Origin of the sequence: Burkholderia sp. BCC0419 (assembly GCF_902830285.1) — a bacterium.
GTDB lineage: Bacteria > Pseudomonadota > Gammaproteobacteria > Burkholderiales > Burkholderiaceae > Burkholderia.
The window spans coordinates 111913-224379 of the sequence record NZ_CADESR010000007.1 but is presented as its reverse complement, the minus strand read 5'-3'; the positions used below and the strand labels follow the sequence as shown (position 1 = coordinate 224379).

Here is a 112467-nt window from a genome sequence, read left to right as displayed (position 1 = left end):
CAAGGTGACGCTTGGCAACGGCTTGTCGACGGGACCGGTGGTGCTGACGAACGTCGCAGACGGCAGGAGCCAGTACGACGCCGTGAACTACGGCCAGTTCTCGAAGCTGGAAGGGCGCGTCAACAACATCGACGAACGCCTGAACGTGGCGATCACGCCTGGCGGCGGTAACGACGGCAACTCGGGCAAGAACGGCAACGACCTGATCAGCGGCACGGGTGGCAGCGGCAAGGACAGCGCCGAGATCGTCGCCGCGAAACCCGGCACCGGCAACGGCAACATCGCTGTCGGTTCCGGCTCGCAGATCGCTGACGCCAAGAACAACGGCACGGCCGTCGGCGCCGGTTCGAAGGTGCAGGCCGACGGCGGTACGGCGCTGGGGCAGGGCGCGACCGTGTCGTCCGGTGCGACCAACTCGGTCGCGCTGGGCAGCGGTTCGAAGGCGACCGAGGCCAACACGGTGTCGGTCGGCTCGGCAGGCAACGAGCGCCGGATCGTCAATATCGCGGATGGCGTGAAGGCCACGGATGCCGTCAGCAAGGGGCAGTTCGACCGGGCGCTCGGCGGGATGCAAGGCCAGATCAACGACATCTCGCGTAATGCCTATTCGGGTATCGCGGGGGCCACGGCGCTGACGATGATTCCGGGCGTCGATCCGGGCAAGACCTTGTCGTTCGGCGTAGCCGGCGCGTCGTTCAAGGGCTATCAGGCGGTCGCGATGGGCGGCGAAGCGCGCATCACGGAAAACCTGAAGATGCGTGCCGGCGTCAGCCTCAGCGGCGGCGGCAATACCTTCGGTGCAGGTGCGTCGTACCAGTGGTAAGGCGGGTAGCGCGGGCCGTTCGGCCCGCGTCGTGATCGCGGTGCGGGCCGAGCGGGCACTTGTCGTGCCTGTCGCGCCGCGTATCGCACCATGCCTGAGCGACTTAATTTCCATTCGTCATTTTCACGGGTCCGCTTCGAGCGGGCCAAACCATCATGCAAACACCGCAATACCTATTCCACCGGAGCCTGCTCGGCGCATTCGTCGTCCTGCTGAGCGCGTGCACGACGCAATCGGGGCCGACGTACACCGTCCGGGCCGTCAAGGCGGCCGACCAGTCGGCGCCGGTCTTTCGCGTGACCTGCGAAGGGCTCGTGTCCAGCACGCGTTCATGCGAGGCGGCGGCGCAGAAGTTCTGTGCCGGCAAGCCCGTCACGTCGCTGCAAGCCATCGATCGCGTGCGTGGCGGCGCCGCGATGGGCGATCCGCGTGAACTGACGTTCATGTGCGGCGTACCACCCAAGGCGAGCGTCGCGCCGCCGGTCGCCGCGGAACCGCAACCGGTCGTGCAACCGCAGCCGGTTGTCGCACCCGTCGCGCAGCGTCAGGTGCTGCTGCAAGGCAGTGCGAACTTCGCGTTCGACAGTGCGGTGCTGACACCCGGCGCACGCCAGGAACTCAACCGCTTTCTGGATGTGAATCGCGATGCCCGCTTTCGTCGCGTGACGGTCACGGGCTATACCGATTCGCAGGGCGCGCATGCCCATAACGTTCGACTGTCCGAGGCGCGTGCGCGAGCAGTGGCCACGTACCTGCGTACCGGCGGGCTGCATGCGGAACATTTCACGACCGTCGGCAAGGGAGCCGCAGAGCCTGTTGCCGCCAATGCGACGGCTGAAGGACGCGCGCAGAACCGGCGCGTCGAAATCGAACTCGAGACGGCATAACGAACTGCGATTGATCGCTCCGTGGCAACCGCTGGGGCGCGCCGCGGAGCGAATATTGGATTGTCCGGATGGCTCCGGGACATCTTGGACCGATACGAGAAAGCAAACATGGCAGAACAGAAAGCAACGACGCGCCCGTCGCGTCCGACGATCGACACGGTGACCGACAACGTACCGCCGTACACCGGCGTGATCGAAAAAGGCGGGCTGACCAACGACCCGCGTCCGACGGTGAGCGGGCGTGGCGATCCCGGCGCGACGATCCATGTTCTGGTGGATGGTGTCGAGGTCGGGACGGCGGTCGTCGGCGCAAGCGGCACATGGAGTTTCGCGCTGACGCAGCCGCTGCACGACGGCGAATACCGTTTGACGGCGCGGGCGAGCAATGAAGTGGGCCTGAGCGTGCCGTCCGCATCGTACGGCATTCAGCTCGATACGACGCCGCCGTCGCAACCGAAGATCGAAACGGCGACGGAAGGCGCGCAGCCGACGCTGTCGGGTCGCGCGGAAGCGTATTCGACGGTGACGATCTACGACGGCATGACGGTGCTGGGCACGACGACGACAAATATCGACGGCACGTGGACGTTCCAGTTGCCGTCCGGACTGTCGAACGGCAAGCATGCGTTGACGGTGTCGGCGATGGACCCGGCGGGGAATACGAGCGTGCGCTCGGATGGTTTCGACGTGACCATCGGGACGGTAGCGCCGCCGGTGCCGACGACGAAGGCGATCCTCGACGAGATGGGTCACGACAGCGGCAACTTCAATTTCGACCGGTTGACGAACGATGGAACGGCGGGCCGGTTGTTGAGCGGCCATCTGACCGCGGCATTGGCGGCCGGCGAGAAGGTACAGGTGTCGACGGACGGCGGCCGGACGTGGGTGGATGCACTGATGAAGTCGGACGGCACGTGGGTGGTGACCGACATGAATGCGCACGGCGGCAACTGGACGATCCAGACGCGGGTGGTCAACGGTAACGGTGTGGCTGGCACGACGACGACGTACGACGTCGAGCTGGATACGCTGTCACCGGATCCGGTGCTGACGGCAGTGCGTTCAGTCAACGCAATCGACGTGTCGTTTGCGGGCAAGAACATGGTGGTGGGGGACGCGATCAACGTGATGATCGGCGACCAGCGCATCTCGTACAACCTGACGGCGGCGGATATCGCAGCGGGCCGAGCGAAGGTCACGATCCCGGCGGGCATCGCGGCGTCGATGGACGAACACACGAGTTACGGCGTCGCGCTGGTGGACCGGAGCGGGAATATTTCCGATTACCTGGTGACGCGTTACGAGGCGCATACGTCGGGAGGTCAGGGCACCGGCGGTATCCAGTACAAGACGTACGACTTCAACAACGAAACGGTGCGCGATCTGGTCCCGGGCGCAATGCCGACTGATTTCGGGGTGTTTTCGCTGGTACTCGATGCGAAGTCGGTGTACAGGGGGCAAGGCCTCCGAGTGGCCGGTGGCTCGCCGATCGGTACGGGCCTCAAGCCGCCCGTCGGAGAGACGGGGTTGTTGGTCGATCTGGCGGGGGCGAAATTCCACCTCAAGGGCGGGGCGCACGCGCAGGCATTGACGCTCGACCTCGGGTTGCCCATGTCGAATACAAGACTTTTTGCGATCGATTTCTTCGACGATGCAGGGAGCCTGGTATATCGCTATTTCCTGGGGGCCTACTCTTCGCAAATTCCCACTCTGCTCGAAATCCGTGCTTACCACATCGTATTGCCGGACAATCTCGAATTCGCATCGTTCGGATTCAGCGGGACTGGCGGGGGGCCATACTCCCCGGGTTATGCCGCGGGGCTGGGCTGGATCGATAACGTCGGGTTCGCAGGGGGGAGTTTCGGCCCCATCGCGCCTTCGGCCGAGGTGAACTTCAACGACCAGACGCCGCGTGATCTGGTAGCGGGAGCCATGCCCACCAATTTCGGAATTTTTTCGTTGGGGCTCAGTACGAAGATGACTGGCCAAGGCATTCGGTTGTCGGGAGGCGCCCCTCTCGGCTCGGGCATCAAGCCGCCGGTCGGGGAGACGGGGTTGTTGGTCGATCTGGCGGGGGCGAAGTTCTACCTCAATGGCGGGGCGCACGCGCAGGCACTGACCATCGACCTCGGGGCGCCCAGGTCGAAAGCGACGTCTTTTGCGATCGATTTCTTCGACGATGCCGGAAACCTGGTGCATCGCTATTTCCTCGAGGGGTATCGTGGTTCGCAACCCCCGTCTGAGCTCGAAATCCGTACGTACCATATCGTATTGCCGGACAATCTCCAGTTTGCATCGTTCGGATTCAGCGGGACCGGTGGGGGCGAATACTTCCCGGCTTATGCAGCGGGGCTGGCTTGGATCGACAACGTCGGCTTCTCGGGCGGCAGCTTTTCCAAGACGACCTGGGAAACGATCACGGAGCTCGTCCCTCCGGCCGATGTACAGCATGTGCTGACGAATGCAGATGCAGAATATTTCGGTTCATCGCACGGCACGGAATTCCAGCTCGACAACGTGTCGTATTTCACGAACCAGCACGCGGGTCTGCACGGTGGCGCGGGTATCGATACGCTGAAACTCACGGGCGCGAACCAGACGCTCGACATATCGAAGCTGCTGAATGTCGGCGGGCACGACAAGATTTCGTCGATCGAGATTCTCGACATCACCGGCGTGGGCAACAACACGCTGAAGCTGTCGATGCGCGATGTGCTGGAGCTCGGCCACGAGAACGTGTTCCGCAATGACGGCCACACGCAACTGATGGTGAACGGCAATGCCGGCGATCGGGTCGAGCTGTCGGGCATGAACGGCCTCGGCAACGGTCAGTGGACGAACCAGGGTTTGGTTGCGATCAACGGCCAGGCTTATACGCTGTACGAGAACGCTGCACTGCACGTCGAACTGCTCGTGCAATCAGCCATTGCAACTCAGCTAGTCTGATCCATCGGTGCGGGCCGGAATCGCGTCACGTTACGACGCGATTCCGCCTCGTACCGCCTCTGCCGCGGCGATAGCCGTGGCGTCGTCCTCCCCGAAGTTTTCTAATGGGCTGCCCATCCCACGTGCGGGGCAACGCATGTCTGCCATGCTCTAAAAATGTATTCGAACTCGTCCTAGTGGTTTGCTGGATGTTTTGGGATTCGTCTCCTTTTGGGGCACAGCCACATTCCGTAAAGTTGTTTCCTTTCAAACGCGATCTCGCTAATGGCCGTCGTGATTCGCCGTCGGCCAGAGTCGCGATTGCCGATCTGGCCGGGCCGGCGTGTACGGACGATCCGTCTCGCCGAACAGGCGTCATCTCCATTCCTTGACGTGCGCCGCCTCGCTCTTCCGTGAATTTCCTCGGCTACGCAATGGCCGCGCAGTCCGTTTCGATATGAATGCTCAACCTTCCAATGCCGGTAGCGGTAACGAGCCGGTCCTGCCTGATTTCCTGGCCGACGACAGCCTGCTCGATTCGATCGCATGGCTTTGCGCTCACTACGGCATCGGAAGAAGTCACGCCGTCCTGACTGCTGGTCTCGCCAAGTACGGCGCGCTGACGCCGCTGCTTGCGATCGAGGCGCTCGCTCACGCCGGGCTGACTGCGAAACTGGTCGGGCGTCCGCTTGCGCAGTTGCCCGAGCATTTACTGCCGGTTGTGCTGTTGCGTCGCAACGGCAGCGCGTGCGTACTGCTTGGCTGGCGCATCGACGATGCGACGGAGCGTGACGCGCGGATCCGGTTTCGCGTCGTGCTGCCCGAGCTCGGCGAGACGCCGGTCGAATGCACGGAAGCGGAATTGAGCGAGACCTACTCCGGCTACGCGCTACTCGTGAAGCCGGCGGCGAAGGTCGACGCGCGTCCCGACGACCTGCCGACCGAACCGGCCGGCCACTGGCTGCTGCGGACGCTGTGGCGCTATCGCAGCTACTACGCGAGCGCGGCGCTCGGTGCGTTTCTGATCAACGTGCTGGGTCTCGCCAGCGTGTTCTTCACGATGAACGTCTACGATCGCGTCGTCCCGAACCAGGCGTACGTGACGCTCTGGTCACTCGCGATCGGCGTCGCGCTCGCGATGCTGATGGAGGCGGTGTCGCGGCATGTGCGCGCTCATGTGCTGGACACCGCCGGCAAGAAGGCCGATCTGGTGCTGGGCAGCCTGCTGTTCCGGCAGGCGCTGGCGATCCGGATGGAGCGCCGGCCGGCGTCGGCCGGGTCGTTCGCGCACCGGCTGCGCGAGTTCGAATCGGTGCGGGATTTCGCGACATCGGCGACGCTGTCGGCGATCTCAGATCTGCCGTTCGTGTTCCTGTTCGTCGCGGTGGTGTTTGCGGTCGGCGGCCCGCTCGGCTGGATTCCGCTGTTGATGATCCCGCTGATCGTCGGGCTCGGCACGATCGTGCAGTGGCCGCTCGCGCGCGCGATGCGCGAAAACCTGCGCGAAGCGTCGCTCAAGCAGGGCGTGCTGATCGAGTCGGTCGACGGGCTCGAGACGCTGAAGGCCGTGGGCGGCGAAGGCGCGATGCGGCATCGCTGGGACGCGTTCAGTGCGAAGACGGCGGCTGCATTGATGCAGTCGCGTCAGCTCTCCAGCATGGCGACCAGTTGTGTCGCGTTCCTGCAGCAGATGCAGACGGTGGTGATCGTGATCTTCGGCGTGTACCTGATCGGCGAGGGCAAGCTCACGCAGGGCGCGCTGATCGGCTCGGTGATGCTGGCGGGCCGCGTGACGGCGCCGCTCGGCCAAGTCATGGGGCTCGCGCTCCGTTTTCAGCAGGCCAGGACCGCCATGCATTCGCTCAACGAACTGATGGCGATGCCGGTCGAGCATGAGCCGGGCCAGGATTATCTGGCGCAGCCGCCGCTCAGCGGCCATGTGAAGCTCGACGGCGTGTCGTTCGCCTATCCGTCGGCTGGCCTGCAGCAAAATGCGCCCGCGCTGGACAACGTGTCGGTGGATATCCGGCCGGGCGAACGCGTCGCGATACTCGGCCGGGTCGGCAGCGGGAAATCGACGCTGCTGCGCTTGATCGCACGGCTTTATCAGCCGACGGAGGGCAAGCTGCTCGCCGACGGGCTCGATGCCGCACAGATCGCGCCGGCCGACTGGCGTCGCACATTCGGCTACGTCGGCCAGGACAGCCGGCTGTTTTACGGTTCGCTGCGCGAGAACGTAACGATTGGCCATCCCGACGTGCCGGCTGCGGAACTGCTGCGCGTGCTGCAACTGACGGGGCTTGACGCGCTGGTCGCCCGGCATCCGCTGGGCGTGAACCTGCAGGTTGGCGAAAACGGCCGCGACCTGTCGGGCGGCCAGCGCCAGCTCGTCGCGTTGGCGCGCACCCTGATCGGGCGTCCGCGCACGCTGCTGCTCGACGAGCCGACGAGCGCGATGGACACGCAGACGGAATCGCTCTTCATCGAGCATCTGAAGCAGGCGAGCGCCGGCCAGACGCTGATCGTCGTCACGCACCGCACCTCGTTGCTGACGCTGGTCGACCGGATCGTGATCGTCGATCAGGGCAAGGTCGTGATGGACGGGGAAAAGGCGCATGTGCTGGCAGCGCTGTCCGGGCAGCCCGAGTCAACAACCGAGCGTCACGCGTCGTCAGGGCCGCAGCGAAGCCGCGCGACGACAGTACGGGTGGTCGAGCGGGGCGTCGGACCGGGCGCGCCGCCCGCGGATTCCGCGCAGGCCGTGGCGTCGTCGGCGGCGGAGGCATCATGATGCAGCGCATGCGATCGATGCTGAGCCGCAAGCCGGCGCCGCGCCTGCGCGCGGGCGACGTCGCCTACATGAGCGACATTCGCGAGGCGCTGCTCGTGCGCTCGTCCGCTGGTGCGCAGGCGATTCTGTACGTGGTTGCCGTGGTGCTGGTCGTCGCGCTCGTTTGGGCGCACTTCGCGCGCGTCGAGGAGGTCACGCGCAGCGATGCGACAGTCGTGTCGCCGAGCCGCGAGCAATGGATCCAGAGCCTCGAGGGTGGGATCGTCCAGTCCGTGGCGGTGCGCGAGGGCGAGGTCGTCGAAAAGGGGCAATTACTCGCGAAAATCGATCCGGCGCGCGCGCAATCGAGCTATCGCGAAGTGTTGACCAAGGCGCTGGAACTGAAGGCGAACGTGTCGCGCGCGCGCGCCGAGGCCTATGGGGCGACGCTGGCTTTTCCGGAGGACGTGACGCGTGAACCGGGCCTCGTCGCGCAGGCGACCGCGACCTACCGTGCCCGCCGCCAGGCGCTCGACGAGCAGGTTGCCGCATTGCGGCAGAGCCAGGCGCTGGTGCGGCGCGAGATTGCGATGGCGGAGCCGCTTGCGGCGAAAGGGCTGATCTCGGAAGTCGAGATCCTGCGCATGCGGCGGCAGGCGACGGACCTCGACGCACAAATCGCCGAGCGCCGGAGCCGCTTCACCGCGGATGCCAGTACCGAGTTGTCGCGGCTCGAGCAGGAGCTTGCGCAAACGAACGAGGTGCTGGCTGGGCGCGCGGACGTGCTGGCGCGCACCGATGTCGTCGCGCCGATGCGCGGCGTGGTGAAGAACATTCGCATCCGCACGGCGGGCGGCGTGGTGCAGTCGGGCGAACACATCATGGAAATCGCGCCCCTCGACGGCCGGGTATTGGTCGAAGCGCAGATCAAGCCGTCCGACGTCGCGTTCCTGCGGCCGGGGTTGCCGGTGCTCGTGAAGCTGAGCGCATACGACTTCTCGATCTACGGCGGGCTGCAGGGGCGCGTCGTCAGCCTCGGTCCGGATACGTTGAAGGACGATCAGAAGGCGGCGATGGGGCGTCCCGACGCGAACTACTACCGGCTCATGGTCGAGACGGATGCAGACGCGCTGGTCGCGGCCGGCAGGCGTTTGCCGGTATTGCCGGGCATGCAGGCGACCGTCGATATCCGCACGGGGGAGAAGACAGTGCTCGATTACCTGCTCAAGCCGATCTTCAAGGCCCGCGAGGCCTTCAGGGAGCGGTGAGCATGAGCGGATTTCGAGTCTTTCGCGCGCGCGTCGATGCGGGTGAAGGTCGTGCGGCGCTGCGTGTCGCCGTATCGGCGGTGCTGCTCGCGCTGTCGATGTGGCAGCCGGCCAGGGCCGCGCGCGCCGCCAATGTCGTGTCGCCGCGTATTGCGGCGCCGGTGTCGGCGTCGGTAGTTGGTAAGGTAGTTGAGGCGGATGGGGCGAGCGCGGCATCCACCGGCGCGAAGGGGGGCGCGGATGCTTCCGGGCCAACGCAGGACGACGCAGTATCCGACTCCGCCCCCGCATCCACGCTGACGGAGCGCGAGTTGCGGCGAATGCTGTATGTCGCGGCTGAAGCGGCGGTCGACGTCAGTCCGCAGGTGCGACGCCTGTACGCGGAGTATCAGGCCGCGCAGGCGGACGTCGATCAGGCGAAGGGCGCGCGTTGGCCGCAATTGCAGTTGAGCGGTCAGACGCGTGCCGCGCAGTTCGGCGCCAACGCCGGCAGTGCCTACGATCCGGGCAACGCGCTGGGCGTGAACTTGACGACGACGCTGTACGACTGGGGACGCACGTCGAAGACGATCGGCAGCCGGCAGGATCTCGCGAGTGCGGGCCAGGAGCGCTACGTCGCGCAGATGGAAGACTCCGCCTACCAGGTCGCGGCCACGCTCGTCGAGCTCTCGAAACAGCGCAACATCGCGGCGCTGAGTCAGCGCTTCGTCGACCGGATGGCGCGCCTCGTGCGGATGCTCGAGGAAATCGTCGCGGTCGATCGCGGTCGCGGCAGCGAGCTGACGCAGGCGAAGGCCCGTTTGTTGCAGGCCGAGGCGAGTCGCGACACGGCGCTCGCGAAATGCCGGACCGCCGAGCTGAATCTTCGCAAGCTGGTGGGCGAGCGGCCGGTGCCGATTCCGATGGAATCGCATTGGCCGCTGCATCCCGGCAATCTCGACCGGCTGATGTCCGCGCTCGACGAGAATCCGCGACTGCAGCAAGCGCGCGCCGAGGCCAGTGCGGCCGAACTGAACCGTGATGCGGTGCGGGCGGCGTCCAGGCCGCAGTTGAACTGGGTCGTCAGTACGAGTACCGGACATGACGCCATCGGGCGCCGGATGCCGTGGCAGACGATGCTCACGCTGACGTGGAACGCATTCACGGGCGGTGCCGCCACGGCGGCGACGGACGCGGCTACGTTCCGCGCATCGGCGAACTGGCGTCAGGTCGAGCAGATGCGTCTGGATCTGGAATACCAGGTGCGTAGTGCAGAGGAGGACGCGCACGCGTTCGGCGAGCGCGCAGATCAGTATCGCGACCTGTCGGTGGAGTCGGCGCGTGTGCGCAGCGCGTTCTTCGACCAGTGGTATCAACTCGGGCGGCGTTCGTTGCTCGACGTGCTGATTGCGGAAAACGACGATTACAACAATCGCGTCAACGAAGTGGCGTACCGCTTCGACAGTTATGCCGCGACGCTGCGCGGCTACGCCTCGGCCGGTATGTTCATGCAATGGCTGCGTGGGGGATGACGCGTCGGGTCCGGCGCGGGTCGGACAGCGAGGGAAATCATGAATCCTGGATCGATCGAGAACTGGTTTACGGTGCCGCCGCCGAGGGCGGCTTCCTATCTGCCCGCACCCTACGGTGTTCGGCGCGACGTCACGGATCGCTTCGCGCGTCTGTCTGTCGGGGCGGTCTACCTGTCGGCCGGGGTGACTGTTGCCGCCGATGCGCGCGCGGCCGATTTCGGGCACGACAATCTTGCCTGGAGTTGCAAGCCGCCGCCGCGCGGTCGCGGCCGTGCCGTATCGGCAGCAGTCGGCGGCGTATTGCTCGGCGCGGCGTTGACGGCGCTGTTCGGCGCAATGCTGGTGAACCACGAGGCGGGCTTCGGCTACACGGTGCGGGGAAGTGTGTCTGCGGGGAGCGCGACATCTGCGTCGGCTAGTGCGGTAGCCCCCGCAGCGGCTGCGGCGCCGAGTCCAACGGCGGCTCAGGCTCAGGCTCAGGCTCAGGCTCAGGCTCAGGCACCAGCACCAGCACCAGCACCAGCACCGGTTTCCACGTCGCCCCATCAGACGCGCGACACGGATGCGCACACAACAGCGCCCGCGTTGCTGCCAATACTGGCCAAGCCCGCCGACATGGCGCGCATGCGCGGCCATGAACGGGAAACCGGACGACCCGTAGCCGCAAGGGCCACGTTGCATCGCGTATTGGCGAAGTCTCGACCGGCAGCGCAGGCAGTGCCGCCCATATCAGGCGCCCACGACCAATGCGGCGCCGACTGGCCATGCGGCGACACCCTGCGATCGTGGCAGGTCGAGCTGAAGCGTTGGGAAGCCCGCAAGCCGCTACCGGCGCCGGACGAGAGCGATAGGGTGGAGACGCCGGTTCGTCTGACCGAGCACCCGCGCGTGACGGAGTGGTAATACGCGCAACGTCAGTGGGTGAAAGGCCCTTCGGCCGCAACCCGGGTCACGTGTTCACTGCAGGATCAGCCGAAGATGCGCATCGGCCTGCTCGCCGGGCGGCTTCTGGAATCCGCCCTTTGCGAACCGATGCCACCGGCCGATCACGTAGCTGACGAGCAGGCTGGCCCGCGCGGCGGGATCATAGTCGGCCGGTAGCACGAACGGCGTCGCGCCGTCCTGCGGCGCACTCGCCTCGGTGCGCGCGACCCGCAGGCATTGCTTGACGGTCGCCTCGATCCGGTCGAGCAACTGGTTCACGCGCTCGGTCAGCCGCTCGTCCTCGCCGACCAGCGCCTCGCCGGTCAGCACGCGCGTCATTCCCGGGTTTTTCGCGGCGAAATTGAGCATCGTCAACGCGATCGTGCGTGCCTGCAGCACGCCGTTCGGCTCTTTCGCGACGATCTGGTTGACGAGGCCGAACAGCGCCTGCTCGATGAACTCGATCAGCCCTTCGTACATCTTCGCCTTGCTGGCGAAGTGCCGGTACAGCGCGGCTTCCGACACGTCGAGCCGCGCCGCGAGTGCGGCGGTCGTGATTTTCTCGGGTTTCGGCACCTCGAGCATCGCCGCGAGCGTCTGCAGGATCATGACGCGGCGCTCGCCCGGCTTCGGGCGCGGGCGGGAGGGTGTGGCCTGGCTTTCCGTTACGGCTTGGTCCTGCGGGTAAGTCGGCTGCATTTTTGTCGCCCCGATCGTGTGCCCAGTCGCAGCGATTTTAACGAACGAATGCGCTGGTCGACATAATGAGGGCGTCCGGTTGCCGGCAGATGGCCGGGCAGATGGCCGGTAATCCATACCGTGCCGATGCCCAGACGCTTGTAGCGCTTCAGGTGGCCGCGCGTATCTTCGACGAGGATTGCGTCGGACAGCCGCGCATGCGCGGCGCGCAACGCCCGGCGCAGCATCGTGTGATCGGGCTTCGCGCGCCACGTGCGGCGGTCGCGCATGTGCTCGATCGCGATCACGCGCTCGAACAGGCGCTCGATGCCCAGCTCGCGCAGCACCACGCGCGCATAGTTTTCCGGCGCGTTGGTCAGGATCAGCTTGCGGCCCGGCAGCGCGGCGACGATGCGCGCGAGGCCGCGCTCGGCGCGCACCATCGCGGGCAGGTCGGAAAACGTGTGGACCACGCGCAGGAAGTCGTGCGGGTCGATCGGATGATGGCGCGTGAGGCCGAGCAGCGCGGCGCCGTAGCGCTCGGTGTAGCCGTTGCGCAGGCGGTCGGCTTCGGCGCGCCCGACCTGCAGCGCGTCGATGATGTATTGCGTCATCGCCCGGTCGATCTCGGGAAAGATCGCGTGCGATGCGTGGTGAAGCGTGTTGTCGAGATCGAACAGCCAGACGGGGGCGCCGGCGCGCGGCCGGCTGCGGGAGATGCGCCGGCGTCGCAGCGACGCCGGCAGATCGGAGCCCGCTGGCGGGCGGCGCGTGCTCAATGCGAGCGGATCATCGTGCCGAACGGCTGCTCGGTCAGGATTTCGAGCAGCACCGAGTGCTCGATCCGGCCGTCGACGATGTGCACCGACTTCACGCCGCTCTTCGCGGCGTCGAGCGCCGACGAGATCTTCGGCAGCATGCCGCCGGAGATCGTGCCGTCCTCGAACAGCGCGTCGATCTCGCGTGCGGACAGATCGGTCAGCAGGTTGCCGTCCTTGTCCATCACGCCCGGGATGTTGGTCATCATCAGCAGCTTCTCGGCGTTCAGCACGGTGGCGAGCTTGCCCGCGACGAGGTCCGCGTTGATGTTGTACGACAGGCCGTCCTGGCCGAGGCCGATCGGGGAGATCACCGGGATGAACGCGTCGTCCTGCAGCGCCTTCACGACCGCCGGGTTGATCGTCTCGACTTCGCCGACCTGGCCGATGTCGATGTACTGGCCCGGGTTGTCGCGGTCCGGCATCAGCAGCTTGCGCGCGTGGATCAGGCCGCCGTCCTTGCCCGTCAGGCCCACCGCGTGGCCGCCGAAGTGGTTGATCAGCATCACGATGTCCTGCTGCACTTCGCCGCCCAGCACCCATTCGACGACTTCCATCGTCTCTTCGTCGGTGACGCGCATGCCCTGGATGAAGGTGCCGGCCTTGCCGATCTTCTTCAGCGCGTGATCGATCTGCGGACCGCCGCCGTGGACGATCACCGGATTGATGCCGACCAGTTTCAGCAGGATCACGTCGCGCGCGAAGCCCTGCTTGAGCCGCTCTTCCGTCATCGCGTTGCCGCCGTATTTGATCACCACGGTCTTGCCGTGGTAACGGCGGATGTACGGCAGTGCCTCGGCGAGGATTTCTGCTTTCAGCGTCGGGGCGATCTGCGAGAGGTCGATGGGCTCGGACATGGCGGCGGCTCTGGCTGGGAACGGTTGAAACAGGGCGAATTGTACAGGAGTGGCGCAGCGCAGCATCGGGTTTTTGGGTCGGCCGGACGGCCGCTCGCGCGGGGCTGGCACCACGCGCCGCGGCCCGCCGGCTATGGCGCCGGGGCCTGTGGCGGCGGTGCGGACGGGGGCGGCAGCCGGCGCGTGCGGCGGTTGTCGGGGGACGCATCGGCCGGACGGCCGACGTGCAAAATCCGTTCGCCGCGCTATGCTTGTCGCGTAGGGTGACTTTCATGCCCGTTTCCGCGTTTCCGCCATGACCGATTCCGCCGCCGACGCCCGTTCGACTCCGCACCGCGCGCGCTGTCCGCGCTGCGGGCGCGGCTTCGACTGCGGCGCGCGTACGGAGCCTTTCGACTGCTGGTGCGCGTCGATGCCGGTCCCGCCCGGCGGCGCACCGCCCGCGGCCGGCGCGCGCTGTTGCTGCCCCGAGTGCCTCGCCGCCGAGATCGCGCAGCGCATGGCCGGTGCGGCCGGCTGATGGCGCAGGCGTGTGCTACTGGGTGCCGCGCCGGCCCGCACGGCGGTCCGTTCGCCCGCCCCGATCCGGCCCCCGGTAGAGGCGCCGGGCGCTAAACGGGTAAACTGCTCGGATGCAACGAATCACCACCACCGGGCGCGTCAACCTTAGCCACCTGTTCTGGCTGCGCAATCTCGCGATCATCGGCCAGCTCGTGACGATCGGCGTCGTGCAGACCTATTTCGGCGTGCATCTGCCGCTGCCGGCGATGCTGATGGTCATCGCGCTCGAAATCGTTTTCAACGCGCTGACCTGGGTGCGCGTGCTGCGCGCGCGGCCCGAGACCAATTTCGAGCTGCTCGGCCAGCTGTGGGTCGACCTTGGTGCGCTGTCGGCGCTGCTGTTCCTGTCGGGCGGCACGACCAACCCGTTCGTGTCGCTGTACCTGCCGTCGCTCGCGATCGCGGCGGCCGTGCTGCCGTGGCACCTGATGATCTGGCTCGCGGCGTTCGCGGTCGCCTGCTACGCGGCGCTCGGCTTCGATTCGGTGCCGCTCAACATGGACAATCCGGCGAACCTGTTCGACTACTACCGCACCGGGATGTGGGCGAACTTCATGGTCAGCGTCGGGCTGATTGCGTGGTTCGTCGCGCGCATGTCGAACGCGCTGCGCCAGCGCGACGCGGCGCTCGGCGAAGCGCAGGCGCACCTGCTGCGCGACGAGCGGGCGGTCGCGCTCGGCGTGCAGGCCGCCACCGTCGCACACGAGATGGGTACGCCGCTGTCGACGATCGCGATGCTCGCCGAGGAGTTGCGCGACGCGGCGCGCGCCGATCCGGGGCTCGCGCGCTACGAGGCCGACCTGAAGGTGCTCGAGGAACAGATGACGCTCTGCACGTCGGCGCTCGCGCGCCTGCGCAGCCGCGCGAGCGCGCCGGCGAGCCGCCAGCCGGTGGACGACTGGCTCGACACGTTCGTCGAGCACTGGCGCCTGCGGCACCCGCACGTGCAGTTCGACCTGCTCGGCGCGCGCCCGTCGGGCGTCGCGCTCGACGACACGGTCGCGGCCGGCCAGATACTCACGATCCTGCTCGACAACGCCGCGCGCGCGAGCCCGCACCGCGTGACGCTGGCCGCGAAGCTCGCGCACAACGAGCGGGCGGCCGACCAGATCGAATTCGAAGTATGCGACGACGGCCCCGGCATTCCGGCCGCGTTGCGCGAATCGCTCGGCGCGATGCCGGTCGACAGCACGCAGGGCGGGCACGGGGTCGGCCTGTACCTCGCGTTCAGCGCGGCCGTGCGCCTCGGCGGCGAGATCGAGCTGTCCGATGTCGTGCGGCGTACGGCGGGCGGCAACGGGCGCGCCGGCGGCGCGAATGGCCACGCCGCTGCCGCGGCGGGCCAGCGCGCGACCGAACGAGCGGCAGCCACGCCGGACAGCCGCCCGGCCGGCGCCCCCGGCCGCGGCACGCGCGCCGTGCTGCGCCTGCCGGTGGCGCGCATCACGGCGCCGGCTGCCTCAACCAACACGTAGACGGAGAAACCACATGAGCGAGAACAATTTCCTGGTGATCGACGACAACGAGGTGTTCGCGGGTACGCTCGCGCGCGGCCTCGAGCGCCGCGGTTACGCGGTCCAGCAGGCGCACGACAAGGAGGCGGCGCTGCGGCTCGCGGCCGGCGGCAAGTTCCAGTTCATCACCGTCGACCTGCATCTCGGCGAGGATTCGGGGCTGAGCCTGATCGCGCCGCTGTGCGACCTGCAGCCCGACGCGCGGATTCTCGTGCTGACCGGCTACGCGAGCATCGCGACCGCCGTGCAGGCCGTGAAGGAAGGCGCCGACAACTATCTCGCGAAGCCGGCGAACATCGAGTCGATCCTGGCTGCGCTGCAGACCAACGCGAGCGAAGTGCAGGCCGATGAAGCACTCGAGAATCCGGTCGTGCTGTCGGTCGACCGCCTCGAATGGGAACACATCCAGCGCGTGCTCGCGGAAAACAACAACAACATCTCGGCCACCGCGCGCGCGCTGAACATGCACCGCCGCACGCTGCAGCGCAAGCTCGCGAAGAAGCCGGTACGGCAGTAAGCGGCGCGGCGGCATCGGCCGGCCGCTCCAACGAAAACGGGCGGCCCCCGACGAAGGGGCCGCCCGTTTTTCATCCGACGCCGCGCGCGTTACAGCACGTAGCGCGACAGGTCTTCGTCCTGCGCCACTTCGCCGAGCGCGCGGTCGACATACTTCGCGTCGATCGTCACGCGCTCGCCGGCGTGGTTGCCGGCCGAGAACGACACTTCCTCGAGCAGCTTCTCGATCACCGTGTACAGCCGGCGCGCACCGATGTTCTCGGTTTTCTCGTTGACCGCGAACGCGATCTCGGCGAGGCGCCGGATACCGTCGTCGGCGAATTCGAGCTGTACGTCCTCGGTCGCGAGCAGTGCCTGGTATTGCTTCACGAGGCTCGCGTCGGTCGAATCGAGGATCGCCTCGAAGTCTTCGACCGACAGCGAATCGAGCTCGACGCGGATCGGGAAGCGCCCCTGGAGTTCCGGAATCAGGTCGCTCGGCTTCGCGAGGTGGAACGCGCCGCTCGCGATGAACAGGATGTGATCGGTCTTCACCATCCCGTACTTCGTGTTGACCGTCGTGCCTTCGACGAGCGGCAGCAGGTCGCGCTGCACGCCCTGGCGCGACACTTCGCCGCCGCTGCCTTCGTTGTTGCGCGACGTGATCTTGTCGATCTCGTCGAGGAACACGATGCCGTTCTGCTCGACGTTCTGCACGGCCTTCGTCTTCACTTCCTCGTCGTTGAGCATCTTGGCCGCTTCCTCGTCGGTCAGCAGCTTCAGCGCTTCCTTGATCTTCACCTTGCGGCGCTGCTTCTTGCCGCTGCCGAGGTTCGAGAACATCGAGCGGATCTGCTCGGTCATCTCTTCCATCCCGGGCGGCGCCATGATGTCCATGCCGACCGACGGCTGCTCGAGGTCGAGCTCGACTTCCTTGTCGTCGAGCTGGCCTTCGCGCAGGCGCTTGCGGAAGGTCTGGCGCGTCGCGTTGTTGTCGTCGTTCGCGTGATCGGCATTGCCGCCGAAGCCCACCGCGCGCGGTTGCGGCAGCAGGATGTCGAGGATGCGGTCTTCCGCCTGGTCGGTCGCCTTGCTGCGGACCTTGCGCATTTCGGATTCGCGCGTCTGCTTCACCGAGATCTCGATCAGGTCGCGCACGATGCTGTCGACGTCGCGGCCGACGTAGCCGACTTCGGTGAACTTGGTCGCTTCGATCTTGATGAACGGCGCGTCGGCGAGCTTCGCGAGGCGGCGCGCGATTTCGGTCTTGCCGACGCCCGTCGGCCCGATCATCAGGATGTTCTTCGGCGTGATTTCCTGGCGCAGCGGGTCGGCGACCTGCTGGCGGCGCCAGCGGTTGCGCAGCGCGACCGCGACGGCCTTCTTCGCCTTGGCCTGGCCGATGATGTGCTTGTCGAGTTCCGAGACGATCTCGGCAGGGGTCATGGTGCTCATGGGGCGGTCCTTACTCGATCGTTTCGATGATGCGGTTGTGGTTCGTGTAGATGCACATGTCGCCGGCGATGCCGAGCGACTTCTCGACGATCTCGCGCGGCGACAGCTCGGTGTTCTCGACGAGCGCGCGGGCCGCGGCCTGCGCGTACGCGCCGCCCGAGCCGATCGCGCAGATGCCGCCTTCCGGGTCGAGCACGTCGCCGTTGCCGGTGATCACGAGCGTGGTGGTCGCATCGGCCGCGATCAGCATCGCCTCGAGGCGGCGCAGCATCCGGTCGGTGCGCCAGTCCTTCGCGAGCTCGACGGCCGCGCGGGTGAGGTTGCCCTGGTGCTTCTCGAGCTTCGCCTCGAAGCGGTCGAGGAGCGAGAACGCATCGGCGGTGCCGCCCGCGAATCCGACCAGAACCTGGTTGTTGTAGATCCGCCGCACTTTCCGCGCGCCACCCTTCATGACGATGTTGCCGAGGGTTACCTGGCCGTCGCCGCCGAGCGCGACCTTGTCGCCGCGCCGGACCGAAACGATGGTCGTGCCGTGAAATTGCTCCATCTGCGTTCCTTGAGAAAAACGGGGAAGAGTCGGGCGGCGCGAGGCGCCGCCGCGTGAATCCGCAGTGCGCCGGGAAGCGGCCCGGCGCGCGTCCGTTTCATTTTAGGGCGGGCGCCGGGATATCAAGAGGGGGAGGCAAATCGGCCGGCGGGCCGGGAACCGGTGCCGGAAAAACAAAAAGCGCGCGGCAGGCCGCGCGCTTCCGGGAAGCAGCGTGTCTGAGCGGAATTGCCGCTCGATCAGTCGCCGAACAGCTTCTGGCGCAACTCGCGGCGCTCCTGCGCCTCGAGCGACAGCGTGGCGGTCGGACGCGCGAGCAGGCGCGGAATGCCGATCGGTTCGCCGGTTTCCTCACACCAGCCGTAGTCGCCGGAATCGATGCGGGCGAGCGACTGCTGAACCTTCTTGAGGAGCTTGCGTTCGCGATCGCGCGTGCGCAGCTCGAGCGCGTGCTCTTCCTCGATCGTCGCGCGGTCGGCGGGATCGGGGACGATCACCGTCTCGCGCAGGTTCTCGGTCGTCTGGCCTGCATTCTTGAGGATGTCCGCCTGCAACTGTTCGAGCCGATTTTTGAAGAAGGCGAGCTGATCCTCATTCATGTAATCCTTGTCGCTCATCTTCAGGATTTCGGCTTCGGTCAAGAGTTTCTTCGTCATCTGCTTGCTTCTTCAATGTGCGGCAAATCAAGAGATAGTGCCTGCACTTTGGGATTACCCGCAACCGCCCTTGCAATCATTTGCGATTTGCCGCCGCGGGGCCGAAAGCCTCTGGAAAAACCGGTTCTCAAATACCAGGATAGGCCTGGCGCGGATTTGCGCGCGCTGCGAACCGGTGTGCTGCGCGGCAGATCGCATCGGCCGCGGCCGGGAGGCGGATGGGCGATCCGGCGCGGTTGCGATGCCCGGAAAACTGGTTCAGCAAGAACCGGGCCTGTTTGTTGCCGTACTCCAGCGGGCACGTATTGTAACTGAATCGCAAGCGGGCGCCGTATCGGGTCGATCCCCGTCGGTCGCGCCGATATCTAGAAAATATAACGCGCAAATCGCGAAAAAGCGATGACGGCGAAACCCTGCCCGTAAAAGGCGTCGCGCGGCCGCCGCAGCCGCCTGCGAAGGCGGCCGGGCAGCGGGGGGCGGCAGGCGCCCGCGCGGGTCAGGCGAGGCAGGCGTCGAGGCCGTCGGTGATCAGGTCCTGCGGCAGGTCGACGCCGATGAACACCATCTTGTTGGTCTTCTTCTCGACCGGCAGCCACTTCGCGGCGAGATCGCTGCCCATCATCTGGTGCACGCCCTGGAACACGACCTTGCGGTCAACGCCCTTCATGTACAGCACGCCCTTGTAGCGCAGCATCCGCTCGCCGTAGATCTGCAGGATGCCGCCGAGGAAGTCTTCCAGCTTGTTCGGGTCGAACGGGCGGTCGTTGCGGTACACGAACGACTTGATCTTGTCGTCGTGGTGCGCGTGGTGGTGATTGTGGTGGCCGTGGTCGTGATCGTGCGCGCATTGGCCGTGATCGTGGTCGCAACCGGCGTGATCGTGCGCATGGTCGTGATCGTGATCGTGGTGGTCGTGCGCGTGATCGTCCTCGGCGAGGAAATCGGGATCGATCTCGAGCTTCGCGTTCAGGTTGAAGCCACGCAGGTCGAAGATTTCCTTGATGTCCGCTTCGCCGAAATTCACGACCTTGATCGCGGCCTTCGGGTTCATGTGCATCAGGCGATGCTTGAGGCCGGCGACGGTCTGGTCGTCGACCAGGTCCGACTTCGTGATGAACAGGCGGTCGGCGAAGCCGACCTGGCGCTGCACCACCTCGTGTTCGTCGAGCTGCGCGTTCGCGTGCTTCGCGTCGACCAGCGTGATGACCGCGTCGAGCAGGAAATCGTCGGCGATTTCGCTGTCGATGAAGAAGGTCTGCGCGACGGGGCCCGGGTTCGCGAGGCCGGTCGTCTCGATCACGATGCGGTCGAAGTCGAGCTTGCCTTCGCGCTTCTTCGCGGCCAGATCGCCGAGCGCGCGGGCGAGGTCGCCGCGGATCGTGCAGCAGATGCAGCCGTTGCTCATCTGGATGATCTGCTCGTTCGAATCCTGCACGAGGATTTCGTTGTCGATGTTCTCTTCGCCGAACTCGTTCTCGATCACGGCGATCTTCATGCCGTGCTGTTCGTTCAGGATGCGCTTGAGCAGCGTCGTCTTGCCGCTGCCGAGGAAGCCGGTGAGGATGGTGACGGGAGTGGCCATGTCGGTCGCCTGTGGTTCGTGAATCGGGGTCAAAACCAGGATGTGCGTCGCGCCCTCGCGCTGCGAGCCGGGGCGCACAACCATCCATTGAAACATACCTGTCAAGCCCCCGCCCGTCGTCCGGACGACAGGCGAAAGCGCTGTGCCGCCAACGGGGGCGGGCACGGTTGTCCGCGCTAGATCGGGGCGATCAGACGATTTGCAACAGCAGGCCCTTCAGATATTCGCCTTCCGGGAACGCGGCGAGCAGCGGGTGATCGACGCCCGCGCCGAGCCGCTTCAGGATGCGCGCGTCGACCTTCGCGTCGGCGGCTGCGCCGGCGACGATCTTCTGGAACAGGTCCATGTCGATCGCGCCCGAGCACGAATACGTGAACAGCAGGCCGCCTGGACGCAGCAGCTTGAAGCCGCTCAGGTTGATGTCCTTGTACGCGCGTGCCGCGCGGTCGACGCTGTCGCGGGTCGGCGCGAACTTCGGCGGATCGAGCACGATCAGGTCGAAACGCTCGCCTTCGTCGACGAGGCGGCGCAGCGTCTTGAACGCATCGGCGTCGAGCCAGGTCGCGCGCGCCGGGTCGAAGCCGTTGGCCACGACGTTCTGCTGCGCGAGCGCGAGCGCGTCGCCCGACGAGTCGATCGACACGACGCGTTTCGCGCCACCCTTGAGCGCCGCGAGCGAGAAGCCGCCGGTGTAGCAGAAGCAGTTGAGCACGTCGCGGTCGGCCGCGTACTGCGCGACGAGCGCGCGGTTGTCGCGCTGGTCGACGTAGAAGCCCGTCTTGTGGCCGTTCGGCACGTCGACGTGATAGCGCACGCCGTTTTCGTTCGCGATCAGCGTCGCGGGCGGCGCGTCGCCGGCCAGCACGCCGGTCGTCTGTTCGAGCCCTTCCTTGTCGCGGATCGACACGTCCGAGCGCTCGTACACGTTCGGACAGCCGGTCGCGCCGGTGAGCGCCGTGACGATCGCGTCTTTCCATGCTTCGACGCCCGCGGCCATGAACTGGCACACGAGCTGGCCGCGCGGTGCGACGCCGGGCTCGGCGGTGTCCGCGATGTAGTAGTCGACGATCAGCCCCGGCAGCCCGTCGGCTTCGCCGAACACGAGCCGCACCGCACCCGTGCCCGACACCATCGTCGTGCGGTGCGCGACCGCGCGCTGCACGCGGCGCTTGAAGAACGCGTGATCGATCGGCTCGTTTTCGTCGAAGCTCCACACCCGCACGCGGATCTGCGACTGCGGGCTGTACGCGCCGCGCGCGAGGAAGCGGCCGTCGTGCGCGCGCACGAGCACGGTCGCGCCGGGCGCGGGCTTGCCGTCGACGCGGTCGATCGCATTGGCGTAGATCCACGGATGGCGGCGCAGCAGCGATTTTTCCTTGGACGGCTTGAGGGTGACGGTTTGCATGATGAGATCGAAAGGGGTCGCGCGCGACGCCGGCCGGTGCCGGTCGCCGCGCGCGACGGGTAACACGGGACGCGCGTCAGTCGCGCTTCTTCGCGCGCGGATGCGCGCTGTCGTAAATCTTCGCGAGATGCTGGAAGTCGAGCGACGTATAGACCTGCGTCGCGGCGACGCTCGCGTGGCCGAGCAGTTCCTGCACCGCGCGCAGGTCGCCGCTCGACTGCAGCACGTGCGTCGCGAACGAGTGGCGCAGCACGTGCGGGTGGACGTTGGCGGGGATGCCGGCGGCGAGCGCCGCGCGCTTCACGCGCTCGCGCACGACGCCCGGCGACATCCGGTTGCCGCGCACCGACACGAACAGCGGATGCGGATCGTGCTTGACGAATTCGCCGCGCACCGCGAGCCACGCGTTCAGCGCGTCGATCGCCTTGCGGCCGACCGGCACCTTGCGCTCCTTGTTGCCCTTGCCGCGCACGGTGACCTCGGCTTCGGCGAGATCGAGCCAGCCGGCCGAACGGTAGCCGTCGGCCTGCGTGTACCTGACGTCGAGCCCGACCAGTTCGGCGAGGCGCAGCCCCGACGAATAGAACAGCTCGAGGATCGCGTGGTCGCGGATGCCTTCGGTCGTGTCGGGCAGCGGCGTATCCATGAGTGCGACCGCGTCGTCGACCGACAGCGCTTTGGGCAGCGATTTCTCGCGTTTGGGCGCGCGTACCCCGGCGACGGGATTCGCGGGCATCTCGACGCGCTGCGCGAACCAGCGATAGAACGCACGCCATGCGGAAAGCCGGTGCGAGATCGAGCGCGCGGACAGCCCGGCCGCGTGCGCGCGCACGACCGCGCCGCGCATGTCGGCGGCGGTCAATGCTTCGAGCGGCCGGCCGGCCGCGAGCTTCTTCAGTTCGTCGAGTTCGTGCGTGTACGCGCGCAGCGTGTGTTCCGACAGCTGCCTGACGTGCTTCAGGTTCGACAGGTAGGCGGCGATCGGATCGTCGGTCATCGCGTGCGGCGGATCAGTGCGGCAGCAGGCGCGTGAGCGCCGCGCTCGCGAGCGTCGCGATCTGCGCGAGGAAGTCGGTGGCCATCCCGTCGTGGAAGCGGCGCGGATCGGGCGAACCGAGGACCAGCAGGCCGAACGCGGGCGCGTCGCTGCCGGCGAGCGGCGCGCGCAGTGCGAGCAGCGCGACCGACGCGGCCGAGCCGTCGTCGGCCGGCGCGGCTTCGGCGCCTTCCGCCGCGCTCGCGGCCGGGGCGGCGAGCGCGGGTGCGAGCCACTGGGCGGCCTCGAAGCCCGTGTTCGCGCCGCAGTACGGCGTCGACAGGCCGTTCGTGAACAGGCGCACTTCCTCGCCGACCTGGCGGGCGAAGTCGGCTTGCGCGTAGGTGTCGGCGACGTCCCACACGCGCAGCGCCGTTTGCGGCACGTCGAACACGTCGGCGATGCCGTCGGCGATCGTGCGCGGCAGCGCGTACGGATCGCGTTCCGCGATCACGCGCGCGGTCCAGCGGCTGAATTTCGCGGACAGGCTGTCGTTCTCGTGGCCGTAGCGCACGAGCTCGGCGAGCCGGCGTTCGAGATGCTTGTTCTTGTCGCGCAGCATCTCCATCTGCCGCTCCTGCAGCGAGATCGCGGCCTTGCCGTGCGGGTTCGCGAGACGGATCGTCGCGAGCAGTTCGGCGTGCTGCGCGAAGAATTCGGGATTGGCGAGCAGGTAGTCGGCGACTTCGCGATCGTTCATGTGGCTGGAGCGTTCAGTTATCAAGGACGTTGCAGGGTCAGGCGTTCAGGTCGATCTCGCCTTCGAACACGGTCGTGGCGGGGCCGGCCATCATCAGCGCGGCGGCTTCGTCGCGCGCGCCGTCCCAGTTGATCGTCAGCGTGCCGCCGTGGGTGTGCACGGTCACGGGCGAATCGAGCAGGCCGCGCCGGATGCCGGCCGCGACCGCCGCGCATGCGCCGGTGCCGCACGCGAGCGTCTCGCCCGCGCCGCGTTCGTACACGCGCAGCTTCACTTCGTGGCGCGACACGATCTGCATGAAGCCGGCGTTCACGCGCTGCGGGAAGCGCGCATGGCGCTCGATCAGCGGGCCTTCTTCCAGTACCGGATACGCTTCGGCGTCGTCGACGACCTGCACCGCGTGCGGGTTGCCCATCGACACCGTCGAGATCCAGCGCGTCTGGCCGCCGACGTCGAGCGGCCACAGCGTGTCGTTGCCGTCGGTCCGGCCGTCAAGGCCCGAAGCATCGAACGGCACTTGCGCCGGCGCGAACACGGGCGCGCCCATGTCGACGACGACTTCGCCATTGTCCTGCAGCGTCAGCGTGATCAGGCCCTTCATGACCTGCACGCGCACGCTGCGCTTGCCGGTCAGGCCGCGGTCGCTGACGAATTTCACGAAACAGCGCGCGCCGTTGCCGCAGTGCTCGACCTCGCCGCCGTCGCAATTGAAGATCCGGTACTTGAAATCCGCGCCGTCGACGGTCGGTTTCTCGACCAGCAGCAACTGGTCGGCGCCGATGCCGAAGTGGCGGTTGGCGAGGGCGCGCACCTGCGCTTCGGTGAGCGGCGGCAGCGCGCGCGAATAGCCGTCGAGCACGACGAAGTCGTTGCCCGCGCCGTGCATCTTGGTGAACGAGAGTTTCACTGGGTCCGGAATTCCATGGCGAACAAGGCGGTCGGCACGACACGGCCGGCCGGCGGCCATGCCGGGGCGGCCTCGTTCGTCGTGCTGATCTCAACCGCAAATAATACATGCAGCCGACAGGGGCGTCCTGCGCAGGCGGGGTTTCGGGTCGCCCCTTGCGGGCCGGGCGGGCGGCATATGTCGATGGGTCGACTGGTCAGGTGCGTGGCGAGCAGACAAATTGGCGTGGTGTAGCGCGTGCAACGGAGGCGGGACTGGCGATGCGTGCCCGAACACACGACGAAGGTATGAGGCGACCCGGACGAACGTTTTCGTACTGGTCAGATTGACGAGGAAATCAAGTGATTCGTATAGTTTGGCTATACACATCCGGGCCATGCTGTCGACGTCGCGCTCGAGTGTGGGAGGTCCATGATCAAGTCGTGGGTACACAAGGGACTGGAAGCGTTTTTCGTCACCGGGAGCAAGGCGGGCATTCGGCCCGATCATGCGCCCAAGCTGCGGCGCATGCTGGCGCGTCTCGATGTCGCGGCACGCCGCACGACATGAATGTGCCCGGCTGGCGTTTTCACGGCCTCGCCGGCGGGCTGGACGGATATTACGCAGTCGGCGTCAACGGCAACTGGCGGCTGACATTCCGATTCGAGGGCCGCGACGTCGTTCTGGTCGATTACCAGGACTACCACTAAGGTGATTCAAGCGATGACCCGCATCTTCAATCCGCCGCATCCGGGCGAAACGCTGCGCGACGACGTGCTGCCGGCGCTCGGTCTGACCGTCACCGAGGCCGCGTCGCAGCTCGGCGTGACACGTGCCGCGCTGTCGCGGATCCTGCACGGCCATGCCGGCATCTCGCCGGAAATGGCGTTGCGGCTCGAAGCGTGGCTCGGCGAGGAAAACGGGGGAAGGGCCGATCGGTGGCTCGCGCAGCAGTCGGCCCACGATCTCTGGCAGGCGCGCGCGAAGGGCGCGCCGAAGGTGACGAGAGTGCGGGTGCGCGCGTGACGGCGCACCCGCGAACGTCCCGCGGCAGGGTCAGTACAGGCTCGGCTCGCCGGGCGGGCGCGTCTTGAAGCGCTTGTGCACCCAGTAATACTGCTCGGGCATCAGCGGAATCTGTTCCTCGAGGAATTCGTTCATCCGCCGCGCGTCGAGATCGTCGTCGCCGGTCGGGTAGTGATCCCACGGCTTGAATACCTTCAGACGGTAGCCCTTGTAGTTCGGCAGCACCTCGCCGATGAACGGCACGACCTGCGCGCGGCCCGTCTTCGCGAGCCGGCCGACGGCCGTCAGCGTACAGGCCGGCACGCCGAAGAACGGGACGAACGTCGAGTTGCGCAGCCCGTAGTCCATGTCGGCGCCGAGCATCACCGGCTTGCGGTCGCGCAGCCAGCGCAGCACGACGCGCGCGCTGTCCGCGCGGCCGACCATCTCGGCATCGAAGCGCCCGCGCGCCTTCTTCGCCTCTTCCTCGAGCACGGCATTCGAGAACGGCTGGTACAGCGACCCGCAGCGGCGCTGCAGTGAGCGGTTCAGCCAGATCGAGCCGGCCTCGATGCCGACGAAATGCAGGCCCAGAAACAGCGTCGGGGGCAGGTTCGGATCGGTGAGATCGACCGCGCTGTCGACCTGGATCAGTTTCGCGAGCTTTTTCTCCGAGCCGAACCACTGCACGCTGCGCTCGACGTAGCTGCGGATCGCATGGCGGAAATGCTGGCCGGCCACTTCCTCGCGCCGCTCGTCGCTCCAGTCCGGGAAGCAGAGTTTCAGATTCGTATGTACGATGCGCTTTCGCCGGCTGGGGATCTGATACAGCAGCCAGCCGAGGCCATCGCCGAACCGTGCGGTCAGAGCGTACGGCAGCAGGGCGAGCAGCTTCAGCAAGCCGATGGCGAGGTGCGTGCCGAGGCGGCCTAGCATGCGGAATCTCCGTAGGGCCGGCTGGCCGGCACGTTGCGAACAGGATGGTAAGACGGCGGAAGATGCAGCACGGGCGGCGCTCTGTGACAATTCAGGAAAGCCGCTATAATACGGGCTTCGCCGAGTTAACTGACAACTTGCGGGGCGAAGCCGGCTGGCGCGACACACGCTGCCCGGTCCTGGTAATCCGCTAAAGCGTCGCCGCTTCAGGCCCAACGAAGCTGGCTACGTGAAACCAACCGTAACCACACAGGAGCCTGAAAAAGTGGCAAACGATTATCTCTTCACGTCCGAATCCGTCTCCGAAGGCCATCCGGACAAAGTCGCGGACCAAATCTCGGACGCGATTCTCGACGCCATCCTCGAGCAGGACAAATACTCCCGCGTTGCGGCCGAAACGCTGTGCAACACGGGGCTCGTCGTGCTCGCCGGTGAAATCACCACGACGGCCAACATCGATTACATCCAGATCGCGCGCGATACGATCAAGCGCATCGGCTACGACAACACCGACTACGGCATCGACTACAAGGGTTGCGCGGTGCTCGTCGCGTACGACAAGCAGTCGCCGGACATCGCGCAGGGCGTCGATCGTGCACACGACGACAACCTCGATCAAGGCGCGGGCGACCAGGGCCTGATGTTCGGCTATGCGTGCGACGAAACGCCGGAACTGATGCCGCTGCCGATCTACCTGTCGCACCGCCTCGTCGAGCGCCAGGCCAGCCTGCGCCGCGACGGTCGCCTGCAATGGCTGCGTCCGGACGCGAAGTCGCAGGTCACCGTCCGCTACGTCGACGGCAAGCCCGATTCGATCGACACCGTCGTGCTGTCGACGCAGCACGCACCGGACATCGAGCTGCCCGCGCTGCGCGAAGCCGTGATCGAGGAAATCATCAAGCCGACGCTGCCGGCCGACCTGATCAAGGGCGACATCAAGTTCCTCGTGAACCCGACCGGCCGGTTCGTGATCGGCGGCCCGCAGGGCGATTGCGGCCTGACCGGCCGCAAGATCATCGTCGACACGTACGGCGGTGCCGCACCGCACGGCGGCGGCGCGTTCTCGGGCAAGGATCCGTCGAAGGTCGACCGTTCGGCTGCGTATGCCGGCCGCTACGTCGCGAAGAACATCGTCGCGGCCGGCCTCGCGTCGCGCGCGCTGATCCAGGTGTCGTACGCGATCGGCGTGGCCGAGCCGACCTCGGTGATGGTCAACACGTTCGGCACGGGCCGCGTGTCGGATGCGGTGATCACGAAGCTCGTGCGCGAGCATTTCGACCTGCGTCCGAAGGGCATCATCAAGATGCTCGACCTGCTGCGCCCGATCTACGAGAAGACCGCGGCTTACGGCCATTTCGGCCGCGAAGAGCCGGAATTCTCGTGGGAAGCGACCGACAAGGCGCTCGTGCTGGCCGAAGCGGCCGGCGTGGAGCCGACGGCACGCGTCGCGTAAGCGTCGTTCGCCTGAAATGAAAAACCCCGGCCAAGCCGGGGTTTTTTTATGGATTTCGATCGCCGAAGCAAGGGCGGCGATCGGTGCGGGCAGTGCCCGCCGGGCACTCGCTCAGCGCGCGCCGAACCCGAACCAGCCGTTGCTCGCCGCGAGGCGGCGCGGGCGGTTGATACGGCGCTGCGGGCCGAGCGTGCGGCGCAGCGCGAGCGCGCGCAGCGACGACGGCTTCTGCAGCAGCGAGCGCAGCCCAGCGCGGCGTGCGAACGCCTGCGCGCTCATCATCGAGAAAAACGCGTGGAACCACGCACGGATGCCGTCCAGCCGGCTGTGCGTGGGCGTACGTTCGGCCAGCGCCTGCGTGCGTGCGCGGTGATGGCGCAGCGAGCGGGCAGGAGCGGACGGCACGACGCGCTTCGCAGCGCGGTTGAAACGGGAAGTCAGACGGAATGGCATGTGAACGATGCTTCGCTTGTATGGGTGGCGCCCTGGAGAGCGCACTGGTATGAACGGCCTCGGATGGCGCAACGGATCTTACCGAAACCCGCTGCGCGCCGCGCCCGCCAGAATTGACAGGCCGCGTCAGGCTACAGGGGATTCGTGACGGGCAAAAGTCGCGATAAACCCTTGTGCCGCAAGGCGTGTGCCGCATACCGCCTGTCGCTGAGGCAGGTGCCGCGCCGCACAGTTCCCTTGAGCTGGATCAAATCCGCGATTGGCATGCCCCTGCGCACGACAATGGTGCTGTTCGCGGTATCCGACGCCGATTTACAATCGTCACATTCACACAATAAACGTCTGGCATCCCATGTCGTCTCCATTGCAGTCGGAATCGATCCGCGCGCAAGTCGCGGAATTGCGCGAGCGCGGCTTCGTCGTCGCGCGCGGCCTCGTCGGCGAAGCGCAGTGCGCGGCGCTCAGGCAGATCGCGGAGCGCCAGTTGCGGGAGGCCGCCGAGCCGATCGAGTTCGAGGCCGACCTGCGCTACCCGGGCGCGCCCGAGTCGAAGCATGCGCCGGGCGGGCATACGGTGCGACGGCTGCTCGATGCGTACTCGCGCGATCCGGCGTTTGCCGAGCGCGCGATCGCGCCTGAAATCGGCGCGTGGATGCGCGAGTATTTCGGGGAGGAGCCCGTGCTGTCACGCGCGCATCACAACTGCATGATGACGAAGCACCCGGCGTACGGCAGCCTGACCGGCTGGCATCGCGATTTCCGCTACTGGGCGTTCGAGCGCTCGGACATGGTGTCGGTGTGGCTCGCGCTCGGGCCGGAAACCAACGAGAACGGCGCGCTGTGGCTCGTGCCGGGTTCGCATACGGCCGAATTCGGGCCGGAAGCGTTCGACGACGCGAAGTTCTTCCGCGGCGATCTGCCGGAGAATCGCAGGATGATCGACGCGGCCACGTGCCCGTCGCTGCAGACGGGCGACGTCGTGTTCTTCCACAGCAACACGCTGCATTCGGCCGGGCAGAACCGTTCCGACCAGGTGAAGTTCTCGCTCGTGTACACGTATCACGGCGCAAGCAACCGGCCGGTGCCCGGCACGCGCTCGGCGTCGAAGCCGGAAGTGCAGTTCTAGGCGCGGATCGGCGGCGCGGCGAGGCCGCGATGCTCAGACGATGCGGCGCATCGCGGGCGAATGAAGCAACGGGCGGCCTGGCCGCCCGTTTCATTTGATGCGGCCCGTGCGCTGACGCGGGTCGTGCGGGCGTAGCGATGCGTCGCGATCAGCGCTTGCTGCCCGGCATCGCGAGGCCGATCAGGCCGGCGAACGACGCGACGGCGCCGCCGACGATCAGCAGGATCGTCTTCGTCGCGGGCGAGCCGGTGAAGAGGCGCGACACGTTGTCGTTGATCGAATGGAACGACTGGCCGCCGAAATACAGCAGCACGATGCCGCCGACGAGCAGTGCAACCGAGATGACCCGGGACATACCAACCTCGCTGAAACGGTGATTCGAGACGCCGCAGTGTAGGCGACGGCCGCGGTCGCGTCCATCGCCGTGCCGCCGTGCGCGATCCGGCCGCTTTCGCTACCATAGTCGTCGTATGACTCCTTCGCCGCCGTCGCGCCATGTGCGCGGCAGGCGCGCGTCCCTTCCCCCGATGTCCTGACGGAACCGACTCATGGCCTACGAAGCAGCTTCCGAACGTTATGCCGGCATGCAATACCGCACCTGCGGCAAATCCGGGCTCAAACTGCCCGCCCTGTCGCTCGGCCTGTGGCACAACTTCGGCGACTCGACGCCGATCTCGACGCAGCGCGAGATCCTGCGCACCGCGTTCGACCTCGGCATCAACCACTTCGACCTCGCGAACAACTACGGGCCGCCGTACGGCAGCGCCGAAATCAACTTCGGCCGGCTGCTGAAGGAGGATTTCCGGCCGTATCGCGACGAGCTGCTGATCTCGACGAAGGCCGGCTGGGACATGTGGCCGGGGCCATACGGCAGCGGCGGCGGATCGCGCAAGTACGTGCTCGCGAGTCTCGACCAGAGCCTGCAGCGGATGGGACTCGACTACGTCGACATCTTCTATTCGCACCGCTTCGACGCGCACACGCCGCTCGAGGAAACGGCCGGCGCGCTGGCCGCGGCCGTGCAGCAGGGCAAGGCGCTCTACATCGGCATTTCGTCGTATTCGGCCGCGAAGACGCGCGAGATGGCCGAGCTGCTCGCGCAATACAAGGTGCCGCTGCTGATTCACCAGCCGTCGTACAACCTGCTGAACCGCTGGATCGAGAACGACCTGCTCGGCACGCTCGACGACGTCGGCGCGGGCAGCATCGCGTTCACGCCGCTCGCGCAGGGCTTGCTGACGTCGAAGTACCTGAATGGCGTGCCGGCCGACGCGCGCGTGAACAAGCCGGGCGGCGGCTCGCTGAAGCAGGATCACCTGAGCGCGGACAACCTCGAGCATGTGCGCAAGCTCAACGCGATCGCCGAGCGGCGCGGGCAGAGCCTGGCGCAGATGGCGCTGGCGTGGGTGCTGCGCAACGGCCGCGTGACGTCCGCGCTGATCGGCGCGAGCCGGGCGGAGCAGGTGCGCGAGAACGTCGGCGCATTGAAGAACCTCGAATTCTCGGCGGAGGAACTCGCGGAGATCGATCGTTACGCGACGGAAGGCGGCATCAATCTGTGGGAAAAGCCGTCCACCGATCAGGCGATCTGACCGGAAGTCGATACGGCATGCGAAACATCGCGTGCCGTATCGCGGCTCGCGGGCAGCGTCGCCTCGCTGCGGTGCAGCGACGCACGTCACGCGCGGGCGCGGCGCTAGATCAGCGCAGGCAGGCCTTCAACGAGCAACACCGCGACGCCGACGCCGAGAATGACGCCGAGTACGCGCAGCAGATTGTGACGGAATTGGGTAGCGCACGGCACCGCGCCGAGAAATAGCGCTCCGGCCAGCGCCATCGGAATCAGCAGGATGAAGTCGCCGATCGTGAAATAGGTCGTCATGCGTGTCTCCAGTGTCGGCCGAAGTGGGCGCTTCAGCGCTTGCCTGGGCTCCATCCTCGCGGGATGTCGGCCGAAGTCGGCACGCGTGCGCTCACCCCGGTCCCATGCCGGGTTTCTATTGTGGGTCCGGCCCGTTGCGTGCAGGCCGGTCCATTCGAGTATAGGCAACCGGCAGCGTTTTTCGCTATCCGAACCATTAAAAATCAGCGGAAAGCCCCGAGAATCACGCGTTTTTCGTGCAACCAAGACGAACGCCTTGCACGCATCTTTCCCGTTCCTTTCGATTTTCGCGGAATCGTCGTATGTGTCCGATGCGGGCCGCCGCACCCGCGGGCGCGGCGGCCCGCCCGCTCAGGCGCGGTCGGGTTGCGGGCGGCCGGCCGGCGCGCGGAATACGAGCGCGAGCCCGGCGATGATCGCGCCCATGCCGGCGAGCGCGAGCGGCTCGGGCCGGTTGCCGAGCCACACGGCATCCATCAGCGTGGTGACGACGGGCACGAGATAGAACAGGCTCGTCACGTTCACGAGATCGCCGCGCTGCATCAACCGGTAGAACAGCAGTTGCGCGATCACCGAAATCACGATGCCGAGCCACAGCAGCGGCACGACGAACGCCCAGCTCAGGTCGAACGACACCGGCCGGAACGGCACGATCGCGACGCACAGCGCGAGGCCGATCGCATTCTGCAGCGGCAGCACATCGGCGGGCGCCGCACGCACGCGCTTTTGCAGCAGCGAGCCGACGGTCAGCGCGACGAGCGCCGTGAGCGCGCATGCGATGCCGGCGGCCGACAGGCCGCCCCTACCGTCGCTCATGCCGCTCACGCCATGGCCGACGACGAGCGCGAGGCCGGTGAGCGACAGCGCGAGCCCCGCGATGCGCACCGGCTGCCAGCGACGCTCGACGAGCGCGAGCGTGAGGACCGGCTGCACGCCGAGGATCGTCGCGAGCACGCCGGGCGCGATGCCGCGCTCGAGCGCGAGCAGGTAGAAGATCGAATAGCCGCCCATCATCAGCAAGCCGGTCAGCGCGGCCATGCGCCGCTCGCCGCGCGGCGGCAGCCAGCGCTTGCGCATGAAGGCCAGCGCGAGCAGCACGAGCGACGCGAGCGCGAAACGGGCAGTGAGAAAGGCGAACGCGGAGGCGTGACGCAGACCGAGTTCAGCGAAGATCGCGCCGCTGCTCCACAGCAGCACGAAGAGCGACGTCGCGCCATGCGCGGCAAGCGCGCGTTTGAACGAAACCATGTGAATCCACCTGTCGAACGGATCGAAACGTTCCATCCGCGCGCGCGGCAACGTGCCGTGCGTCACGACGCACGCAGCTACAGCCAACGGGGCGAATGGAAGACGAAAACGGAAGCCGGCCGGTCAGCCGGCGCGTGCCGCCGGCGGGGGCGGCGCAGCGCAGACGAGCGGCGGTGCGACAGGAGGAGGAAGGACCGACGGATGCACGCACGCCTGCGGCCGCGAGTCGAACTGCGGCCGGGATTTGGCAAGGGCGGACGTGAGCGGATACATCGTGTCGGAATGCGGTTGAACGCGAATAAAAGCTTAAGGTACCGCAAGGCAGCCATCGAACGCAACCACTGTCGGCGGCTGCGCATCGCGGGCGATCGGTGGCGTCGAAGCGGGTCGACGCCGGGCGCATCGGCCGGTGCGTACGCAAGCATTCGACGAACGGTGAAAAGCGATCGGCATGCGACGCACGCGAGGTGGTGTCAGCCGCGGTCGCGGCGCGTGTTCCGACGATCCCGCACGGGCAAGGCGAAGCGGTACGCGCGTTGCGTCAATCACGTGCCAGTCACGTGCGCGCGGCGGCGCCGGGCGGATTCGGTGGGCAGTCACATTCGACAGGGTATGATGGGGGTAACCGGACGGGCAAGTACGTGCCCGGCGCAGTGGTTGATTGGAGACATTCGACGAATTCGCGGCACTTCGCCTGCTTCTTCTTCTTTTCGCGCTTCGATAAACCGTGAACAATGGGATCACGCGCAACGCTCCGCCGAGAGCAGTGCGGATCGTGCATTTGCCGGCTCGCCAGCGGGCCGGGTTTCAAGATTCAAGAGTGGGGAACCATCATGCATATCGGGTCGATTGTCTGCACTACCCATCTCGCGGTGCCGAAGGGCGCGCGCGGCATCGTCCAGCGCATCCTGGGCGACATGGCCATGGTGACCTGGTACGCGGGCGTGCCGGGTGAGTCGAAAGAACTCAACACCGAGCCGTTCTTTCTCGAGGACCTGATCGACACCGGCGAATCCGTCCTGCCGGCCGGCGCGGCGCTTCACTAAGCGCGCATCGCACCGGACGCTCGTCTTTCGGTCCGGCTGGCGGCACAATGCGGGGCATGACAGACGCCACTTCCGCTCCCGCTTCTCCCGCCAGCCCGCCGTTCGCCGGCCTCACGCCCGAGTGCGTGCTCGACGCGCTCGACAGCGTGCTGATGCCGGCCGGCCTGCGCACCGACGGGCGCCTGCTCGCCCTCAACAGCTACGAAAATCGCGTCTACCAGGTCGGTATCGAAGACGGTCCGCCGGTCGTCGCGAAGTTCTATCGCCCGGCGCGCTGGTCGGACGACGCGATTCTCGAAGAACATGCGTTCGTCGCCGAACTCGCCGCGCGCGAGATTCCGGTGGTGCCGGCGCGCTCCTTCGACGGCCGCACGCTGCACGCGTTCGACGGTTTCCGCTTCTCGATCTTCGAGCGGCGCGGCGGCCGCGCACCCGATCTCGACCGCAGCGACACGCTCGAATGGCTCGGCCGCTTCATCGGCCGCATTCATGCGGTCGGCGCGACGCAGCCGTATGTCGCGCGTCCCGTGCTCGACATCAATACGTTCGGCTACGAGCCGCGCGATTATCTGCTCGCGCACGATTTCATTCCGGATGACGTAAGACCGGCGTACGCGACCGCGGTCGCGCTCGCGCTCGAAGGCGTCGAGGCCGCGTTCGAGCGCGCCGGCGAGCTTCGCCTGCTGCGCACGCACGGCGACTGTCATCCGAGCAACGTGCTGTGGACCGATGCCGGCCCGCATTTCGTCGACTTCGACGACAGCCGGATGGCGCCGGCCGTGCAGGATCTGTGGCTGCTGCTGCCCGGCGATCGCGAAGGCGCGTCGCGCGCGCTGGCGGACCTGCTCGCGGGCTACGAGGATTTCTGCGAATTCGAGCCGCGCGAACTGCATCTGGTCGAAGCGCTGCGTACGCTAAGGTTGATCCACTACGCGGCGTGGCTCGCACGGCGCTGGGACGACCCCGCGTTTCCGGCCGCCTTCCCGTGGTTCAACACGCATCGTTACTGGGAAGCGCGCGTGCTCGAATTGCGCGAGCAGATCGGCGCGATGCAGGAAGGGCCGCTCTGGCCGGTGTGACGGCTGCGTGCGCGGCATGGATGCCGCGCGGCAGGCTTGCTATTGCCGGGGCCGCGGCGCAACGCGTGCGGCCCGGCCGGCTCAGAACTTCAGCATCAGCTTGATCAGCGCGGCGAAGCGCTTGCCGTACGGCGGTGCGAGCAGGTTGCGTGCGTTCAGCCGTGCCTGCGTGAGCACCGGCTTCATCTTCGAGAACGTCACGAAGCCGTCGTAGCCGTGATACGCGCCCATGCCGCTCGCACCGACGCCACCGAACGGCAAACTGCCGCACGCGATGTGCATCAGCGTTTCGTTGATCGATACGCCGCCCGAGACCGTTTCGCGCATCACGCGGTCGATCGTGCCGCCATCCTCGTCGAACAGGTACAGCGCGAGCGGACGCGGGCGCGCATTGACGTACGCGATCGCTTCGTCCAGCCGTTCGTACGGCACGAGCGGCAGCAGCGGCCCGAAGATTTCCTCCTGCATCAGTGGCGACGCGGCCGGCACCTGCGTGACCGCGCACGGCACGAAGCGGCGCGACGCGGGATCGGACTGCGCGTCGGACAGCGGATGCAGCTGCGCACCGGCCGCCTGCGCGTCGCTCGCGAGTTGCTGCAGGCGCGCGTAGTGACGCGGCGACACGATCGTCGTGTAGTCGCCGTTGGCCGACAGGTCCGGATACAGCTTCGCGAAGCGGGTCCGCGCGCGTTCGATGAACGCGCCTTCCATCCCGCGCGGCAGCAGCACGTAGTCGGGCGCGATGCAGGTCTGGCCGGCGTTCAGCGTCTTGCCGGCGACGATCGCATCGACGGCCGCGTCGAAGCGCGCATTCGGGCCGACGATCGCCGGCGATTTGCCGCCGAGCTCGAGCGTGACGGGCGTGAGGTGGTCGGCGGCCGCGCGCATCACGTGACGGCCGACCTGCGTCGAGCCGGTGAACAGCAGATGGTCGAACGGCAGCGCGCTGAACGCGGCGCCGACCTCCGCGTCGCCGTTCACGACCGCGACGTGGTCGCGCGTGAAGGTCTTGCCGATGAGCTGCTCGAACAGCGCCGACGTGCGCGGCGTCAGTTCGGACATCTTGATGATCGCGCGGTTGCCGGCGGCGAGCGCGCAGATCAGCGGGCCCGCCGCGAGCAGCACCGGGTAGTTCCACGGCACGACGATGCCGACCACGCCGAGCGGTTGCGGGATCACCTTCGCGCGCGCCGGGCGCAGCCACTTGTTCATCGGCTTGCGGATCGGCTTCATCCAGCGCTTGCCGTGCTTCAGCGCGTCGTCGATCTCTTCCTTCGCCATCCAGATTTCCGACAGCAGCACTTCCTGCTTCGCGCGATGGCCGAAATCGGCGCTGATCGCGTCGGCGAGCGCATCCGCGTGGTCGATCAGCATCGTGCGCAGCGCGCGCAGGTGCTGCGCCCGCGTGTCCCATGCCGGGTACGGTGCGCGCAGGTACGCCGCGCGCTGGTCGTGCAACAGCGACGTCAGCGCATCGACCGACGGCAGTGCTTGCGGGGCCAGTTCGGGCAGGTCGTTCTTCATGTCGTCTCCTCCAGTTGGGCCTGGCTGATCGGCCGGCCGTCACGCCGCACGCGCACGCTCGGCGAGCGCGGCGACGCGGATCGGGTGATGCGTGTCGCGCGGCGCGGAGCCGGACGCGACGGGTGCTCGAAAACCGGTTGCGGCACGCGGCAGGCGTCGTATCCGCGCGACGGTGTCCGCGTCCGAAAGTCGTGCAGCACGGCAGGCGCGCACGACTCGATACGGTGACGAGCGGGCACGCGATGCCGTCTTGCGATCGCCTGCCGGTGCACCGCAGCAGGACAGCGCGACGGGTACGCGACGGCGGCTCGCCGCGCATCGTGCGGCGGCGGCGACACACCGTCCAAACGGTCGGCGACGACACGTGCCGTTCGATTTCGACCGACCGCGCGCATGATGCCGTGCATCGTCGCGCAGGCCGCCGTTTGAAATGAAATGCGGGCCGCGCGCGTGAACGCCGGATCACCCGGTCGGCACGCGGCCTGCAGAATCCGGCGCCGCATCGTCGTTCCTCCCGTTTCGCGACGAATCGGCTTCTCGTGGCCGGTGCATCGCGCGAAGCGCATCGGTACATCTTAAATTTAGTTCACGCGGGCGTTTAGAGGAATCGCTCTTGAATCCGCGCGCCGCGCACGCGACGGCCATTCCTACAATGCCCGAACACAAGAGGGGACGCGGTCGCGCGGCGGTGCCGGGCGCCATCCATGACACGACGGAGACGTGACATGCAATACGACTACATCATCGTCGGCGGCGGTTCGGGCGGCTCGAGCCTGGCCGGCCGTCTCGCCGATGCCTGCCCGGATGCGACGATCGCGCTGATCGAGGCCGGCTCGCATACGGAGCGCAACCTGCTCGTCAACATGCCGGTCGGCATCGCGGCGCTGGTGCCGTTCAAGCTCGGCACGAACTACGGCTACGAGACGGTGCCGCAGCCGGGCCTCGGCGGGCGGCGCGGTTACCAGCCGCGCGGGCGCGGGATGGGCGGCTCGAGCGCGATCAACGCGATGATCTACACGCGCGGCCACCCGGGCGACTACGACGAGTGGGCGCAGCTCGGCGCGACGGGCTGGGGCTGGCAGGACGTGCTGCCGTATTTCCGCCGCGCGGAAGGCAACGAGCGCGGCGCCGACGCGTGGCACGGCGCGGACGGCCCGCTGTCGGTGTCGGACCTGCGCTTTCGCAATCCGTTCTCCGAACGATTCATCCAGGCCGCGCATGCGGCCGGCTATCCGCTGAACGACGACTTCAACGGCGCGACGCAGGAAGGCGTCGGCTTCTATCAGGTCACGCACCGCGACGGCTCGCGCTGCAGCGTGGCGCGCGCGTATATCTACGGCCGCAACCGGCCGAACCTGCACGTGATCACCGATGCGACGGTGCTGCGCGTCGGCTTCGACGGCAAGCGCGCGGTCGGCGTCGTCGCGTCGCGCAATGGGCGGGTCGAGACGCTCGGCGCGCGCGCGGAAGTGATCCTGTCGGCCGGCGCGTTCAATTCGCCGCAACTGCTGATGTGTTCGGGGATCGGCCCGGCGGAGCAGTTGCGCCGGCACGGGATCGCGGTCGTGCAGGATGCGCCGGACGTCGGCACGAACCTGATCGACCACATCGACTTCATCATCAACACGCGCGTGAATTCGTCGGAGCTGGTCGGCGTGTGCCTGCGCGGCATCGCGAAGATGACGCCGGCGCTCGCGCGCTATTTATCGAGCCGCACGGGGATGATGACGAGCAACGTCGCGGAGGCCGGCGGCTTCATCAAGAGCGATCCGTCGCTCGAGCGGCCCGACCTGCAACTGCATTTCTGCACGGCGCTCGTCGACGATCACAACCGCAAGATGCACTGGGGGTTCGGCTATTCGCTGCACGTGTGCGCGCTGCGGCCGTTCAGCCGCGGCACGGTCGCGCTCGCGAGCGGCGATGCGCGCGACGCGCCGCTGATCGATCCGCGCTTCTTCAGCGATTCACGCGACCTCGACCTGCTGGTGCGCGGCACGCAGGCGATGCGCCGCATCCTGTCGCAGGCGCCGCTCGCGTCGCAGGGCGGGCGCGAGCTGTACACGCGGCCGGACCAGAGCGAAGCGGAGCTGCGCGCGACGATCGTCGAGCATGCGGACACGATCTATCACCCGGTCGGCACCTGCCGGATGGGCGCCGATGCGCGCGCGGTCGTCGATCCGCAACTGCGCGTGCGTGGCGTCGACGGGTTGCGGGTGGTGGATGCGTCGGTGATGCCGACGCTGATCGGCGGGAACACGAATGCGCCGTCGGTGATGATCGGCGAACGCGCGGCGGACTTCATCGTCGCGGCGCGCCGGGGCGGCGTGCCGCGCGGCGAGGCGGCTGCCGCGGTGCACGGCCGCTAGGCACGGCAGCGGCCATGCTCAGGCAAACGTATCGACGAGGCCGGCGCGGCTCGCGCGCGCGGCGACCGGTGCGGATTGCGCGGCGTCGGCGGGTGCATCGACGGCTGACGGTCCGCCGTTCCCACGTCGCGACGACTGGCCGCCGGCGAAGGTCTGCTGCGGGTTTTGCTGCTGTTGCTGCGAAGCGAGGCCGCCGTCGCTGACGGTCGCGCTGCCGAGCCCGAGCCCGCCCGCTTCCATCGCCTCGCGCAGCTTCGGCAGCGCGGCTTCGACCGCGTCGCGCACCTGCGCGTGCTGCGACACGAAGAGTGCGTGCGCGTGATTGTCCGCGACGCGCAGCACGACCTGCAGCGGGCCGAGATCGGGCGGGTTGAGCGTCAGCTCGGCGCTCTGCTGGTGCGCATTCGACAGGAACACGACCTTCTGACTCAGGGCATCCGTCCAGTCGGCCGTGCCGACGTGCGGTGCGAGCACGTGTGCGTTGGCGGCGGCGATCGCCCCGGCGGCCGGTGACAGTTGCAGGTTCGCCTGCGCGGCGGCGGCAGCCGTGGCGCCGGCCGCGAGCGTCGCGCTGGCGGCCGGGTCCGTCGCGTTGCTGGCCGCCGTGAGCGCGTGCTGGGCGCCGGACTGCGCGTTCGCGTCGGCCTGTAGCGTCTGCGCCGTGATCTGTGTTGGCGTCTGCTGGGTGGCGAGCGCGCCTTTCGCGTCGGCGAGCGTGCGGTCGAACGTCGGCACTTTCGGCGTCAGCGGCGCGGCGGCGTTCGACGCGGTCGCGGCCGGCGCCGTCGGCGTGGCGGCGGCCGTGCCGGTCGCAGGCATCGCGATCGCGCCCGCGCCGCCCGTCAGCTTGGCGAGCGCCGCTTGCAGCGCGTCGCGGCTCGATGCCGGGTCGGTCGGCTGGGCGGCCGCGTCCCGGGGGGCATGGTTGGCGAGCGTCGCCGTGGCGTCCGGCTGGCCGGACACGGCCGTCTTTTGCGTCGTGGCAGCAGCGGCAGCGTCGGCCGGCGTCGCATGGTCCGCGCGCGCCTGCAGTTGCGCCTGCACGGCCGCGGCGGCCGCGAGCGCCGCGGCGTCGGGGTTGCCGGCGGCGTTTGCGGTCGTGTCGTCGGTCGCTTTGTCTTTGTCGTCCGTGCCGGCCGGCTTCGACGCAGCCTGTCTGGTCGACACGTCCGGCGTACCGGCGTTGGCCGTATCGCCACGCGTGGCGACGCTTTGCTTCAGCGTCTGCGCGAACGGCACGGCGCTCGTGGCGGCCGACGCATCGTTGGCGGCGGACGCACCCGAGCCGCGGGCGGCCTTGAGTGCGGCGCCGGCGGTGTCGAGCAGCGCGCCGAGCAGGGGCAGGGGAGGCATGACGGTTCTCTCGTTCGAATGCGGTGGTCGGTTACGACGAACGGGCCGCGTCGGCCCGCATGCGCAGGATCTTCGCGGCGTGTTCGTCGGCGTCGCGCTGTTCGCGCCGGGCCTCGCGCGTCGCTTCCTGCGCGACGCCGCGCGCCTGCAGGATTTCATACGAGCCGACGGTACGTTTCTTCTGCTGCCAGTTCGGGCGCGCCTCGTCGATGCGGACTTCGGCCGCGGCGAGCACGGTGCGCTGCTGTGCGATCGCGGCATCGAGTGTGTCGATGAACGCCTGGAAATTGCGCCAGTTGCCGGCCGGCATCCCGCTCTGCGCGGATTGCGCGAAGCGCGCGTGATATTCGTCGCGATAGCGCAGCAGCGCGTCGAGCTGTTCGGCCGCCGCGGTGCGGTCGCGCTGCGCGGTGCCGAGCTGCTTCGCGGCCGAATCGAGGTCTTCCTGCGCGCGGTCGAGCAGCAGCTGAAGGGGAAAGCCGTGGGCCATCGGGATCAGCCTCCGTAAGCGTCGAACAGCGCATCGAGCGCAGTGAGGCTCGATGCGAACGGCGCGCATTCGCGAAAGCCCTGCTGCAGGAACGCCTCGATGCGCGGGTAGAGCGCGATCGCGCGGTCGAGCTGCGCGTCGCGGCCGGGTGCGTAGGCGCCGACCGCGATCAGGTCGCGATTGCGCTGGTAGCGCGACAGCATCTGCTTGAACTGCCGCACGTGGTCGAGATGCGTTTCGTCGATCAGCGCGGTCATCGCGCGGCTGATCGACGCCTCGATGTCGATCGCCGGATAGTGGCCGGCCTCGGCGAGCGCACGCGACAGCACGATGTGGCCGTCGAGGATCGCGCGCGCCGAATCGGCGATCGGGTCCTGCTGGTCGTCGCCTTCGGTCAGCACCGTGTAGAACGCGGTGATCGAGCCGCCGCCTTCGGGCCCATTGCCGGTGCGCTCGACGAGCGCGGGCAGCTTCGCGAACACCGACGGCGGATAGCCCTTGGTCGCGGGCGGCTCGCCGATCGCCAGCGCGATCTCGCGCTGCGCCATCGCATAGCGCGTCAGCGAATCCATCAGCAGCAGCACGTGCTTGCCCTGGTCGCGGAAATACTCGGCGAGCGACGTCGCGTACGCGGCGCCCTGCATCCGCAAGAGCGGCGACACGTCGGCCGGCGCCGCGACGACGACCGAACGCGCGAGCCCGTCCTCGCCGAGGATCTGTTCGATGAATTCCTTCACTTCGCGGCCGCGTTCGCCGATCAGGCCGATCACGATCACTTCCGCGCTCGTATAGCGCGCCATCGTGCCGAGCAGCACCGACTTGCCGACGCCGGAGCCGGCGAACAGGCCCATCCGCTGGCCGCGGCCGACGGTGAGTAGCGCGTTGATCGCGCGCACGCCGACGTCGAGCACGTGATGGATCGGTTCGCGATCGAGCGGGTTGATCGACGGCGCCGACAGCGGTGCGTCGACCTTCGACGCGAGCGGGCCGAGGCCGTCGAGCGGGCGGCCGGACGCATCGACGACGCGCCCGAGCATCTCCCAGCCGACCGGCAGCCGCTTCGCGCCCGCGAGCGGATCGGTGACGGGTGCGCTTTCGCGCGGCCACACGCGTGCGCCGGGCAGCACGCCGGCGACGTCGGTGGTCGGCATCAGGAACAGGCGGTCGCCGGCGAAGCCGACGACTTCGGCTTCCGCGTGCGACAGCGTGCTGCCGGGCGGCAGTTCGATCGTGCATTCGGCGCCGACCGACAGGCGCAGCCCGATCGCCTCGAGCACGAGGCCGGCCGCGCGCGTGAGGCGCCCGCACGGCCGCAGCGGCAGCGCGCGGTGGCTGCGCGCGGCGAGCCCGTTCAGGTGCGTGCGCCAGTGCGCGAGATGCGGATTGTGCGGCGCGCGCGGGGCGGCGCCGGCCGAGGCCGCTGCATGCGGCGTGGCGTCGTGGGCAGGATCGTGCGGGGCCGCCGGCCCGAACGACGCGAGCGCGAGTTCGCGTTCGAGCGGCGTCATGCCGTCGTGCGCGAGCGCGTCGGGCGAGCGCGTCACCACGTGCTCACCTTGCCGATCGCGGCGGCGACGCGCTGCCAGCGCGTGGGCAGCGTCGCGTCGACCTCGCCGGTCGCGGCGTGCGCGCGGCAACCGCCGCGCTCGATCGATGCGTCGGTGCGCACGGTCCAGCCGAGCGTGTCGAGGTCATCCTGCAGATACGCTTCGACGACGGGCAGGTCGGCCGGATTCACCGCGAGATGCGGCGCGCCGGACAGCGCGGGTTCGGCCGCGAGCACGTCGCGCACGGCGGCGACCAGCGCGGCCGGGTCGTGCTTCACGTGCTGGCGCACGACCTGCTGCGCGATGTCGAGCGCGAGCTGCGCGAGGTCGGACGCGAGATCGTGTTCGGCGGCCGAGACGGCTTCGCGGAACGACGCGGCGAGCGCCGCGAGCTGCGCGGCCTGTTCGCGGGCGTCGGCCTGGCCGGCCTCGAAACCCTGTTCACGGCCCTGCTCGAAACCGGCCTGGTAGCCGAGCGCCTGGCCTTCGACGTGGCCGGCCGCATGGCCTTCGGCGTGCGCGGCGTCGCGCACGCGCTGCAGTTCCTCGGCGAGCGCGGCGGCAGCGGCCGCCGCGTCGTCGGGCGGCGGCGGGGGCGGCGGCGGGTCGAACGACGCCATCTCCCACCGCTGGTACGCGGTGAGGGTGCCCACGCGATCGCTCGCCGAATCAGACATACGCGTCTTCCGCCTTGCCGCCGATCGCGATCTGGCCGCTCTCGGCCAGGTTGCGCACGATCTGCAGGATGCGGCGCTGCTGCGTCTCGACGTCGGACACGCGCACCGGGCCGCGCGCGTCGAGATCCTCGGCGAGCAGTTCGGCCGCGCGCTGCGACATGTTCGCGAGGAACTTCTGGCGCAGCGCGGGCGGCGCGCCCTTCAGCGCGACGATCAGCGTTTCCGACTCGACTTCCTTCAACACCATCTGGATCGCGCGGTCCTCGAGGTCGAGCAGGTTCTCGAACACGAACATCTGGTCGATGATCTTCTGCGCGAGATCGGCGTCGTACTGGCGCACGCTTTCGAGCACGCCTTCCTCGTGCACGCTCGTCATGAAGTTCAGGATCTCGGCCGCGGTGCGGATGCCGCCCATCGGGCTGCGTTTCAGGTTGTCGCTGCCGGACAGCAGGCCCGTCAGCACGTCGTCGAGCTCGCGCAGCGCGGCCGGCTGGATGCCGTCGAGCGTCGCGATCCGCAGCAGCACGTCGTTACGCAGCCGTTCGGTGAAGCACGACGCGATTTCGGACGCCTGGTCGCGGTCGAGGTGCACGAGGATCGTCGCGATGATCTGCGGATGCTCGTTCTTGATCAGTTCGGCGACCGCGCCCGAATCCATCCATTTCAGGCCCTCGATGCCGCTCGTGTCGCTGCCTTGCAGGATGCGGTCGATCAGCACGCCGGCCTTGTCCTCGCCGAGCGCCTTCGTCAGCACCGAGCGGATGTACTCGCTCGAATCGAGCGACAGCGCGGTGTGCTGCTCGGCTTCCTTCACGAACTCCTGCAGCACGTCCTCGACCTGCTCGCGCGTGACGTTCTTCAGCGCGGCCATCGCGGCACCGATCTTCTGGACCTCGCGCGGCGCGAGGAACTTGAATACCTGCGCGGCCTCTTCCTCGCCGATCGACATCAGCAGCAGCGCGCTCTTGGTCAAGCCTTCAGCGTTCATCGGACACCCAGTTCTTCACGACGGTGGCGACGATCTTCGGATCCTGGCGGGCGATCGTGCGCGCGTAGTCGAGGTTGCGTTCGTAGCGGTGCTTCTCGTTTTCGAAGCCGAGCAGCAGCGGATCGGCTTCCTCCGCCGCCTTGTCCGGCGCGGGCAGGCCGTCGAGCGCGACCACATCGTCCGGCGCCGCGAGCGCCGGCGCGGCCGGCTCGGGCGGCGGGAACGCGCGGCGCATCGCCGGGCGCACGAACATGAAGTAGAGCGCCGCCGCGGCTGCCGCGATGCCGAGCCACTTCGCGGCTTCCTTCGCCATCGCGATCATGTCGGGCTGGCGCCACCACGGCAGGTCGGCGTACGGGTCGCTCACGGTCGAGAACGCGCTGTTCACGACGTTCACCGAGTCGCCGCGCTTCGCGTCGTAGCCCATCGCGTCCTTCACGAGCTGTTCGACCTGCGCGAGCTTCGCGGGCGGCAGCGGCTGCATCGTCACGTGGCCCTTCGCGTCGGCGACCGGCTGGTAGTTGACGACGACCGCGACCGACAGCCGCTTCACGCTGCCCATCGGCTGTTCGGTATGGCGGATCGTCTTGTCGAGCTCGTAGTTGGTCGTCTGGTCCTTGCGGTCGCTGACCGGGGTGGTCTGCGGCGCGTTCTGGCCGTTGCCGGCGACGATCGGCGCGGAAGCCGGCTGCGGCGGCGTGTTCGACAGCGCGCCCGGCACGCCCGACGCGCCGCCCTGCGCGAGTTCGGTCGCGCTGCTGGTCTGCTGGCTGCGGATCGCGGATTGCTGCGGATTGCCGTTCGGGCCGTAGCTTTCCGACGTCTGCTCGATCTTCGAGAAATCGAGATCCGCGCTGACCTGCGAGCGCGCGTTGCCGGCGCCGAAGATCGGCGCGAGGATCGCGTCGATGCGCTTCTGCGTGTTGTGCTCGACCTGCTGCACGTACTTGAGCTGGCTCGCGTCGAGGCCGGACGCGGACGCGGTCTGGGTCAGCAGGTTGCCGTCCTGGTCGACGATCGTCACGTTCTTGGCCGGCATGTCGGGCACGCCGGACGACACCATCCGCGTGATCGCCTGCACCTGGCCCTCGTCGAGCACGCGGCCCGGGTAGAGGTCGACGAACACCGACGCGCTCGGCGCTTCCTTGTCGCGCACGAACACCGACGGCTTCGGGATCGCGAGATGCACGCGCGCGCCGCGGACGGCATTGATCGATTCGATGGTGCGCTGCAACTCGCCTTCGAGCGCGCGCTGGTAGTTGATCTGCTCGGCGAACTGGCTGATGCCGAATTTCTGGTTGTCCATCAGCTCGAAGCCGACCGAGCCGCCCTTCGGCAGCCCCAGCGCGGCGAGCTTCAGGCGCGTTTCGTGCACCTGGTTCGACGGCACGAGGATCGCGCCGCCGGCATCGGCGAACTTGTAGGGAACGTTTGCCTGCTGGAGCGCGGCGATGATCGCGCCGCCGTCGCGGTCCGACAGGTTGCTGTACAGCACGCGGTAATCGGGCGCCCGGCTCCACAGCACGAGCGCGGTGATCGCTGCGATCGCGAACGCGACGGCGATCACGAACGGCAGCTTCGGGTTGCCCTTCATCCGCGAGATGCCGGGAATGCGTTCCGCGAAGCCGCCTAGCCCGAAGTCCGCGCCTGCGCCGCCCGCGCCCGGCAACGCGGCGGCCGCGGCGGCGCCGGGCGCCGGGCTGAGGCCCGCGCGGGCGTCTGGGTTGATCAGCGAGTTGGCCTGCGAATCCATGCGTCGAGTTTCTCCGGAGCGGGACGACTGAGCTCGCTCGGACGAGCGGGCGGACAATGACACGATGTGATTATCGTGACCCGCGGCGTACTCCGATCGACCGAAAAGAGCGGGGTTTCCCCCGTACTTTCTCGGCTTTGACGCGCGCCGCGCTGCTATCCTTTTTCGCGATCCGGCATGGTGCGCGTGGTGCGGCGCCGGCGGATCACCCGGTGCGTCCGGGTCTCTTCTCTATGTCTGGGGACAGCATGACTGCGAACGTCAGCGGAATCGGTTCGGTGTTGCAACAGATGCAGTCGATGGCCGCGCAGGCATCCGGCGGCGTCGCGAGCCCGACGGCGGCGCTGGCCGGCTCGGGTGCGGCGACGGCCGGCACGTTCGCGAGCGCGATGAAGGCGTCGCTCGACAAGATCAGCGGCGACCAGCAGCACGCGCTCGGCGAGGCGAAGGCGTTCGAGGTCGGCGCGCCGAACATCTCGCTGAACGACGTGATGGTCGACATGCAGAAAGCCAATATCGGCTTCCAGTTCGGGCTCCAGGTCCGCAACAAGCTAGTGAGCGCTTACAACGACATCATGCAGATGTCGGTGTGAGGGGACGGCTATCCGGCGACGGGCATCCGGGGACGGCCATCCGACGACGGGCATCCGGGGACGGCTATCCGGCGACGAGCATCCAGGGACGGGCATCCGGGGGCGGTTCGGCGCGTGCAGAACGGGGCCGGCGAGCCGGCATCGCTTGCCCGGCGGCAGCCGCCGCGCACCTAAAGCTTTTCAAATCCCTTCCGATAACTCCGGTGAAGGCCGCGCCGTGCGACGCACGGCAGCGGCTCCCGACTAGCCAAGGCAAATAACAAGGAGAAGCGCATGTTTTCCCCAGGACACGCTGGAGCCAGTGCGTACGCGCGTGTCGGCGTCGAGACCGGGGTGATGGGCGCCTCCCCGCACCGGCTGATCGCGATGCTGTACCAGGGCGCGCGGCAGGCGATCGCGCTGGCGCGCATGCATTTGCAGCAGGACAACGTAGCCGGGCGCGGCGAAGCGATCGGCAAGGCGATCCGGATCGTCGAGAGCGGCCTGCAGGCGTCGCTGAACCGCGACGCGGGCGGCGAGATCGCCGACCGGCTCAATGCGTTGTATGCGTATATCGGCCGGCGCCTGCTGGAAGCGAACGCGCAGGCGAGCGACGCGATGCTGGTCGAGGTCGACGGCTTGCTCGCGACGCTCGAGGAAGCATGGACGGGCATCGCCCCGGAAGTCGCGCGGATGGCCGCGCAACAGGTAGCGGAAGCATCACGATGAATCACAAGGCCGAATACTTCGCGCTTTACGAGGCGCTCGCCGCCGTGTCGGGCCGGATGCTGTGCGCCGCGCGCGGCGCCGACTGGAACGCGTTGCCGGGGTTGCAGGCCGAATTCATGCAGCTCGTCGACGGGTTGAAGGAGGCCGATCCGGGCGTCGCGCTCGACGAATCGGATCTCGGCCGCAAGCTCGACCTGATCCGCCGCATCCTGGCCGACGACGCCGCGATCCGCGATCTCGCGAGCCCGGACGTCGCGCGGCTGTCCGCGCTGTTCGAGGCGCGGCGCTCGACGCAGGTATTGACCGATCTGTACCGCGCGCGCGGGTAGGGCCGTGTTCCGGGAGACGGGCGCGCGGCGCCCGGGCCCGGTGCCGCATGCGGCGCGCGCTGTTCCCGCGGGTGGCACCGGCGTGCCGCGCCCGGATTCGCAACGATGTGGCTGACATGAGCAGGCTCCGATCATGACCGGTATCGACTCCGTTGCAGCCGCGCTGCTGGCGAGCCGCCTCGACAGCCTGCTGACCGGCACCGTATCGGCGCCCGCCGGCGGCGGCGCGACCGCGCAGGTCGGCACGCCGGGCGCCGGCGCGTCGTCCCCGCCGCCGGCCGGCAGCCCGCCCGCCGCACCGCCCGCTTCCACGCAGACCGCGCTGTCCGAGGTCGGGCGCGCGCTCGACGCGATCTCGCGCTCGGGCGGCGATGCGACGCCGGCGATCGTCGGTCGGCTGCCGCTACTGGCCGATCCCACCGTGCTGCTCACCGATACGCCCGTGCCGGCTCGCGCGCCGGCTGCGTCCGGTCCCGCTGCGTCTGCCACGCCGGCTTCCGCGCAAGCGTCGTCCGCTGCGGCGGCGCGCGATGCGGCCGCGCCGCCGCCGGTCGCGGCGCTGCGTGCGGCGCTCGCGCAGGCCGTGAGCGAAAGCGGCCTCTTCTACGAATCCCATCTCGCGCAGTGGCTGGCCGGCCAGCGTCCGCTCGCGGCGCTACTGCGCGAGCCGCAGGCACGCCTCGCGACCGCGCTCGCGCCGGCCGACCCGGAAGCCGTCCCGCACGAATCGACCGACGTGCTCGACGAACTGCTCGCGCAGCGCCCGCCGCTGCCGGCCGCCGCGCGGGCAAGCGCGCCACCGCCGGCCCAGGGCGGCGCGCCTGCGCGCGACCCTGCGCAGGCCGCGCCGGCGGCGGGCCGGCCGGGCGCGTCGTTGCCGCCCGACACCGCCGATCCGTTGGCTGCGCACGCCGATACGCGCTGGACGCCCGCGCGTGCCGAGCTGGCCGCCGGATCGTCCGATCCGCAGGCGCAGCCGCTCGCGACGGTGCATCCGGCCGCCGTGCCGCTCGTCCGGCAGCAGCTCGATGCGCTCGCGACCGACCAGTTTCGCTGGACCGGCGAGGCGTGGCCCGGCGCGCGGCTCGACTGGACGATCGAGCCCGACGAACCGGGCCACCGCGCACCGCGCGGCGGCGGTGGCGACGACGCGGGCGACGGCATCGCGTGGCGCACGCGCCTGACGCTGACGCTGCCGTCGCTCGGCACGGTCGATGCCGAGCTGGTGCTGAACGGCGCGCAGCTCGTCGCGCGGCTGCGCGCGAACCAGACGGGCGCCGACCGTCTCACGCGCCACGAAGCCGCGTTGCGGCAGCGGCTCGAAGGCTCGGGGCTCAAGGTGGGCGGGCTGTCGATTCGCGCGGTCGACGACGGACCCGACGGCTTCGACCTGTTCGCCGCCCAGGCAGCCGCCGCCGCGTATGCGCGCGGCGCGGCCGGCGGCCCCGGCGCGCGGGTGCCGGGCGACGATGACGAGGCGCTGCCATGAGCATGACGTCCCGCAAGCGCGCGGCCGCGCTCGTCTACGACCCGAAAGGCGGCGATGCGGCGCCGCGCGTGGTGGCGAAGGGCTACGGCGTGCTCGCCGAGATGATCGTCGCGCGCGCGCACGATGCAGGGCTGTACGTGCATACGGCGCCGGAGATGGTGTCGCTGCTGATGCAGGTCGATCTCGACGACCGGATTCCGCCGCAGCTCTATCAGGCGGTCGCCGACCTGCTAGCGTGGCTGTACGCGCTCGATCGCACCGAGCCTGCGCCGGACGACGCCGCGCCGCGTTTTCCGTTGCCGCCGTTGCGCTGAACGGCCTGCCGTCGGGCGGCTTCTTACGAACGGCTGTCCGCGGCTTGCGGGATCATTCCGCCGGTATTTGCGGTCTATCGATCGTCATCGCATCGCAACGTGTGCCTTTCGTCCGCGTTCGCGCGCACGCCGAACCTGCCGCTCCGCACGCGTACGGATTGAGCCGGCTTTCGATTTATGTAATGATATCCATTCTCATTTTCATGTTGCCCGGGCGGCGCGCATTCCCTGCGCGCCGCCCGTCGTTTTGAACGAATGGATACTTTCGCGTGAACGCGCCCGAAACGATCGACCCGCCCAAGACGGGCATGCCGCGCGCCGGCGTCACCGTGCTGCACCCGGCGGGCCGTCCGCTGAACGACGACGAACTGGCCGCGCGCCGCCAGCGCTCGCGCCGCGCGACCTTCATCAAATGGCTGCGCAAGGTGCATGGCTGGGTCGGGCTGTGGGGCGCGGTGCTCGGGCTGCTGTTCGGCGTGACGGGCGTGCTGCTGAACCACCGCGCGCCGCCGCTGAAGATTTCGACCGGCGAGCCGCAGGTCGAGGAGATGCAGGTCGCGCTGCCGGATCCGGTGCCGAAGACGCCCGCCGCGATGACGAAATGGTTGCAGCAGGAGCTGCATTTCGACGGCAAGCCGGGCCGCATGCGCAAGGAGCCCGCGCAGGCCGTCGCATGGGGCGACAAGCGCGTGATGCAGCCCGAGCACTGGCAATTCGGCGTGTTCGGGCCGCACCAGAACCTGCAGGCCGAGTACTGGGTCGGCAACGGCTACGTGTCGGTGAAGCGCACGGGCAACACGTTCCTGACGACGCTGAACAACCTGCATCGCGGCGTCGGGATGAATCTCGGCTGGGTGCTGCTGATGGATACGATCGCAGGCTCGCTGATCCTGCTGTCGCTGACGGGCGTGCTGCTGTGGACCGAGCTGAACAAGCGCCGCACGGTCGGCGTCGTGCTGGTGGTCGGTTCGGTTGCCGCCGCGCTGGCAGCCGGCCTGACCTGATCGACGTTCGCGCCGGGGTGGCGGCGGGCGGCCGGCGAGCGTTACCGCCCGCCGCTGCGGGTCAGAGGCCGCAGGCCGCGCCGCTGTTCGCCGCGATTTCGCGCGCGGCCTTCGCGCCTTCGACCTGCAGGATCGTCGGCAGCGACACGTTGTTCTTCGCGGCGGTGATCTCCGCGAGGATCGAGATCGCGATTTCCGGCGGCGTCCGGCTGCCGATGTAGATGCCGGCCGGCCCGTGCAGCCGGGCCAGTTCCACTTCGTTCAGGTCGAATTCGCGCAGCCGCTCACGCCGCGCCGCGTTGTTGCGCCGCGAGCCGAGCGCGCCCACGTAGAACGCGGGCGTCTTCAGCGCCTCCATCAGCGCGAGATCGTCGAGCTTCGGGTCATGCGTGAGCGCGATCACGGCCGAACGCGCATCGAGCTTCATGTCGAGCACCGTATCGTCGGGCATCGTACGGACGACGCGCGTGCCCGGCACGTCCCACGCATCCGTGTATTCCTCGCGCGGATCGCAGACCGTCACCTGATAGTCGAGCCCGACCGCGATCTGGCACAGATAGCGCGACAACTGGCCGGCGCCGATCACGAGCATCCGGTAGCGCGGCCCGTGGATCGTCACGAGCCGTTCGCCGTCGAAGGCGAGCCCGTCGGCTGCCTGCGCGGGCGACAGCGACGCGCGGCCGGTCGCGAGCGCCATCGTGCGCGTGACGAGGCGGCCGGCCTCGACTTCCGCGCACAGCGCGGCGATCCCGCTGTCGCGCGTGAGCGGTTCGAGCACCAGCTGGATCGTGCCGCCGCAAGGCAGCCCGAAGCGGTGCGCTTCCTCGGCCGTCACGCCGTACTTGAGCGCTTCCGGGCGCGCATCGACCGCAATGCCGCTCGCATGCACGCGGGCGATCAGGTCGTCCTCGATGCATCCGCCGGACACGGAGCCGACCACCAGGCCGTCCTCGCGCACCGCGAGCATCGCGCCTTCGGGGCGCGGCGACGAGCCCCACGTCTTCACGACCGTCACGAGCAGCACGCGGCGCCCTTCTTCGAGCCAGCGCGCGCTGGATTTCAGTACATCGAGATCGACGCTTTCCATCGTTTTTTCCTGTTGCCGGACGGCCCGCCGCGCGGCGCCGTCGTTCGATGGCGGGATTATGAACCGGCCGGCGCGCGCGTGCAGGCGGCGCGCCGGCCGGTGCGGGCAAATCCGGAGGATCGGGCAAGACATCGCGACGATCGGACAGGGATCGTGCGGTTGCAGAGGGTTGCTGCCGGGAGAGGGGGGCGTGCGGAGCCGGTGCCGGCCCCGCGCGGGGGTCGTCATGGCGCACCGCGGAGGCGCGCCATGACGGCGCTCAGTGCGCGTCGGGGTGGCCGTGCGCGAGCTTCGAGTGGTGCCGCGAGTACAGCGCGTAGATCACGAGGCCGATCACGAGCCAGATGCCGAACGCGGCCCACGTGACGGGCTGCAGGTTCAGCATCAGGAACAGGCACGCCGCGACCGCGAGGATCGGCACCACGGGCACGCCCGGGCAGCGGAACGCGCGCGGCAGCTCGGGGTGCGTGCGGCGCAGCACCAGCACGGCGATCGACACCATCGAGAACGCCGCGAGCGTGCCGATGTTGATCAGCTCGGCGAGCACGTTGAGCGGCACGAGCGCGGCGATCAGCCCGAAGAACAGGCCGACCAGCCAGGTCGTCAGGAACGGCGTCGCATAACGCGGGTGCACGCGCGACAGCGCGGCCGGCAGCAGCCCGTCGCGCGACATCGCGAAGATCACGCGCGTCTGGCCGTAGCTCATCACGAGGATCACGGTCAGCATGCCGAGCACCGCGCCGAGATCGATGAAGCCGGCCACCCACTTCTCGCCGGCGGCCTGCAGCGCGTACGAGATCGGGTGCGAGATGTTCGCGTACTGGGCCGACGGCACGATGCCGGTCGCGACCGCGGCAACCGTCACGTACAGCACCGCGCACACCGCGAGCGACGCGATGATGCCGATCGGCAAATCGCGCTTCGGGTTCTTCACTTCCTCGGCCGCCGACGACACCGCGTCGAAGCCGATGAACGCGAAGAACATCACGGCGGCCGCGCCGAACACGCCGTTCCAGCCGTGCGGCATGAACGGCTTCCAGTTCGCGGGCGTCACGTGGAACAGGCCGACCGCGATCACGAGCAGCACGACCGACACCTTGATGAACACCATGATGTTGTTGATGCGGGTCGATTCGCGGATGCCGATCGACAGCAGCGTCGTGATCACGATCATCACGAGGAACGCGGGCAGGTTGAACCACGTGACGACGCCCGGCACCGCGCCGGGCGCGGCCGTCAGCACGGCCGGCAGCGACAGCCCGAAGCCCTGCAGCAGCGACTGCAGGTAGCCCGACCAGCCGACCGACACGGCCGACGACGCGAGGCCGTACTCGAGCATCAGGTCCCAGCCGATGATCCACGCGGCGAGCTCGCCGAGCGTCGCGTACGAATACGTGTAGATCGAGCCGGCGACGGGGATCGTCGACGCGAACTCCGCGTACGACAGCGCGGCGAGGCCGCACGCGATCGCGGCGATCACGAACGACAGCATCAGCGCGGGACCGGCCTGGACGGCGCCGGTGCCGGTCAGCACGAAGATGCCGGTGCCGATGATCGCGCCGATGCCGAGGAAGGTGAGGTCGATCGCGCCGAGCGCTTTCTTGAGCCCGGCGGCTTGCGCGCCGGCGATCATGCGATCGACGTTTTTCTTGCGGAAGAGAGACATTGCGGATGGATCGCCAGCACGCGCAGGCACGGCGCGCCGACTGAGTGAAAACCCATAATTTTAGCTGATTTGGCGTGCAAGCCCGGCTGCGGCGCAGCGGGGCGCCGCGGAATCGGCCGATAAAACAAGCGTTTGCGCGCGAAACGGGCGCGTTCGAGCGCGGCGCGGCGGGCGCCGCGTCGCCGGATCGGACGAATTCGAGTGGGCTGGGGGATCAGGCGCCGGCCGCGGGCGCCATGTCGACGAGCTGGTTGCTCATCACGTAGAACGTGAGTTCCGCGTTGTTCGACAGCCGCATCTTCTCGAGCAGCCGCGACCGGTACACGCTCACCGTCTTCACCGACAGCGACAGCGTGTTCGCGATATCGGTGAGCCGCTTGCCCGACGCGAGCATGCAGAGCGTCTGGTATTCGCGATCGGACAGCTTCTCGTGCGGCAGCGGTTCGTTCTCGAACGACACGTATTCGGCGAGCGCCTCGGCCATCGCGGGGCTCACGTACTTGCGGCCGGCCGCGACCTGCTGGATCGCGCCGATCATCTGCGCGGCGTTGACCGTCTTCGACAGGTAGCCGGCCGCGCCGGCCTTCAGCGCGCGCACCGCGTACTGGTCCTCGCGGTACATCGAGAACATCAGCACCGGCGCGCGCGTCAGCTTGCGCTTGAGGCGCTTGAGCACCTCGATGCCGTTCGTGTCGGGCAGCGAGATGTCGAGCAGGATCACGTCGAATTCCTGCTTGTCGACGGCGGCCATCGCGTCGCCGCCGCTCTCGGCCTCGGTCACGTCGCGCGCGACGCCGCGGTCGATCAGCAACTGGCGGATCCCTTGCCGGACGATTGCGTGATCGTCCACGAGCAGGATGTTCAGGCTCATCGCGACCTCACGAAAGCGACGTGCGACGGGCCGCGACCGGCACCGCGAGCAGCGAAGCCCACGCGAAGCGCGCGGTGACGCGCGTGCCGCGGCCGGTGGCCGGCGTGGCCGTCTCGAAGCTGCCGCCGAACGCCTCGCAGCGCGCGCGCATGCCGGCCAGGCCGTAGCCGTTGCGGCGGGGCCGGGCGGCGAAACCGGTCCCATCGTCGGCGACACTCAGCGACAGGTGCGTCCCGTCGGTGACGATCCGGACGTCGACCGACGTCGCGCGCGCGTGTTTCGCGACGTTCGACAGCGCTTCCTGCGCGACGCGGAACACCGCGAGCGCGCTGGCGCCGGCGAGCTGCGTCAGGCGTGCATCGGCCGCGCACACGAAGCTCGTGCGCAGGCCGGTGCGCGCCGCATGGGTGTCGATCCACGATGCCAGCGCGCCGACCATGCCGGCATCGAGTGCCGGCGTGTCGCGCTCGTCGATGAGCCGGCGATTCGCGTCGGTCGCGGCGTCGAGTGCCTGCTGCGCCAGCGCCAGTGCGCGCAGGCAGCCTTCCGGCGCATCGGCCGGCAGCCACGTTTGAACGTTTGCGAGCGCGAAGCGGGCGGCGGTCAATTCGGCGCCGAGCCCGTCGTGCAGCTCGCCGGCCAGGTGGCGGCGGGCCGCTTCGTCGGCGGCGAGAAGCTGGGCGGAAAGTGCCGCGATCCTCGCGGCGGACGCGTCGCGCTTCGGCGCTTCGTCGGCCATGGGCGGAGTAGCAGCCATGCGCTGCCGCGACGGGAACGGGGCGTGGGCGCCCAAGGGCGCGTTAAGCGACGTATCCATGACTCTCCCTGCTGTCAGAAAGCGGTTCAGACACCGGCTGGCTGCGTGGGCTGGCTGCCGTTTCGATGACGGTCGCCGCCGGAGAATCGCTCCATGCCGAAGTAACAAAAGTTACGTCTTGTAACACTTGCATCCGACCCTTTCACGCTCATCCGAACGGCAACCACGCGCGCCGAATAATATCTCAAAATTTCTGAAAAGGTCATGTCGGGCGGACATTTAAGGGTAAATGTGAATAATCGGAATGAAGGTGTTGTAGGAAAAACACTGACACCCGACCACCGGGCGATGACGTATCCAAATGTAACTATTTGAGATGGAATGGTCCCAGTTTGTTACGAATTCGCCAAGTCCGGACGAAAAAAAACCGGAGCTTTTGCTCCGGTTCTTGATGCGGCACAAATTTCGGGGGCGGATCAGTCCACGAACGCGCGCTCGATCACGTAGTGGCCCGGCGCGCTGTTCTTGCCTTCGACGAGGCCGGCCTGCTTCAGCAGCTCGGTCGTGTCCTTCAGCATCGCGGTGCTGCCGCACAGCATCACGCGGTCGTTTTCCGGCGAGAACGCCGGCACGCCGAGATCCGTGAACAGCTTGCCGGTGGCGATCAGGTCGGTGATCCGGCCTTCGTTGTCGAACGCTTCGCGCGTGACCGTCGGGTAGTAGACGAGCTTTTCCTTGATGATGTCGCCCAGGTACTCGTGGCCCGGCAGGTCGTGCTTGATGTAGTCCATGTACGCGAGCTCGCCCTTCAGGCGGCACGTGTGAGTCAGGATCACCTTGTCGAAGCGGTCGTAGATGTCCGGATCGCGGATGATCGACATGAACGGCGCGAGGCCCGTGCCCGTCGACAGCATCCACAGCGTCTTGCCCGGCAGCAGGTTGTCGGCCACCAGCGTGCCCGTCGGCTTCTTGCCGATCAGCACCGTGTCGCCCACCTTCAGGTGTTGCAGCCGCGACGTCAGCGGGCCGTTCTGCACCTTGATGCTGAAGAATTCGAGATGCTCTTCGTAGTTCGGGCTGACGATCGAGTAGGCGCGCGCGAGCGGCTTGCCGTCGACTTCGAGGCCGACCATCGTGAATTCACCGTTGTTGAAGCGCAGGCTCGCCTCACGGGTGCAGGTGAAGCTGAAAAGCGTGTCGGTCCAGTGATGGACGGATTGGACGGTGGCGGTGTCGTATTTGCTCATGGCTTTGAAAACGGACGCGCGTGGCGAACGCGTGTAACGGGCCCAAAAACGGGCAAAAAAAACCGAGTGCGACGGCCCGATCGCGGATCGGCCGGCCGGCGCGTCGGACACGCGCCTTCTCGATGACAGACGTTTGAGGAACTCGTTATTTTACCCTGTTGACGCGGATCGCGGGCTTGACCCCCGCGGCTGCGCGGATTTGGCGCAACATATCCTTTCAACGAACTTTCAGTGATCGGCGGCGAGTTTCGCGCCGCGGCGAACGCGCTGTGGCGGCGCCGTGACCGGGAGGCGCGACCGTTCGGCCGAGTTACTGCGGATCGAGGCGCAGGCGCGCGATGTACGGCAGGTGGTCCGACAGCCACGCGGCTTCGCCGGACGGCGCGCGCCATTCGAGCGGCGTCAGGCCGCGCACGAACATCTTGTCGAGCGCGAGCGCCGGCGAGAACGCGGGGAACGTGCGGCCCGATTCGCCGAGCAGCGTCGCGACCTCGGACAGCCCGATCTCGCCGAACAGCGCGACCGAATCGTTGCGCCAGTCGTTGAAGTCGCCGGCGAGCATCAGCGGGCCGTCGCCCGCGTTGCGCACGATCCAGTGCGCGATCCAGTGCATCTGGCGCAGCCGCGCGGCGCGCGTGAGCGCGAGGTGCGCGCACAGCAGCGTGACCGGGCGTGCGCCCGCGAGCGTCGCGCGCGCGACCAGCAGCCCGCGCCGCTCGAAGCGGTGCGCGGAGATGTCCCAGCGGCCGCCGAGGTCGAGCGGATGCGGCGACAGGATCGCGTTGCCGTGCCGCCACGACGGCTTGAACACGTTCGGCCCGAGCGCGATCTGCCAGTCGAGCGCCTGCGCGATCTCGGTGGCCTGGCAATGCCACACGTCGTCGACCGTGTCGTCCATCGGCGCGCCGAAGCCCGGTGCGAGCAACGGGCGCGGCATGCGGCGCGCCATCGCTTCCTGCAGGAAATACACGTCGGCGTGCATGGACTGCATCCAGTTGCGCATCGCGTTCCACGCGGTGAAGCCGAGCGGCGAGCGGCCCTTGTGCAGGTTCCAGCTGACGGCGGTGATTTCGTCGGGCGCGGCGTGCGGTTCGGCGAACGGCAGGGAGAGGGCGTCGGCGGACATGACGCTCAGTCCTTCGCGACGTGCGCGCGCACGCGGTACACGAGATGCGGATGCTGCTCGACGAGCGTCCAGTCGGTCCACGCGTCACCACCGACCGCCAGGCCGGGGTGGCTCGCGACGATTTGCCGCGGCGACGCGGGCAGGCACGGATCGCCGCGCGTCGCGTTTTCGTCGTCGAGCGTTTCCTGCACGTCGAGCCCGAGCGACACGGTGTTCGCGTTGGCGTCGACGGCGAGCGGGGCGACCGTCACCGCGCGCGCGCGCTCGGTCGGCACGACGCGCGCGGCATTGCCGCAGCCCACCGGCACGGAGGCCGGATAGCGATGGGTATCGGTGCGGGACTGGCCCACGGTGGTGTTTTGCTGGAACGTGTCGATCGTCTGACCGTCGCGCACCACCTGGATTTCCCAAGCGACGACGGCCGGCGCGGGGCTCTGCGCATGGGCGGCGAGCACGACGCTCGCAAGCAGGACGGCCAGGCCGTGTTTCAGCATGAAACGTCTCCGGAAACGCGGAATAGCGGGGAACGGACGCACATCTTACGCCCGATCGATTGCGGTCGTGATGGGACAGGACGTGCCGCGACAGGTTCGCAGCACGATGCGGTCCTGCTCGGCAGGTAAGGCCGCGTCATGCGTTTTCAAGCGAAAAAGCGCGTGAACTCGGCGACGCTCGCGCGCTCGGTGACGAGGCGGTTTTCGAGCGCGTCGGGGTCCGCGTGGCCGAGCGCCATCCCGCAGACGAACTGTTCGTTCGGCGGAATGCCGAGGTGTTCGGCGACGATCCGGTGAAACGGCACGAACGCGGCCTGCGGGCAGGTATCGAGGCCGCGGGCGCGCGCGGCCGTCATCACGCCTTGCAGGAACATCCCGCAATCGAGCCACGCGCCATGTGTCATGACCCGGTCCAGTGTGAAGAACAGCGCGACCGGCGCATCGAAGAAACGGAAATTGCGCGCGTGCTGCGCGTGCATGCGTGCCTTCTCGTCGCGGCGGATGTTCAACAGGCCGTACAGATCCCAGCCGACCTTGCGGCGCCGGTCGATATACGGCGACACCCATTCGCGCGGGTAGTAGTCGTATTCGGCGACGTATTTCTCGTCGCGGGCGGGATCGTCGTAGGCCGCGGTGAGCGCGGCGGCGAGTGCGTCGCGCGTGGCGCCTGTCGCGACGTACACGCGCCACGGCTGGATGTTGGTGCCCGACGGCGCGCGGCTCGCGGCTTCGAGGATCGCTTCGATCGTATCGCGCGGCACGGGCGTCGGCAGGAACGCCCGGACTGAGCGACGCGACTTGAGCGCGGCGTCGACGGCATCGACGGAACGGATCGCGTCGGAATCGACGCGCGGGGAAGCAGCGGGGACGGACATCGGCAACCCTTCGGGCGAAGTGTCAGGCGAGGTGCGGCGCAGCGTGTGCGCGGCGCGCGGGCGCGATCGGCGAGCCCGGCGCGAGCCTTGTGAACGTTCGATCATACGCCGCGGCGCGCGGCCGTGCAGCGTGCGCGCGCTGTTAGCAGCAGACGCGCCCGGCTGCTTGCTTGCATGGCGATGCGGGATCGCTACACTGAAATCGTAAGGGTCTGATGAGTATGTGACGGCAAGTGCAGCGAGGGTGGTATGACGACGACGGCGATGGTGAAACAGGAACTGGCGGTGGCGTCCTTCAGCACGGTGTACGACCTCGAGCAGGTCGAGACGGCGCTGAGCGACCTGAACGAGAGCGCAAGCGACGCACTGCGCTCGACCTACGAGAGGATGCTCAAGACGGGGAATCTGCGCTTCTGCGTGAAGCCGAACCGGATGCCGTCGTTCGACGCGCTCGGCGAAGCATTGCCGAATTTCGGCGAGCCGCTCGACGACGTGCGCAAGCAGATCGCGCTGTGTCTCGAAACGGACGACCGGCTCGAACTGATGCCGATCCTGCTGCTCGGGCCGCCCGGGATCGGCAAGACGCATTTCGCGAAGGCGCTCGCGCAACTGCTCGGCACCGCGTACCACTACGTGCCGATGAGTTCGCTGACGGCCGGCTGGATCCTGTCGGGCGCGTCGTCGCAATGGAAGAACGCGAAGCCCGGCAAGGTGTTCGACGCGCTCGTGAACGGCAGCTACGCGAACCCGGTGATCGCGGTCGACGAGATCGACAAGGCCGGCAGCGATGCGCAATACGATCCGCTCGGCGCGCTGTATGCGTTGCTCGAGCACGACACCGCGCGCGCCTTCGTCGACGAATTCGCGGAAGTGCCGATCAACGCGGGCAACGTGATCTGGATCGCGACCGCGAACGACGCGCAGGCGATTCCGGAGCCGCTGCTCAACCGGATGAACGTGTACGAGATCGCGGCGCCCGATGCGGCCGGCGCGCGCCGGATCGCGCAGACGATCTACGACGAGATCCGCACGTCGCATGCGTGGGGGCGGCGCTTCCCCGATACGCTCGGCGACGATGCGCTCGACGTGCTGGCCGCGACGCCGCCGCGGACGATGCGCCGTGCGCTGCTGCACGCGTTCGGCGCCGCGCGGCTCGCCGGCCGCGACGCGATCGGGCCGGCCGACATCCGCGCCGACGAAGGCGCGGCGAAGCGCCGGCCGATCGGCTTCTGATGCGGCCACGCGCGCACGGCTGCGGCGTGCGCGCGTGGCGTTCGTTGCGCGTCCGGCCGCGTCGTCGCGACGCGATGCGCATGCGTTCGGCAAGCGGGCGAACCGGGACGTACAATTCTTATCTCTCCCTTCGACGCGCGAGCAGCGCGAACAGCCATGGAGCAGACGGATTGTGTCGTGATCGGCGCGGGTGTCGTCGGTCTGGCGATTGCGCGCGAGCTTGCCGCGCGCGGGCGTGAAACGATCGTGCTCGAGGCGGCCGACGCGATCGGCACGGGCACGAGTTCGCGCAACAGCGAGGTGATTCACGCGGGGCTCTACTATCCGCGCGGGTCGCTGAAGGCGATATCGTGCGTGCGCGGGCGCGACCTGCTGTACGAATTCTGCGACACGCATCACGTGCCGCACCGGCGCACGGGCAAGCTGCTCGTCGCGACGAGCGCCGCGCAGGTGAAGCAGTTGAAGGCGATCGCCGCGCGCGCGGCCGAAAACGGCGTGCTCGACCTGCTGCCGCTCACGCGCGCCGAGGCGCAGACGCTCGAGCCCGCGCTCGAATGCGTGGAGGCGCTGTTCTCGCCGTCCACGGGCATCGTCGACAGCCACCAGCTGATGCTCGCGCTGCTGGGCGATGCGGAACGCGACGGCGCCGTGTGCGCGCTGCAATCCCCGGTCGAAGCGATCGACGTGCTGAGCGGCGGGCGCTTCATCGTGCGCACCGGCGGCGCCGCGCCGGCCGAGATCGACGCCGCCTGCGTGATCAACAGCGCGGGGCTCGGCGCGCAGGCGCTCGCGCGCCGCACGCGCGGCCTCGATCCGCGCTGGGTGCCGCCGCTCTATCTCGCGCGCGGCAATTATTTCAGCCTGTCGGGCCGTGCGCCGTTCTCGCACCTGGTCTATCCGATGCCCGATCGCGCGGGGCTCGGCGTGCACCTGACGTTCGATCTCGGCGGGCAGGCGCGCTTCGGCCCGGACGTCGAGTGGTGCGATGCGCTGCGCTACGAAGTCGATCCGGCGCGCGCGGGCGCGTTCTACACGTCGATCCGCGCATTCTGGCCGGGCCTGCCCGACGATGCGCTGCAGCCGGCGTATGCGGGCATCCGGCCGAAGGTCGCGGGGCCCGGCGAGCCGCCGGCCGACTTCATCGTGCAGGGCGCCGCGCAGCACGGCGTGCGCGGGCTCGTGAACCTGTTCGGCATCGAGTCGCCGGGGCTCACCGCCGCGCTCGCGCTCGCGCAGCGCGTCGGCGACATGGTGTCGCGCGCGTGACGCACGGCCCGCCGCCGCGCGGGCCGGCCGCGCGAAACCCGTGTGAAATCCCTTATCTCCGGCATTTCGGCGCGCACATTTATTCGCTTGGGCGTTATTCTGTCGAACGGTCGTCGTCAGAACGGCTTTCAAACCGATAACGTTGGAGCGAGTCCCCCATGAAAACATCCCGTCGGAGTTTCCTGATTACGAGCATTGGTGCCGTGTCCGCGCTGGCGCTGTCGCGCGAAGCGCTGGCCGATGCGCCGATGCTGTCGGAAACCGATCCGACCGCGGCGGCGCTCGGCTACAAGGCCGATGCCACGAAGGTCGACAAGACGAAGTACCCGAAATACGCAGCGGGCCAGGATTGTGCGGCCTGCATGCTGTACCAGGGCAAGAAGGGCTCGGCTTCGGGCCCGTGCGGCGCGTTCCCCGGCAAGCAGGTGTCGGCGAAGGGTTGGTGCAGCGCCTTCTCGAAGATGGGTTGAGGCCCGTGCGGCATCGCGCGATGCCGCATTGCGGCGAAAACCGCAACACGCTCGCCATCGAACGATGGCGGGCGTTTTTTATTGCTTGAAAACGGTTCCGTCGCTTTCTACACTCGCTGCACACCAGCGCGCCGCGGCACCCCGCGCGCCGAACCGCCCGACACGGCGCATTCACGAGGACGAGGCACGCATGGCGACGATTGCGAATTCAACGAAAACGAGCCGGCCCGAGCGTGCGCTGAACCGGCGCGCGGTGGTGGCCGCCGTGATCGGCAATGCGCTCGAGTGGTACGACTTCACGGTGTTCGGCTTCATGACGGTCGTGATCGCCGAGCTGTTCTTCCCCACCTCCAGCGAATACTCGTCGCTGCTGCTCACCACCGCGACGTTCGGCGTCGCGTTCTTCATGCGCCCGATCGGCGGCATCGTGTTCGGGCTGTACGCGGACCGCGCGGGCCGCAAGGCCGCGCTGTCGCTCGTGATCCTGCTGATGACGGCCGGCATCTTCCTGCTCGCGATCGCGCCGCCCTATGCGGCGATCGGCATCGGCGGCCCGATCCTGATCGTGCTCGGCCGCCTGCTGCAGGGCTTCTCCGCGGGCGGCGAATTCGGCAGCGCGACGGCGCTGCTGATCGAAGCGGCGCCGTTCTCGAAACGCGGTTTCTACGGCAGCTGGCAGATGGCGAGCCAGGCAGCCGCGCTGCTGATCGGCGCGCTCGTCGGCGCGGCCGTCACGCGCGGGCTGTCGCACGACGCGCTGCGCAGCTGGGGCTGGCGCGTGCCGTTCATCCTCGGGCTCGTGATCGGCCCGATCGGCTTCTACATCCGCCGCCATCTCGCGGATTCCGAAGCATTCCTGCATGCGCAGCAAAGCGGGCGCCGCGCGACGCTCGGCGAAGTGTTCACGCGCCACCCACGCGAGGTGCTGTGCGGGCTCGGCTCGGTGATCGCGCTCACCGTGACGATCTACGTGCTGATCAGCTATCTGCCGACCTTCGCGGTGAAGCAGCTGAAGCTGCCCTATGCGGAATCGTTCTACGCGGTGATCGTCGGCAACCTGCTGCTGATGGTGCTGTCGCCGGTCGCGGGCGCGTGGTCGGACCGCATCGGCCGCAAGGGGCTATCGCTGTGGTCGCTCGTGCTGACGCTCGCGCTGATGTATCCGCTGTTCGCGTGGCTCGACGCGGCGCCGAGCATCGGGCGGCTGATCGCGGTGCAGGCCGTGCTGTCGGTGACGCTCGCGGGCTACTACGGGCCGTTCGGCGCGATGATCGCCGAGCTGTTCCCGGCCAACGTGCGCTCGACCGGGCTGTCGATCGCGTACAACGTCGCGGTGATGCTGTTCGGCGGCTTCGGCCAGTTCATCGTCACGTGGCTGATCAAGGTGACGGGCACGCCGCTCGCGCCGACCTACTACGTGATGGCGGGGCTCGCGCTGTCGATCGTCGCGGTCGCGTTCGTGCCCGCGCGCAGCGCCGACCTCGATGCGCCGGCGTGAGCGCATGACGGCTCGAATGCCGTCATCGCATCATTTCGCAAAACGCAACGATAGCCGGCCAAACCATGAAAATCGTGTGCCGGACCTTCGTGTTCGCGTCCGAATTGTTTAGTCGTCGAACGAAACATGCGCGAGATGAACGGAACGGTCGCTCGCGCGCGTTTTCGCATCTTTCATTCGCGTCAGACATCGGCAAAAACCCGTGCGTGCGCGTCTAGAAGAGTTTTTTCTCCAGCTTGTTGCCGGATCGCTAGCTCAAGTAATATCCGCGTACGCCGGCTCCCTGGCGGGACCGGTTCCGATCTGGAGACCTGGAGGAAACATGGAATACAACCGTCTGTTGCACACCCTGCGTGTTACCGCCATTGCAGGCGTGGCAGCGGCATCGCTCGGCGTCGCGGGCTCTGCATTCGCACAGATCCCGAACAAAACGCTCGTCTACTGCTCAGAAGGCAGCCCGGCGGGTTTCGATTCCGCGCAATTTACGACCGGCGTCGATTTCACCGCCGCCACGTTCACCGTCTACAACCGCCTCGTCGAATTCGAGCGCGGCGGCACGAAGGTCGAGCCGGGCCTCGCCGAGAAGTGGGACGTGTCGTCCGACGGCAAGGTGTACACGTTCCACCTGCGCCACGGCGTGAAGTTCCACACGACCGACTTCTTCAAGCCGACGCGTGAATTCAACGCGGACGACGTCGTGTTCTCGTTCGAGCGCATGCTCGACCCGAACAATGCTTTCCGCAAGGCGTACCCGGTGTCGTTCCCGTACTTCACCGACATGGGCCTCGACAAGCTGATCACGAAGATCGAGAAGGTCGATCCGTACACCGTGAAGTTCACGCTGGCCGAGCCGAATGCGCCGTTCATCCAGAACATGGCGATGGAATTCGCGTCGATCCTGTCGGCCGAATACGGCGACCAGCTGATGAAGGCCGGCAAGGCCGCCGACATCAACCAGAAGCCGGTCGGCACGGGCCCGTTCATCTTCCGCAGCTACACGAAGGACGCGACGATCCGTTTCGACGGCAATCCTGATTACTGGAAGAAGGGCGCGGTGAAGGTCTCGAAGCTGATCTTTTCGATCACGCCCGACCCGGGCGTGCGCGTGCAGAAGATCAAGCGCAACGAATGCCAGGTGATGAGCTATCCGCGCCCGGCCGACATCGCGACCCTGAAGGCCGATTCGAACGTCGACATGCCGTCGCAGGCCGGCTTCAACCTCGGCTACCTCGCGTACAACGTCGAGCACAAGCCGGTCGACAAGCTCGAAGTGCGTCAGGCGCTCGACATGGCGATCAACAAGAAGGCGATCCTCGAGTCGGTCTACCAGGGCGCCGGCCAGGCCGCGACCGCGCCGATGCCGCCGACCCAATGGTCGTACGACAAGAACCTGAAGATGCCGGCCTACGACACCGCGAAGGCGAAGGCGCTGCTCGCGAAGGCTGGCTTCCCGAACGGTTTCGAGATCACGCTGTGGGCGATGCCCGTGCAGCGCGCGTACAACCCGAACGCCCGCCTGATGGCCGAGATGATCCAGGCCGACTGGGCGAAGATCGGCGTGAAGGCGAAGATCGTCACGTACGAGTGGGGCGAGTACATCAAGCGCGCGCACGGCGGCGAGCAGGACACGATGCTGATCGGCTGGACGGGCGACAACGGCGATCCGGACAACTGGCTCGGCACGCTGCTCGGCTGCGAGGCGATCAAGGGCAACAACTTCTCGCACTGGTGCTACAAGCCGTTCGACGAACTGGTCCAGAAGGGCCGCACGACGACGGGCCAGGATGCGCGCACGAAGCTCTACACGCAGGCGCAGCAGATCTTCGCGCAACAGCTGCCGTTCTCGCCGATCGCGAACTCGACGGTCTATCAGCCGGTGCGCAAGACCGTGGTCGACATGCGTATCGAACCGCTCGGCTATGCCCGCTTCGACGGTGTCAGCGTGAAGTAACCGGGCTGGCGTAAGCTGTTGTCATTGAGAAAACCGGCTTGAAATCATCCGGCGGCGAGGGGCCAAAAGCCCTTCGTCGCCGGTCGCACATTTCCCACAAGAAAATACGAGACGCATCATGTTCAGATTCGTGTTGCGCCGCGTGGGGATGGTGATCCCGACCTTCATCGGCATCACCATCCTGGCGTTTGCGCTGATTCACCTGATACCGGGCGACCCCATCGAAGTGATGATGGGCGAGCGCGGCGTCGATCCCGCGATGCACGCAGAGGCGATGAAACGCCTCGGGCTCGACGAGCCGCTGCCCCTGCAGTACGTCCACTACATCGGCCGGGCGCTGCACGGCGACCTCGGCACGTCGATCATCACCAACACGAGCGTCGCGGGCGAATTCTTCGCGCGCTTCCCGGCGACCGTCGAGCTGTCGCTGTGCGCGCTCGTGTTCGCGCTCGCGGTCGGGCTGCCGGCCGGCGTGATCGCCGCGCTGCGGCGCGGCTCGGTGATCGACCACGGCGTGATGGGCACCGCGCTCACCGGCTATTCGATGCCGATCTTCTGGTGGGGGCTGATCCTCATCATGGTGTTCTCGTCGACTCTCGGCTGGACGCCCGTGTCGGGGCGCATCGCGGTCGAATACGATTTCCCGCACCCGACCGGCTTCATGCTGATCGACGCGCTGCTCGCGCCGGACGAAGGCTCGTTCAAGTCGGCGGTGAGCCACCTGATCCTGCCCGCGATCGTGCTCGGCACGATCCCGCTCGCGGTGATCGCGCGGATGACGCGCTCGTCGATGCTCGAAGTGCTGCGCGAGGACTACATCCGCACCGCCCGCGCGAAGGGGCTGTCGCCCGTGCGCGTGGTCGTCGTGCATGCGCTGCGCAATGCGCTGATCCCGGTCGTCACCGTGATCGGCCTGCAGATCGGCACGCTGCTTGCGGGCGCCGTGCTGACCGAGACGCTCTTTTCGTGGCCCGGTGTCGGCAAGTGGCTGATCGATGCGATCGGCCGCCGCGACTATCCGGTCGTCCAGGGCGGCATCCTGTTGATCGCGACGCTCGTGATCGTCGTGAACCTGGTCGTCGACCTGCTGTACGGCGTGCTGAATCCGCGCATCCGCCACACGAGGTAATCCCATGAGCAATCTGCAAAATACCCTGCCGAGCGAATCCGCACCGGCCGGCGGCCGTGCGCTCGCGCTGCGCGAGTTCTGGGCCAACTTCTCGCGCAACCGCGGCGCCGTCGGCGCGGGCATCGTCGTGATCGTGCTGATCGTCGTCGCACTGCTCGCGCCGCTGATCGCACCGCACAGCCCGGTCGAGCAATACCGCGACTACGTGAAGATTCCGCCCGCGTGGCTCGCCGGCGGCAACTGGCAATTCATCCTCGGCACCGACGAAGCGGGCCGCGACATTCTTTCGCGGCTGATGTTCGGCGCGCGGATGTCGTTCTGGATCGGCTTCGTGTCGGTCGTGCTCGCGCTGATCCCCGGGATCGTGCTCGGGCTCGTCGCCGCGTTCTTCCAGAAGTGGGCCGACACGCCGGTGATGCGCATCATGGACGTGCTGCTCGCGCTGCCGTCGCTGCTGCTCGCGGTCGCGGTCGTCGCGATCATCGGCCCGGGCCTCACCAACACGATGTTCGCGATCGCGATCGTCGCGCTGCCGGCCTACGTGCGTCTCACGCGCGCGTCGGCGCTCGGCGAGCTGCAGAAGGAATACGTGACCGCGTCGCGCGTGGCCGGCGCCGGCACGCTGCGCCTGATGTTCTCGCAGGTGCTGCCGAACTGCACGGCGCCGCTGATCGTGCAGGCGACGCTCGGCTTTTCGTCGGCGATTCTCGACGCGGCCGCGCTCGGCTTCCTCGGTCTCGGCGTGCAACCGCCGACCGCCGAGTGGGGCGCGATGCTTGCTTCCGCGCGCGACTACATCGACAACGCGTGGTGGATCGTGACGATGCCGGGCCTGTCGATCCTGATTTCGGTGCTCGCGATCAACCTGCTCGGCGACGGGCTGCGCGACGCGTTGGACCCCAAACTGAAGCGGATGGCCTGACATGAGCAACAATCTTCTGACCATCCGCAATCTCGCGGTGAACTTCAACGGCCTGCCCGCGGTCGACCGGATCAACCTGTCGGTCGCGCCGGGCGAGGTGGTGGGCGTCGTCGGCGAATCGGGCTCGGGCAAGAGCGTGACGATGATGGCGCTGATGGGCCTGATCGACGCGCCCGGCAAGGTGACGGCCGACGAGGTCACGTTCAACGGCGTCGACCTGCTGAAGGCGTCGCCGAAGGCGCGCCGCAAGATCGTCGGCAAGGACATCGCGATGGTGTTCCAGGACGCGCTGACGAGCCTGAACCCGAGCTACACGGTCGGCTACCAGATCAAGGAGGTGCTGAAGCTGCACGAAGGCCTGCGCGGCGACGCGCTGCACCGGCGCGCGCTCGAACTGCTCGACCAGGTCGGCATTCCCGATGCGAAGAATCGCATCGCGTCGTTCCCGCACCAGATGTCGGGCGGGATGAACCAGCGCGTGATGATCGCGATGGCCGTCGCGTGCAACCCGAAGCTCCTGATCGCCGACGAGCCGACCACCGCCCTCGACGTGACGATCCAGGCGCAGATCATGGATCTGCTCGTGAAGCTGCAGAAGGAACGCGGGATGGCGCTCGTGCTGATCTCGCACGATCTGGCCGTGGTGTCGGAGGTCGCGCATCGCGTCGCGGTGATGTACGCGGGCGAGATCATCGAGACCAACCGCGTGCCCGACATCTTCCGCGCGCCGCATCATCCGTACACCGAAGCGCTGCTCGCGGCGATTCCCGAGCACAATCAGGGGGCGCGTCGCCTTGCCGCATTGCCCGGCATGGTGCCGGGCCGCGATGATCGCCCGTCCGGGTGCCTGTTCGCGCCGCGCTGCAAGTACGTCGTCGACGATTGCCGCAAGGCGCGGCCGGCGCTCGACACGCTGGTGTCGGGCAACGATGCGATGCGCGCGCGCTGCATCAAGCCGCTCAATGTTTCCAACCTCGACCTGACGGCTTTGCATGGGACCGGAGTAAGCGCTAAAGCGCAAACTCCGGTCGACAGGAGTTCACGATGAACGTAGTCAATGAAACGCCTCGCGCATCGCACGACGAGGAAGCGGTGCTGGTGGCCGACGGCCTCGCGAAACACTATTCGGTGAAGCGCGGGATGTTCGGGCAGGGCACGGTGAAGGCGCTGAACGGCGTGTCGTTCTCGCTGAAGCGCGGCAAGACGCTCGCCGTCGTCGGCGAGTCGGGCTGCGGGAAGTCGACGCTCGCGCGCCAGCTCACGATGATCGAGACGCCCACGGCGGGCAGCCTGACGATCGACGGCAAGAACGTGGCCGGTGCGAGCCGCGAGACGGTCGCCGACCTGCGCCGCCGCGTGCAGATGGTGTTCCAGAACCCGTTCGCGTCGCTGAACCCGCGCAAGACCGTCGAGCAGACGCTTTCCGAGCCGCTCGAGATCAACACGAACCTGACGGCCGCCGAGCGCGCCGCGCGCATCGCGCAGATCATGCGCACGGTCGGCCTGCGGCCCGAGCACGCGAAGCGCTATCCGCACATGTTCTCGGGCGGCCAGCGCCAGCGGGTCGCGATCGCGCGCGCGATGATCCTCGATCCGCGCATCGTCGTCGCCGACGAGCCGGTGTCCGCGCTCGACGTGTCGATCCAGGCGCAGATCCTGAACCTGTTCATGGATCTGCAGGAGCAGTTCAAGACGAGCTACGTGTTCATCTCGCACAACCTGTCGGTGGTCGAGCACGTCGCGGACGACGTGATGGTGATGTACTTCGGCAGCGTCGCCGAGCTCGGCGACAAGGCGACGATCTACGCGCATCCGCGCCATCCGTACACGCGGGCGCTGATGTCGGCGACGCCGGCGATCTTCGAGGAAGACCGCCGCGTGCAGATCAAGCTGCAGGGCGAGCTGCCGTCGCCGCTCAATCCGCCGTCGGGCTGCGCGTTCCACCAGCGCTGCCCGTATGCGGTCGAGCGGTGCCGCGTCGAGGAGCCGCAATTGCGCGAAGTGGACGGCCGGCGCGTGGCTTGCCATCGCGCCGAGGAGGTCGGGGAGGCGAATGCCTGAAGCGTTGGCGGCGCGCGTGTCCGGCGTGCGCCGTGCGGGGGCAGGCGGCGCGCGCGCGATGCGCGCGTACCGCTGCGCGCGGCGCTGGAGCGTGCGTACCGTCACGGGCGCGGCGCTGGCCGGCGCGTGCGTGGCGGCCAGCGTCGTGGTGCCCGTCGAACCGGCGCGCGCCGAAGGGCGTGCACCGGCGACTTCGCCGATTCATCCGTCGCAGGTTCCGCCGCCCGGCATGAGCCTGCCGGGCTTCCATGCGCCGGCCGTGTCCGACGGCACGGTGTCGAGCGGCACCGTGCGCGTGCAGCCGGCGCGCATGCCGTTCTACGTCGCGACCAAGGGCAAGGTCACGCTCTACGTGCTCGGCGCGCTGCACACGGGCGATCCGTCCGATTACCCGAGCGCGCAGCCGTTCCGGCCACGCATCCTCGCGGCGCTCGCCGCGTCGCCGACGCTTGCGCTCGAACTGTCGCCCGACGACCTGCTCGAATCGCAGGACGACGTGTCGAAGTACGGCGTGTGCCGCTACCCGTGCCTGCAGCGCCTGCTGCCCGAGCCGCTGTGGCAGCGGCTCGCGGCGCGCCTGCGCGGCAACCCGGCCGCGCTCGCCGAGATCCGCAAGATGCGGCCGTGGCTCGCGGCGCTCGTCGTCGAGACCTACGATTCGCTGTCGGCCGGCCTGCAGACCGAATACGGCACCGAGGCGCAACTGCAGAACGTGTTCCTGAAGAAGAAGGGCGGCCGCGTGATCGGGCTCGAGACGCTCGCCGAACAGATGCGCGCGTTCACCGGGCTGACGCTCGCCGAGCAGCGCGAGATGCTCGCGCAGGACATGGTGCAGACGCCCGCGCAGAACGCCGACGACATCAAGGCGCTGCACCGACTGTGGCGAATTGGCGACGCCGATGCGATCTCCGCATGGGCCGTCGCGAAGAGCGAACGGCTCGCGCGTTCGAAGGCGTTGTCGGCGTCGCTCGACAACAAGATCGTGTACGAGCGCAACCGGCGCTTCGTTGCACGGATGACGGCAATCGCCGCGCCGAACCGGCCGCTGTTCGTCGCGATCGGCGCGCTGCATCTGGGCGGCTCGCGCGGCGTGCTCGAATTGTTGCGCCAGCAAGGATACCGGGTCGACGCGAACTGATCGCGCCCGGCTGCCCGCATTGATCTTCCCCTGTTTGATCGACGTCGCGCGCGCCGCGCGAGGCGCGTGCGCGGTGGCGTCGCTCGATAAGGAAAACCCTTGAATCGTCGGAAAATAGCGTTTAAAACGATTGACATCCCGTTCGGCCGATATCTATTCTTCATCCCACAAGTTGAAAAAATGAAAAGAATAGATAAGTTCTACGGGGTAGCAGAAATAAAGCGCGGGGTGAGCGTCGCCGGCACGTGAAGCACGTGCCGGCCGCGGAGAGTCTGCATGCACGGCGGGGCCAATCGTCGTCGAACAACACATGCATGCGGGCCGACTTGCAGATAAGCGACGTTCCGTCGTCTGACCGGGGAAGGCAGTGATCGGGCGGCGGCGGACGTTTTTTAATCCGGAATATTTTTCCGGTCACCGTCGAAAGACGGTTTCGGGGGGTGAATCGACAGACGGCGAAGCCGCAGCGATTGCGCCAACGGAAAAGCGCCACGAGGGCGCTTTTTTCTTTGGTGCGGCGAAAACGTGCGGCGTGCGGGCAATGCGCCGAATGCATTCCCGAATGCTGCGTTACGCGCCTTCGCCGGCCTGCAGCGCGCCGGGCGCCACGACGTCGACGCCGGCGGCCTCGAGCGCCGCGCGAATCCGCTTCGCGAACGCCAGCGCATGCGGCCCGTCGCCATGCAGGCAGACGGTCTGCGCATTGAGCGGCACCCATTCGCCGCTCAGCGCGCGCACCTGCCGGTTGCGCACCATGTCGAGCGTGCGCGCGAGCACCGCGTCTTCATCGTCGATCAACGCGCCGGGCAGGCTGCGCGGCACCAGCGAGCCGTCCGCGCGGTAGCCGCGATCGGCGAACACTTCCTCCACCGCCGCGAGCCCCGCATGGCGCGCGGCCGCGATGAACACGCTGTTCGCGAGGCCGAACACCGCGAGCGACGGATCGAAGTCGTGGATCGCGGACACCACCGCGTCGGCGATCATCGGGTCGCGCGCGGCCTGGTTGTACAGCGCGCCGTGCGGTTTCACGTGCGCGATGCGGCCGCCCTCGGCCTGCGCGATCGCCGACAGCGCGCCGAGCTGGTACAGCACGCCCGCATAGATGTCGCCGGCCGGCAGCTGCATTTCCTTGCGGCCGAAATTCTCCGGATCGTGAAAGCTCGGGTGCGCGCCGATCGACACGCCTTTCTGCACGGCCCAGCGCACGCAGTCGCGCATCGCATTCGCGCCGCCTGCGTGCCATCCGCATGCGATGTTCGCCGACGTGACGAGGTCGAGCAGCGCCTCGTCCGATCCGCATCCTTCGCCGAGATCGGCATTCAGATCGATTTCCATGATGTTCCTCGTCCACTGGTTGCGTGGCGCGTCTTTCGCTGCTGCTTCCGCCATTGTCACGCCGCGCGCGATTGCGCGCGGCGGCGCGCTTCCTCGCGCATCTCGATCGCGATGTCGATCTGCCGCAGGTACGCCCGTTCCGCGACGAGGGCGGCGCGCGCGGCGTCGAGTGTCGTGCGCACGAAGCGGATCGGCAGGTTGAGCCGCGCCTGCGCGAGCTTCCACAGGTCGGCGCGGATCACCGTGCCGATCTTCGGGTAGCCGCCGGTGGTCTGCGCGTCGTGCATCAGCACGATCGGCTGGCCGTTCGGCGGCACCTGGATCGTGCCGGGCAGCACCGCGTGCGACAGCAGCTCGACCGGCCGCTCGCGCACGAGCTCGGCGCCGGCGAGCCGATAGCCCATCCGGTTGCTGTTCGCGGTGACGAGCCATTCCTCGTTCCAGAACGCCTGCTGCGAATCGGCCGCGAACGATGCGTAGTCGGGGCCCGGCAGCACGCGCACGGGCATCGCCCACGGCGCATGCGCGGGGCGGTGACGGCGCGGCGGCTCGTCGACGCGCACGAACGCGCACCACGCCGGCGCCTTCACGCCGAATTCGGGCGCATCGGCCGCGAGGCAGCCCGCGCCGGCCGGCGGCACGCCGACCGGGAGCCGGTCGCCGTCGCGCAGCGTGCGGCCGCCGAGGCCGCCGAAGCGCGACGCGAGATCGGTGCTGCGCGAGCCGAGCATCGGCAGCACGTCGATGCCGCCCGCGATGCACAGGTAGCCGCGCATGCCGCGTTTCGCGGCCGGCAGCACGAGCGTCTGCCCGGCGTCGACCGGCAGGCTCCACCACGAATGCACGGGCTTGCCGTCGAGCGTCGCGCCGAACTCGGTGCCGGTGATCGCGATGCGGGTGGCGCGCGTGAAGCGGAACGTGGCGGGCCCGATCGTGATTTCGACGGCTGCCGCGTCGGGGCGGTTGCCGACCAGCCGGTTGCCGACTTCGAGCGCGAGGCCGTCGAGCGCGCCGCCCTGCGCGACGCCGAGATGGCGTGTGCCGCGGCGCCCGAGATCCTGCACGGTCGACAGCGGGCCGGCCCGCACGACCTCGATGGTGCCCGGTGCGTTGCTCTGGGTCATCGTGCGTCGACTCCCGCAATGGTGAAGCGTACGCGGTCGCCGGGCAGCAGCAGCGTCGGCTGCGGCCGCGCCGGATCGAACAGCAACTGCGACGTGCGGCCGATCAGTTGCCAGCCGCCGGGCGACGTGGCCGGGTAGATGCCCGTCTGCGCGCCGCCGATGCCGACCGAGCCGGCCGGCACCTCGAGGCGCGGCGCCGCGCGGCGCGGCGTGTGCAGCGACGCGTCGAGGCCGCCCAGATACGCGAAGCCCGGCTGGAACCCGACGAAGAACACGACGTAGGCGCCGGCCGCGTGGCGCGCGACGACCTCGTCGGCCGACAGGCCCGTGTGGGCGGCGACGGCGGCCAGGTCGGGGCCGGCGGCACCGCCGTACTCGACCGGGATCTCGACCTCGCGGCCGTCCGCGTGCTCGACGTCGGCGGTCTCCCACGCGTCGCGCAGCGCGGGCGTGAGCGAGTCGGCCGTCGCGGCGAGCGCGTCGAACACGATGGTCAGGTTGTTCATGCCGGGAACGACGTCGATCACGTCGGGCCACGCGCGCGCGGCCTCGGCCACGGCCCAGACGCGGCGCTGGCAATCGAGCGTGGCGGGTGGCGGCACCTCGCAGACGAGGGCGGCATCGCCGAGCGGATAAATGCGGGGTTGCGTCATCGGACTGGCACGGTTCGGACGGCAATGTTAGCGCACATTGTCGATAAAATATCGACAACTTCTCAATAAGCGTTTTCGCCTAGCTCGTATGCCGGGGCTTCTGGCGTACACTCGGGCACATCCTGTCATCCGGCTTGCGCCGCCTTTCCATGAAGCGTCCTGCGACCAAGATCGTGTCATCCGAACACCTCGTTTCCGATTCGAGCGCGGAGCTGTCGGAGCTCGAATACGGGCTCATCATGGCCGGCAACGCGTTCAACCGCTGGATGGTGCGCTGCATGTCGGCGGCGGGCGCGAAGGACATGACGGCGGTCGAGGTTTCGCTGCTGCATCACGTCAGCCATCGCGAACGCAAGAAGAAGCTCGCCGACATCTGCTTCGTGCTCAATATCGAGGATACGCACGTCGCGACCTATGCGCTGAAAAAACTGATCGCCCGCGGCTATGTGAAGAGCGAGAAGAACGGCAAGGAAGTGTTCTTCTTCGCGACCGACGCGGGTCGCGACCTGTGCCTGAAGTACCGCGAAGTGCGCGAGCACTGCCTGATCGAGACGCTGAAGGACAGCGGCCTCACCAACGCGCAGATCGGCGACGCGGCGCAGTTGCTGCGCCACGCATCGGGCCTCTACGACACGGCCGCGCGCGCGGCGGCATCGCTGTAAACGATTGCGGAAAGGGGCGGGCGCGACGACGCGCTCACGGGCAGGCGGCGACGATCGCGGCGCCGCGCGCGGCATTATCCGGCGGCCGGGTAGAGCGCGCCGTCGGTGACGATCCAGCGCAGCGCGAGATCGTGCGCTTCGGCCGGCAGCGCATCGACGCGGCACGCTTCGTACGCGATGCCGACCGTCACGGGCAGCGCGTCGCCCGGCCACGCGGCGAGCGTGCGGTCGTAGTAGCCGCCGCCATAGCCGAGCCGGTAGCGCTGCGGATCGAATCCCAAGCAGGGAATCAGCAAAAGATCGGGCACGACGACGATTCCCGACGCCGGCTCGGGAATCCGGTGATGACCTTCGCGCATCGGCGTGTGCGCGTCCCACGCGTGGAACGCGAGCGGCGTGTGCCGCTCGCCGATCACCGGCAGCGCGGCGCACCGGCCGGCACCCGCCGCGCACCATGCGAGCACCGCGTCGCGCGCATCGAATTCGCCCGGCAGCGGCCAGTAGAACCCGACCGTGCGCGGCGCCAGACGGTCGAGCAGCGTGCGCAGCCGCGCGTCGAGCGCGGCGTTCGCGGCGGGCCGCGACGCGGCGTCGCGACGGGCGCCGGACAGCGTTTTGCGCAGCGCAACCTTCGGGTTCGGCACAGGGTTGCGTGCTATGCTTTCGCTCACTTCGTGCTCCATTCATAACGATGTCGAACAGCCTTTTCCGAGTATATCGCGCGGTCGCGCTGGCGCTTTCTGCCGCCGCGCTCGTCGCGGGCACGGCCGCATGCGCCGCGCCGAACGACGACACGCTCCCCGGGGATGACCAGATCTTCGTGCAGCTTCGCGAAGCCGCACGCCGCAACGACGCCGCGAAGGCCGCGCAGCTCGCGTCGATGATCCCGAACTATCCGGTTCCGTCCTACGTCGAGTATTTCCAGATCAAGCCGCAGTTGTTCGATTCGACGGGCCGCGCGCGCGTCGATGCGCCGGACGCGCCCGTGCAGTCGTTCCTGCAGCGCTACGATGGCCAGGCGATCGCCGACCGCCTGCGCAACGACTACCTGCTCGTGCTCGGCGCGCGCCACGACTGGCGCAATTTCGACGACCAGTACAAGCGCTTCGTGCTCGACGACGACACGCAGGTCAAGTGCTATGCGCTCGAATCGCGCGCGGCGCGCAACGAGAACGTCGCCGAGGCGGCGCGCGCGCTGCTCGTCGAGCCGAAGAACTACGGCGATGCGTGCGTCGACCTGATCACCGCGCTCACCGTCAACCAGCAGTTCACGAGCGACGACGTGTGGCAGCAGGCGCGCCTCGCGTACGAGCAGAACTACACGACGCTCGGTGGCAAGATCGTCGACGCGCTCGGCCCGCGCCCGGTTGGCTTCGACCAGGCGACGAGCGCGCCGCCGCTGTATCTCGCGCGCGGCGTCGGCCCCGATGCCGCGTCGCATCAGATCGCGCTGATCGCACTGAGCCGCATGGCGCGCAACGACCCGGACGCGGCCGCCGGGATGCTGACGACGGTCGCGCCTTCGCTGACCAAGCAGGAACAGGCGATCGCGTGGGGCGCGATCGGCTACCAGGGCGCGATCAAGCGCTCGCCGATGGCGTCGGTCTGGTACGCGAAATCGGCGAATGCACAGTTGTCGAACCCGGGCTACGAATGGCGCACGCGCGCCGCGCTGCTCGCCGGCAACTGGCCGATGGTGCGCTGGTCGATCGAGCAGATGCCGCCGTCGCTGCGCAACGATCCGGCGTGGATCTACTGGCATGCGCGCGCGCTCAAGCAGAGCGGCGACACGCTGCAGGCGAACCAGGAATTCGAGCAGGTCGCCGGCCAGTTCAACTTCTACGGGCAGTTGGCCGGCGAAGAGCTCGGCCAGCGCACGACGATCCCGCCGCGCACGAAGGTGAGCGACGCCGAGATCGATGCGATGGGCAAGATTCCGGGCTTCGCGCTCGCGCAACGCTTCTACGCGCTGAACCTGCGCCTCGAGGGCAATCGCGAATGGAACTGGCCGCTGCGCGGGATGACCGATCGCCAGCTGCTCGCGGCCGCCGAATACGGCAAGCGTGTCGAGCTGCTCGACCGCACGGTCAACACGGCCGACCGCACGAAGGCCGAGCACGACTTCACGCTGCGCTATCCGTCGCCGTACCGCACGATCGTCGAACGCTATGCGCAATCGACGGGCCTCGACGTCGAGTGGGCGTACGGACTGATCCGCCAGGAATCGCGCTTCATCATCAGCGCGCGTTCGTCGGTGGGCGCGGGCGGCCTGATGCAGCTGATGCCGGCGACGGCGCAGATGGTCGCGAAGAAGCTCGGCATGGGCTCGATCTCGCGTGCGCAGATGCACGACATCGACACCAACATCCAGCTCGGCACCTGGTATCTGGCGGACATCTACAACAACTTCGACAGCTCGCCGGTGCTCGCCACCGCCGGCTACAACGCGGGCCCGGGCCGGCCGCGCCAGTGGCGCCAGGTGTTGACGCAGCCGGTCGAAGGCGCGATCTTCGCGGAGACGATTCCGTTCAACGAGACGCGCGACTACGTGAAGAACGTGCTGTCGAATACCGTCTATTACGCGGCGCTCTTCGAGGGCAAACCGCAGTCGTTGAAGAAACGTCTAGGCATGATCTCGCCCTGATAAGCAATCTTCACACTGCCGCGCGAGACGCGGCAGTGTTCTTTTGAGGCTCACATCATGGATCGCCAGACCGTCGCGCTGCTGGGCGGCACCGGCTTCATCGGCAGCCGGCTCGTCAATGCGCTGATCGACGCCGGCAAGCAGGTGCGGATCGGCACGCGGCGGCGCGACCACGCGCGCCACCTGCAGATGCTGCCGGTCGAGATCGTCGAACTCGACGCGCTCGATACGCGCACGCTCGCGCGCTTCGTCGCCGGCGCGCAGGCGGCGATCAACCTGATCGGCGTGCTGCACGGCGGCCGCGGCACGCCGTACGGGCCCGGCTTCGCGCGCGCGCACGTCGCGCTGCCGGCCGCGCTGGCCGCCGCGTGCGTGGAGGTCGGTGTGCAGCGCGTGCTGCACATGAGCGCGCTCGGCGCCGATTCGCACGGCGCGAGCATGTACCAGCGCTCGAAGGGCGACGGCGAGGCCGCGCTGCATGCGGTCGCGGCCACCGATTCGCTCGCGCTGACGATCTTCCGTCCGTCGGTCGTGTTCGGCCCCGGCGACGCCTTCCTCAACACTTTCGCGAACCTGCAGCGCACGGTGCCCGTGCTGCCGCTCGCGATGCCCGACGCGCGCTTCCAGCCGGTATTCGTCGGCGACGTCGTGCGCGCGTTCGTCAACACGCTCGATCTCGCGGGCGCGCACGGCAAGACCTACGAGCTCGGCGGCCCGACCGTCTACACGCTCGAGCAACTGGTGCGCTATTGCGGCACGCTGGTCGGCCGGCAGGCACGCATCGTGCGGCTGCCCGACGCGCTTGCGCGGCTGCAGGCGAGCGTGTTCGAATGTCTGCCCGGCGAGCCGGTGCTCACGCGCGACAATCTCGCGACGATGTCGGTGCCGAACGTGCTGTCGGGGCCGCTCGCGCCGGAACTCGGGATCTCGCCCGCGAGTCTCGAAAGCATTGCGCCCGCGTATCTCGGCGAAGCGACCAAGCGCTCGCGGTTCGACTGGTTCCGCTCGCGTCGCTGATACCCGCGGGGCGCCGTGGGCCGGCGCCTTTCTTTTCCTTTTTCGCGTTTTTTCCGGAACCCCGTCATGAAGCTCGTCATTGGAGACAAGAACTACTCGTCGTGGTCGATGCGCCCGTGGGTGCTGCTCACGCATTTCGGCATCCCGTTCGACGAGATCGTGGTCGAGCTGCGCCGCGACGACACGGCCGCGCGCATCCGCGAGTACTCGCCGACCGGCAAGGTGCCGTGCCTGGTCGACGACCACGGCTTTGCGGTCTGGGATTCGCTCGCGATCGCCGAGACGCTCGCCGAGCGCTATCCGCAATTCCCGATGTGGCCGGCCGACCCGCTCGCGCGTGCGCATGCGCGCTGCGTATCTGCCGAGATGCATTCGGGCTTCGCGGCGCTGCGCACGCAGATGGGCATGAGCATCCGCGCGTCGATGCCGGGGCGCGGCGCGACGCCCGATGCGCTCGCCGACGTCGCGCGCATCGACGCGCTGTGGAGCGAATGCATCGAGGCGTCGGGCGGGCCGTTCCTGTTCGGTGAATTCGGGATTGCCGATGCGATGTATGCGCCCGTCGTGATGCGCTTCAACACGTATGCGCCGGCGCTGTCGCCGGAGGCGGCCGGCTATGCGGCGCGCGTGACGGCGCTGCCGGCGGTGCAGCGGTGGATCGATGCCGCGCGCCGTGAAACCAACGTGATCGCCGACTACGAACCGCAGCCATGAACATCTACGCAGTAGGCGGAGCGATCCGCGACGAATTGCTCGGCGTGCCGGTGCAGGACCGCGACTACGTGGTGGTGGGCGCGACGCCCGAGCAGATGACCGCGCAGGGCTTCCGGCCGGTCGGCAAGGATTTTCCGGTGTTCCTGCATCCGCAGACGCAGGAGGAATACGCGCTCGCGCGTACCGAGCGCAAGACGGCAGCCGGCTATCACGGCTTCCAGTTCCATTACGCGCCGGATGTAACGCTCGACGAGGATCTCGCGCGGCGCGACCTGACGATCAACGCGATGGCGCGCGAGGTGAGCCCGGAAGGCACGCTGGTCGGCCCGGTGATCGATCCGTTCGACGGGCAGGCCGACCTGCGCGCGCGCGTGTTCCGGCACGTGAGCGACGCGTTCGTCGAGGATCCGGTGCGGATCCTGCGCATCGCGCGCTTCGCCGCGCGGTTCGCGGATTTCACGGTCGCGGACGAAACGCTCGCGCTGATGCGGCGGATGGTCGACGCGGGCGAGGTCGATGCGCTCGTGCCCGAGCGCGTGTGGCAGGAAATCGCGCGCGGGCTGATGGAGGCGACGCCGTCGCGGATGTTCGCGGTGCTGCGCGAATGCGGCGCGCTCGCGCGCATCCTGCCCGAGGTCGACGCGCTGTGGGGCGTGCCGCAGCGCGCCGATTACCACCCGGAAGTCGATACCGGCGTGCACGTGATGATGGTCGTCGACTACGCGGCGAAGCAGGGCTATTCGCTGGCGGTGCGCTTCGCGGCGCTCACGCACGATCTCGGCAAGGGGACGACGCCCGCGGACGTGCTGCCGCGCCACGTCGGCCACGAAGGCCGCAGCGTCGAGCTGCTCAAGCCATTGTGCGAGCGGCTGCGCGTGCCGAACGAATGCCGCGATCTCGCGCTGGTGGTCGCGCGCGAGCACGGCAACCTGCATCGCGTGATGGAGATGGGCGCGGCCGCGCTGGTGCGGCTGTTCGAGCGCAGCGACGCGCTGCGCAAGCCGGCGCGCTTCGCCGAGCTGCTGCAGGCCTGCGAATCGGATGCGCGCGGGCGGCTCGGGCTCGATGCGCAGCCGTATCCGCAGGCCGAGCGGCTGCGCGTCGCGCTCGCGGCCGCGCGCAGCGTCGATGCCGGCGCGATCGCGCGCGGCATCGGCAACGACACGGAGAAGATCAAGGAAGCCGTGCACCGCGCGCGGATCCAGGCCGTCGCGCAGGCGCTCGCGATCGGCGAGTAGTCGGCGCGGGCGCGAAACAGCGCGCGCGGTGTGCGCGCCCGTCAGCCGTTACGGCTTCTTCCTGCGCGCCGGGGTCGCGGCCGCCGGGCGTTTGCCGGCGGCGGCGCGCGGCTTCGCCGACACCTTCTTGTCGACCGCGCCGGCTCTGGACGGCCGTGCCGCTGCGGCGTCGCGGTCATCCCGTTCGGGCGCCGGCGCGCGGCGGCTCACGCGCGGCTCGCCGGGCTTCGACTGCCTGATTTCCGTCGTCGCGGACACGAATTCCGCACGACTGTCATCGAACAGCGGCAGCGTGCTGACCGCGATCAGCTCGGCCGGGCCGTCGCCGACATTGGCCACGCGATGCCGCTTGCGCGCGTCGAAGTGCAGCGAGTCGCCGGGCGTCAGCGGGTAATCCTTCTTGCCGACCGTGTAGCAGAGGCGGCCGGCCAGCACGTAGACGAATTCGTCGCCGCCGTGCGCGACCCATTCCGACCGGTAGCCTTCCATCATCCGCACCTTGAGCGCATTGATCTGGCTGCCGTCGAACGTGGTGGACAGCCGCTCGTACCACTGCGACGCGGCGTCGAGCGCATACGGCTTGCGGCTGCCCTCGTGCGAATCGGGCTGCGCCTGGCGCGGCTGCTCGATCAGCGTGCCGAGCGGCACGCCCAGCGCCTTCGCGACGTTGACGAGCGACGACAGCGAGATGCCCGTCAGATGGCGCTCGACCTGCGACAGGAACCCGACCGACAGTTTCGCTTCGGTCGCGACTTCCAGCAGCGTCTTCTTCGCTTCCCGGCGCAGGCGGCGAATGCGCTGGCCGATACGCATCAGGTCTGAATCCATGAATCTCTTTCGTGGCAACGAGTCGGGGCGCGGGCGCAGCGGTGGTGCGGTTGCCGGGGCGGCGAGGCCGGCGCATTGTACCGCGCGGTGTCGCCGGGCGAATTGGCCGTTGTGCCGGGATCCGCGGGCCGCACGCCGATTTTAGTCCTACGAAAATTTTGGCTTGACCTCAATTTCGCCGTGCTCTAGATTCTGTCGCGCATCAAACAAAGTTAAGTGAGACAAAAATTCCCCCGAGGGCTGCCGCTGGAACGGCGTCGCGCCATGCGCGACCTGCGCCGCGGCGACGTGTCGTGTCAGGCAGGCGCGACGCCGCGACACGCCGCTGGCCGCCGACAACGATGAATAACGGGCATCCGATGATCGATCGACTGAAATACAGCTTCTCCGGCCTTCCCCCGTACGACGCGTCCGTCGCCGATACGCAGGCCGGCCTGTCGCGCCTGCTCGATGCCGCGCGACTCGACGCGGTGCTGATCACGTCGCAGGACGACTACGTGACCGAGTACCTGCCGCGCAGCAACAACCCGCGCTACGCGGTGTCCGGCTTCGACGGCTCGGCCGGCTGCGGGATCTTCCTGAGCGCGGCGACCGCGCAGGCGCTCGGCGTGCCGCCGTTCGTGCTGTTCGTCGACGGCCGCTATCACTTCCAGGCCGACGAGCAGTGCGATCCGGCGCGCGTGCGCGTCGAGAAGCTCGGCATGAACGTGACGATCTGGCAGGCGATGGCCGACTGGCTGGTCGCGCATGCGAGCCGGCTCGCGCGGGTCGGCTACGACGCGCGGCGGATCAGCGTCGCGCAGCGCAACCGGCTGTTCGAGCAGACGCAGGCCGCGTCGCTCGACTGGGCGAGCCTCGCCGATCGCGAGATCGACCGCGCGATCGCGCTGCCGGGCTGGAACGTCGAGCGGCCGATCTTCGAGATTCCGGCCGCGATGACCGGCCTGAGCGTCGCGCAAAACCTCGACGCGCTGAACCGCCGGCTCGCCGCGCATACCGGCGCGGCCGATGGCAAGACGGCGTTCTTCACTTGCGCGTCGGACGATCTCGCGTATCTGCTGAACAGCCGCGGCTATCACATCCCGAATGCGTCGTCGCACCTCGGCTTCCTGTTCGCGATCGGCGGGCAGGTGGCGTTGTTCTTGCCGGAAGGCTGCGACCGCTGCGAGGTCGCGCTCGATTCATATCCGGCGCTGCACGTGATCCGGCGCGATGTCGCAGCGCTCGAGCGCTTCCTCGCGCAGTTCGCGGTCGAGCACGTGTGCTACGGCTTCGAATCGGTGAACTGCGCGCTCGTCGACGCGGTGAACCGGGTGTGGCCGCATGCGCGGCATGCCGATTTCAACCCGGTCGAGGCGCTGCGGGCGAGCAAGGCGCCGGCGGTGCTCGAGCACTTTCGCGACGCGTTCGCGCGCAGCTCCGCGGCGATCGCCGAGACGATGCGCTGGGCGAAGACCGGCGAGCCGGGCGTGCGCCACACCGAGTACGACCTCGCGCGCACGATCAACGACGCGTACGGCGCACGCTCGGCGGTCGCGCTGTCGTTTCCGTCGATCGCGGCGAACGGCGCGAACAGCGCCTTCGCGCATTACACGGCGGCGAGCGCCGACGTCGAGCTGACCGAAGGCGAACTCGTGCTGCTCGACAGCGGCGCGTACTACGAAGCCGGCTTCGCGACGGACTGCACGCGCGTCGTGCTGCGCCGCACGCAGCCGGACACGGTCGCGCAGCCGTGGCAGCGCGAGATCTACACGGTCGCGCTGAAGGCCTGCATCAAGGGGCTCGCCGCGCGCTTTCCGGCCACCGCGAAAGGCGGCGACGTCGATGCGCTGGTGCGGCAGGTGTGCCGCGATCATGGCCACGATTTCGGCCACGGCACCGGGCACGGCGTCGGGATTCACGTCCACGAGGGCGGCGTGCGGTTCGCGCCGGGCGCGCAGTACGGGCTGGTGCCGAATGCGGTGATTTCGGTCGAACCGGGCATCTACCTGCCGGGCAAGGGCGGCGTGCGGATCGAGAACATCGTGATCGTGCGGCCGGACGACGCGCAGCCCGGCACCGTGACGTTCGAGAACATCGTGACGGTCGGCTACGACTGGGACCTGATCGATCTGGATCTGCTGGACGACGCCGAGCGCGCGTACCTGCGCGACTACGAGCGGCTGTGCGTGGAACGCGGCACGCAGGTCACCGCGTGTCCGCTGTTGTAACGAAGGGGAAGGCAGGGGCGCGGCCGCCGGGCGGCCGCGCGGCGCGACGTCAGCGCGTCAGCGCCGAGACGCGTCCGTCCGGGCCGTAGACGCCGGCCGGCGCGGGCGCCGAGCGCAGCACCGCGAGCGCGCGCTCGTTGTAGTCCATCCGGATCCGGATCAGCATCCCGTTGTTCGCGTTGGCCTGGCGCGCGCGTTCGGCGGCCTGTTGCAGCAGTTGCCAGCGGCCCGCGAGGCGCGCATCGTGCTCGGCCGCCTGGTCCATGCCTTTCTTGCCGGCCGGAAAGCCGAGCGCGGAAAGCTGCGTGTCGCGCGTGCGTTCGAGCTGCGCGAGCCGGTCGATCAGTTCGCTTTTCTTCTCGACGATCCCGGGCAGCATCTCGAGCGGCTCGGCCGTCGTCAGCGCCTTTTCCTCGTAGACGAGCAGGGACGCGAACGCTTCGACCGTCGCGTGTTCGTCGTTGACCGTGGCCAGCAGCTCTTCTCTCATCGCGTCATGCTCGTCACGCCGGTGCGTACAAGTGCTGCGCGCGCCGGCAAACCGGGTGAACCGGCCACGAGGCCGGGATTAGCTGCCCTGCGGGCGCTGCTGCTGCAGCAGTTCGCGGGCGGTGTTCAATACGCCGTCGGCAATCTTGTTCGCGTCGATCGTCAGCGTGCCGTTGTTCAGCGCGTCCTTGATCGACTGGACCAGGCCCGCGTCGATATCGGCGTCGCCCGACGCGGATACCGAACGCAGCTGGCCGGACAGACCCGACAGGTTCACGGTCGTGTCGCCGCCGGTCGATCCTGCGTCGGCTGCCTGCCCGGACGACTGGGCCGTGCCGGACTGCGCACGGGCCGCGCCGTTGCCGGTCGGCGCGAGGGGGCTCGGTTTCGGAGTGGAATCGATCTTCACGATGGGTTTCCTGTACGGTTTGACCCAGATAACGGCCGGGTCGGCCCGAACTTTAGCATCGCGAGCCCGAATGGCTCCGAATAAACAATTCTTTACATTCTTGCGGCAGATCCGTCCCTACAGCGGAATTTCCACGGTGCCGGCGTCCTTGACGATCGCCGTGACGATCTGCCCGGCCGCCATTCGCACCCGTACCGACTGGCCGGGCGCCGCATTCGCGAGCACGCTGCCCTCGGCCGAAATCGTGAAGCCGGGCCCGGCCGCGACGACCCGCACCGTCTGGCCGGCCGACACCGACGCCGCGCTCTTCAGCAGGTCCTGCCGCAGCGGCAGCCCGGCCGAGATGCGTGCGAGCGCGGTCGCGCCGACGGCCTGCGCCGGATCGGTGATCACCGCGAGCGGCAGCACCGTCAGGTCGCCGTCGCGCGCGACCAGGTCGGCCGCGGAGAGCGGCTCGCCGGGCGCGATCTGGCGCGCGGCGACGTAATAGGTGGCCTGCACGGCGACCTTCGCCTGCAGGTAGACGGTCCACGGCCGCTCGCCCGCGCAGCGCACGCCGACCGTCGTGCGGCCCCACAGGCGCGCGCCGGTCGGCAAGAACGGTTCGAGCGTCGTGCATGCGGCGAGCCCGCGCGGAAAGGCGGTCGTGACGGTCGCGGTGGTCTTGCCGGGCAGGCCGGCGATCTGCTGCTGCAGGAATGCGAGGGCCGCGCGCCGGATCGTTTCGGGGTCTTGCTGGCCGGGCGGCGTCGTGGGCTGGGCCGCGGCGGCAGCCGGGGCCGGGTTCGCGGAAGCCGCTGCCGTGCGCGGCGCCGCTGCGGCTGATGTGGCACGGGCCGCCGCCAGCCGGGCTGATGCTGCCGGTTGCGGCGCCAGGCGCGCGGGCATCGAGGCAGGCTCGGCCGTGCCGGCGACGACCGTCGCGATGGCGGCGGGGTCCGCCGCGCGCGGCGACGCGCCGTACCCGGCGTTCGCGCGGGCGGCTGCGTAGACGGGAGCCGGCGCGGGAGCCGGCGCAGCGGCCGGCGGCGGGACGCTCGTCACGACCATCGCGCCGGCCGGTTGGGCCGCGTAGCCGCCGCCGGCCGCGGCGCTCGCCCTGACGGCCACGTGCTGCGCACCCGAAGTCGAAGCGACTCCCTCATTCCCGCCAAACTGCCCGCCGCTCGCCGCATTGGCGTGCGCGAGCGCGGTTTCGGCCGTCTCGCCGCGTCCGGGAATCACGATCATCCCGTCGTCGGCGTGCACGGCGGGCGCGGCGATCCACAGCGCCGCGGCGAGCGCGAACGCACGCCGGACGTGCGTGAGCCGCCCGTTCCTGTCGCGAAGTGCGCCGCCTGTCATCGCCCTGCCCCCGATCCGTTGATCCGCTTCGCATTCTAGGGAGCGGGGGCGTCGCGCAAACGATGAATAGAGGGGGGCTTTGCCGCGTTATTCGTCCGATTGCCGGTTGCGTCCCGCGCCTACCATCGCTGTCATGGAAAAAAGCCTCTCGGGTCGACATCCGGCGCGAGGGGCGTGCAGCGCTTCATACGGAGAGACGCACACATGCTGGACAAACTCGATGCGGAATTCGCGTTCGGCCGACAGGCGCTCGACGTGCGCGCCTACCGGCAGGAACTGCTGTCGTCGAACATCGCGAACGCCGACACGCCCGGCTACCAGGCCCGCGACGTCGATTTCGCGTCGACGCTCGCGCGCTCGCTGAAGCAGACGAGCGGCGGCGTGGCGCCGAGCAACGCCGCGCAACTGCCGATGGCGCCGCCGGCCGGCGTGACGAGCGGCATGTCGATGGTGTCGACGGCGCCGGGCCACATGGCCGGCACCGCGAAGCTGATCCCGACCGGCGGCCCGTCGGACGACTACGGCCGCGCGCAATACCGGATGCCGCTGCAGCCGTCGCTCGACGGCAACACGGTCGATCTCGACGTCGAGCGCGTGCAGTTCGCGAACAACGCGCTGCACTACGAAACCGGGATGACCGTGATGACCCAGCAGATCAAGGCGATGATCGCCGCGATCACGACGAACTCGTAAGCGCCGCTTTCGAATCCGGACCCAGCACAAGGAGCCTCCATGCCTTCGTTGATGAACATCTTCGGCGTCGCCGGTTCGGCGCTGTCCGCGCAATCGCAGCGCCTGAACGTCACCGCGTCGAACCTCGCGAACGCCGACAGCGCGACCGGCCCCGACGGCAAGCCGTACAAGGCCAAGCAGGTCGTGTTCGCGACCGACCCGGTGGGCGGTGCACGCACCGCGTCCGGCCAGGGCGTGGGCGGCGTGCGCGTGACCAAGGTGATGGACGACCCGTCGCCGATGAAGTCGACCTACGACCCGGCGAACCCGGCGGCCGACGCGAACGGCTACGTGCAGATGCCGAACGTCGATCCGGTGCAGGAGATGGTGAACATGATCTCGGCGTCGCGCTCGTACCAGGCCAACGTCGAGACGCTGAACACCGCGAAGACGCTGATGCTCAAGACGCTGACGATCGGCTCGTAAGCCGCGCGCCGCCCGACCTTTCCCTACCGAGACCCGGACCGACAGTTCCGACAGAAGGCCACCAGGATGACTTCCTCCAACACGACGATCGGCGGCAACGGCACCAGCGTGTCGACGCTGCCGACCGACACGATGAACACCAACAACGTGTCGTCGACCAACGGCACGTCGGCGAGCGACCTGCAGGCGACGTTCCTGAAGCTGCTCGTCACGCAGCTGCAGAACCAGGATCCGACCAGCCCGGTGGACAGCTCGCAGATGACGTCGCAGCTCGCGCAGATCAACACGGTGAGCGGCATCGCGCAACTGAACACGTCGCTCACGTCGCTGTCGACGCAGCTCGCGGCCGGCCAGCAGACGCAGGCCGCGCTGCTGATCGGTACGAACGTGCTCGCGCCGGGTAATTCGGTCGCGGTGAAGGGCGGCGCGGCGTCGCCGTTCGGCGTGTCGCTCGCGAGCTCGGTGTCGAACCTGACGATCACCGTGAAGAACTCGGCGGGCGCCGTCGTGAACACGATCAACGCGGGCGCGCAGTCGGCCGGCACCGTGCCGTTCAACTGGACGCCGACCGACGCGGCCGGCAACGCGCTGCCGGACGGCAAGTACACGGTCAGCGCGTCGTACACCAACAGCGCCGGCACGCCGCAGGCGGCCACGACGCTCGCGGCCTCGCAGGTGCAGAGCGTGGTCAAGCAGGCGGACGGCACCGCGGGGCTCGTGCTGTCGAACGGCACGACGGTGGGGCTCACCCAGGTTGCGTCGATCTTCCCGAACACCAAGTCGTCCACGTCCGGCGACACCACCACCAACTGATCGAGTTTTCTCGTAACGGAGACCGAAATGGGTTATCAACAGGGTCTGAGCGGCCTCGCCGGCGCATCGAACGCGCTCGACGTGATCGGCAACAACATCGCGAACGCGAACACGGTCGGCTTCAAGTCGAGCACCGCGCAGTTCGCCGACATGTACGCGAACTCGGTCGCGACGTCGGTCAACACGCAGATCGGCATCGGCACGTCGCTGAACTCGGTGCAGCAGCAGTTCGGCCAGGGCACGATCAATACGACGAACTCGTCGCTCGACGTCGCGATCAACGGCAACGGCTTCTTCCAGATGTCGAACAACGGCGTGACGACGTACTCGCGCGACGGCACGTTCCAGCGCGACAAGAACGGCTTCATCGTCGACTCGCAGGGCCGTAACCTGATGGGCTACGCGGCCAACGCAGGCGGCGTGATCAACACCGCGCAGACCGTGCCGCTGCAGGCGCCGACCAACAACATCGCGCCGACCGCGACGACCAAGATCAACGGCCAGTTCAACCTGAACTCGCAAGACACGGTGCCCGCCAAGACGCCGTTCAGCGCGACCGACAACACGACGTACAACTACTCGACGGCGATTCAGGTGTACGACTCGCTCGGCGGTTCGCAGCCGGTCAACATGTACTTCGTGAAGTCGGCGGCCGGCACGTGGGAAGCGTACGCGGGCGTCCAGGGCGGCGCGACGACCGATCTCGGCACGATCACGTTCGATACGTCGGGCGCGATCAAGAGCACGACGACCGGCACGCCGGCCGCGCCGACCGCGTCGCTCGGCCAGTTCCAGTTCACCGTGCCGAACACCGACGGCTCGGCGACGCCGCAATCGCTCACGCTCGATCTGACCGGCACGACGCAGTACGGCGGCAAGGACGGCGTGAACAACCTCGCGCAGAACGGCTACGCGAGCGGCACGCTCACCACCTATTCGATCGGCGCCGACGGCAAGCTGACCGGCAACTACTCGAACGGCCAGACCGCCGTGCTCGGCCTGATCGCGCTCGCGAACTTCAACAACCCGAACGGGCTGGTGAACCTCGGCGGCAACCAGTACGCCGAATCCTCCGCGTCGGGCGTGCCCCAGGTGTCGGCGCCGGGCAGCACGAACCACGGCACGCTGCAGGGCAGCGCGCTCGAGAACTCGAACGTCGACCTCACGTCGCAGCTCGTCAACCTGATCACCGCGCAGCGCAACTACCAGGCGAACGCGCAGACGATCAAGACGCAGCAGACCGTCGACCAGACGCTCATCAACCTGTAAGCGCGGATAACCGGCAGCCATGGACCGACTGATCTATACGGCGATGACGGGCGCGTCGCAGTCGCTCGACCAGCAGGCGGTGGTCGCGAACAACCTCGCGAACGCGTCGACGACGGGCTTTCGCGCGCAGCTCGCGACGTATCGCGCGGTGCCGATGAATTTCGGCGACGGCAGCAACATCGACCCGACGACGACGCGCACCTACGTGCTCGCGTCCACGCCCGGCGCCGATTACGCGCCGGGTCCGATCACGCGCACCGGCAATCCGCTCGACGTCGCCGTGCAGGGCGCGGGCTGGCTGTCGGTGCAGACGGCCGACGGCAGCGAGGCGTACACGCGCGCCGGCAACCTGCATGTCGACGAGAACGGCCAGCTCGTCAACGCGAGCAACCTGCCGGTGGTCGGCAACGGCGGCCCGATCTCGGTGCCGCCGAACGCGGAAGTGACGATCGGCAAGGACGGCACGGTGTCCGCGCTGATGCCGGGCGACCCGCCGACGGCGGTCGCGATCGTCGACCAGATGAAGCTCGTCAATCCCGATCCGGCCACGCTCACGCGCGGCAACGACGGGTTGTTCCGTACCGCCGACGGCAATCCGGCCGACGTCGACCCGAACGTGGTCGTCACGCCGAATTCGCTCGAAGGCAGCAACGTCAACCCGGTGACCGCGATGGTCGCGATGATCGACAACGCGCGCGCATTCCAGCTTCAGTCGAAGCTGATCCAGACGGCCGACCAGAACGAGCAGACGGCGAACCAGCTGCTCAACTTCAGCTGAGCGCCCGCGCCAGCCCACGCAGGAGACCTGACAAATGAATCGTTCGCTCTACATCGCCGCGACCGGCATGAATGCGCAGCAGGCGCAGATGGACGTGATTTCGAACAACCTCGCGAACACCAGCACGAACGGCTTCAAGGCGTCGCGCGCGGTGTTCGAGGATCTGCTGTACCAGACCATCCGCCAGCCCGGCGCGAACTCGACGCAGCAGACCGAGCTGCCGTCGGGCCTGCAGCTCGGCACCGGCGTGCAGCAGGTCGCGACCGAGCGCCTGTACACGCAGGGCGGCCTCACGCAGACCGGCAACTCGAAGGACGTCGCGATCAACGGCGCGGGCTTCTTCCAGGTGCTGATGCCGGACGGCACCAACGCGTACACGCGCGACGGCTCGTTCCAGACCAACGCGCAGGGCCAGCTCGTCACGTCGAGCGGCTACCAGATCCTGCCGGCGATCACCGTGCCGCAGAACGCGCAGTCGCTGACGATCGGCAAGGACGGCGTCGTGTCGGTCACGCAGCCGGGCTCGAGCAACGCGGTCCAGATCGGCTCGCTGCAGATCGCGACCTTCATCAACCCGACCGGCCTCGAGGCGAAGGGCGAGAACCTGTTCGCGGAAACGACGTCGTCGGGCGCGCCGAACGTGTCGCAGCCGGGGCTGAACGGCGCGGGCGTGCTCAACCAGGGCTACGTCGAGGCGTCGAACGTGAACGTCGTGCAGGAACTCGTCAACATGATCCAGACGCAGCGTGCCTACGAGATCAACAGCAAGGCCGTGACGACGTCCGACCAGATGCTGCAGACCGTCACGCAGATGAAGAGCTAACCGGAACGTCCCGTCGTCGCCATGAAGCAGGTTCGCCTCCCCTCGTCAGCCACCGTCCGCGCCGCCTGCGCGGTCGCGGTGGCGGCGCTCGCCGGTTGCGCGCAGATTCCGCGCGATCCGATCATCCAGCAGCCGATGACGGCGCAGCCGCCGACGCCGATGTCGATGCAGGCGCCCGGTTCGATCTACAACCCCGGCTACGCGGGGCGGCCGCTGTTCGAGGATCAGCGGCCGCGCAACATCGGCGACATTCTGACGATCATGATCGCGGAGAACATCAACGCGACCAAGTCGTCGGGCGCGAACACGAACCGGCAGGGCAACACCGACTTCAACGTGCCGACGGCCGGCTTCCTCGGCGGGCTGTTCGCGAAGGCGAACCTGTCGGCGACCGGCGCGAACAAGTTCGCGGCGACCGGCGGCGCGAGCGCGGCGAACACGTTCAACGGCACGATCACGGTGACCGTCACCAACGTGCTGCCGAACGGCAACCTCGTGGTCAGCGGCGAGAAGCAGATGCTGATCAACCAGGGCAACGAATTCGTGCGCTTCTCTGGGGTCGTCAACCCGAACACGATCTCGGGCGCGAACTCGGTCTATTCGACGCAGGTCGCCGACGCGAAGATCGAATACTCGTCGAAGGGCTACATCAACGAAGCCGAGACGATGGGCTGGCTGCAGCGCTTCTTCCTCAACATCGCGCCGTGGTGATGACGATGCGCAAGCCCCTTTCCCACCGTCTATCGTTGCGTGCGCATGCAATCGTGCGGCTCGCCGCCATGCTGGCGCTCGCCGCCTGCGCGTTCGGCACGGCGCCCGCGCATGCGGAACGCCTGAAGGATCTCGCGCAGATCCAGGGCGTGCGCGACAACCCGCTGATCGGCTATGGCCTCGTCGTCGGTCTCGACGGCACGGGCGACCAGACGATGCAGACGCCGTTTACGACGCAGACGCTCGCGAACATGCTCGCGAACCTCGGCATCTCGATCAACAACGGTTCGGCCAACGGCGGCCCGTCGTCGCTGAACAACATGCAACTGAAGAACGTCGCGGCCGTAATGGTGACGGCCACGCTGCCGCCGTTCGCACGGCCCGGCGAGGCGCTCGACGTGACCGTGTCGTCGCTCGGCAACGCGAAGAGCCTGCGCGGCGGCACGCTGCTGCTCACGCCGCTGAAGGGCGCGGACGGGCAGGTGTACGCGCTCGCGCAGGGCAACATGGCGGTCGGCGGCGCGGGCGCCAGCGCGAACGGCAGCCGCGTGCAGGTGAACCAGCTCGCGGCCGGCCGCATCGTCGGCGGCGCAATCGTCGAGCGCGCGGTGCCGAACGCGATCGCGCAGATGAACGGCGTGCTGCAACTGCAACTGAACGACATGGACTACGGCACCGCGCAGCGCATCGTGTCCGCGGTCAACTCGAGCTTCGGCCCGGGCACCGCGACGGCGCTCGACGGCCGCACGATCCAGCTCGCGGCGCCGGCCGACTCCGCGCAGCAGGTCGCGTTCATGGCGCGGTTGCAGAACCTCGACGTGAGCCCGGACAAGGCCGCCGCGAAGGTGATCCTGAACGCGCGCACCGGCTCGATCGTGATGAACCAGATGGTCACGCTGCAAAGCTGCGCGGTCGCGCACGGCAACCTGTCGGTGGTCGTCAACACGCAGCCGGTGGTGTCGCAGCCGGGGCCGTTCTCGAACGGGCAGACGGTGGTCGCGCAGCAGTCGCAGATCCAGCTGAAGCAGGACAACGGCGCGCTGAAGATGGTGACGGCCGGCGCGAATCTCGCCGACGTCGTGAAGGCGCTGAACACGCTCGGCGCGACGCCCGCGGACCTGATGTCGATCCTGCAGGCGATGAAGGCGGCCGGCGCGCTGCGCGCCGACCTGGAGGTGATCTAAATGGCGGCGAATCTTCCGAACGCAAACGACCTCACGCAGCGCTTCGCGCTCGACGTGCAGGGTTTCGATGCGCTGCGCGCGCAGGCGAAGCAGTCGCCGCAGGCCGGTGCGAAGGCGGTGGCCGGCCAGTTCGACGCGATGTTCACGCAGATGATGCTCAAGAGCATGCGCGACGCGTCGCCCGACGGCGGCCTGTTCGATTCGCATACGTCGAAGATGTACACGTCGATGCTCGACCAGCAGCTCGCGCAGCAGATGTCGACGCGCGGGATCGGCGTCGCCGACGCGCTGATGAAGCAGTTGCTGCGCAATGCGGGCGGCGGCGCGGGCGGCGACACGGCGGCCGACGTCGGTGCGGGCGGCATGGGCGGCATGGGTGCAGGCGGCCTTGGCACGGCCGGCAACGAAGGCAGTCTCGCCGCGATGAACGCGATGGCGAAGGCCTACGCGAACGCGGCGAACAACGGCGGGCTCGCCGGCGCGCGCGGCTATTCGGCCGGCAGCGCGCTGACGCCGCCGCTGAAGGGCGCGAGCGGCGTGCAGGACGCGGACGCGTTCGTCGACCGGCTCGCGGCCCCCGCGCAGGCGGCCAGTGCGACGACCGGCATCCCGGCGCGTTTCATCGTCGGCCAGGCCGCGCTCGAATCGGGCTGGGGCAAGCGCGAGATCCGCGCGGCCGACGGCTCGAGCAGCTACAACGTGTTCGGCATCAAGGCGAACAAGGGCTGGACCGGCCGCACCGTATCGGCGCTGACCACCGAATACGTGAACGGCGCGCCGCGCCGCGTGGTCGCGAAGTTCCGCGCGTACGACTCGTACGAGCACGCGATGACCGATTACGCGAACCTGCTGAAGAACAACCCGCGCTACGCGGGCGTGCTGAGCGCGAGCCGCAGCGTCGAAGGCTTCGCGCACGGCATGCAGAAGGCCGGCTACGCAACTGACCCGAATTACGCGAAGAAGCTGATCTCGATCATGCAGCAGATCGGCTGACAGGCCCCCGCCCGCCACCGGTTCCCCCCTTCGGACCGCGCCCGGCACCCCGCCGCGCGCGGTTTCAACGTTTGCGCGAAATAAATCGCCGTTTCGATCTAAACTTTCGGTCAGCACTGCCGCTAAGTGTGAGAGACCTGCGACCGGGCCCCCGTTCTGGCCCGGTTTTATTGCGCACCGGTTGCCCCGGGCGCCCATGACAAGAAAGACCGGCTAGCCATGAATATCGAAACGTCGACGGACCCCAGCCTGGATGCAGGCCACTCCGGGCCCGACTATGCCCGCCGCAATCCGCTGGAAATCGGCGTGCAGCTGCGCAACCTGGTGAATCGCGGCGATTTCCTGACCGTCCAGTACCCGGGCGGCCAGCTCGTCACGCGTCTGCTCGAGGTCGACGTCGGCGCGCGGACGTTCACGTTCGACTGGGGCGCGCTGTCCGAGCAGAACGCCGGCATCCTCGGCGCGTCGCACTGCACGTTCGCGGCCGCGCCGGAGGGCGTGCGGGTCGAATTCACCACGGGCACGCCGCGCGAGACGCGCTACGAGGGGCTGCCCGCGTTCGTCGCCGATTTCCCCGACGTGCTGGTCTGCATCCAGCGCCGCGAGTATTTCCGCGTCGATGCGCCGATCGTCGATCCGTTCCTGTGCCGCGGCAAGCTGCCGGACGGCGAAGGCTTCCTGTTCGAGGTGCACAACCTGTCGCTCGGCGGCGTGGGGCTGCGCACGGCCGACGAGCGCGTCGAGGCGCTCGAGGTCGGCACTCTGCTGCCGGACGTCGAGCTCGAGCTGACCGGCCACGGCAAGCTGTCGCTCGACCTGCAACTGGTGTCGCAGCGTTCGACGCAGCTGCCGAACGGGTCGCGGCGCTACCAGCTCGGCTTCCGCTACATGTCGCTGCCGGGCAGCGCGGAGAACACGTTGCAGCGGCTGATCACGCAGCTCGAAATGAAACGCCGCTCGCTCGCGCGGGCCTGACGCGCACCCGGCGGGAGGCCCCGGACGGGCCACCCGCACAGCGCCGCCGGCGCACCCGCCGGCCGCTTCGAACGGCGACGCACGCCCGTGCGCCGCGCGTGCATTTTTTCCTCAATTTTTTCGATCCGCGGCCGTTATACCGGGAGTCACGCAACCCGGCGGCCGCAGCGCGGCCGGCTCATCAGGATCGCGCATGTCCAACACACTCATGAACCTCGGCGTCAGCGGCCTGAATGCCGCGCTCTGGGGCCTCACGACGACCGGCCAGAACATCAGCAACGCGGCGACGCCGGGCTATTCGGTCGAACGCCCCGTCTATGCCGAGGCGAGCGGGCAGTACACCAGCAGCGGCTACATGCCGCAGGGCGTGAACACCGTCACCGTGCAGCGGCAGTACAGCCAGTACCTGAGCGACCAACTGAACGGCGCGCAGACGCAGGGCGGCGCGCTGTCGACGTGGTACTCGCTCGTCACGCAGCTGAACAACTACATCGGCAGCCCGACGGCCGGCATCTCGACCGCGATCTCGAGCTACTTCACCGGGATGCAGAACGTCGCGAACAGCGCGGCCGATTCGTCGGTGCGGCAGACCGCGATGAGCAATGCGCAGACGCTCGCGAACCAGATCACGGCGGCCGGCCAGCAGTACGACGCGCTGCGCCAGAGCGTGAACACGCAGCTCACCAGCACCGTCACGCAGATCAACGCGTACACCGCGCAGATCGCGCAACTGAACCAGCAGATCGCATCGGCGAGCAGCCAGGGCCAGCCGCCGAACCAGCTGATGGACCAGCGCGACCTCGCGGTGTCGAACCTGTCGAACCTCGCGGGCGTGCAGGTCGTGCGCAACAGCGACGGCTACAGCGTGTTCATGTCGGGCGGCACGCCGCTCGTCGTCGCGGACAAGAGCTACCAGCTCGCGACCGTCACGTCGCCGTCCGATCCGAGCGAACTGACCGTCGTGTCGCAGGGCATCGCCGGCGCGAACCCGCAGGGGCCGAACCAGTTCCTGTCCGACGCGTCGCTGTCGGGCGGCACGCTCGGCGGCCTGCTCGCGTTCCGCAGCCAGACGCTCGACCCGGCCCAGGCCCAGCTCGGCGCGATCGCGACCAGCTTCGCCGCGCAGGTCAACGCGCAGAACGCGCTCGGCATCGACCTGTCGGGCAAGGTGGGCGGCAACCTGTTCTCGACCGGCGCGCCGATCACCTACGCGAACCAGGGCAATACCGGCAACGCGGCGCTGTCCGTGTCGTTCGCGAACGCATCGCAGCCGACCACCGGCGACTACACGCTGGGGTACGACGGCACGAACTACACGCTGACCGATCGTGCGAGCGGCACGGTGGTCGGCACGTCGACGTCGATGCCGGCGTCGATCGGCGGGCTGAACTTCTCGTTCTCGTCCGGCTCGATGAGCGCCGGCGACAAGTTCACCGTGCAGCCGACGCGCGGCGCGCTGAACGGCTTCGGCCTCGCGACGTCGAACGGCTCCGCGATCGCGGCAGCCGCGCCGTACGTGCCGTCGGCCACGACGACCAACACCGGCAACGGCACGATCGGCGGGCTGTCGGTCACGAGCGCGACGGCCGCGGCCAACGCGCACAACTACACGATCACGATGGGCGGCACCACGGCCGCGCCGACCTACACGGTCACCGACAACGCGGCCGTGCCGCCGACGACGAGCGCCGCGCAGCCGTACCAGTCCGGCTCGCCGATCACGCTGACGGCGGGCGTCACGGTGACGGTGTCGGGCACGCCGGCGGTGGGCGACACGTTCAAGATCGCGCCGAACACGGGCGGCACGAACGACGGCAGCAACGCGCTCGCGCTGTCTAAGCTCGTCAACTCGAAATCGTTCGGCAATGGCTCGACCACGCTGACGGGCGCGTACGCGAACTACGTGAACGGCATCGGCAACACGGCGAGCCAACTGAAGTCGTCGAGCGCCGCGCAGACCGCGCTGGTCGGCCAGATCACGCAGGCGCAGCAGTCGGTGTCGGGCGTGAACCAGAACGAGGAAGCGGCCAACCTGATGCAGTACCAGCAGCTCTACCAGGCGAACGCGAAGGTGATCCAGACGGCGTCGACGCTGTTCCAGACCGTGCTCGGCCTGTTCAACTGATTTCGGGGTTCGAAGCGATGCGGATTTCCACAGCCCAGTTCTACCAGATGAACGTCGCCCAGATGAGCGACCAGCAGGCGCAGCTCTCGCAGCTGTACCAGCAGATTTCGAGCGGCGTGAGCCTCGCGACGGCGGCCGACAACCCGCTCGGCGCGGCGCAGGCCGTGCAGCTGTCGATGACGTCGGCGACGCTGTCGCAGTACGCGTCGAACCAGAACGCCGCGCTGTCGTCGCTGCAGAAGGAAGACCAGACGCTCATCAGCGTCAACAACCTGCTGAACAGCATTCACACGGTCGTGATCCAGGCCGGCGACGGCTCGTTGTCGGACAGCGATCGTTCGGCACTGTCGACGCAACTGCAGGGTTATCGCGACCAGCTGCTGACGCTTGCGAACTCGACGGACGGCGCGGGCAACTACCTGTTCGCTGGCTTCAAGACGGCCACGGCGCCGTTCTCGAACGCACCAGGCGGCGGCGTGACCTACAGCGGCGACACCGGATCGCGCGAGGTGCAGATCGCCGACACGCGCGCGATCGCACAGGGCGACAACGGCGCGAACGTGTTCCTGTCGGTGCCGATGCTCGGCAGCCAGCCGGTGCCGCTCGCCGGCACGGGCAACACGGGCACGGGCACGATCGGCGGGGTGACGATCACGAGCCCGTCGGCCGCGTCCAACGCGCACCAGTTCACGATCGCGTTCGGCGGCACGGCCGCCGCGCCGACCTACACGGTGACCGACAACACCGTCGTGCCGCCGTCCACGACCACCGCGCAACCGTATTCGGACGGCGCCGGGATCGCGCTCGGCAACGGCCTGTCGGTGCCCGTGTCGGGCAAGCCGGCGCCGGGCGACACGTTCACGGTCACGCCCGCGCCGCAGGCCGGCACCGACGTGTTCGCGGCGCTCGACACGATGATCGCCTCGCTGAAGGTGCCGATCAGCAGCAACACGACGGCCGCGACCGCGCTCGCGAACGCGATGACCACCGGCACGACGAAGCTGAACAACATGATGACGAACGTGCTCACCGTGCAGGCGTCGGTCGGCGGTCGCGAGCAGGAAATCAAGGCGATGCAGGCCGTGAACCAGACCAACACGCTGCAGGTCAGCAGCAACCTGGCCGACCTGACGAGCACCAACATGGTCGCGACGATCAGCCAGTTCCTGCAGATACAGAACGCGCTGACGGGCTCGCAGAAGGCCTACGCGCAGTTGCAGAACCTGTCGCTGTTCCAGTACATCAATCCGTGATACACGACGCGCCGGCTGCGATGTGAGCGCACGCTTACTTCGCGCCGCGCGCCGGCCGGTCGAGTGCCTGCCCACGCGGCTGTTGTATCAGGCCGCGCGAGAGGAAGTCGACAGCACGCGACTTTCAGTGGCGTTGATTTCGGCCGCACGGACCTTGACCTTGCGCGTCGTCGTCAGGGTTGCGATCGTCAGCATCGCGGCCGCCACGATGCAGATGGTGCGCGGCTGCGGACATGCCCAAAGCAGCGCTTGCGCGCCGGCCTCCCCGAATGCGCCTGCGACCCAGATGAAGCCGAAGTAGCGGCTGCGCGCATGCGCGGGCGCGTGTTCGGAAACCAGATGGTAGAGCACCGGGATCGACAGGAGTTCGCCGATGCTCAACACGGCAATGCCCGCACCGACGATCCAGCCGGAGGGTGCTGCTCCCACCAGTGCGACGCCGGCAGCGGTCAACGCGAGTCCGGCCGACACACTGGACCACGAGATACCGGTCCTTGCCGGGCGGCGCAGCGTCCATAGGTACGCGAGCAGGACCGTGGCCGAATTCACGCCCAGCCAGACGTTGCCTTGCGTGCGCCACTCGAGTTCGGCCGCAATCAGGGGGGCGCTGGAAAAGATCATCGTGTAGCACGCCCAGATCGCGCAGAACAGGATGAACACCCTCAGGAAGATCGGGTCGTGCAGCGGTGCGAACCAGGACCCGGATCGATGCGGTGCCGACATCGCGCGCGATCCTGCCGGGGACGCGAGTACGGTCGCCAGCGCGACGCCAGCCGGAAGCAGAAGCCACAGACAGGCATTGCCGAAGGCAGGCCACAGGAGTAGCGGGCCGGCCAACGCCCCGACGTTGATCAACAGATAGTGCGTGGAAAAAGCCCGGCTGCCGGCCGGGCCTGATACCTGGCTCAGCATCGAATAGATGACCGGATTCAGCATCCCGCCACCGATTCCGACCAGTGCGCCCGCGCAGAACAGCGCCTGCGACGAGGTGGCCTGACACAGTGCCGCCAGCCCGAGCGCCTGCAGCAGCGAGCCGAACGCGAGCGTCGAGCGTTTCGAATACCGGTCCGCGAGGAATCCACCGAGCAAAGGGAAGAGCCGGTAGCAGAAGATCTGGATCACGAAGAACAGCGCGAGCCCCGAATCATCCAGCCAGCCTGCCTGCCACGCGGAAATGGGTTTGTTCGGCGCAATCGAGAAGAACAGGAGCTTGTCGAGCGCGTGAAAGGCGAGCAGCGTCAGCAGCGGTCGATTCATGGTGCGATCCTGACGACGACATCGCGCAGCACCGTCTGCACCCGGTCGGCCGCGATGTCGGCCGTGTCACCGGTCACGATAACGAATGCGATCCGGTCCCCGGAGCTTTCGGGTGGGCGAATGCGGTCCCCCGGTTTCTTTTCCAGCCCGCAATGGACGATGTAGTCGCGCCGCGTGACGTCGTCCCAACCGTCGAGCGCTTCCAGTACCCCTTCGCGCGGGGCAACGACGAATCCCACGGCCGCCGCCGTGTTGCGAGCGGGGGGCGTTGTATCGGAATCACCCAGCAGCGCTCGGAGATGGAGCTTGAAAAGATCGATGCCAGTCGCGAGCGGGACCAGGTGCGTCGTGATGTGATCGCCACCTGGGCGCGGGTTGGTCTCGATAATGCGGGGGCCGGTCGAAGTCCAGCGCAACTCGATGTGAAATACGCCGGTATCCAGGCCGAGCGCCTGCGTCGCGGAGCGGGCCGCGTCGAGCAGCGCCTGGCGTTGCTGCGCGGGGAGGCGCGCGGGGAATACGTGACCGGTCTCGACAAAGGACGGCGGTGACGTCACCCATTTCTCCGTTACGCCGGCAAACCGAACGGCTCCGTCGACCAGCGCCAGTTCGACGCTGAACTCGCGACCGTCCGCGAACGCCTCGAGCAAATACTCGGTACGGCGTGCCAGGCCGAACATGCCGAAGTCCGTTTGCTGCAACTGCCGATACGCAGGTTCGAGCGCGGTCTCGTCTCGCAGCAGCGTGACCCCCTTGCTCGACGCGGCGCTGGTCGGCTTGATCACGAGCGGGTAGCCGATTCGGGCGGCCGCGGCTTGCGCATCGTCCAGGGTCGCAACCAGCGCGTAGTCGAGCGACGGCGCCCCCGCTTGCCGATATGCGTGCCTCGCGAGATCCTTGTGCACGCCGCTTTCGGCCGCGACCGGCGGGACGCCGCGTAACCCCAGCATGGATGCCAGTTTCGCGGCCGTCACGGTGACGAACTGATTGCCGGCGACCACGGCCGCGATGGTCGACAGCAGGCCCACCTCTTCCAGCGCGTGCTTGACGGCTTGCGCGTCGTTCACCGGACACACCAGCACGCCACGTACCTGCTCGCGATACTTGTGCTGCTCCGGGTGCGTCGCGTCGCTGGTTACCACCCAGCATTCCAGACCGAGCGCACGGGCAGCCTGAATGTAACCGAGGCCGAAGAAACACGGCTCGATGATGAGAATCTTCATGGGTTTGCTCCTGTCGTGGAGCGCGCGCCCGCTGCCGTTCGCGCACGCTCTGGATTACCGGCGGTCAGGCGTCGCTGTGCGCGCGGCAGATTTCGACGATGTGCGTCGCGAGCTCGTCGATGTCCTGCATGGTGTGGTTCGGCGAAAAGGAAATGCGAATCAGGCAGTTGAGGTGCTCGGGCGGCACGCGCATCGCCGACAGCACCCGGGACGGCTCCAGTGATTGGCTGCTGCACGCGGACCCTTGCGAAACGCAATATCCCGATGCCGCCAGATCTGCGATCATTTGCCGTGACGGCACGCCAGGAAAGGCCAGCGCCAGGATGTAGGGTGACGCGTCTGCCGCGGGAACCAGCCGCTTGAAGGCGATATCGGCTCGGGTCAGCCCGTCGGTCAGGCGTGTGCCGAGCGCGCCGACGTGCGCGAGCTTGTCGGCGGGGGCGCGCGTTGCTTCCCGGAGTGCGGCGCCGAGCAAGCCGATGCCGAACACGTTCTCGGTGCCGGGGCGGTAAGTTTGTTCCTGGGCGCCCCCGTACATGAGCGGCGCGAGCTTGAATCGACCATTCAGGTAGAAGCCGCCAACTCCCTTGTCGGCGCCGATCTTGTGGCCGGACATGAACAGGGCGTCAACGACGTCCAGGTCGATCTGCCAGTTCAGCTTGGCGAAATGCTGCACTGCGTCGCACACGACCAGGATGTCGGGATCGGCGTGTTTGACGGCGCGCGCGACTTCATTGACGGGCTGGATGGCGCCCGTTTCGTTGTTGACGGCCATCAGGCAGAGCATCGCCGTGCGCGCGTTGATCGCCGCGTCGACATGCGCCCTCGTGACGACGCCGTCACGGTTCACCGGCAGTTCGCGGATGGTATACCCATGCTTCTTCATGGACATGGCCGTCTGATACACGGCGGGATGCTCGATCGCCGACACGACGATCTCCGAACGGGCGCTTTCCTTGCGGCGCAGCGTCGACAGATATCCCTGGATCAGCAGATTGGCGGATTCGGTGGCGCCTGACGTGAAATAGATATGTTCGGCGCGACATCCGAGATAGGCGGCGATCCGGTTACGGGTGTCGCCGATGATGCGGCGAGCCTGCTCGCCCGCGCCGTGCGCGCTGGACGGATTGCCGGGCCCGTAGCTAGATAGCGTATCGAGCCAGGCCTTGGCGGAGACCTCCATGGATGCAGCGTGATCGAAGTATTTGTTCATGCTGACGTGTCCTCCGGGTTTTTTCGTTCCACATACGGCTCCATATGGCTGAAGACGTCCCGTAACTTCAGTGCGCTCGCAAACCTGGCCCATGACATGTCCGATCGTTTCAAGCGGGACGAGTCGAGCAGCGAGATTTCCGGGTTTCGCGAGATTTCGGGAAATACGATCTGCAGGAAGGTTCGCGACATGTCGCGGCTGACCGCATTGGCCGCGATCACGCCGCGCAGGATTTTTTCGCCGATATGCGGATCATCACTGCGTGAATAGATGCAGATGTGGTCGCCGGATTCGTCGTAATTGAGCAGCAATCCGCCATAGGTAGCCGGGCAGAGGATGCCGGAGCTCTTTTCGTACAGGTTGATGAAGCCGCTTCTCAGGAGACGGGTCATGGGCCTCGCGATAATGTCTTCCTCGCGATCGAAACACCCCGGGTTTCTCCAGTCGGCACTTTCGTAATAGGCGTCTTCGTTCGCGCATTCGGTCAGAAACGGCGTGCTGATGGCCAGGCGGTCGCCGTCGACACTCGACAGCAGCAGGCTTCCGGATTCCCGGTAAAAGACTTCGGACGACCCGCTGCGCGATGCCGCGGTTTTGAATTTCTTCAATGCTCCGGAAAAACGATTGCTGTTTCTCGTCTGCAGGGTCACGACTGTCTGATCAAATTCGTCCCGTGAAAGCCGATGCAGATATTCGGACGGCAAAATCGCGGACCAGCGCCGCTCTGCAATGGCGGATGCCAGCTCCGCGCGTCCCTTGCCGTCGCCGAGCAGACGCGAGGTATCGGACAGGCACAGGCTGAGCGTCGCCTCGCGGCCTTCGGACGCCAGCCGGCGGCGCAGTGCGACGCCGAGTTCAAATGTCTGCAAGATCGACGCGCTGGGCCCTCCGCGACCACCAAACGAGAAACCCTGGTGGTCGCGGCGCACTGAAACGTGGCCGCAGTCGATTACGACGCGCTTTCTCAGGGCGGAAATCGATTGTTCGATTTCGTCCCATCGCGATATTTCCTCGAGTATCAATTCCTGTCTCTCCAGTTTTTTATTGGCATCCGAATGCGTCCGCTTTCCGGGGTTCCGGAAGAAGCGGACTGCACGCACTGATGCGGGCTTTCTCGTGTTGAGCTACTGTTGGCGCTCGATGAATCAGTGCCGCCACGCTCGCAGCGGGGCAGTCCAGACACTTTAGGACGGGCGGCCCCGGCCGTGAATTGGACGAGTTCGAATCTGCATGGCTGCCGTTCGGCTGCCGCGTGCGCGCTCGCCGCTTGCCAGCCCCATTCCCGCTCCGTAAACTCGCGCCAGATTCCAGACCGGCGCATCCTTGGCAGCCGGCGACCGACAGGAGCGCTTTCCCCATGTCCGATTCCTACTTCCCGCGCTGGCGGGTCCAATCGACCGGCGCGACCGCGCGCGTGGTCGGCCCCGACGAGCGCCTCGCGTGGCCGCAGATGGTCGCGATGGGCGTGCAGCACGTCGTCGCGATGTTCGGTTCGACCGTGCTCGCGCCGCTGCTGATGGGCTTCGACCCGAACCTGTGCATCTTCATGTCGGGCATCGGCACGCTGCTGTTCTTCGTGCTGGTGGGCGGGCGCGTGCCGAGCTATCTCGGCTCGAGCTTCGCGTTCATCGGCCTCGTGATCGCGGTGACGGGCTACGGCGGCAGCGGCCCGAACCCGAACATTCCGGTCGCGCTCGGCGGGATCGTCGCGTGCGGCGTCGTGTACGTGGCGCTCGGCGCGCTGGTGCAGGCGATCGGCACGCGCTGGATCGAGACGCTGATGCCGCCGGTCGTGACCGGCGCAGTGGTCGCGGTGATCGGGCTGAACCTCGCGCCGATCGCGGTCAAGGGCGTGTCGGGCTCGACCTTCGAATCGGTGATGGCGCTCGTCACGGTGCTGTGCGTCGGCGGTGTCGCGGTGTTCGCACGCGGGATGATGCAGCGCCTCCTGATCCTCGTCGGGCTCGTGATCGCGTACGTGATCTACGCGATCGCGACCAACGGAATGGGCCTCGGCAAGCCGATCGATTTCGCGATCGTCGCGCAGGCCGCGTGGTTCGGCGTGCCGGGCTTCCGCGCGCCGGTGTTCGATCCGCACGCGATGCTGATGCTCGCGCCGATCGCGGTGATCCTGGTCGCGGAGAACCTCGGCCACATCAAGGCCGTCAGCGCGATGACGGGCACCAACCTCGACCGCTACGTCGGCCGCGCGTTCATCGGCGACGGGCTCGCGACGATCGTGTCGGGCAGCGTCGGCGGCACGGGCGTGACCACTTACGCGGAGAACATCGGCGTGATGGCCGTCACGCGAATCTATTCGACGCTGGTGTTCGCGGTCGCCGCGCTGATCGCGATCGGGCTCGGCTTCTCGCCGAAGTTCGGCGCGGTGATCCAGACGATCCCGGGCCCCGTGCTCGGCGGCGTGTCGATCGTGGTGTTCGGGCTGATCGCGGTGACGGGCGCGCGAATCTGGGTCGTCAACAAGGTCGACTTCTCCGACAACCGCAACCTGATCGTCGCGGCGGTCACGCTGGTGCTCGGCGCCGGCGACTTCTCGCTGAAGATCGGCGGCTTCGGGCTCGGCGGGATCGGCACCGCGACGTTCGGCGCGATCATCCTGTACGCGATCCTGCGCAAGGAGAAGGAACCGGGGCCGGTGGTGTGAGCGGCGCCGTGGCGCATGGCCGCGGGAACGGGAACGGGCAGGGCGGACATCACGGGTTCGGCTGCACCGAAAACGTGAGCGGCCACGCAAAGGTCCCGTCCTTCGCCTTCGGCGCGAACACGAAACGATAGGTCAGCGTGAAGGTCGTGTTCAGCGCCGTATAGGGCACGACGATCGTGCCGCCCGTCGCCGGCAGCACGACCTTGCCGCCGAATCCGCTGATCTCGATCGAACTGAACAGCGCCTGGCTGGCGGCGGCCACCTGCACCCGCACCGTGTACCCGGCCCGGTCGTTGGTCTGGATCGCGAGCGTCGTCCCCGTGGTGTTGTTGACGTTCGGCACGGCCACGTAGCCGGTGCTCGTGTCCTTGTTCGCGATCATGAGCTTGGCCGGATAGGCCGCCTTGAGCCGCGCATACGCCTGCACCGTCGCACCGACCTGCACCGACCGGCTGGCCTGTTTCGCAGCGCTCGGGCCGGGCGCCGCGCCGAGCAGTGCGATCGATAGCGCGGCGATGGCCGCAAGCAGCCCGCGCGCGCGGCGGGCGGTCCGCTGCGGGGCGACAGACGCCGCGCGGGTCGGCCCGCGGCGGCCGCACCGTGCTGCGGCGGCGCTCGCTGTCTCGGTTCGATTCATGGTATGCCCCCGTTGTCCAAGTCCGTGATGGCGATCGACGGCGGTACGTGCCACGCACCGCTGCCACCGCGCCGGGTCGTTGCCTAGTAGGTGAACAGGATCGTGATGTTGCTGTCCGCGTATCCGCCCGGCACGACGTTCTGGCCGCCGCGGATCAGCCCGTACACGGTTGCGCTGAAGGTGCCGGCGCCCGAGATCTTGCCCCACGAAATCGCCGACGTGCCGCTCGTGCCGTCGCCCCAGATCGACGTGTGCGCGCTGTCGAGATACAGGTTGTAGCCCAGCGTCTGGGTGCCGCCGGTCCGCGTCATCAGGCGGTTCGCGAAGGTGCCGCCGCCCGCGCTCGCCGTGATCGTCGGCGTGGCGTTGCCGCTGCCGGAGCAGCTGATCGAGATCGTGGCGGCGGAGGTGGCGGCGTTGAGCGTGTCGTACGTGCCGAACGCCATCGACGACGGCGCATTCATCGTGCAGGTCGTCGCCGCGCGCGCGGGCAGGGCGACCAGCATGACCGCACCGGCCGCGAGCGCCGCGGCGGCGCGAAGGCGCGCGAGCCGGGCCGGTCGCCCGGCATGCTTGCGATGTCTCATGGTGTGACTCCCTTGCAAAGATGGGTGCCCAGGTCCGGCAGCGGGTCGTCGCCGGCGGGAAAGCGCACGGTCACGTCGCACTGCCGGTCGCGCCAGGCCGCGTGCAGATGGTTCTGCTCCGACAGTCCGGTCACGTAGACGACGCCGTCGCGGCCGACCGGAAACGCTTCCTTCTGCCCCGCGATCGTGACGATCGCGCCGGCCGGCAGGTGCGCGCCGTTCTCGAGATCGAGCGTGAGCATCGCGCCGCGCGAGCGCGTGATCGGAAACGCGAGCGCCATGCCGCTGCGGAAGTAGGGCACCGCGTCGAGCTTCAGCGTGCCGATCGTCGCGTCGAACGGCAGGTCGGCCTGCTCGATCGAGATCGGGTTGCTTTCGTACGCACGCAGCCGCGGCAGCAGCGCGACGCCGCTCGCGTCGGTGTGCGCGACGAGCTGGTTGTCCGCGAGGATGCCGACGTTGGCGAAGCCCGGCACCTTGACCAGCGCGAAGCTGTCGGTGATCTGCCGCGACAGGCGCGCGGTGCCGTCGACGAACGCGACGCCGCCCGCGACGTTGGCACGCACGCCGGCGCGGCCGCGATACGCCGCCGCCTCGACGCTGTAGGTGCCGGTGCGCGTCTGCAGCGTCGCGCTCGCGTCCTGCGTGTCGTTGCCGGCCTGCAGCGAGTAGCCGAAGCCTTCGCCAACCGGCAGGCTGCGCTGCAGTTGCGCGAGCACTTCGGTGGCGCCCTGCTGGTGCGTCATCGTGACGGACGCGCTCGTGCGGTTGTCGACCGGTATCGTCCATGCGACGCCGACCAGCGTCGCGCCCGAGCCGCCCAGCGGCTTGCTGACGCTGATGTTGGCGAAGCCGAAGCGGCCGAGCTGCGCGCTGTAGCTCAGCGACAGCAACTGGGTCTTGTAGTCGCCGCGATTGTCGAGGAACACGTGCGCGAGCCCGAGCGAGCCGAAGCGGCCCATCCCGATGCCGAGGTTGACGCTCGTCAGCAGCTTCGGCGCGGGCGTGCCCGGCTCGAGCCCGATCTGCGCGAAATGCGGCGTGGCCCATTGCGCGTGCGCGCCGATCTCGACGAAGCCGGACTGGCTTTCGATACCCATCGTCGCGAGCGCGCCCGGGCCATTGGCGCTGCGGCTCACCGCCGCGGACGCGTTGACGACGCCGAGCGGCCCGGCCAGCATCACGCCGCCGACGCCGAGGTTCTGCCGGGACCCTTCGGCTTCGGCATGGATCTCGCCGGTGAACCGGTCGGTCATGCCGATCCGGTGCGTCGCGCTGGCGAACCAGCGCCCGTAGTCGTTGCTCGCGAGGCCGAAATCCCGCCGCTCCTTGCCGAGTTCGTACGAGAAGTCCTGCATGCCTTGCTTGAGCAGATTCGCGCTCGCATAGAACGACTGGGTGATCACCTGCTCGCGTCCCATCACGTCGCGCACCACGACGCGCACGTCGCCCTGGCCGGTCACCACGGGCACGTTGTTGATCGCGAACGGGCCGGGCGCGACGTCGCGCGACGACGTGAGTGCATTGTTGACGTAGACGTCGACGGTGGACGGCAGCACGGCCTGTCCGCTCACGCCCTGCAGCGGAATCGTGACGAGCCCGGGCTGCGTCGAGAAATTGGTCGCGTACTGGATGCCGCCGAAGCGGATCGCGCGGCCCCACATGCCGGGGCGGCTGATCGCGTCGCCGAAGCGCAGGCTGGCGAGCTTGTCGGGCCGATCGGTCGTCCAGGTGGTTTCGAGGCGCGTCAGGCGCCGCGTCGGGCCCGATTCGTCGGCGAGGAACGTGCCGACGCCGACGCCGAAGCGGTTGAAGAAGCCGAGCTCGAACAGCCCGGAGCCGTGCGTCTGGCCCGCGGCCTGTTCGGCGAGCAGGTCGTAGTTGAAGAAGCCGCCGATGCCCGGCGCGACCGCGGGCGCGCGGCGCCGGTCGGTCTCGTCGAAGGTCGCGCCGACGAATGCCTGGGCCGGGACGTTGATCGCCATCGTCAGGCTCGACTCGTCGACGGTGTACGTGAGCCCCGCAATCGCCTTCAGCGGATAGAACGGCGTGTCGTTGCCGGCCAGCGGCGGGACGTCCGGCTGCCTGAGCCGCCAGCGTTTCAGGTCGTCGGCCGACACGTAGAACGCGCCGTCGGCCGCCTTGATCAGCAACGCGGTTTCGTCGAGCCCCTGCCGGTTGATGTCGACCTGGTACAGCAGCTCGGCCGGGCCGCCCGCCGCGCCATGCGCCGCGACCGCCGGTGCCGTGACCAGGCGTTCTTCCGCGAGGGTGGTCTGCGCGCTCATGAGAATCGCGATCAGGAGCGCCGCGTTAGCGGGCGCTCGGCGCGACCGTCGAGTCGATGTCGCCCGCATCGGAGTAGCCGACCAGATGCAATCCGGAAGCAACGGCCGGCGCGGTTGCGGCGCCGGGCTTGAACATCAGTTCCCGCGACTGGCCCGGCAGCACGTACGCGAATTCCGCATGCGTGGCGACGGGACGGTCGCTGCCCGGCGCGAACAGCGCGAGGTTCGCGACCTGCGCATGCGCGGTGCCGTCGTTGGTCACGCGCAGCGCGAGCAGGCCCGCGCCGCCCGGGCGCGGCTCCGCGCTCCAGCGCAGCCGCGGGGCGGTGTCGGTGGCCGGCTTGACGAAGATCGGCAGGCTCATTTCGAGCGCGATCTGCACGCCGGCGAAGCCCGGCTTCGGCGCGGGCGGAATCTCTTGCAGATAGAGCCGGTAGCCGGTTTCCCGATCGGCGGCCGGCGCGTGCCGCAGGCCGATGCGCACGACCTGCGAGCCGCCGGGCGCGATCGTGAAGATGGGCGGCGCGGCAATCAGGTCGCCGGTGGACGCGTAGACGTCGTCGCCGGCGTTCTGCGACCACGCCACGGTGCGCAGCTGGACGATCACCGGCTGGTCGGGCGACTCGTTCCTGACCATGAGCGCGACGCTGCGCTGCGCGGCGGAGAGCTCGACGCGAACGGGAGACACGGTGAAGTCGGTGGCCCGGCTGTCGACGCAGGCGGCGGCGAGCGTCACGGCCGCGATCCAGGTCGCGAGTTTGCACACGTTCGGTTTCATGACAGATCCACCTCCAGGAGATTCGCTTCGCCACGCGCGGCGGCGGCCGGTCGGGAGGGCGCGCGCATGCGGGATGCGACGAGCCCTCCGCGTGGCACTAAAACGTCACGGTGACCGTCACCGTGTCGGCGTAGCTACCCGGCACCGCGTTGGGCTGGTCGGGCACCTTGCCGTAGACGGTCTTGGTGATCGCCTGGGCCATCGCCATGCCGGCGCCCGTGCCCGTGACGGTGTCGGTCGGCGGCGTGTTGCCCCAGACGACCGTGCGGCTCGAATCCTGGTACAGCGAGTAGTTGAGCTGGTTCGAGCCGCTCGTCATGACGCGGTTGGAAACCGTGGCGCCGGACGTGGTGCCCGCATTCAGGCCGATGTTGAAATTCGTGCCGTTCGTGCAGCGGACCGTGATCGCCGACTGTGCCGATTGATCGCCGGTGCCCGGCGTATAGGCGGGGAAGGTCATCGCGCCCGCCGAGTCGATCAGGCAGGTTGCGTTGACGGTGGCGGACACGCCGAACGTCGTGGAGGTCTGGCCGGCCGATGCCGCGACGGCGGCGCAGGCGAGCGATGCGGCAAGTGCCGCCTTGGTCAATACGGACTGCTTCATGATGGGTTTCTCCCCTTGAAAGCTGACTGTGCAGCCGGTGCGACGAGAGGGTCATTCGGGACGGAATCCCGATCGTCCGGATGCGCGATGGATCTTCTGGATGCGTCGGAATCGGTTCGCTTGCTGGGTGGGCACCTCCTGTGTGTCGGTATGCGGAATCGGACCGGTGCGAAGCTCGGGCGTGCGCACCCCGGCCGCGGCGCGGCGCATACGACGTCCGTCGCGGCCGGCGCCGCCCGCGCACGGGTCGGTCGCCGGCGGCGATGCCCGCGCGAAGGGCGCGGCTCGTCGTGGCGCGTATGCGCCCGGCAGGGGGGCTTTCCGGGGTTCGCCTATCGAATCGGGGCGTCGTGACGTCGGGTGACGGGGTGGACCGTGTTCGCGCATCGGGCGTCGACGGTGCGCAGTCGCGCCGTCGGCATCCACGGATGCGTAACAGGAGCAGTGATGCAGGACAGCAGCCGTGTGACGGCCGATATGAGTGTCAACATGATTTCCCCGACCCGCTTGATGATTTGTTTGTGTCTGCATCGAGCCGCTTGCCCGTGCAGTCGTCGTTGTCTGCACGGCTGCATCAGCAAGCAACGGGCCAGCACGCGGACGGCCGCGCGCACCGGGGCTGAGCGGTAGCTGCGTGCCGTCATGCAGCGCCGGGGCGGCGCAAATGTTTCAGGTGCGATACATGAGGCGGCGGGGGCGGTCGGGGGGGAATCAGGTCTGGCGCGCAATGGCCGGAATGGCCGTGCAAGCGCAGTGTCGCGCGGTGGCGATTCCGCAGGAGAAACGCACACGCTGCGCGCGGATCGGTTTCACTTTTGCATCGCGTGCGGGGGCGGGCGGCGCGGCATCGCCGCCGTGTCGATCAGGTATCGAAGGCGCGGCGCGTCATGCGTTCGTATTCGCCTGCGCTTCGAGCCACGCGCAGAACTGCGCGACGAGCGGGTCGTCGGCCGGCGCGCCCGGCGTGATCCACCAGTAGCTGCGCGTCGCGATGCGCGGCCCGTCGAGCGGCATCACCAGGCGCCCGCTCGCGAGTTCGTCGTCGATCAGCGGCAGCGGGCCGAGCGCGACGCCCAGCCCGTCGACGGCCGCCTGCAGCGCCAGATAGAAATGGTCGAACGACTGCCGCTTGCGGCCCTTCATCGCGACGCCGGCCGCCGCGAACCAGTCGCGCCAGCCTTCCGGCCGCGTATCCGAATGCAGCAGCACGTGCCGCGCGAGATCGTCCGCGCGGGTGATCGGCGTGCGCTTGAGCAGCGCCGGGCTGCACACCGGAATCACGCTTTCGTCGAGGAAGTGGCCGCTCGTGCAGGTCGGCCAGCGGCCAGGGCCGCGGCGGATCGCGACGTCGAAGCCGTCCAGCGTGTCGAGCGGCGCATTCGACGTCGACAGTTTCAGCTCGACGTTCGGCACGTCGCGTTGGAACCGCGACAGGCGCGGCAGCAGCCATTTCATCGCGAAGGTCGGCAGCGCATTGATGCGCAGCACGCGCGCCGCGCCGGTGTGGCGCAACTGCTCGGTCGCGTGCGCGATGCTGTCGAACGCCGCGCGCACGGTGTCCAGGTAGCGGCGGCCTTCGTCGGTGAGCTTCACGCGCTTGCCGTAGCGGTGGAACACCGGCTTGCCGAGCCACGCCTCGAACCCGGCGATCTGCCGGCTGATGGCACCGTGAGTCACATGCAGCTCGTCGCCGGCGGCGCTGAAGCTTTCATGTCGTGCCGCGGCTTCAAAGGCCCGAAGCGCGGAAAAGGGCGGGAGATCGCGTGCCATGCTTGTGATTCTAGATCACAAGGGCGCGCCGATAAAATCGTTTTGCCGGAATCCTGAACGGCGGTAACCTCGGTTCACCGTTTGATGAGGAGCCCCATGCAATCCGCTGTTCCGCCTGCCTCCCCGCCGCCTGCCGCGTCCTCCCGCAGCGTCGGCCTCGCCGAGTTGTTCACCGGTTTCCTGTCGCTCGGCCTGATGTCGTTCGGCGGCGCATTGCCGTTCGCGCGGCGCACGATCGTCGACGAGCGCAAGTGGCTCTCCGCCGACGAATTCACCGATCTGCTCGGCCTGTGCCAGTTCCTGCCGGGCGGCAACGTGATCAACCTGTCGGTCGCCGTCGGCATGCGCTTTCGCGGCGTCGCCGGTGCGTTCGCCGGCATTCTCGGGCTGATCGCCGGCCCGACGCTGGTCGTCGTCGCGCTCGGCGTGCTGTACGCGAAGACCCAGAGCGATCCGCGCGTGCAGCACCTGTTCGCGGGGCTCGCCGCCGCGGCGGCCGGGCTGCTCGTCGCGATGGCCGTGAAGGTCGCAAAGCCGCTGCTTCGGGCGCCGCGCACGGCGGCGGCGATTGCGGTGGTCGCGTTCGTCGCGATCGCGGTGCTGCGCATGCCGCTGCTGACCACGATGCTCGTGCTGACGCCCGTCAGCATCTGGCTCGCGTCGCGCCGCCGCGACGCGGGCACGCCGCGGCCGGCGCCGGCTGACGCGCCCGGCACGCCCCACTCGCCCGATTCGCCTCACTCGCCTCACTCGCAACAGGAGGGCCGGCCATGAGCGACACGCTGATCGCCATCGCGACGATCTTCAGCCAGCTGTCGCTGCTCGCGTTCGGCGGCGGCAACACGATCCTGCCGGAGATGCAGCGGCAGGTCGTCGACGTGCATCACTGGATGAGCGCGCACGAGTTCACCGCGCTGTTCGCGCTGGCCCAGGCGGCGCCCGGGCCGAACATGATGATCGTGTCGCTGGTCGGCTGGCACGTGGCCGGCTGGGCCGGGCTGCTCGTCGCGTCGCTCGCGAAGTTCGGGCCGTCGTCGATCGTCACCGTGCTCGCGCTGCATGCGTGGGAGCGCTTTCGCGACCGGCCGTGGCGCCGCTACGTGCAGCAGGGGATGATGCCGGTGACGGCCGGGCTCGTCGCGGCGAGCGCGGTGCTGATTTCCGAGGCGTCGAACCGCACAGCGATCCAGTGGGGCATCACGGCCGCGTGCGCGGTGCTGGCGTGGCGCACGCGCATCCATCCGCTGTGGCTGCTCGCGGGCGGCGCGCTGATCGGGCTCACGGGCATCGGGCAGTGATCGGCGCGTCGTGCCGCCGGCCATTGTCCGCGGCGGTTGCGGGTTACTGCGATGCCGGCAGGTCGCCGTTCACGAGGCCGAGCAGCCGGCCGCGCTCGCGGCCGACGTCGTCCGTCGGATCCGGCCAGTCGATCACGAACCCCGCGTCGAGCGCGTCGCGCATGATCGTGCCGTAATCGGCCTTCGCGAGCCTGCCGCCGCGCAACGCGTCGGCCACCTCGTGCTTCAGCTTCGGCGTGAACGATGGATACGCGGCCACCAGCGCCGCGTACTGGCGCGCATCGATCTCGCCCGATTCGCGGTTGAACCCCCAGACGGCCGCCAGCGCGATCGCCGCGGACGGGATGACCGTGTAGCGCAGGAAGAACTTCGCGAGTGTCATTCGAAGGCCCGGTGAAGCGGGGCGGGGCGGCGCACGCGGCCGCGGCCGGCGTCGGCCGGCCCGGTATACTCGGCCGGTCTTGCGGCGGTGAAACCTGCGCGGTCGACCCGTTCCGGCCGGCTGCGATGCGCGGCGCTCGCCCGTACCCCGACGGCGAACATTCTATTGGCGCGCGGCATGCGGCGAAGCCCGGCCGCGCAGTGCCGGCGCCGCGCCTGCCGGCACGACTGACATTCGCACCGCCCGCCGCGCGCGGCGCGCACCACGGAGGATCGATGGATCTCGACGGCGCCAGCCGCAATCTCACTGTCGCCGCATTGCTGACGCTGTCCGGCGGCTACCTCGACGCGTACACGTACGTCGGCCACGGCCACGTGTTCGCGAACACGATGACCGGCAACGTCGCGCTGCTCGGCATCAACCTGTCGGCCGGCGAATGGGCCGCCGCGCTGCATCACGTGCCGCCGCTCGGCGGCTTCGTGATCGCGGTGTTCGTCGCGCACCTGCTCGGCCTCGCCGCGCAGCGCGGCTGGATGCGGCATACGGCGTTCGTGAGCCTGATCGTCGAAATCGCGTTTCTCGGCGTCGCCGCGAGCGGCCTCGTCGGCGCGTCGAGCGCATGGCTGATTCCGGGCATCTCGTTCGTCGCGACGCTGCAGACGCTGTCGTTCACCCATCTCGAGGAATTGTCGTACACGTCGGTGATGACGACCGGCAACCTGCGGCGCGCCGCGCAGAAGCTGTTCGTCGGGCTCATTCCGCGCTACGACGCCGGTGCGCTGCACGACTCGGCGCTGCTCGCGACGATCAGTTTCTGTTTCCTGGCCGGTGCGGTGGTCGGCGGCCTCGTGACGCGGCTCGCGCCGGACATCGCGCTGTGGGGCGCCGTGCTGCTGCTCGTCGGCGCATTCGCGGAGATCGTGCGGCGGGCTCGGCGGCGTGCGGGGAACGGCGGTGCGGGCGACGCGGGCCGCAACGGCGACGCGGGCAACGGCAGCGACGGGGCGACGCAAACGGCCTGACGGCGGGTGTTGCGCCCGTTGAACTTCGACACGCTCGCGACCTGGGCAAGTGGCCAGCGGCCAGCGGCCAGCGGCAAGCGGCAAGCGGCAAGCGGCAAGCGGCAAGCGGCAAGCGGCAAGCGGCCGGCCGCCGCAACGATCGCACCGACCATTTCGCCACGATCCGCGTGACCGCACCGCACCACCGCCGAACCTTGCCCGCCACGCCGCGCGTGCCCGTTGGCGCCGTCGCACACCGTCCCGCCGCCGCGCGAGACGGGCCCCGCGTGGGAAACGTTGTTCCCGGACGACAATCGCGCGATTGCCGCGTATTTCAATTTCTTTCAGCGTTCGTACTCGTCTTATGATTCAGCCCACATCGCGCCCGCCATGAACGTCCGCGATCGCCACCCGGCTGCGCACGCGGCCGGCCATGAATGGAGACACCTAAAAAAGGAAAGCTCATGAAGCAGACCACCCGACTCGCAGTCATCGCAGGGGGCGCGGCGCTGGCCTTCGCCAGCCAGTACGCAGCAGCACAAAGCTCGGTCACGCTGTGGGGC

General features: G+C 68.1%; 106 protein-coding genes and 1 pseudogene (2 of these 107 cut by a window edge). 57 read left to right on the top strand and 50 right to left on the bottom strand.

All coding sequences use genetic code 11. The features are described 5' to 3' along the window. From HWW87_RS27905 to HWW87_RS27875, 7 genes are all read left to right on the top strand, one after another. Positions 1–823: the final stretch of a YadA-like family protein gene (locus HWW87_RS27905; RefSeq protein WP_244107352.1), read on the top strand. Its footprint begins 7493 nt before the window's first position; only the last 823 of its 8316 coding nucleotides appear in the window; its start codon lies off the left edge, out of view; its stop codon occupies positions 821–823. Between the two features lie 155 nt (positions 824–978). Continuing rightward, a complete protein-coding gene (locus tag HWW87_RS27900; protein WP_175823009.1) occupies positions 979–1710 on the top strand; it encodes an OmpA family protein in 732 nt (243 codons plus the stop codon). A gap of 108 nt (positions 1711–1818) precedes the next feature. Further along, on the top strand, positions 1819–4656 hold the full coding sequence (locus tag HWW87_RS27895; RefSeq protein ID WP_175823008.1) for an Ig-like domain-containing protein: 2838 nt from the start codon (positions 1819–1821) through the stop codon (positions 4654–4656). A gap of 436 nt (positions 4657–5092) precedes the next feature. After that, the gene (locus HWW87_RS27890) at positions 5093–7426 is read left to right on the top strand and encodes a type I secretion system permease/ATPase (RefSeq protein ID WP_175823007.1); all 2334 of its coding nucleotides are present in this window, start codon (positions 5093–5095) and stop codon (positions 7424–7426) included. Beyond that, on the top strand, positions 7423–8673 hold the full coding sequence (locus HWW87_RS27885) for an HlyD family type I secretion periplasmic adaptor subunit (protein ID WP_175823006.1): 1251 nt from the start codon (positions 7423–7425) through the stop codon (positions 8671–8673). Before HWW87_RS27890 ends, HWW87_RS27885 begins: the two co-directional genes overlap by 4 nt. Before the next feature lie 2 nt (positions 8674–8675). Continuing rightward, complete coding sequence (locus tag HWW87_RS27880) at positions 8676–10184, top strand: TolC family protein (RefSeq protein WP_175823005.1); 1509 nt, start codon at positions 8676–8678, stop codon at positions 10182–10184. Positions 10185–10223: 39 nt separating this feature from the next. Continuing rightward, positions 10224–11087, top strand: coding sequence for a hypothetical protein (locus tag HWW87_RS27875; RefSeq protein ID WP_175823004.1), 864 nt, complete (start codon positions 10224–10226; stop codon positions 11085–11087). 54 nt (positions 11088–11141) lie between these two features. Here the strand turns inward: HWW87_RS27875 and slmA are convergent, their stop codons facing one another. Genes slmA through argB form a run of 3 tightly spaced genes read right to left on the bottom strand, consistent with a single transcriptional unit; the run spans position 11142 to position 13461 of the window. Continuing rightward, positions 11142–11807 (bottom strand): nucleoid occlusion factor SlmA, encoded by a 666-nt coding sequence (gene slmA, locus HWW87_RS27870; protein WP_174433996.1) that lies wholly within the window; start codon positions 11805–11807, stop codon positions 11142–11144. Next, positions 11774–12565, bottom strand: coding sequence for a pyrimidine 5'-nucleotidase (locus HWW87_RS27865; protein WP_175823003.1), 792 nt, complete (start codon positions 12563–12565; stop codon positions 11774–11776). Before HWW87_RS27865 ends, slmA begins: the two co-directional genes overlap by 34 nt. Next, on the bottom strand, positions 12562–13461 hold the full coding sequence (gene argB, locus HWW87_RS27860; protein WP_174390543.1) for an acetylglutamate kinase: 900 nt from the start codon (positions 13459–13461) through the stop codon (positions 12562–12564). Before argB ends, HWW87_RS27865 begins: the two co-directional genes overlap by 4 nt. A gap of 295 nt (positions 13462–13756) precedes the next feature. Here argB and HWW87_RS27855 point away from each other — a divergent pair, with 295 nt between their 5' ends. The 3 genes from HWW87_RS27855 to HWW87_RS27845 all read left to right on the top strand — a co-directional run bounded on the left by HWW87_RS27855 (position 13757) and on the right by HWW87_RS27845 (position 16053). Then, positions 13757–13981, top strand: coding sequence for a cysteine-rich CWC family protein (locus HWW87_RS27855; RefSeq protein WP_175823002.1), 225 nt, complete (start codon positions 13757–13759; stop codon positions 13979–13981). 112 nt (positions 13982–14093) lie between these two features. Then, a complete protein-coding gene (locus HWW87_RS27850; RefSeq protein WP_175823001.1) occupies positions 14094–15497 on the top strand; it encodes an ATP-binding protein in 1404 nt (467 codons plus the stop codon). Positions 15498–15510: 13 nt separating this feature from the next. Beyond that, complete coding sequence (locus tag HWW87_RS27845) at positions 15511–16053, top strand: response regulator transcription factor (protein WP_011658200.1); 543 nt, start codon at positions 15511–15513, stop codon at positions 16051–16053. Positions 16054–16142: 89 nt separating this feature from the next. Here the strand turns inward: HWW87_RS27845 and hslU are convergent, their stop codons facing one another. From hslU to dapF, 8 genes are all read right to left on the bottom strand, one after another. After that, positions 16143–17486, bottom strand: a complete 1344-nt coding sequence (hslU, locus tag HWW87_RS27840) for an ATP-dependent protease ATPase subunit HslU (protein WP_175823000.1) — start codon at positions 17484–17486, stop codon at positions 16143–16145. Between the two features lie 10 nt (positions 17487–17496). Then, the gene (gene hslV, locus HWW87_RS27835) at positions 17497–18033 is read right to left on the bottom strand and encodes an ATP-dependent protease subunit HslV (RefSeq protein ID WP_114178356.1); all 537 of its coding nucleotides are present in this window, start codon (positions 18031–18033) and stop codon (positions 17497–17499) included. Positions 18034–18272: 239 nt separating this feature from the next. Continuing rightward, entirely contained in the window at positions 18273–18689 is a 417-nt protein-coding gene (gene dksA / locus HWW87_RS27830) for an RNA polymerase-binding protein DksA (RefSeq protein WP_006477498.1), read from the bottom strand. A 496-nt stretch (positions 18690–19185) separates the two neighbouring features. Next, positions 19186–20367 carry a GTP-binding protein gene (locus tag HWW87_RS27825; RefSeq protein WP_175822999.1) on the bottom strand — a complete coding sequence of 394 codons (1182 nt, stop codon included), beginning with the start codon at positions 20365–20367 and terminating at the stop codon, positions 19186–19188. Between the two features lie 94 nt (positions 20368–20461). Beyond that, positions 20462–21676, bottom strand: coding sequence for a class I SAM-dependent rRNA methyltransferase (locus HWW87_RS27820; RefSeq protein ID WP_175822998.1), 1215 nt, complete (start codon positions 21674–21676; stop codon positions 20462–20464). A gap of 76 nt (positions 21677–21752) precedes the next feature. Next, on the bottom strand, positions 21753–22673 hold the full coding sequence (xerC, locus tag HWW87_RS27815) for a tyrosine recombinase XerC (protein WP_175822997.1): 921 nt from the start codon (positions 22671–22673) through the stop codon (positions 21753–21755). Positions 22674–22686: 13 nt separating this feature from the next. Next, positions 22687–23412 (bottom strand): DUF484 family protein, encoded by a 726-nt coding sequence (locus HWW87_RS27810; protein WP_175822996.1) that lies wholly within the window; start codon positions 23410–23412, stop codon positions 22687–22689. 37 nt (positions 23413–23449) lie between these two features. Next, positions 23450–24319: a diaminopimelate epimerase gene (gene dapF / locus HWW87_RS27805; protein ID WP_175822995.1), complete on the bottom strand. Its 870-nt coding sequence runs from the start codon at positions 24317–24319 to the stop codon at positions 23450–23452. A gap of 411 nt (positions 24320–24730) precedes the next feature. Here dapF and HWW87_RS27800 point away from each other — a divergent pair. Both HWW87_RS27800 and HWW87_RS27795 read left to right on the top strand, forming a co-directional pair. Continuing rightward, positions 24731–25008 (top strand): annotated as a pseudogene (locus HWW87_RS27800) (type II toxin-antitoxin system RelE/ParE family toxin). A 13-nt stretch (positions 25009–25021) separates the two neighbouring features. Next, positions 25022–25324, top strand: a complete 303-nt coding sequence (locus HWW87_RS27795) for a HigA family addiction module antitoxin (protein WP_175822994.1) — start codon at positions 25022–25024, stop codon at positions 25322–25324. A 30-nt stretch (positions 25325–25354) separates the two neighbouring features. Here the strand turns inward: HWW87_RS27795 and lpxL are convergent, their stop codons facing one another. Beyond that, on the bottom strand, positions 25355–26239 hold the full coding sequence (gene lpxL / locus HWW87_RS27790; protein ID WP_175822993.1) for a lauroyl acyltransferase LpxL: 885 nt from the start codon (positions 26237–26239) through the stop codon (positions 25355–25357). Positions 26240–26504: 265 nt separating this feature from the next. Between lpxL and metK the strand changes: the two genes are divergently transcribed. After that, a complete protein-coding gene (gene metK / locus HWW87_RS27785; RefSeq protein ID WP_050017940.1) occupies positions 26505–27692 on the top strand; it encodes a methionine adenosyltransferase in 1188 nt (395 codons plus the stop codon). A gap of 111 nt (positions 27693–27803) precedes the next feature. Here the strand turns inward: metK and HWW87_RS27780 are convergent, their stop codons facing one another. After that, on the bottom strand, positions 27804–28145 hold the full coding sequence (locus HWW87_RS27780; protein WP_175822992.1) for a hypothetical protein: 342 nt from the start codon (positions 28143–28145) through the stop codon (positions 27804–27806). 352 nt (positions 28146–28497) lie between these two features. Here HWW87_RS27780 and HWW87_RS27775 point away from each other — a divergent pair, with 352 nt between their 5' ends. Next, a complete protein-coding gene (locus HWW87_RS27775; RefSeq protein WP_175822991.1) occupies positions 28498–29271 on the top strand; it encodes a phytanoyl-CoA dioxygenase family protein in 774 nt (257 codons plus the stop codon). Positions 29272–29419: 148 nt separating this feature from the next. Here HWW87_RS27775 and HWW87_RS27770 read toward each other — a convergent pair whose 3' ends face one another. Next, positions 29420–29626: a DUF3185 family protein gene (locus HWW87_RS27770; RefSeq protein WP_175822990.1), complete on the bottom strand. Its 207-nt coding sequence runs from the start codon at positions 29624–29626 to the stop codon at positions 29420–29422. A 193-nt stretch (positions 29627–29819) separates the two neighbouring features. On the opposite strand from HWW87_RS27770, the gene mgrA reads away from it, so the two are divergent. After that, positions 29820–30863, top strand: a complete 1044-nt coding sequence (gene mgrA / locus HWW87_RS27765; RefSeq protein WP_175822989.1) for an L-glyceraldehyde 3-phosphate reductase — start codon at positions 29820–29822, stop codon at positions 30861–30863. Between the two features lie 104 nt (positions 30864–30967). Here mgrA and HWW87_RS27760 read toward each other — a convergent pair whose 3' ends face one another. Then, positions 30968–31153 carry a hypothetical protein gene (locus HWW87_RS27760; protein WP_006482800.1) on the bottom strand — a complete coding sequence of 62 codons (186 nt, stop codon included), beginning with the start codon at positions 31151–31153 and terminating at the stop codon, positions 30968–30970. 351 nt (positions 31154–31504) lie between these two features. Next, the gene (locus HWW87_RS27755; RefSeq protein WP_175822988.1) at positions 31505–32401 is read right to left on the bottom strand and encodes a DMT family transporter; all 897 of its coding nucleotides are present in this window, start codon (positions 32399–32401) and stop codon (positions 31505–31507) included. Between the two features lie 833 nt (positions 32402–33234). On the opposite strand from HWW87_RS27755, the gene HWW87_RS27750 reads away from it, so the two are divergent. After that, positions 33235–33447 carry a hypothetical protein gene (locus HWW87_RS27750; RefSeq protein WP_174391046.1) on the top strand — a complete coding sequence of 71 codons (213 nt, stop codon included), beginning with the start codon at positions 33235–33237 and terminating at the stop codon, positions 33445–33447. A 56-nt stretch (positions 33448–33503) separates the two neighbouring features. Continuing rightward, complete coding sequence (locus HWW87_RS27745; RefSeq protein ID WP_174391047.1) at positions 33504–34526, top strand: serine/threonine protein kinase; 1023 nt, start codon at positions 33504–33506, stop codon at positions 34524–34526. 81 nt (positions 34527–34607) lie between these two features. Here HWW87_RS27745 and HWW87_RS27740 read toward each other — a convergent pair whose 3' ends face one another. Next, a complete protein-coding gene (locus tag HWW87_RS27740) occupies positions 34608–36050 on the bottom strand; it encodes a coniferyl aldehyde dehydrogenase (RefSeq protein ID WP_175822987.1) in 1443 nt (480 codons plus the stop codon). Positions 36051–36775: 725 nt separating this feature from the next. Here HWW87_RS27740 and HWW87_RS27735 point away from each other — a divergent pair. After that, the gene (locus tag HWW87_RS27735) at positions 36776–38416 is read left to right on the top strand and encodes a GMC family oxidoreductase N-terminal domain-containing protein (protein WP_175822986.1); all 1641 of its coding nucleotides are present in this window, start codon (positions 36776–36778) and stop codon (positions 38414–38416) included. A gap of 18 nt (positions 38417–38434) precedes the next feature. Here the strand turns inward: HWW87_RS27735 and HWW87_RS27730 are convergent, their stop codons facing one another. Genes HWW87_RS27730 through fliF form a run of 6 tightly spaced genes read right to left on the bottom strand, consistent with a single transcriptional unit; the run spans position 38435 to position 45224 of the window. Next, positions 38435–39769 carry a flagellar hook-length control protein FliK gene (locus HWW87_RS27730; RefSeq protein WP_175822985.1) on the bottom strand — a complete coding sequence of 445 codons (1335 nt, stop codon included), beginning with the start codon at positions 39767–39769 and terminating at the stop codon, positions 38435–38437. 31 nt (positions 39770–39800) lie between these two features. Next, positions 39801–40259, bottom strand: coding sequence for a flagellar export protein FliJ (gene fliJ, locus HWW87_RS27725; RefSeq protein ID WP_175822984.1), 459 nt, complete (start codon positions 40257–40259; stop codon positions 39801–39803). Between the two features lie 5 nt (positions 40260–40264). After that, a complete protein-coding gene (gene fliI / locus HWW87_RS27720) occupies positions 40265–41806 on the bottom strand; it encodes a flagellar protein export ATPase FliI (protein WP_175822983.1) in 1542 nt (513 codons plus the stop codon). Beyond that, positions 41800–42483 carry a flagellar assembly protein FliH gene (fliH, locus tag HWW87_RS27715; RefSeq protein WP_175822982.1) on the bottom strand — a complete coding sequence of 228 codons (684 nt, stop codon included), beginning with the start codon at positions 42481–42483 and terminating at the stop codon, positions 41800–41802. The genes fliI and fliH overlap by 7 nt, the downstream gene beginning before the upstream one ends. Continuing rightward, positions 42476–43471, bottom strand: a complete 996-nt coding sequence (gene fliG / locus HWW87_RS27710; protein WP_174391054.1) for a flagellar motor switch protein FliG — start codon at positions 43469–43471, stop codon at positions 42476–42478. The genes fliH and fliG overlap by 8 nt, the downstream gene beginning before the upstream one ends. Continuing rightward, the gene (gene fliF, locus HWW87_RS27705) at positions 43461–45224 is read right to left on the bottom strand and encodes a flagellar basal-body MS-ring/collar protein FliF (protein ID WP_175822981.1); all 1764 of its coding nucleotides are present in this window, start codon (positions 45222–45224) and stop codon (positions 43461–43463) included. Before fliF ends, fliG begins: the two co-directional genes overlap by 11 nt. Positions 45225–45472: 248 nt before the next feature. On the opposite strand from fliF, the gene fliE reads away from it, so the two are divergent. The 6 genes from fliE to HWW87_RS27675 all read left to right on the top strand — a co-directional run bounded on the left by fliE (position 45473) and on the right by HWW87_RS27675 (position 49661). Beyond that, positions 45473–45817, top strand: coding sequence for a flagellar hook-basal body complex protein FliE (fliE, locus tag HWW87_RS27700; protein WP_006486991.1), 345 nt, complete (start codon positions 45473–45475; stop codon positions 45815–45817). Positions 45818–46090: 273 nt separating this feature from the next. Then, positions 46091–46525 carry a flagellar export chaperone FliS gene (fliS, locus tag HWW87_RS27695; protein WP_006486995.1) on the top strand — a complete coding sequence of 145 codons (435 nt, stop codon included), beginning with the start codon at positions 46091–46093 and terminating at the stop codon, positions 46523–46525. Further along, positions 46522–46854: a flagellar protein FliT gene (locus HWW87_RS27690; protein ID WP_174434738.1), complete on the top strand. Its 333-nt coding sequence runs from the start codon at positions 46522–46524 to the stop codon at positions 46852–46854. Before fliS ends, HWW87_RS27690 begins: the two co-directional genes overlap by 4 nt. 133 nt (positions 46855–46987) lie before the next feature. After that, a complete protein-coding gene (locus HWW87_RS27685) occupies positions 46988–48343 on the top strand; it encodes a flagellar hook-length control protein FliK (RefSeq protein ID WP_175822980.1) in 1356 nt (451 codons plus the stop codon). Then, positions 48340–48657 carry an EscU/YscU/HrcU family type III secretion system export apparatus switch protein gene (locus tag HWW87_RS27680; RefSeq protein ID WP_006477526.1) on the top strand — a complete coding sequence of 106 codons (318 nt, stop codon included), beginning with the start codon at positions 48340–48342 and terminating at the stop codon, positions 48655–48657. Before HWW87_RS27685 ends, HWW87_RS27680 begins: the two co-directional genes overlap by 4 nt. 269 nt (positions 48658–48926) lie before the next feature. Further along, positions 48927–49661, top strand: a complete 735-nt coding sequence (locus HWW87_RS27675) for a PepSY-associated TM helix domain-containing protein (RefSeq protein WP_175822979.1) — start codon at positions 48927–48929, stop codon at positions 49659–49661. 61 nt (positions 49662–49722) lie between these two features. Here HWW87_RS27675 and HWW87_RS27670 read toward each other — a convergent pair whose 3' ends face one another. The 8 genes from HWW87_RS27670 to HWW87_RS27635 form a co-directional block, all read right to left on the bottom strand. Continuing rightward, entirely contained in the window at positions 49723–50748 is a 1026-nt protein-coding gene (locus HWW87_RS27670) for an XdhC family protein (RefSeq protein WP_175822978.1), read from the bottom strand. A 259-nt stretch (positions 50749–51007) separates the two neighbouring features. Continuing rightward, positions 51008–52414, bottom strand: a complete 1407-nt coding sequence (locus HWW87_RS27665; RefSeq protein ID WP_175822977.1) for an amino acid permease — start codon at positions 52412–52414, stop codon at positions 51008–51010. Positions 52415–52628: 214 nt separating this feature from the next. Beyond that, positions 52629–53285 (bottom strand): response regulator transcription factor RqpR, encoded by a 657-nt coding sequence (gene rqpR / locus HWW87_RS27660; RefSeq protein WP_174434562.1) that lies wholly within the window; start codon positions 53283–53285, stop codon positions 52629–52631. 7 nt (positions 53286–53292) lie between these two features. Then, on the bottom strand, positions 53293–54102 hold the full coding sequence (rqpS, locus tag HWW87_RS27655) for a quorum system sensor histidine kinase RqpS (RefSeq protein WP_175822976.1): 810 nt from the start codon (positions 54100–54102) through the stop codon (positions 53293–53295). A gap of 416 nt (positions 54103–54518) precedes the next feature. Beyond that, the gene (locus HWW87_RS27650) at positions 54519–55289 is read right to left on the bottom strand and encodes a ferredoxin--NADP reductase (protein WP_027785701.1); all 771 of its coding nucleotides are present in this window, start codon (positions 55287–55289) and stop codon (positions 54519–54521) included. Positions 55290–55599: 310 nt separating this feature from the next. Continuing rightward, entirely contained in the window at positions 55600–56415 is an 816-nt protein-coding gene (locus HWW87_RS27645; protein WP_174434565.1) for an endonuclease/exonuclease/phosphatase family protein, read from the bottom strand. A gap of 5 nt (positions 56416–56420) precedes the next feature. Continuing rightward, positions 56421–56909, bottom strand: a complete 489-nt coding sequence (locus HWW87_RS27640) for a hypothetical protein (protein ID WP_175822975.1) — start codon at positions 56907–56909, stop codon at positions 56421–56423. Positions 56910–57055: 146 nt separating this feature from the next. After that, positions 57056–57784 carry a nitroreductase gene (locus tag HWW87_RS27635; protein ID WP_174434567.1) on the bottom strand — a complete coding sequence of 243 codons (729 nt, stop codon included), beginning with the start codon at positions 57782–57784 and terminating at the stop codon, positions 57056–57058. A gap of 264 nt (positions 57785–58048) precedes the next feature. Between HWW87_RS27635 and HWW87_RS27630 the strand changes: the two genes are divergently transcribed. The 10 genes from HWW87_RS27630 (at position 58049) to HWW87_RS27585 (ending at position 69452) form a co-directional block, all read left to right on the top strand. Then, positions 58049–59017 (top strand): AAA family ATPase, encoded by a 969-nt coding sequence (locus HWW87_RS27630; RefSeq protein ID WP_175823063.1) that lies wholly within the window; start codon positions 58049–58051, stop codon positions 59015–59017. Between the two features lie 156 nt (positions 59018–59173). Then, positions 59174–60283 carry an NAD(P)/FAD-dependent oxidoreductase gene (locus HWW87_RS27625; RefSeq protein WP_175822974.1) on the top strand — a complete coding sequence of 370 codons (1110 nt, stop codon included), beginning with the start codon at positions 59174–59176 and terminating at the stop codon, positions 60281–60283. A 158-nt stretch (positions 60284–60441) separates the two neighbouring features. Beyond that, positions 60442–60753, top strand: a complete 312-nt coding sequence (locus HWW87_RS27620) for a high-potential iron-sulfur protein (RefSeq protein ID WP_027785695.1) — start codon at positions 60442–60444, stop codon at positions 60751–60753. 190 nt (positions 60754–60943) lie between these two features. Next, on the top strand, positions 60944–62251 hold the full coding sequence (locus tag HWW87_RS27615; RefSeq protein WP_175822973.1) for an MFS transporter: 1308 nt from the start codon (positions 60944–60946) through the stop codon (positions 62249–62251). Positions 62252–62573: 322 nt separating this feature from the next. After that, positions 62574–64202: an ABC transporter substrate-binding protein gene (locus HWW87_RS27610; RefSeq protein WP_174434571.1), complete on the top strand. Its 1629-nt coding sequence runs from the start codon at positions 62574–62576 to the stop codon at positions 64200–64202. Positions 64203–64320: 118 nt separating this feature from the next. Beyond that, positions 64321–65331, top strand: a complete 1011-nt coding sequence (locus HWW87_RS27605; RefSeq protein WP_175822972.1) for an ABC transporter permease subunit — start codon at positions 64321–64323, stop codon at positions 65329–65331. Between the two features lie 4 nt (positions 65332–65335). Beyond that, the gene (locus HWW87_RS27600; RefSeq protein WP_174390124.1) at positions 65336–66253 is read left to right on the top strand and encodes an ABC transporter permease subunit; all 918 of its coding nucleotides are present in this window, start codon (positions 65336–65338) and stop codon (positions 66251–66253) included. A 1-nt stretch (position 66254) separates the two neighbouring features. Then, on the top strand, positions 66255–67301 hold the full coding sequence (locus HWW87_RS27595; RefSeq protein ID WP_175822971.1) for an ABC transporter ATP-binding protein: 1047 nt from the start codon (positions 66255–66257) through the stop codon (positions 67299–67301). Then, entirely contained in the window at positions 67298–68314 is a 1017-nt protein-coding gene (locus HWW87_RS27590; RefSeq protein WP_175822970.1) for a peptide ABC transporter ATP-binding protein, read from the top strand. Before HWW87_RS27595 ends, HWW87_RS27590 begins: the two co-directional genes overlap by 4 nt. After that, a complete protein-coding gene (locus HWW87_RS27585; protein ID WP_175822969.1) occupies positions 68307–69452 on the top strand; it encodes a TraB/GumN family protein in 1146 nt (381 codons plus the stop codon). The genes HWW87_RS27590 and HWW87_RS27585 overlap by 8 nt, the downstream gene beginning before the upstream one ends. Before the next feature lie 570 nt (positions 69453–70022). On the opposite strand, the gene pxpA is transcribed toward HWW87_RS27585, so the two are convergent. The 3 genes from pxpA to pxpB are packed head-to-tail and all read right to left on the bottom strand — an operon-like array spanning position 70023 to position 72564. Continuing rightward, positions 70023–70787 carry a 5-oxoprolinase subunit PxpA gene (gene pxpA, locus HWW87_RS27580; protein WP_175822968.1) on the bottom strand — a complete coding sequence of 255 codons (765 nt, stop codon included), beginning with the start codon at positions 70785–70787 and terminating at the stop codon, positions 70023–70025. 56 nt (positions 70788–70843) lie between these two features. Then, a complete protein-coding gene (locus HWW87_RS27575; protein WP_175822967.1) occupies positions 70844–71911 on the bottom strand; it encodes a biotin-dependent carboxyltransferase family protein in 1068 nt (355 codons plus the stop codon). After that, on the bottom strand, positions 71908–72564 hold the full coding sequence (gene pxpB / locus HWW87_RS27570; protein WP_175822966.1) for a 5-oxoprolinase subunit PxpB: 657 nt from the start codon (positions 72562–72564) through the stop codon (positions 71908–71910). Before pxpB ends, HWW87_RS27575 begins: the two co-directional genes overlap by 4 nt. A gap of 149 nt (positions 72565–72713) precedes the next feature. Between pxpB and HWW87_RS27565 the strand changes: the two genes are divergently transcribed. Next, entirely contained in the window at positions 72714–73226 is a 513-nt protein-coding gene (locus HWW87_RS27565; protein ID WP_208449967.1) for a winged helix DNA-binding protein, read from the top strand. 74 nt (positions 73227–73300) lie between these two features. Here the strand turns inward: HWW87_RS27565 and HWW87_RS27560 are convergent, their stop codons facing one another. After that, the gene (locus HWW87_RS27560; protein WP_175822965.1) at positions 73301–73909 is read right to left on the bottom strand and encodes a 5-formyltetrahydrofolate cyclo-ligase; all 609 of its coding nucleotides are present in this window, start codon (positions 73907–73909) and stop codon (positions 73301–73303) included. Between the two features lie 8 nt (positions 73910–73917). Between HWW87_RS27560 and HWW87_RS27555 the strand changes: the two genes are divergently transcribed. The 4 genes from HWW87_RS27555 (at position 73918) to HWW87_RS27540 (ending at position 78839) form a co-directional block, all read left to right on the top strand. Beyond that, complete coding sequence (locus tag HWW87_RS27555) at positions 73918–75870, top strand: lytic transglycosylase domain-containing protein (RefSeq protein ID WP_175822964.1); 1953 nt, start codon at positions 73918–73920, stop codon at positions 75868–75870. Positions 75871–75927: 57 nt separating this feature from the next. Next, the gene (locus HWW87_RS27550; protein WP_175822963.1) at positions 75928–76887 is read left to right on the top strand and encodes a complex I NDUFA9 subunit family protein; all 960 of its coding nucleotides are present in this window, start codon (positions 75928–75930) and stop codon (positions 76885–76887) included. A 66-nt stretch (positions 76888–76953) separates the two neighbouring features. Then, entirely contained in the window at positions 76954–77601 is a 648-nt protein-coding gene (locus tag HWW87_RS27545; protein WP_175822962.1) for a glutathione S-transferase family protein, read from the top strand. Beyond that, complete coding sequence (locus HWW87_RS27540) at positions 77598–78839, top strand: multifunctional CCA addition/repair protein (RefSeq protein ID WP_175822961.1); 1242 nt, start codon at positions 77598–77600, stop codon at positions 78837–78839. Before HWW87_RS27545 ends, HWW87_RS27540 begins: the two co-directional genes overlap by 4 nt. A gap of 48 nt (positions 78840–78887) precedes the next feature. On the opposite strand, the gene HWW87_RS27535 is transcribed toward HWW87_RS27540, so the two are convergent. Next, complete coding sequence (locus HWW87_RS27535; RefSeq protein WP_175822960.1) at positions 78888–79667, bottom strand: XRE family transcriptional regulator; 780 nt, start codon at positions 79665–79667, stop codon at positions 78888–78890. Positions 79668–80026: 359 nt separating this feature from the next. On the opposite strand from HWW87_RS27535, the gene HWW87_RS27530 reads away from it, so the two are divergent. Beyond that, positions 80027–81877 carry a M24 family metallopeptidase gene (locus tag HWW87_RS27530; RefSeq protein ID WP_175822959.1) on the top strand — a complete coding sequence of 617 codons (1851 nt, stop codon included), beginning with the start codon at positions 80027–80029 and terminating at the stop codon, positions 81875–81877. Positions 81878–81926: 49 nt separating this feature from the next. Here the strand turns inward: HWW87_RS27530 and HWW87_RS27525 are convergent, their stop codons facing one another. The 3 genes from HWW87_RS27525 to flgA form a co-directional block, all read right to left on the bottom strand. Further along, on the bottom strand, positions 81927–82367 hold the full coding sequence (locus HWW87_RS27525; protein ID WP_174390138.1) for a flagellar protein FlgN: 441 nt from the start codon (positions 82365–82367) through the stop codon (positions 81927–81929). A gap of 78 nt (positions 82368–82445) precedes the next feature. Next, positions 82446–82775, bottom strand: a complete 330-nt coding sequence (flgM, locus tag HWW87_RS27520) for a flagellar biosynthesis anti-sigma factor FlgM (RefSeq protein ID WP_175822958.1) — start codon at positions 82773–82775, stop codon at positions 82446–82448. 117 nt (positions 82776–82892) lie between these two features. Further along, positions 82893–84119 (bottom strand): flagellar basal body P-ring formation chaperone FlgA, encoded by a 1227-nt coding sequence (gene flgA / locus HWW87_RS27515; RefSeq protein ID WP_175822957.1) that lies wholly within the window; start codon positions 84117–84119, stop codon positions 82893–82895. 204 nt (positions 84120–84323) lie between these two features. Here flgA and flgB point away from each other — a divergent pair, with 204 nt between their 5' ends. From flgB to flgL, 12 genes are all read left to right on the top strand, one after another. Beyond that, positions 84324–84812 (top strand): flagellar basal body rod protein FlgB, encoded by a 489-nt coding sequence (gene flgB / locus HWW87_RS27510; RefSeq protein WP_175822956.1) that lies wholly within the window; start codon positions 84324–84326, stop codon positions 84810–84812. 39 nt (positions 84813–84851) lie between these two features. Continuing rightward, complete coding sequence (flgC, locus tag HWW87_RS27505) at positions 84852–85277, top strand: flagellar basal body rod protein FlgC (RefSeq protein ID WP_174433294.1); 426 nt, start codon at positions 84852–84854, stop codon at positions 85275–85277. A gap of 66 nt (positions 85278–85343) precedes the next feature. Beyond that, a complete protein-coding gene (locus HWW87_RS27500) occupies positions 85344–86090 on the top strand; it encodes a flagellar hook assembly protein FlgD (protein ID WP_175822955.1) in 747 nt (248 codons plus the stop codon). Between the two features lie 27 nt (positions 86091–86117). After that, on the top strand, positions 86118–87359 hold the full coding sequence (gene flgE, locus HWW87_RS27495) for a flagellar hook protein FlgE (protein WP_175822954.1): 1242 nt from the start codon (positions 86118–86120) through the stop codon (positions 87357–87359). 19 nt (positions 87360–87378) lie between these two features. Then, positions 87379–88137, top strand: coding sequence for a flagellar basal-body rod protein FlgF (flgF, locus tag HWW87_RS27490; protein ID WP_175822953.1), 759 nt, complete (start codon positions 87379–87381; stop codon positions 88135–88137). Between the two features lie 34 nt (positions 88138–88171). Further along, the gene (gene flgG, locus HWW87_RS27485; RefSeq protein ID WP_174390313.1) at positions 88172–88960 is read left to right on the top strand and encodes a flagellar basal-body rod protein FlgG; all 789 of its coding nucleotides are present in this window, start codon (positions 88172–88174) and stop codon (positions 88958–88960) included. A 21-nt stretch (positions 88961–88981) separates the two neighbouring features. Continuing rightward, entirely contained in the window at positions 88982–89671 is a 690-nt protein-coding gene (gene flgH / locus HWW87_RS27480; RefSeq protein ID WP_175822952.1) for a flagellar basal body L-ring protein FlgH, read from the top strand. Between the two features lie 5 nt (positions 89672–89676). Continuing rightward, complete coding sequence (locus tag HWW87_RS27475; protein WP_279608052.1) at positions 89677–90855, top strand: flagellar basal body P-ring protein FlgI; 1179 nt, start codon at positions 89677–89679, stop codon at positions 90853–90855. After that, positions 90856–91848, top strand: coding sequence for a flagellar assembly peptidoglycan hydrolase FlgJ (flgJ, locus tag HWW87_RS27470; RefSeq protein WP_175822951.1), 993 nt, complete (start codon positions 90856–90858; stop codon positions 91846–91848). Between the two features lie 219 nt (positions 91849–92067). Beyond that, positions 92068–92823 (top strand): flagellar brake protein, encoded by a 756-nt coding sequence (locus HWW87_RS27465; RefSeq protein ID WP_174390310.1) that lies wholly within the window; start codon positions 92068–92070, stop codon positions 92821–92823. A 193-nt stretch (positions 92824–93016) separates the two neighbouring features. Then, entirely contained in the window at positions 93017–94948 is a 1932-nt protein-coding gene (flgK, locus tag HWW87_RS27460) for a flagellar hook-associated protein FlgK (RefSeq protein WP_175822950.1), read from the top strand. A gap of 17 nt (positions 94949–94965) precedes the next feature. Continuing rightward, entirely contained in the window at positions 94966–96201 is a 1236-nt protein-coding gene (gene flgL, locus HWW87_RS27455) for a flagellar hook-associated protein FlgL (RefSeq protein ID WP_175822949.1), read from the top strand. Positions 96202–96288: 87 nt separating this feature from the next. On the opposite strand, the gene HWW87_RS27450 is transcribed toward flgL, so the two are convergent. The 4 genes from HWW87_RS27450 to HWW87_RS27435 all read right to left on the bottom strand — a co-directional run bounded on the left by HWW87_RS27450 (position 96289) and on the right by HWW87_RS27435 (position 100916). Further along, positions 96289–97458, bottom strand: a complete 1170-nt coding sequence (locus HWW87_RS27450; protein ID WP_175822948.1) for an MFS transporter — start codon at positions 97456–97458, stop codon at positions 96289–96291. Next, positions 97455–98681: an ATP-grasp domain-containing protein gene (locus tag HWW87_RS27445; protein WP_175822947.1), complete on the bottom strand. Its 1227-nt coding sequence runs from the start codon at positions 98679–98681 to the stop codon at positions 97455–97457. The genes HWW87_RS27450 and HWW87_RS27445 overlap by 4 nt, the downstream gene beginning before the upstream one ends. A 64-nt stretch (positions 98682–98745) precedes the next feature. Beyond that, positions 98746–99894, bottom strand: a complete 1149-nt coding sequence (locus tag HWW87_RS27440; RefSeq protein WP_175822946.1) for a cysteine desulfurase family protein — start codon at positions 99892–99894, stop codon at positions 98746–98748. Beyond that, complete coding sequence (locus HWW87_RS27435; RefSeq protein ID WP_175822945.1) at positions 99891–100916, bottom strand: hypothetical protein; 1026 nt, start codon at positions 100914–100916, stop codon at positions 99891–99893. Before HWW87_RS27435 ends, HWW87_RS27440 begins: the two co-directional genes overlap by 4 nt. A gap of 335 nt (positions 100917–101251) precedes the next feature. Here HWW87_RS27435 and HWW87_RS27430 point away from each other — a divergent pair, with 335 nt between their 5' ends. Then, the gene (locus tag HWW87_RS27430) at positions 101252–102559 is read left to right on the top strand and encodes a solute carrier family 23 protein (protein ID WP_175822944.1); all 1308 of its coding nucleotides are present in this window, start codon (positions 101252–101254) and stop codon (positions 102557–102559) included. Positions 102560–102608: 49 nt separating this feature from the next. On the opposite strand, the gene HWW87_RS27425 is transcribed toward HWW87_RS27430, so the two are convergent. The 6 genes from HWW87_RS27425 to HWW87_RS27400 all read right to left on the bottom strand — a co-directional run bounded on the left by HWW87_RS27425 (position 102609) and on the right by HWW87_RS27400 (position 109223). Further along, positions 102609–103196, bottom strand: a complete 588-nt coding sequence (locus HWW87_RS27425) for a hypothetical protein (RefSeq protein WP_175822943.1) — start codon at positions 103194–103196, stop codon at positions 102609–102611. Positions 103197–103279: 83 nt separating this feature from the next. Then, entirely contained in the window at positions 103280–103783 is a 504-nt protein-coding gene (locus tag HWW87_RS27420; protein ID WP_244107351.1) for a spore coat U domain-containing protein, read from the bottom strand. Beyond that, positions 103780–106071 carry a fimbria/pilus outer membrane usher protein gene (locus HWW87_RS27415; RefSeq protein WP_244107350.1) on the bottom strand — a complete coding sequence of 764 codons (2292 nt, stop codon included), beginning with the start codon at positions 106069–106071 and terminating at the stop codon, positions 103780–103782. The genes HWW87_RS27420 and HWW87_RS27415 overlap by 4 nt, the downstream gene beginning before the upstream one ends. Positions 106072–106096: 25 nt before the next feature. Next, the gene (locus tag HWW87_RS27410) at positions 106097–106849 is read right to left on the bottom strand and encodes a molecular chaperone (RefSeq protein ID WP_175822942.1); all 753 of its coding nucleotides are present in this window, start codon (positions 106847–106849) and stop codon (positions 106097–106099) included. A gap of 97 nt (positions 106850–106946) precedes the next feature. Beyond that, positions 106947–107453, bottom strand: a complete 507-nt coding sequence (locus HWW87_RS27405; RefSeq protein WP_175822941.1) for a spore coat U domain-containing protein — start codon at positions 107451–107453, stop codon at positions 106947–106949. A gap of 885 nt (positions 107454–108338) precedes the next feature. Beyond that, positions 108339–109223 (bottom strand): transcriptional regulator GcvA, encoded by an 885-nt coding sequence (locus HWW87_RS27400; RefSeq protein ID WP_175822940.1) that lies wholly within the window; start codon positions 109221–109223, stop codon positions 108339–108341. Between the two features lie 96 nt (positions 109224–109319). Here HWW87_RS27400 and HWW87_RS27395 point away from each other — a divergent pair, with 96 nt between their 5' ends. Beyond that, on the top strand, positions 109320–109997 hold the full coding sequence (locus HWW87_RS27395) for a chromate transporter (RefSeq protein ID WP_175822939.1): 678 nt from the start codon (positions 109320–109322) through the stop codon (positions 109995–109997). After that, a complete protein-coding gene (locus HWW87_RS27390) occupies positions 109994–110521 on the top strand; it encodes a chromate transporter (RefSeq protein WP_006477572.1) in 528 nt (175 codons plus the stop codon). Before HWW87_RS27395 ends, HWW87_RS27390 begins: the two co-directional genes overlap by 4 nt. A gap of 43 nt (positions 110522–110564) precedes the next feature. Here HWW87_RS27390 and HWW87_RS27385 read toward each other — a convergent pair whose 3' ends face one another. After that, the gene (locus HWW87_RS27385; protein ID WP_175822938.1) at positions 110565–110903 is read right to left on the bottom strand and encodes a hypothetical protein; all 339 of its coding nucleotides are present in this window, start codon (positions 110901–110903) and stop codon (positions 110565–110567) included. A gap of 275 nt (positions 110904–111178) precedes the next feature. Between HWW87_RS27385 and HWW87_RS27380 the strand changes: the two genes are divergently transcribed. Beyond that, positions 111179–111925: a YoaK family protein gene (locus HWW87_RS27380; RefSeq protein ID WP_175822937.1), complete on the top strand. Its 747-nt coding sequence runs from the start codon at positions 111179–111181 to the stop codon at positions 111923–111925. Between the two features lie 443 nt (positions 111926–112368). Beyond that, a protein-coding gene (locus HWW87_RS27375) for a porin (RefSeq protein ID WP_069233262.1) crosses the window boundary here: on the top strand, positions 112369–112467 show its beginning. 1023 nt of this gene lie beyond the right edge of the window; 99 of the gene's 1122 nt are visible here — the first part of the coding sequence; it begins with the start codon at positions 112369–112371; its stop codon lies off the right edge, out of view.

What these genes read in the sequence shown, in the direction of transcription:
- HWW87_RS27900 (WP_175823009.1), top strand. Translation starts at nt 979, where the DNA reads ATGCAAACACCGCAATACCTATTCCACCGGAGCCTGCTCGGCGCATTC.
- HWW87_RS27895 (WP_175823008.1), top strand. Translation starts at nt 1,819, where the DNA reads ATGGCAGAACAGAAAGCAACGACGCGCCCGTCGCGTCCGACGATCGAC.
- HWW87_RS27890 (WP_175823007.1), top strand. Translation starts at nt 5,093, where the DNA reads ATGAATGCTCAACCTTCCAATGCCGGTAGCGGTAACGAGCCGGTCCTG.
- HWW87_RS27885 (WP_175823006.1), top strand. Translation starts at nt 7,423, where the DNA reads ATGATGCAGCGCATGCGATCGATGCTGAGCCGCAAGCCGGCGCCGCGC.
- HWW87_RS27880 (WP_175823005.1), top strand. Translation starts at nt 8,676, where the DNA reads ATGAGCGGATTTCGAGTCTTTCGCGCGCGCGTCGATGCGGGTGAAGGT.
- HWW87_RS27875 (WP_175823004.1), top strand. Translation starts at nt 10,224, where the DNA reads ATGAATCCTGGATCGATCGAGAACTGGTTTACGGTGCCGCCGCCGAGG.
- slmA (WP_174433996.1), bottom strand. Translation starts at nt 11,807, where the DNA reads ATGCAGCCGACTTACCCGCAGGACCAAGCCGTAACGGAAAGCCAGGCC.
- argB (WP_174390543.1), bottom strand. Translation starts at nt 13,461, where the DNA reads ATGTCCGAGCCCATCGACCTCTCGCAGATCGCCCCGACGCTGAAAGCA.
- HWW87_RS27855 (WP_175823002.1), top strand. Translation starts at nt 13,757, where the DNA reads ATGACCGATTCCGCCGCCGACGCCCGTTCGACTCCGCACCGCGCGCGC.
- HWW87_RS27850 (WP_175823001.1), top strand. Translation starts at nt 14,094, where the DNA reads ATGCAACGAATCACCACCACCGGGCGCGTCAACCTTAGCCACCTGTTC.
- HWW87_RS27845 (WP_011658200.1), top strand. Translation starts at nt 15,511, where the DNA reads ATGAGCGAGAACAATTTCCTGGTGATCGACGACAACGAGGTGTTCGCG.
- hslU (WP_175823000.1), bottom strand. Translation starts at nt 17,486, where the DNA reads ATGAGCACCATGACCCCTGCCGAGATCGTCTCGGAACTCGACAAGCAC.
- hslV (WP_114178356.1), bottom strand. Translation starts at nt 18,033, where the DNA reads ATGGAGCAATTTCACGGCACGACCATCGTTTCGGTCCGGCGCGGCGAC.
- dksA (WP_006477498.1), bottom strand. Translation starts at nt 18,689, where the DNA reads ATGACGAAGAAACTCTTGACCGAAGCCGAAATCCTGAAGATGAGCGAC.
- HWW87_RS27825 (WP_175822999.1), bottom strand. Translation starts at nt 20,367, where the DNA reads ATGTTTCAATGGATGGTTGTGCGCCCCGGCTCGCAGCGCGAGGGCGCG.
- HWW87_RS27820 (WP_175822998.1), bottom strand. Translation starts at nt 21,676, where the DNA reads ATGCAAACCGTCACCCTCAAGCCGTCCAAGGAAAAATCGCTGCTGCGC.
- xerC (WP_175822997.1), bottom strand. Translation starts at nt 22,673, where the DNA reads ATGACCGACGATCCGATCGCCGCCTACCTGTCGAACCTGAAGCACGTC.
- HWW87_RS27810 (WP_175822996.1), bottom strand. Translation starts at nt 23,412, where the DNA reads ATGAACGATCGCGAAGTCGCCGACTACCTGCTCGCCAATCCCGAATTC.
- HWW87_RS27795 (WP_175822994.1), top strand. Translation starts at nt 25,022, where the DNA reads ATGACCCGCATCTTCAATCCGCCGCATCCGGGCGAAACGCTGCGCGAC.
- lpxL (WP_175822993.1), bottom strand. Translation starts at nt 26,239, where the DNA reads ATGCTAGGCCGCCTCGGCACGCACCTCGCCATCGGCTTGCTGAAGCTG.
- HWW87_RS27780 (WP_175822992.1), bottom strand. Translation starts at nt 28,145, where the DNA reads ATGCCATTCCGTCTGACTTCCCGTTTCAACCGCGCTGCGAAGCGCGTC.
- HWW87_RS27775 (WP_175822991.1), top strand. Translation starts at nt 28,498, where the DNA reads ATGTCGTCTCCATTGCAGTCGGAATCGATCCGCGCGCAAGTCGCGGAA.
- HWW87_RS27770 (WP_175822990.1), bottom strand. Translation starts at nt 29,626, where the DNA reads ATGTCCCGGGTCATCTCGGTTGCACTGCTCGTCGGCGGCATCGTGCTG.
- mgrA (WP_175822989.1), top strand. Translation starts at nt 29,820, where the DNA reads ATGGCCTACGAAGCAGCTTCCGAACGTTATGCCGGCATGCAATACCGC.
- HWW87_RS27760 (WP_006482800.1), bottom strand. Translation starts at nt 31,153, where the DNA reads ATGACGACCTATTTCACGATCGGCGACTTCATCCTGCTGATTCCGATG.
- HWW87_RS27755 (WP_175822988.1), bottom strand. Translation starts at nt 32,401, where the DNA reads ATGGTTTCGTTCAAACGCGCGCTTGCCGCGCATGGCGCGACGTCGCTC.
- HWW87_RS27750 (WP_174391046.1), top strand. Translation starts at nt 33,235, where the DNA reads ATGCATATCGGGTCGATTGTCTGCACTACCCATCTCGCGGTGCCGAAG.
- HWW87_RS27745 (WP_174391047.1), top strand. Translation starts at nt 33,504, where the DNA reads ATGACAGACGCCACTTCCGCTCCCGCTTCTCCCGCCAGCCCGCCGTTC.
- HWW87_RS27740 (WP_175822987.1), bottom strand. Translation starts at nt 36,050, where the DNA reads ATGAAGAACGACCTGCCCGAACTGGCCCCGCAAGCACTGCCGTCGGTC.
- HWW87_RS27735 (WP_175822986.1), top strand. Translation starts at nt 36,776, where the DNA reads ATGCAATACGACTACATCATCGTCGGCGGCGGTTCGGGCGGCTCGAGC.
- HWW87_RS27730 (WP_175822985.1), bottom strand. Translation starts at nt 39,769, where the DNA reads ATGCCTCCCCTGCCCCTGCTCGGCGCGCTGCTCGACACCGCCGGCGCC.
- fliJ (WP_175822984.1), bottom strand. Translation starts at nt 40,259, where the DNA reads ATGGCCCACGGCTTTCCCCTTCAGCTGCTGCTCGACCGCGCGCAGGAA.
- fliH (WP_175822982.1), bottom strand. Translation starts at nt 42,483, where the DNA reads ATGTCTGATTCGGCGAGCGATCGCGTGGGCACCCTCACCGCGTACCAG.
- fliG (WP_174391054.1), bottom strand. Translation starts at nt 43,471, where the DNA reads ATGAACGCTGAAGGCTTGACCAAGAGCGCGCTGCTGCTGATGTCGATC.
- fliF (WP_175822981.1), bottom strand. Translation starts at nt 45,224, where the DNA reads ATGGATTCGCAGGCCAACTCGCTGATCAACCCAGACGCCCGCGCGGGC.
- fliE (WP_006486991.1), top strand. Translation starts at nt 45,473, where the DNA reads ATGACTGCGAACGTCAGCGGAATCGGTTCGGTGTTGCAACAGATGCAG.
- fliS (WP_006486995.1), top strand. Translation starts at nt 46,091, where the DNA reads ATGTTTTCCCCAGGACACGCTGGAGCCAGTGCGTACGCGCGTGTCGGC.
- HWW87_RS27690 (WP_174434738.1), top strand. Translation starts at nt 46,522, where the DNA reads ATGAATCACAAGGCCGAATACTTCGCGCTTTACGAGGCGCTCGCCGCC.
- HWW87_RS27685 (WP_175822980.1), top strand. Translation starts at nt 46,988, where the DNA reads ATGACCGGTATCGACTCCGTTGCAGCCGCGCTGCTGGCGAGCCGCCTC.
- HWW87_RS27680 (WP_006477526.1), top strand. Translation starts at nt 48,340, where the DNA reads ATGAGCATGACGTCCCGCAAGCGCGCGGCCGCGCTCGTCTACGACCCG.
- HWW87_RS27670 (WP_175822978.1), bottom strand. Translation starts at nt 50,748, where the DNA reads ATGGAAAGCGTCGATCTCGATGTACTGAAATCCAGCGCGCGCTGGCTC.
- HWW87_RS27665 (WP_175822977.1), bottom strand. Translation starts at nt 52,414, where the DNA reads ATGTCTCTCTTCCGCAAGAAAAACGTCGATCGCATGATCGCCGGCGCG.
- rqpR (WP_174434562.1), bottom strand. Translation starts at nt 53,285, where the DNA reads ATGAGCCTGAACATCCTGCTCGTGGACGATCACGCAATCGTCCGGCAA.
- rqpS (WP_175822976.1), bottom strand. Translation starts at nt 54,102, where the DNA reads ATGGATACGTCGCTTAACGCGCCCTTGGGCGCCCACGCCCCGTTCCCG.
- HWW87_RS27650 (WP_027785701.1), bottom strand. Translation starts at nt 55,289, where the DNA reads ATGAGCAAATACGACACCGCCACCGTCCAATCCGTCCATCACTGGACC.
- HWW87_RS27645 (WP_174434565.1), bottom strand. Translation starts at nt 56,415, where the DNA reads ATGTCCGCCGACGCCCTCTCCCTGCCGTTCGCCGAACCGCACGCCGCG.
- HWW87_RS27640 (WP_175822975.1), bottom strand. Translation starts at nt 56,909, where the DNA reads ATGCTGAAACACGGCCTGGCCGTCCTGCTTGCGAGCGTCGTGCTCGCC.
- HWW87_RS27635 (WP_174434567.1), bottom strand. Translation starts at nt 57,784, where the DNA reads ATGTCCGTCCCCGCTGCTTCCCCGCGCGTCGATTCCGACGCGATCCGT.
- HWW87_RS27630 (WP_175823063.1), top strand. Translation starts at nt 58,049, where the DNA reads ATGGTGAAACAGGAACTGGCGGTGGCGTCCTTCAGCACGGTGTACGAC.
- HWW87_RS27625 (WP_175822974.1), top strand. Translation starts at nt 59,174, where the DNA reads ATGGAGCAGACGGATTGTGTCGTGATCGGCGCGGGTGTCGTCGGTCTG.
- HWW87_RS27620 (WP_027785695.1), top strand. Translation starts at nt 60,442, where the DNA reads ATGAAAACATCCCGTCGGAGTTTCCTGATTACGAGCATTGGTGCCGTG.
- HWW87_RS27615 (WP_175822973.1), top strand. Translation starts at nt 60,944, where the DNA reads ATGGCGACGATTGCGAATTCAACGAAAACGAGCCGGCCCGAGCGTGCG.
- HWW87_RS27610 (WP_174434571.1), top strand. Translation starts at nt 62,574, where the DNA reads ATGGAATACAACCGTCTGTTGCACACCCTGCGTGTTACCGCCATTGCA.
- HWW87_RS27605 (WP_175822972.1), top strand. Translation starts at nt 64,321, where the DNA reads ATGTTCAGATTCGTGTTGCGCCGCGTGGGGATGGTGATCCCGACCTTC.
- HWW87_RS27600 (WP_174390124.1), top strand. Translation starts at nt 65,336, where the DNA reads ATGAGCAATCTGCAAAATACCCTGCCGAGCGAATCCGCACCGGCCGGC.
- HWW87_RS27595 (WP_175822971.1), top strand. Translation starts at nt 66,255, where the DNA reads ATGAGCAACAATCTTCTGACCATCCGCAATCTCGCGGTGAACTTCAAC.
- HWW87_RS27590 (WP_175822970.1), top strand. Translation starts at nt 67,298, where the DNA reads ATGAACGTAGTCAATGAAACGCCTCGCGCATCGCACGACGAGGAAGCG.
- HWW87_RS27585 (WP_175822969.1), top strand. Translation starts at nt 68,307, where the DNA reads ATGCCTGAAGCGTTGGCGGCGCGCGTGTCCGGCGTGCGCCGTGCGGGG.
- pxpA (WP_175822968.1), bottom strand. Translation starts at nt 70,787, where the DNA reads ATGGAAATCGATCTGAATGCCGATCTCGGCGAAGGATGCGGATCGGAC.
- HWW87_RS27575 (WP_175822967.1), bottom strand. Translation starts at nt 71,911, where the DNA reads ATGACCCAGAGCAACGCACCGGGCACCATCGAGGTCGTGCGGGCCGGC.
- pxpB (WP_175822966.1), bottom strand. Translation starts at nt 72,564, where the DNA reads ATGACGCAACCCCGCATTTATCCGCTCGGCGATGCCGCCCTCGTCTGC.
- HWW87_RS27565 (WP_208449967.1), top strand. Translation starts at nt 72,714, where the DNA reads ATGAAGCGTCCTGCGACCAAGATCGTGTCATCCGAACACCTCGTTTCC.
- HWW87_RS27560 (WP_175822965.1), bottom strand. Translation starts at nt 73,909, where the DNA reads ATGGAGCACGAAGTGAGCGAAAGCATAGCACGCAACCCTGTGCCGAAC.
- HWW87_RS27555 (WP_175822964.1), top strand. Translation starts at nt 73,918, where the DNA reads ATGTCGAACAGCCTTTTCCGAGTATATCGCGCGGTCGCGCTGGCGCTT.
- HWW87_RS27550 (WP_175822963.1), top strand. Translation starts at nt 75,928, where the DNA reads ATGGATCGCCAGACCGTCGCGCTGCTGGGCGGCACCGGCTTCATCGGC.
- HWW87_RS27545 (WP_175822962.1), top strand. Translation starts at nt 76,954, where the DNA reads ATGAAGCTCGTCATTGGAGACAAGAACTACTCGTCGTGGTCGATGCGC.
- HWW87_RS27540 (WP_175822961.1), top strand. Translation starts at nt 77,598, where the DNA reads ATGAACATCTACGCAGTAGGCGGAGCGATCCGCGACGAATTGCTCGGC.
- HWW87_RS27535 (WP_175822960.1), bottom strand. Translation starts at nt 79,667, where the DNA reads ATGGATTCAGACCTGATGCGTATCGGCCAGCGCATTCGCCGCCTGCGC.
- HWW87_RS27530 (WP_175822959.1), top strand. Translation starts at nt 80,027, where the DNA reads ATGATCGATCGACTGAAATACAGCTTCTCCGGCCTTCCCCCGTACGAC.
- HWW87_RS27525 (WP_174390138.1), bottom strand. Translation starts at nt 82,367, where the DNA reads ATGAGAGAAGAGCTGCTGGCCACGGTCAACGACGAACACGCGACGGTC.
- flgA (WP_175822957.1), bottom strand. Translation starts at nt 84,119, where the DNA reads ATGACAGGCGGCGCACTTCGCGACAGGAACGGGCGGCTCACGCACGTC.
- flgB (WP_175822956.1), top strand. Translation starts at nt 84,324, where the DNA reads ATGCTGGACAAACTCGATGCGGAATTCGCGTTCGGCCGACAGGCGCTC.
- flgC (WP_174433294.1), top strand. Translation starts at nt 84,852, where the DNA reads ATGCCTTCGTTGATGAACATCTTCGGCGTCGCCGGTTCGGCGCTGTCC.
- HWW87_RS27500 (WP_175822955.1), top strand. Translation starts at nt 85,344, where the DNA reads ATGACTTCCTCCAACACGACGATCGGCGGCAACGGCACCAGCGTGTCG.
- flgE (WP_175822954.1), top strand. Translation starts at nt 86,118, where the DNA reads ATGGGTTATCAACAGGGTCTGAGCGGCCTCGCCGGCGCATCGAACGCG.
- flgF (WP_175822953.1), top strand. Translation starts at nt 87,379, where the DNA reads ATGGACCGACTGATCTATACGGCGATGACGGGCGCGTCGCAGTCGCTC.
- flgG (WP_174390313.1), top strand. Translation starts at nt 88,172, where the DNA reads ATGAATCGTTCGCTCTACATCGCCGCGACCGGCATGAATGCGCAGCAG.
- flgH (WP_175822952.1), top strand. Translation starts at nt 88,982, where the DNA reads ATGAAGCAGGTTCGCCTCCCCTCGTCAGCCACCGTCCGCGCCGCCTGC.
- HWW87_RS27475 (WP_279608052.1), top strand. Translation starts at nt 89,677, where the DNA reads ATGCGCAAGCCCCTTTCCCACCGTCTATCGTTGCGTGCGCATGCAATC.
- flgJ (WP_175822951.1), top strand. Translation starts at nt 90,856, where the DNA reads ATGGCGGCGAATCTTCCGAACGCAAACGACCTCACGCAGCGCTTCGCG.
- HWW87_RS27465 (WP_174390310.1), top strand. Translation starts at nt 92,068, where the DNA reads ATGAATATCGAAACGTCGACGGACCCCAGCCTGGATGCAGGCCACTCC.
- flgK (WP_175822950.1), top strand. Translation starts at nt 93,017, where the DNA reads ATGTCCAACACACTCATGAACCTCGGCGTCAGCGGCCTGAATGCCGCG.
- flgL (WP_175822949.1), top strand. Translation starts at nt 94,966, where the DNA reads ATGCGGATTTCCACAGCCCAGTTCTACCAGATGAACGTCGCCCAGATG.
- HWW87_RS27450 (WP_175822948.1), bottom strand. Translation starts at nt 97,458, where the DNA reads ATGAATCGACCGCTGCTGACGCTGCTCGCCTTTCACGCGCTCGACAAG.
- HWW87_RS27445 (WP_175822947.1), bottom strand. Translation starts at nt 98,681, where the DNA reads ATGAAGATTCTCATCATCGAGCCGTGTTTCTTCGGCCTCGGTTACATT.
- HWW87_RS27440 (WP_175822946.1), bottom strand. Translation starts at nt 99,894, where the DNA reads ATGAACAAATACTTCGATCACGCTGCATCCATGGAGGTCTCCGCCAAG.
- HWW87_RS27430 (WP_175822944.1), top strand. Translation starts at nt 101,252, where the DNA reads ATGTCCGATTCCTACTTCCCGCGCTGGCGGGTCCAATCGACCGGCGCG.
- HWW87_RS27425 (WP_175822943.1), bottom strand. Translation starts at nt 103,196, where the DNA reads ATGAATCGAACCGAGACAGCGAGCGCCGCCGCAGCACGGTGCGGCCGC.
- HWW87_RS27420 (WP_244107351.1), bottom strand. Translation starts at nt 103,783, where the DNA reads ATGAGACATCGCAAGCATGCCGGGCGACCGGCCCGGCTCGCGCGCCTT.
- HWW87_RS27415 (WP_244107350.1), bottom strand. Translation starts at nt 106,071, where the DNA reads ATGAGCGCGCAGACCACCCTCGCGGAAGAACGCCTGGTCACGGCACCG.
- HWW87_RS27410 (WP_175822942.1), bottom strand. Translation starts at nt 106,849, where the DNA reads ATGAAACCGAACGTGTGCAAACTCGCGACCTGGATCGCGGCCGTGACG.
- HWW87_RS27405 (WP_175822941.1), bottom strand. Translation starts at nt 107,453, where the DNA reads ATGAAGCAGTCCGTATTGACCAAGGCGGCACTTGCCGCATCGCTCGCC.
- HWW87_RS27400 (WP_175822940.1), bottom strand. Translation starts at nt 109,223, where the DNA reads ATGGCACGCGATCTCCCGCCCTTTTCCGCGCTTCGGGCCTTTGAAGCC.
- HWW87_RS27395 (WP_175822939.1), top strand. Translation starts at nt 109,320, where the DNA reads ATGCAATCCGCTGTTCCGCCTGCCTCCCCGCCGCCTGCCGCGTCCTCC.
- HWW87_RS27390 (WP_006477572.1), top strand. Translation starts at nt 109,994, where the DNA reads ATGAGCGACACGCTGATCGCCATCGCGACGATCTTCAGCCAGCTGTCG.
- HWW87_RS27385 (WP_175822938.1), bottom strand. Translation starts at nt 110,903, where the DNA reads ATGACACTCGCGAAGTTCTTCCTGCGCTACACGGTCATCCCGTCCGCG.
- HWW87_RS27380 (WP_175822937.1), top strand. Translation starts at nt 111,179, where the DNA reads ATGGATCTCGACGGCGCCAGCCGCAATCTCACTGTCGCCGCATTGCTG.